99 protein-coding genes and 1 pseudogene (1 of these 100 running past the window's edge) are annotated in these 115343 nt (G+C 74.2%); 56 read left to right on the top strand and 44 right to left on the bottom strand.

Annotated elements, in window-relative coordinates; genetic code table 11:
* The first annotated feature begins 103 nt into the window (after positions 1-103).
* The 6 genes from OG335_RS28515 to OG335_RS28490 all read left to right on the top strand — a co-directional run bounded on the left by OG335_RS28515 (position 104) and on the right by OG335_RS28490 (position 5562).
* Positions 104-1129, top strand: a complete 1026-nt coding sequence (locus OG335_RS28515) for an MBL fold metallo-hydrolase (RefSeq protein ID WP_405013994.1) — start codon at positions 104-106, stop codon at positions 1127-1129.
* Positions 1130-1430: 301 nt separating this feature from the next.
* On the top strand, positions 1431-2879 hold the full coding sequence (locus OG335_RS28510; RefSeq protein ID WP_405013993.1) for an ATP-binding protein: 1449 nt from the start codon (positions 1431-1433) through the stop codon (positions 2877-2879).
* A complete protein-coding gene (locus OG335_RS28505) occupies positions 2876-3304 on the top strand; it encodes a roadblock/LC7 domain-containing protein (protein ID WP_405013992.1) in 429 nt (142 codons plus the stop codon). Before OG335_RS28510 ends, OG335_RS28505 begins: the two co-directional genes overlap by 4 nt.
* Positions 3301-3654, top strand: coding sequence for a DUF742 domain-containing protein (locus OG335_RS28500; RefSeq protein WP_405013991.1), 354 nt, complete (start codon positions 3301-3303; stop codon positions 3652-3654). Before OG335_RS28505 ends, OG335_RS28500 begins: the two co-directional genes overlap by 4 nt.
* Entirely contained in the window at positions 3632-4234 is a 603-nt protein-coding gene (locus OG335_RS28495) for a GTP-binding protein (protein WP_405013990.1), read from the top strand. The genes OG335_RS28500 and OG335_RS28495 overlap by 23 nt, the downstream gene beginning before the upstream one ends.
* A gap of 107 nt (positions 4235-4341) precedes the next feature.
* A complete protein-coding gene (locus tag OG335_RS28490) occupies positions 4342-5562 on the top strand; it encodes a cytochrome P450 (protein ID WP_405015556.1) in 1221 nt (406 codons plus the stop codon).
* A gap of 42 nt (positions 5563-5604) precedes the next feature.
* On the opposite strand, the gene OG335_RS28485 is transcribed toward OG335_RS28490, so the two are convergent.
* Entirely contained in the window at positions 5605-6543 is a 939-nt protein-coding gene (locus OG335_RS28485) for a GNAT family N-acetyltransferase (RefSeq protein ID WP_405013989.1), read from the bottom strand.
* A gap of 266 nt (positions 6544-6809) precedes the next feature.
* Here OG335_RS28485 and OG335_RS28480 point away from each other — a divergent pair, with 266 nt between their 5' ends.
* Together OG335_RS28480 and OG335_RS28475 are read left to right on the top strand one after the other, a co-directional pair.
* The gene (locus OG335_RS28480) at positions 6810-7622 is read left to right on the top strand and encodes a DUF4184 family protein (protein ID WP_405013988.1); all 813 of its coding nucleotides are present in this window, start codon (positions 6810-6812) and stop codon (positions 7620-7622) included.
* Between the two features lie 7 nt (positions 7623-7629).
* Positions 7630-8145: a DinB family protein gene (locus tag OG335_RS28475; RefSeq protein WP_405013987.1), complete on the top strand. Its 516-nt coding sequence runs from the start codon at positions 7630-7632 to the stop codon at positions 8143-8145.
* A gap of 80 nt (positions 8146-8225) precedes the next feature.
* Here OG335_RS28475 and OG335_RS28470 read toward each other — a convergent pair whose 3' ends face one another.
* Entirely contained in the window at positions 8226-8819 is a 594-nt protein-coding gene (locus tag OG335_RS28470) for a dihydrofolate reductase family protein (RefSeq protein ID WP_405013986.1), read from the bottom strand.
* 164 nt (positions 8820-8983) lie between these two features.
* A pseudogene (locus tag OG335_RS28465) lies at positions 8984-9337 on the bottom strand (winged helix-turn-helix transcriptional regulator); the annotation flags it as partial.
* Between the two features lie 85 nt (positions 9338-9422).
* Between OG335_RS28465 and OG335_RS28460 the strand changes: the two are divergent.
* Together OG335_RS28460 and OG335_RS28455 are read left to right on the top strand one after the other, a co-directional pair.
* Entirely contained in the window at positions 9423-10634 is a 1212-nt protein-coding gene (locus OG335_RS28460; RefSeq protein WP_405013985.1) for a pyridoxal phosphate-dependent aminotransferase, read from the top strand.
* A 166-nt stretch (positions 10635-10800) separates the two neighbouring features.
* Positions 10801-11280, top strand: coding sequence for a peroxiredoxin (locus OG335_RS28455; protein ID WP_405013984.1), 480 nt, complete (start codon positions 10801-10803; stop codon positions 11278-11280).
* Positions 11281-11326: 46 nt separating this feature from the next.
* Here the strand turns inward: OG335_RS28455 and OG335_RS28450 are convergent, their stop codons facing one another.
* The 6 genes from OG335_RS28450 to OG335_RS28425 all read right to left on the bottom strand — a co-directional run bounded on the left by OG335_RS28450 (position 11327) and on the right by OG335_RS28425 (position 21306).
* Positions 11327-12943: a purple acid phosphatase family protein gene (locus OG335_RS28450; RefSeq protein WP_405013983.1), complete on the bottom strand. Its 1617-nt coding sequence runs from the start codon at positions 12941-12943 to the stop codon at positions 11327-11329.
* 195 nt (positions 12944-13138) lie between these two features.
* Positions 13139-15517 (bottom strand): glycosyl hydrolase family 95 catalytic domain-containing protein, encoded by a 2379-nt coding sequence (locus tag OG335_RS28445; RefSeq protein ID WP_405013982.1) that lies wholly within the window; start codon positions 15515-15517, stop codon positions 13139-13141.
* A gap of 18 nt (positions 15518-15535) precedes the next feature.
* Positions 15536-17578: a beta-galactosidase gene (locus OG335_RS28440; RefSeq protein WP_405013981.1), complete on the bottom strand. Its 2043-nt coding sequence runs from the start codon at positions 17576-17578 to the stop codon at positions 15536-15538.
* A 23-nt stretch (positions 17579-17601) separates the two neighbouring features.
* Positions 17602-18549 (bottom strand): carbohydrate ABC transporter permease, encoded by a 948-nt coding sequence (locus OG335_RS28435; protein ID WP_405013980.1) that lies wholly within the window; start codon positions 18547-18549, stop codon positions 17602-17604.
* Entirely contained in the window at positions 18546-19556 is a 1011-nt protein-coding gene (locus OG335_RS28430) for an ABC transporter permease (RefSeq protein ID WP_405013979.1), read from the bottom strand. The genes OG335_RS28435 and OG335_RS28430 overlap by 4 nt, the downstream gene beginning before the upstream one ends.
* Before the next feature lie 73 nt (positions 19557-19629).
* Positions 19630-21306 (bottom strand): Tat pathway signal sequence domain protein, encoded by a 1677-nt coding sequence (locus tag OG335_RS28425; protein WP_405013978.1) that lies wholly within the window; start codon positions 21304-21306, stop codon positions 19630-19632.
* 448 nt (positions 21307-21754) lie between these two features.
* Between OG335_RS28425 and OG335_RS28420 the strand changes: the two genes are divergently transcribed.
* From OG335_RS28420 to OG335_RS28410, 3 genes are all read left to right on the top strand, one after another.
* Positions 21755-24577, top strand: a complete 2823-nt coding sequence (locus tag OG335_RS28420; RefSeq protein WP_405013977.1) for a glycoside hydrolase family 3 C-terminal domain-containing protein — start codon at positions 21755-21757, stop codon at positions 24575-24577.
* Positions 24578-24715: 138 nt separating this feature from the next.
* Positions 24716-25378 (top strand): ThuA domain-containing protein, encoded by a 663-nt coding sequence (locus OG335_RS28415; RefSeq protein ID WP_405013976.1) that lies wholly within the window; start codon positions 24716-24718, stop codon positions 25376-25378.
* 69 nt (positions 25379-25447) lie between these two features.
* Entirely contained in the window at positions 25448-25921 is a 474-nt protein-coding gene (locus tag OG335_RS28410; RefSeq protein ID WP_405013975.1) for a Dps family protein, read from the top strand.
* Between the two features lie 90 nt (positions 25922-26011).
* Here OG335_RS28410 and OG335_RS28405 read toward each other — a convergent pair whose 3' ends face one another.
* Positions 26012-26779, bottom strand: a complete 768-nt coding sequence (locus OG335_RS28405) for an aminotransferase class IV (protein ID WP_405013974.1) — start codon at positions 26777-26779, stop codon at positions 26012-26014.
* A gap of 73 nt (positions 26780-26852) precedes the next feature.
* Between OG335_RS28405 and OG335_RS28400 the strand changes: the two genes are divergently transcribed.
* Positions 26853-27344, top strand: a complete 492-nt coding sequence (locus OG335_RS28400) for a hypothetical protein (RefSeq protein WP_405013973.1) — start codon at positions 26853-26855, stop codon at positions 27342-27344.
* Between the two features lie 94 nt (positions 27345-27438).
* On the opposite strand, the gene OG335_RS28395 is transcribed toward OG335_RS28400, so the two are convergent.
* Positions 27439-27843: a (2Fe-2S) ferredoxin domain-containing protein gene (locus tag OG335_RS28395; protein ID WP_405013972.1), complete on the bottom strand. Its 405-nt coding sequence runs from the start codon at positions 27841-27843 to the stop codon at positions 27439-27441.
* 245 nt (positions 27844-28088) lie between these two features.
* On the opposite strand from OG335_RS28395, the gene OG335_RS28390 reads away from it, so the two are divergent.
* On the top strand, positions 28089-28523 hold the full coding sequence (locus OG335_RS28390) for a CBS domain-containing protein (protein ID WP_405013971.1): 435 nt from the start codon (positions 28089-28091) through the stop codon (positions 28521-28523).
* A gap of 84 nt (positions 28524-28607) precedes the next feature.
* Here OG335_RS28390 and OG335_RS28385 read toward each other — a convergent pair whose 3' ends face one another.
* Positions 28608-29423 carry an alpha/beta hydrolase fold domain-containing protein gene (locus OG335_RS28385; RefSeq protein ID WP_405013970.1) on the bottom strand — a complete coding sequence of 272 codons (816 nt, stop codon included), beginning with the start codon at positions 29421-29423 and terminating at the stop codon, positions 28608-28610.
* 106 nt (positions 29424-29529) lie between these two features.
* Entirely contained in the window at positions 29530-31185 is a 1656-nt protein-coding gene (locus tag OG335_RS28380; protein WP_405013969.1) for an FAD-binding dehydrogenase, read from the bottom strand.
* Positions 31186-31485: 300 nt separating this feature from the next.
* Between OG335_RS28380 and OG335_RS28375 the strand changes: the two genes are divergently transcribed.
* Both OG335_RS28375 and OG335_RS28370 read left to right on the top strand, forming a co-directional pair.
* Positions 31486-32412 (top strand): SGNH/GDSL hydrolase family protein, encoded by a 927-nt coding sequence (locus OG335_RS28375; RefSeq protein WP_405013968.1) that lies wholly within the window; start codon positions 31486-31488, stop codon positions 32410-32412.
* Positions 32413-32497: 85 nt separating this feature from the next.
* Positions 32498-33457, top strand: coding sequence for an alpha/beta fold hydrolase (locus tag OG335_RS28370; protein WP_405013967.1), 960 nt, complete (start codon positions 32498-32500; stop codon positions 33455-33457).
* 125 nt (positions 33458-33582) lie between these two features.
* On the opposite strand, the gene OG335_RS28365 is transcribed toward OG335_RS28370, so the two are convergent.
* The gene (locus OG335_RS28365; RefSeq protein ID WP_405013966.1) at positions 33583-35019 is read right to left on the bottom strand and encodes an MFS transporter; all 1437 of its coding nucleotides are present in this window, start codon (positions 35017-35019) and stop codon (positions 33583-33585) included.
* A gap of 114 nt (positions 35020-35133) precedes the next feature.
* On the opposite strand from OG335_RS28365, the gene OG335_RS28360 reads away from it, so the two are divergent.
* Complete coding sequence (locus tag OG335_RS28360) at positions 35134-36132, top strand: Lrp/AsnC family transcriptional regulator (RefSeq protein WP_405013965.1); 999 nt, start codon at positions 35134-35136, stop codon at positions 36130-36132.
* Positions 36133-36238: 106 nt separating this feature from the next.
* Here the strand turns inward: OG335_RS28360 and OG335_RS28355 are convergent, their stop codons facing one another.
* Complete coding sequence (locus OG335_RS28355; RefSeq protein WP_405013964.1) at positions 36239-38677, bottom strand: endonuclease/exonuclease/phosphatase family protein; 2439 nt, start codon at positions 38675-38677, stop codon at positions 36239-36241.
* A gap of 420 nt (positions 38678-39097) precedes the next feature.
* On the opposite strand from OG335_RS28355, the gene OG335_RS28350 reads away from it, so the two are divergent.
* Complete coding sequence (locus tag OG335_RS28350) at positions 39098-39454, top strand: hypothetical protein (RefSeq protein ID WP_405013963.1); 357 nt, start codon at positions 39098-39100, stop codon at positions 39452-39454.
* Between the two features lie 29 nt (positions 39455-39483).
* On the opposite strand, the gene OG335_RS28345 is transcribed toward OG335_RS28350, so the two are convergent.
* Positions 39484-40104, bottom strand: a complete 621-nt coding sequence (locus OG335_RS28345) for a hypothetical protein (protein ID WP_405013962.1) — start codon at positions 40102-40104, stop codon at positions 39484-39486.
* Positions 40105-40216: 112 nt separating this feature from the next.
* On the opposite strand from OG335_RS28345, the gene OG335_RS28340 reads away from it, so the two are divergent.
* Positions 40217-40417, top strand: a complete 201-nt coding sequence (locus tag OG335_RS28340) for a hypothetical protein (protein ID WP_405013961.1) — start codon at positions 40217-40219, stop codon at positions 40415-40417.
* A gap of 89 nt (positions 40418-40506) precedes the next feature.
* Here OG335_RS28340 and OG335_RS28335 read toward each other — a convergent pair whose 3' ends face one another.
* On the bottom strand, positions 40507-41613 hold the full coding sequence (locus tag OG335_RS28335) for a HoxN/HupN/NixA family nickel/cobalt transporter (RefSeq protein WP_405013960.1): 1107 nt from the start codon (positions 41611-41613) through the stop codon (positions 40507-40509).
* A 282-nt stretch (positions 41614-41895) separates the two neighbouring features.
* Between OG335_RS28335 and OG335_RS28330 the strand changes: the two genes are divergently transcribed.
* On the top strand, positions 41896-43842 hold the full coding sequence (locus OG335_RS28330; protein WP_405013959.1) for a CocE/NonD family hydrolase: 1947 nt from the start codon (positions 41896-41898) through the stop codon (positions 43840-43842).
* A gap of 53 nt (positions 43843-43895) precedes the next feature.
* On the opposite strand, the gene OG335_RS28325 is transcribed toward OG335_RS28330, so the two are convergent.
* From OG335_RS28325 to OG335_RS28310, 4 genes are read right to left on the bottom strand one after another with little or no spacing between them, the layout of a single operon-like run.
* Positions 43896-45236: a GH1 family beta-glucosidase gene (locus OG335_RS28325; RefSeq protein ID WP_405013958.1), complete on the bottom strand. Its 1341-nt coding sequence runs from the start codon at positions 45234-45236 to the stop codon at positions 43896-43898.
* Positions 45237-45256: 20 nt separating this feature from the next.
* Positions 45257-46099 (bottom strand): carbohydrate ABC transporter permease, encoded by an 843-nt coding sequence (locus tag OG335_RS28320; protein WP_405013957.1) that lies wholly within the window; start codon positions 46097-46099, stop codon positions 45257-45259.
* Positions 46092-47006, bottom strand: a complete 915-nt coding sequence (locus OG335_RS28315) for a carbohydrate ABC transporter permease (RefSeq protein WP_405013956.1) — start codon at positions 47004-47006, stop codon at positions 46092-46094. The genes OG335_RS28320 and OG335_RS28315 overlap by 8 nt, the downstream gene beginning before the upstream one ends.
* A 1-nt stretch (position 47007) precedes the next feature.
* The gene (locus OG335_RS28310; protein ID WP_405013955.1) at positions 47008-48327 is read right to left on the bottom strand and encodes an ABC transporter substrate-binding protein; all 1320 of its coding nucleotides are present in this window, start codon (positions 48325-48327) and stop codon (positions 47008-47010) included.
* Between the two features lie 147 nt (positions 48328-48474).
* Here OG335_RS28310 and OG335_RS28305 point away from each other — a divergent pair, with 147 nt between their 5' ends.
* The 3 genes from OG335_RS28305 (at position 48475) to OG335_RS28295 (ending at position 53089) form a co-directional block, all read left to right on the top strand.
* Positions 48475-49719 carry an ROK family protein gene (locus tag OG335_RS28305; RefSeq protein ID WP_405013954.1) on the top strand — a complete coding sequence of 415 codons (1245 nt, stop codon included), beginning with the start codon at positions 48475-48477 and terminating at the stop codon, positions 49717-49719.
* Between the two features lie 375 nt (positions 49720-50094).
* On the top strand, positions 50095-52629 hold the full coding sequence (locus OG335_RS28300) for a discoidin domain-containing protein (protein WP_405015555.1): 2535 nt from the start codon (positions 50095-50097) through the stop codon (positions 52627-52629).
* A 250-nt stretch (positions 52630-52879) separates the two neighbouring features.
* Entirely contained in the window at positions 52880-53089 is a 210-nt protein-coding gene (locus OG335_RS28295) for a lipopolysaccharide assembly protein LapA domain-containing protein (RefSeq protein WP_405013953.1), read from the top strand.
* A 112-nt stretch (positions 53090-53201) separates the two neighbouring features.
* On the opposite strand, the gene OG335_RS28290 is transcribed toward OG335_RS28295, so the two are convergent.
* From OG335_RS28290 to OG335_RS28280, 3 genes are all read right to left on the bottom strand, one after another.
* Positions 53202-55448 (bottom strand): MMPL family transporter, encoded by a 2247-nt coding sequence (locus OG335_RS28290; RefSeq protein ID WP_405013952.1) that lies wholly within the window; start codon positions 55446-55448, stop codon positions 53202-53204.
* Between the two features lie 240 nt (positions 55449-55688).
* Positions 55689-56843 (bottom strand): FAD-dependent oxidoreductase, encoded by a 1155-nt coding sequence (locus OG335_RS28285; protein WP_405013951.1) that lies wholly within the window; start codon positions 56841-56843, stop codon positions 55689-55691.
* 23 nt (positions 56844-56866) lie between these two features.
* Positions 56867-57589 (bottom strand): TetR/AcrR family transcriptional regulator, encoded by a 723-nt coding sequence (locus OG335_RS28280; protein ID WP_405013950.1) that lies wholly within the window; start codon positions 57587-57589, stop codon positions 56867-56869.
* A gap of 203 nt (positions 57590-57792) precedes the next feature.
* On the opposite strand from OG335_RS28280, the gene OG335_RS28275 reads away from it, so the two are divergent.
* Both OG335_RS28275 and OG335_RS28270 read left to right on the top strand, forming a co-directional pair.
* Entirely contained in the window at positions 57793-60123 is a 2331-nt protein-coding gene (locus OG335_RS28275; RefSeq protein WP_405013949.1) for an ArnT family glycosyltransferase, read from the top strand.
* 135 nt (positions 60124-60258) lie between these two features.
* On the top strand, positions 60259-60771 hold the full coding sequence (locus OG335_RS28270) for a DUF2199 domain-containing protein (protein ID WP_405013948.1): 513 nt from the start codon (positions 60259-60261) through the stop codon (positions 60769-60771).
* A gap of 63 nt (positions 60772-60834) precedes the next feature.
* Here OG335_RS28270 and OG335_RS28265 read toward each other — a convergent pair whose 3' ends face one another.
* From OG335_RS28265 to moaA, 3 genes are all read right to left on the bottom strand, one after another.
* Positions 60835-61401 carry a hypothetical protein gene (locus OG335_RS28265; protein ID WP_405013947.1) on the bottom strand — a complete coding sequence of 189 codons (567 nt, stop codon included), beginning with the start codon at positions 61399-61401 and terminating at the stop codon, positions 60835-60837.
* 46 nt (positions 61402-61447) lie between these two features.
* A complete protein-coding gene (locus tag OG335_RS28260; RefSeq protein WP_405013946.1) occupies positions 61448-62218 on the bottom strand; it encodes an HNH endonuclease family protein in 771 nt (256 codons plus the stop codon).
* Positions 62219-62385: 167 nt separating this feature from the next.
* Positions 62386-63450, bottom strand: a complete 1065-nt coding sequence (gene moaA / locus OG335_RS28255) for a GTP 3',8-cyclase MoaA (RefSeq protein ID WP_405013945.1) — start codon at positions 63448-63450, stop codon at positions 62386-62388.
* Between the two features lie 131 nt (positions 63451-63581).
* Between moaA and OG335_RS28250 the strand changes: the two genes are divergently transcribed.
* From OG335_RS28250 to OG335_RS28230, 5 genes are all read left to right on the top strand, one after another.
* Positions 63582-64232, top strand: a complete 651-nt coding sequence (locus tag OG335_RS28250) for an NTP transferase domain-containing protein (protein WP_405013944.1) — start codon at positions 63582-63584, stop codon at positions 64230-64232.
* Positions 64233-64411: 179 nt separating this feature from the next.
* Complete coding sequence (locus tag OG335_RS28245; RefSeq protein WP_405013943.1) at positions 64412-65230, top strand: hypothetical protein; 819 nt, start codon at positions 64412-64414, stop codon at positions 65228-65230.
* 146 nt (positions 65231-65376) lie between these two features.
* Complete coding sequence (locus tag OG335_RS28240; RefSeq protein ID WP_405015554.1) at positions 65377-66177, top strand: hypothetical protein; 801 nt, start codon at positions 65377-65379, stop codon at positions 66175-66177.
* 151 nt (positions 66178-66328) lie between these two features.
* On the top strand, positions 66329-67132 hold the full coding sequence (locus OG335_RS28235; protein ID WP_405013942.1) for a (2Fe-2S)-binding protein: 804 nt from the start codon (positions 66329-66331) through the stop codon (positions 67130-67132).
* A 136-nt stretch (positions 67133-67268) separates the two neighbouring features.
* Complete coding sequence (locus tag OG335_RS28230; protein ID WP_405013941.1) at positions 67269-68300, top strand: DUF2637 domain-containing protein; 1032 nt, start codon at positions 67269-67271, stop codon at positions 68298-68300.
* A gap of 94 nt (positions 68301-68394) precedes the next feature.
* Here OG335_RS28230 and OG335_RS28225 read toward each other — a convergent pair whose 3' ends face one another.
* The 4 genes from OG335_RS28225 to OG335_RS28210 form a co-directional block, all read right to left on the bottom strand.
* Entirely contained in the window at positions 68395-70614 is a 2220-nt protein-coding gene (locus OG335_RS28225) for a SpoIIE family protein phosphatase (RefSeq protein ID WP_405013940.1), read from the bottom strand.
* Positions 70615-70842: 228 nt separating this feature from the next.
* The gene (locus tag OG335_RS28220; protein WP_405013939.1) at positions 70843-71409 is read right to left on the bottom strand and encodes an ATP-binding protein; all 567 of its coding nucleotides are present in this window, start codon (positions 71407-71409) and stop codon (positions 70843-70845) included.
* A gap of 302 nt (positions 71410-71711) precedes the next feature.
* Positions 71712-72176, bottom strand: coding sequence for a MarR family winged helix-turn-helix transcriptional regulator (locus OG335_RS28215; RefSeq protein WP_405013938.1), 465 nt, complete (start codon positions 72174-72176; stop codon positions 71712-71714).
* A 107-nt stretch (positions 72177-72283) separates the two neighbouring features.
* Positions 72284-73261, bottom strand: a complete 978-nt coding sequence (locus tag OG335_RS28210) for a zinc-binding alcohol dehydrogenase family protein (protein WP_405013937.1) — start codon at positions 73259-73261, stop codon at positions 72284-72286.
* Positions 73262-73615: 354 nt separating this feature from the next.
* On the opposite strand from OG335_RS28210, the gene OG335_RS28205 reads away from it, so the two are divergent.
* From OG335_RS28205 to OG335_RS28195, 3 genes are read left to right on the top strand one after another with little or no spacing between them, the layout of a single operon-like run.
* The gene (locus tag OG335_RS28205; protein WP_405013936.1) at positions 73616-74326 is read left to right on the top strand and encodes an urease subunit gamma; all 711 of its coding nucleotides are present in this window, start codon (positions 73616-73618) and stop codon (positions 74324-74326) included.
* Complete coding sequence (locus OG335_RS28200; RefSeq protein WP_405013935.1) at positions 74323-76041, top strand: urease subunit alpha; 1719 nt, start codon at positions 74323-74325, stop codon at positions 76039-76041. The genes OG335_RS28205 and OG335_RS28200 overlap by 4 nt, the downstream gene beginning before the upstream one ends.
* 31 nt (positions 76042-76072) lie before the next feature.
* The gene (locus OG335_RS28195; RefSeq protein WP_405013934.1) at positions 76073-77116 is read left to right on the top strand and encodes an agmatine/peptidylarginine deiminase; all 1044 of its coding nucleotides are present in this window, start codon (positions 76073-76075) and stop codon (positions 77114-77116) included.
* A 119-nt stretch (positions 77117-77235) separates the two neighbouring features.
* Here OG335_RS28195 and OG335_RS28190 read toward each other — a convergent pair whose 3' ends face one another.
* From OG335_RS28190 to OG335_RS28180, 3 genes are read right to left on the bottom strand one after another with little or no spacing between them, the layout of a single operon-like run.
* Positions 77236-77520: a hypothetical protein gene (locus OG335_RS28190; RefSeq protein WP_405013933.1), complete on the bottom strand. Its 285-nt coding sequence runs from the start codon at positions 77518-77520 to the stop codon at positions 77236-77238.
* Positions 77517-77765 (bottom strand): hypothetical protein, encoded by a 249-nt coding sequence (locus tag OG335_RS28185; protein ID WP_405013932.1) that lies wholly within the window; start codon positions 77763-77765, stop codon positions 77517-77519. The genes OG335_RS28190 and OG335_RS28185 overlap by 4 nt, the downstream gene beginning before the upstream one ends.
* On the bottom strand, positions 77759-78001 hold the full coding sequence (locus tag OG335_RS28180) for a hypothetical protein (RefSeq protein ID WP_405013931.1): 243 nt from the start codon (positions 77999-78001) through the stop codon (positions 77759-77761). The genes OG335_RS28185 and OG335_RS28180 overlap by 7 nt, the downstream gene beginning before the upstream one ends.
* A gap of 95 nt (positions 78002-78096) precedes the next feature.
* On the opposite strand from OG335_RS28180, the gene OG335_RS28175 reads away from it, so the two are divergent.
* The 3 genes from OG335_RS28175 to OG335_RS28165 all read left to right on the top strand — a co-directional run bounded on the left by OG335_RS28175 (position 78097) and on the right by OG335_RS28165 (position 80412).
* Positions 78097-78864, top strand: a complete 768-nt coding sequence (locus OG335_RS28175) for a GntR family transcriptional regulator (protein ID WP_405013930.1) — start codon at positions 78097-78099, stop codon at positions 78862-78864.
* A gap of 248 nt (positions 78865-79112) precedes the next feature.
* Positions 79113-79532: a tyrosinase cofactor gene (locus OG335_RS28170; protein WP_405013929.1), complete on the top strand. Its 420-nt coding sequence runs from the start codon at positions 79113-79115 to the stop codon at positions 79530-79532.
* 52 nt (positions 79533-79584) lie between these two features.
* Positions 79585-80412 (top strand): tyrosinase family protein, encoded by an 828-nt coding sequence (locus OG335_RS28165; RefSeq protein WP_405013928.1) that lies wholly within the window; start codon positions 79585-79587, stop codon positions 80410-80412.
* A gap of 177 nt (positions 80413-80589) precedes the next feature.
* Here OG335_RS28165 and OG335_RS28160 read toward each other — a convergent pair whose 3' ends face one another.
* Positions 80590-81303, bottom strand: coding sequence for a response regulator (locus OG335_RS28160; protein ID WP_405013927.1), 714 nt, complete (start codon positions 81301-81303; stop codon positions 80590-80592).
* Positions 81300-82607: a sensor histidine kinase gene (locus tag OG335_RS28155; RefSeq protein ID WP_405013926.1), complete on the bottom strand. Its 1308-nt coding sequence runs from the start codon at positions 82605-82607 to the stop codon at positions 81300-81302. Before OG335_RS28155 ends, OG335_RS28160 begins: the two co-directional genes overlap by 4 nt.
* Before the next feature lie 229 nt (positions 82608-82836).
* On the opposite strand from OG335_RS28155, the gene OG335_RS28150 reads away from it, so the two are divergent.
* Both OG335_RS28150 and OG335_RS28145 read left to right on the top strand, forming a co-directional pair.
* The gene (locus OG335_RS28150; protein WP_405013925.1) at positions 82837-83556 is read left to right on the top strand and encodes a DUF2306 domain-containing protein; all 720 of its coding nucleotides are present in this window, start codon (positions 82837-82839) and stop codon (positions 83554-83556) included.
* 51 nt (positions 83557-83607) lie between these two features.
* On the top strand, positions 83608-84228 hold the full coding sequence (locus OG335_RS28145; protein WP_405013924.1) for a TetR/AcrR family transcriptional regulator: 621 nt from the start codon (positions 83608-83610) through the stop codon (positions 84226-84228).
* Positions 84229-84276: 48 nt separating this feature from the next.
* On the opposite strand, the gene OG335_RS28140 is transcribed toward OG335_RS28145, so the two are convergent.
* Positions 84277-86034, bottom strand: a complete 1758-nt coding sequence (locus OG335_RS28140) for a hypothetical protein (RefSeq protein ID WP_405013923.1) — start codon at positions 86032-86034, stop codon at positions 84277-84279.
* Positions 86035-86388: 354 nt separating this feature from the next.
* On the opposite strand from OG335_RS28140, the gene OG335_RS28135 reads away from it, so the two are divergent.
* From OG335_RS28135 to OG335_RS28125, 3 genes are all read left to right on the top strand, one after another.
* Positions 86389-86877 (top strand): hypothetical protein, encoded by a 489-nt coding sequence (locus OG335_RS28135; protein WP_405013922.1) that lies wholly within the window; start codon positions 86389-86391, stop codon positions 86875-86877.
* Positions 86878-87012: 135 nt separating this feature from the next.
* Positions 87013-87702: a DUF3105 domain-containing protein gene (locus OG335_RS28130; RefSeq protein ID WP_405013921.1), complete on the top strand. Its 690-nt coding sequence runs from the start codon at positions 87013-87015 to the stop codon at positions 87700-87702.
* Positions 87699-88397 carry a DUF305 domain-containing protein gene (locus OG335_RS28125; RefSeq protein ID WP_405013920.1) on the top strand — a complete coding sequence of 233 codons (699 nt, stop codon included), beginning with the start codon at positions 87699-87701 and terminating at the stop codon, positions 88395-88397. The genes OG335_RS28130 and OG335_RS28125 overlap by 4 nt, the downstream gene beginning before the upstream one ends.
* A gap of 121 nt (positions 88398-88518) precedes the next feature.
* On the opposite strand, the gene OG335_RS28120 is transcribed toward OG335_RS28125, so the two are convergent.
* Together OG335_RS28120 and OG335_RS28115 are read right to left on the bottom strand one after the other, a co-directional pair.
* Positions 88519-90135, bottom strand: a complete 1617-nt coding sequence (locus tag OG335_RS28120; RefSeq protein WP_405013919.1) for an MFS transporter — start codon at positions 90133-90135, stop codon at positions 88519-88521.
* Between the two features lie 49 nt (positions 90136-90184).
* Complete coding sequence (locus tag OG335_RS28115) at positions 90185-90331, bottom strand: hypothetical protein (protein WP_405013918.1); 147 nt, start codon at positions 90329-90331, stop codon at positions 90185-90187.
* Between the two features lie 85 nt (positions 90332-90416).
* Between OG335_RS28115 and OG335_RS28110 the strand changes: the two genes are divergently transcribed.
* On the top strand, positions 90417-90977 hold the full coding sequence (locus OG335_RS28110; protein ID WP_405013917.1) for a MarR family winged helix-turn-helix transcriptional regulator: 561 nt from the start codon (positions 90417-90419) through the stop codon (positions 90975-90977).
* A gap of 131 nt (positions 90978-91108) precedes the next feature.
* Here the strand turns inward: OG335_RS28110 and OG335_RS28105 are convergent, their stop codons facing one another.
* Together OG335_RS28105 and OG335_RS28100 are read right to left on the bottom strand one after the other, a co-directional pair.
* Positions 91109-91615 (bottom strand): methylated-DNA--[protein]-cysteine S-methyltransferase, encoded by a 507-nt coding sequence (locus OG335_RS28105; RefSeq protein ID WP_405013916.1) that lies wholly within the window; start codon positions 91613-91615, stop codon positions 91109-91111.
* A complete protein-coding gene (locus OG335_RS28100; RefSeq protein WP_405013915.1) occupies positions 91612-93186 on the bottom strand; it encodes an AlkA N-terminal domain-containing protein in 1575 nt (524 codons plus the stop codon). Before OG335_RS28100 ends, OG335_RS28105 begins: the two co-directional genes overlap by 4 nt.
* 351 nt (positions 93187-93537) lie before the next feature.
* Between OG335_RS28100 and OG335_RS28095 the strand changes: the two genes are divergently transcribed.
* Complete coding sequence (locus tag OG335_RS28095) at positions 93538-94551, top strand: LacI family DNA-binding transcriptional regulator (RefSeq protein ID WP_405015553.1); 1014 nt, start codon at positions 93538-93540, stop codon at positions 94549-94551.
* Between the two features lie 173 nt (positions 94552-94724).
* Positions 94725-95171 (top strand): ASCH domain-containing protein, encoded by a 447-nt coding sequence (locus OG335_RS28090; protein WP_405013914.1) that lies wholly within the window; start codon positions 94725-94727, stop codon positions 95169-95171.
* Positions 95172-95199: 28 nt separating this feature from the next.
* On the opposite strand, the gene OG335_RS28085 is transcribed toward OG335_RS28090, so the two are convergent.
* A complete protein-coding gene (locus tag OG335_RS28085; RefSeq protein ID WP_405013913.1) occupies positions 95200-98094 on the bottom strand; it encodes a glycosyl hydrolase in 2895 nt (964 codons plus the stop codon).
* A 353-nt stretch (positions 98095-98447) separates the two neighbouring features.
* Here OG335_RS28085 and OG335_RS28080 point away from each other — a divergent pair, with 353 nt between their 5' ends.
* Genes OG335_RS28080 through OG335_RS28065 form a run of 4 tightly spaced genes read left to right on the top strand, consistent with a single transcriptional unit; the run spans position 98448 to position 103092 of the window.
* Entirely contained in the window at positions 98448-99749 is a 1302-nt protein-coding gene (locus OG335_RS28080; RefSeq protein WP_405013912.1) for an ABC transporter substrate-binding protein, read from the top strand.
* Between the two features lie 56 nt (positions 99750-99805).
* On the top strand, positions 99806-100747 hold the full coding sequence (locus OG335_RS28075; RefSeq protein ID WP_405013911.1) for a carbohydrate ABC transporter permease: 942 nt from the start codon (positions 99806-99808) through the stop codon (positions 100745-100747).
* A gap of 17 nt (positions 100748-100764) precedes the next feature.
* Positions 100765-101607: a carbohydrate ABC transporter permease gene (locus tag OG335_RS28070; RefSeq protein ID WP_405015552.1), complete on the top strand. Its 843-nt coding sequence runs from the start codon at positions 100765-100767 to the stop codon at positions 101605-101607.
* Positions 101608-101643: 36 nt separating this feature from the next.
* The gene (locus tag OG335_RS28065; RefSeq protein ID WP_405013910.1) at positions 101644-103092 is read left to right on the top strand and encodes a GH1 family beta-glucosidase; all 1449 of its coding nucleotides are present in this window, start codon (positions 101644-101646) and stop codon (positions 103090-103092) included.
* Between the two features lie 239 nt (positions 103093-103331).
* Here OG335_RS28065 and rsgA read toward each other — a convergent pair whose 3' ends face one another.
* Both rsgA and OG335_RS28055 read right to left on the bottom strand, forming a co-directional pair.
* Positions 103332-104438 (bottom strand): ribosome small subunit-dependent GTPase A, encoded by a 1107-nt coding sequence (gene rsgA, locus OG335_RS28060; protein ID WP_405015551.1) that lies wholly within the window; start codon positions 104436-104438, stop codon positions 103332-103334.
* Positions 104439-104861: 423 nt separating this feature from the next.
* A complete protein-coding gene (locus OG335_RS28055; protein WP_405013909.1) occupies positions 104862-105098 on the bottom strand; it encodes a chaplin in 237 nt (78 codons plus the stop codon).
* 342 nt (positions 105099-105440) lie between these two features.
* Here OG335_RS28055 and OG335_RS28050 point away from each other — a divergent pair, with 342 nt between their 5' ends.
* The 7 genes from OG335_RS28050 to OG335_RS28020 form a co-directional block, all read left to right on the top strand.
* A complete protein-coding gene (locus OG335_RS28050) occupies positions 105441-107111 on the top strand; it encodes a carbohydrate binding domain-containing protein (RefSeq protein WP_405013908.1) in 1671 nt (556 codons plus the stop codon).
* A gap of 480 nt (positions 107112-107591) precedes the next feature.
* The gene (gene chvE / locus OG335_RS28045) at positions 107592-108689 is read left to right on the top strand and encodes a multiple monosaccharide ABC transporter substrate-binding protein (protein ID WP_405013907.1); all 1098 of its coding nucleotides are present in this window, start codon (positions 107592-107594) and stop codon (positions 108687-108689) included.
* Between the two features lie 101 nt (positions 108690-108790).
* The gene (gene mmsA / locus OG335_RS28040) at positions 108791-110464 is read left to right on the top strand and encodes a multiple monosaccharide ABC transporter ATP-binding protein (protein ID WP_405013906.1); all 1674 of its coding nucleotides are present in this window, start codon (positions 108791-108793) and stop codon (positions 110462-110464) included.
* 3 nt (positions 110465-110467) lie between these two features.
* Positions 110468-111706, top strand: coding sequence for a multiple monosaccharide ABC transporter permease (mmsB, locus tag OG335_RS28035; RefSeq protein ID WP_405013905.1), 1239 nt, complete (start codon positions 110468-110470; stop codon positions 111704-111706).
* Between the two features lie 155 nt (positions 111707-111861).
* Complete coding sequence (locus OG335_RS28030; protein ID WP_405013904.1) at positions 111862-113922, top strand: RICIN domain-containing protein; 2061 nt, start codon at positions 111862-111864, stop codon at positions 113920-113922.
* 155 nt (positions 113923-114077) lie between these two features.
* A complete protein-coding gene (locus tag OG335_RS28025) occupies positions 114078-114521 on the top strand; it encodes an RICIN domain-containing protein (RefSeq protein ID WP_405013903.1) in 444 nt (147 codons plus the stop codon).
* A 44-nt stretch (positions 114522-114565) separates the two neighbouring features.
* A protein-coding gene (locus OG335_RS28020) for an MFS transporter (RefSeq protein WP_405013902.1) crosses the window boundary here: on the top strand, positions 114566-115343 show its 5' portion. 425 nt of this gene lie beyond the right edge of the window; only the first 778 of its 1203 coding nucleotides appear in the window; the start codon lies at positions 114566-114568; the stop codon falls past the right edge of the window.

Raw genomic sequence — 115343 nt, 5'->3', positions numbered from 1 at the left:
GAGGGCGCGGCGACCTGCCTCCACGGCCCCGGCCTGCGGCGGACCTTCGCCGATCTCGGGGGTTCGGGCCCCACCATGACAGGACATCGGCATAATCTCCGCCATGACGACGAGCCGGGCGAACATACGAGCCATTGCCGAAGACTTGTACGTATGGCTTCCGCCGAAGCGCGGCTGGGGTCTCGCCAACTGCGGCCTGCTCACGTCGTCGACCACCGCCGCCTGGATCGACGCCCCCTACGACCCGTCGCTGGCGGGCGAGTTCCTCGCCGAGAGCCGCGCCCGGCTGGCTCCCGGCGTGGGCATCGACCGGGTGATCGCCACCCACGCCAACGGCGACCACCTGTGGGGGGCCGTCGTGCTGCCGGACGCCGAGGTGATAGCCACCCGCGAGGCGATGGAGCACATCCACTACGAACCGACCCCGCAGCAGCAGCACGCGCTGATCGCCGACGGCGACCCGGCGTCGCCGCTCGGCTGGTACCTCGCACGGCACTTCGGCGGGTTCGACTGGTCGGAGACCGGCGCGGTGCACCCGACGCTGATGTTCCGCGGCGAGCTGGAGCTGAAGGTCGGCGACCACCCGGTGCACGTCATCGGCCTGCCGCCGGCCCACACCGAGGGCGACCTGATCGTCCACCTGCCGCGGCAGAACGCGGTGTTCGCCGGTGACGTGATCTTCGGCTCGACCGCCGACTTCCCCGGCGACCACCCCGTGCACTGGGCCGGGCCCCTGCAGAACGTCATCGACGCCTGCGGGCAGGTGCTCGCCACCGGTGCCGGGATCGTCGTCCCCGGCCACGGGCCGGTCCTCGACCGGGCCGGCGTGCAGGAGCACATCGCCCACCTCGCCCACGTCCAGGAACGGGCGCACGCCCTGCACGCCGCCGGGGTGCCCGCCCTCGACGCCGCCCGCACCGTGATCGCCGAGCAGCGGTACCCCGAACTCGGCCTGCCCGAGCGCCTGGTGGTGACCATCGCCGCCGAGTACCGGCACCTGGACGGCTCGGAGCAGCCGGGCATCATCGACGTCATGTCCCGGGTCGCCACCGTGGCGGCCGAGTTGGAGGCCGCACGGTTCCCCGTCCAGCGGAACCGGGAGGCCGGCCCCGACCGGCTGACCGTCTGACCCCGCGCGGCCCCGTCCCGAACCGCCGGAGGCCGCACCGGAGCCCCCACGGCCACGGCACCTCCGCACCACCCCCGGCCCGCACCACGGGCCGACCGCGCGAGCACCCACCGCGCACCCGTACGGCCCGCACCGCGCCCGACCCCGGCGCGGACCGGCCCCCACCACCCGCACCGGCGGACCCGCACCACGGGCCCTCCGGCAGCACCGCCCGACGCACCTCCCCTCCCCCCGACCGACCTCCGGCCGCGCCCGTACGGCCCGCACCGGAGGCACGTCCCCGTCCGACGGAGGACACCGAATGACCCAGATCGCCCTGCTCGCACCGGCGGCCGTCAGCGCCGCCGCCCTGGCCGGAGCGGGTGTCATGGCCCGCGCCCGGCAACGCGCCACCCGCCGGGCCGCAGCCGCCGAGGAACGGCTCGCCGCCTGCGAGGAGCACGCCCGCACCACCGAGGCCGGGCTCGCCCTGAGCCTCCACCGCAGCGAGGAGCACGGCCGCACCGTCGGCGCCCGGCTCGCCCGCAGCGAGGCCGACGCCCAGGACGCCCGGGAACGCGTCCGGACCCTGCTCGCGGAGATCGGCCACCTCGCGGAGCACCGGCTGCCCGCGGCCGCCCTCGCCCTGACCCACCCCACCGCCCCGGTGCCCGCCCTGCTGGAACCCGGACGCGTCGGCGAGGACGCCGAACTCGCCCTCAAGGCGGTGATCGACGCCTCCTGCGCCGCCGTGCTCGGCGAACGCGACCGGGTCGACGCGGCCGCCCGCGCCACCATGCGCGGCGCCACGTCCAAGATCCAGACGCTGCTCTACCAGGTGCAGAGCCTCGTGCAGCAGCTGCAGCACGACAACGACGACCCGCGCCTGCTGGAGGTCGACTTCCGCAACGAGGTCGCCCTGCGGCGGATCCAGACCGTCGCCGTGCTCTGCGAGGCGTGGCCGGGCCTCGCCCGGACCGACTCGCCGCTCGCCGAGGTCATCGCCGGAGCCCTCTCCCGGGTGCCGGGCTATCCGCGGATCAAGGTGGCCAACCACCTGCGCGAGCCGCGCCTCGCCGTCGTCGCCCGCGCCGCCGAGCCGCTCGCCGTCGCCGTCGCCGAGCTCCTCGCCAACGCCACCGCGTACTCGCACCCCGACACCGAGGTGCCCGTCACCTTGCAGCAGGGCGGCCGCGGCGCGCTCGTCGTCATCGACGACAGCGGCATCGGCATGGACGAGGACCAGCTCCGCCGTGCCCGCCGACTCCTCGCCGGCCCGCCGAAGGTGCTGCTGACCGAGCTGGGCAACCCCCCGAAGGCGGGCTTCGCCGTGGCCGGCGGCCTCGCCCGGCAGTACGGCTTCACCTGCCACATCGAGCCGTCCCCGTACGGCGGCATGCGGACGATCATCCGCGTTCCGGCCGCCCTGGTGACCGTCGTCGACTCCGAGCAGACGCTGTCGATCCTGGCGCCGCAGCCCGTGCGGGCCGGCACCGCCGGCAGTGCGGCCACCGCGGCGCCGGGCGAGCGGGCCACCCCCGTCCTGGCCGCCGTGCCGGAGCCGGACGCCGACGGACTGCCCAGCCGGCGCCGCCGGCGGCCGCAGCACCAGCAGCCGGCCGTCGACGACCTGCCGGAACCACCGGCCGGACGTACCCCCGAAGAGGCCGCCGCGCGCTGGCACGCGCTGCAGCAGGGCACGGGCTCGGGACGGGCAGCCGTCGCGGGTACCGCACCCACCCCCGTACCGAATGAAGGAGCAGACCAGTGAGCACGACCCGCCGCCCCGTCTCCGACGAGATCTCGTGGGTGCTGACCCCCCTCCTGGAGCTGCCCGGGGTGCAGCACGCGCTGATCGCGACCGGTGACGGCCTGGTCGAGGGTGCCTCCCCGGATCTGAGCCGGGCGTCGGCCGAACGGGTCGCCGCCATGACCGCGACCCTGCACGCCGCGAGCCGCGCGTTCACCACCGCGTTCACCGACGTGGAGAAGCCGAAGCTCGCGCAGACCGTCGTCGAGTCCGACCTCGGCTTCGCGATCGTCGTGCCCGCGGGGCAGAACACCTCGCTCGCGGTCTTCGCCACCCCGGACGCCCAACTCGGCAACATCGCCTACCAGATGCAGGTACAGGTCGCCGCCCTGGCCCGGGCCCTGGCGAGCCCGGCACGGCAGCCGGACGCCACCGGCCGCACATGACCGGCCTCCCGCCGCGGCGGATGGTGCCGGCCTACCTGGCGACGGGCGGCCGGGCCCGGCCCGGCCGCGCGTCGCTCGACCGGCTCACCGTGCTCACCGCGGTCGACCCGAGCCCGGCCGACGACCTCGGCCCCGAACACCGCTCGCTGCACGAGCTGTTAGGGGCCGGGGCGCTCACCCTCGTGGAGGCCGCCGCGCACCTGCGGCTCCCGGTGAGCGCCACCGGCTTCCTCGCCGCCGACCTGGTCGACGCCGGAAGGCTCCAGGCCCGCACCCCCATCCCCCGCGCCCAGCAGATCGACCACGCCCTCGTGGAGAGGCTCCTCGTTGGACTCCGCACCCTCCGCTAGCCGGGTCGGCTACCTGCCCGACCAGCAGCAGACCCTGATGAAGGTGCTGGTCGCCGGCCCCTTCGGGGTCGGCAAGACCACCCTGATCCGGACGCTGTCCGAGATCCCCACCCTGCACACCGAGGAGGTGATGACCGAGACCGGAGCACCCGTCGACGACACCGCCGGGCTGCCCGACAAGACCACCACCACGGTCGCCGTCGACTTCGGACGCCTCACCGTGCCCGACGACCTCGTGCTCTACCTCTTCGGCACGCCCGGGCAGCGGCGGTTCTTCCCGCTGTGGCACGACATCGCCCGCGGCGCCCTCGGCGCGCTCGTCCTGATGGACACCCGGCGCCTCGCCGAGTCCTTCGAGATCATGGACCTGATCGAGGAGCAGGGCCTGCCGTACGCGGTCGCGGTCAACCGCTTCCCCGACGCGCCCGACCACTCCCCCGAGGTGCTGCGCGCCCACCTCGACCTGCACCCCGACACCCCGCTGGTGGTGTGCGACGCCCGCGAACGCGCCGGAAGCATCGACGCGCTCATCGCCCTGGCCGAACACGTCCTGCGCAAACTGCCCCAGGAGCCCCGGTGACCCCCACCGACCCGCAGCCCGACCACCGGCCCGGCCCACCGCCCGGCCCGCCCGCGCCGGAGGCCGCAGCACGGTCCGCGGCGGAGCCCGAGACCGCGCCCGAGGCCGTGCCCGAGGCCGTGCCGCTGTACGGCCCGGACTTCGCCGCCGACCCGCACGGCGTCTACGCCCGGCTGCGCCGCCACGGCGCGTCCGCGCCCGTCATGATCGCGCCCGGCGTCGAAGGCCTGCTCGTCACCGACTACCAGGCCGCGCTCGACGTGCTCCGCGACACCGACACCTTCTCCAAGGACCCCCGCAACCGGCACCCGCCGCTGCCCCTCGACTCGCCCGTGCTCCCGATCCTCGGCTACCGGCCCACCGCGCTCTTCAGCGACGGCGACGAGCACCGCCGCTACCGGCAGGTCATCACCGACGGCCTCGCCCTGATCGAGCCCCACACCCTGCAGGCCGCCGTCACCGGGGTCGCCGGCGACCTGATCTCCCGCTTCGACGGCACCGGCACCGCCGACCTCATCGCCCAGTACGCCCGCCGGCTGCCGCTCTTCGTCTTCAACACGTGGTTCGGCGTGCCCGCGGAGCACAGCGACCGGCTGGTCGCCGGCATGGCCGGCATGATGGAGTCGGCCGCCCGCGCCCAGGCCGCGTACGCCGACCTCGTCGCGGTGGTCACCACGATGGTCGCCGAACGGCGCGAACGCCCCCGCAACGACCTCACCTCGTGGCTGCTGACCCACCCCGCCGACCTCGACAACGACGAGGTCGTCCGGCAGATCACCCTCGTCATGAGCGCCGGGCACGAGCCGACCACCAACCTCATCGGCAACGCCCTGCTCCGCGTGCTCACCGACGACCGGTACGCCGGCTCGCTCTTCGGCGGCGCGATGACCGCCCACCAGGCCATCGACGAAGTGCTCTGGCACGACCCGCCGCTGAGCATCCTCTCCGCCCACTACCCGCGCTACGACATCGAGTTCCACGGGCGCCGGCTCCGCGCCGGGCAGCTCGTCCTCGTCTCGTACGCCGCGGCGAACGCCGGCACCGCGCCGGCCGCCGACGACGGGCAGCTGCGCAGCGGCGAGAGCGCCCACCTCTCCTGGGGTGCCGGGCCGCACTCCTGCCCGGCCCGCGACCCCGCGATGCTGATCGCGATCACCGCCGTCGAGCAGCTCACCAGCCGGCTGAGGGATCTCGAACTCAGCCTGCCGAAGGAGCAGTTGATCTGGCGGCCCGGGCCCTTCCACCGGGCCCTGGTGAGCCTGCCGGTGCACTTCTCGCCGGTGGTCCGCGAACGGCCGGCGGCCGTACCCGCGGACGCGGTCGGCTGACCGGCGCGGCCGGGGCCTCAGGCCCCGGCCGCACGGGTGAGGTCAGGCCTCGGCCGGACCCGAGAGGACCAGCCGCACACCGAAGTTGCGGTAGCCCGCCCGCTCGAACGCCGCCGCCATCGGCACGTTGCCGAAGTCGGTGTCCGCCCCGATCCGGGCGGCGCCGCGGGACGCGTGGCTGCGGGTGATCTCCGCGAGCAGGTCGTCGACCAGGCCACGGCCGCGCAGTTCGGGCAGCACCCCGAGATACCCGACCACCGGACCGCCGTTGTTGGCCGACGGGACGGCGAATCCGGCCGGTTCGCCGTCGGGCGTGCGGGCCAGCCGCCACCAGGCCCGGTCGCCGGGCATCCGCAGGTACTCGGCGAGGGTCTCCTCGGCCTGGGCCCGCCCGTCGAGCCGGAGCAGGCCCCGCCGGGTGTCGTCGTCCAGGCTGCCGACGGCGACCCGCCGGAAGACCTCGGTGAACTCCTCGTCACCGGCCTCGGTGAACACCAGCCGCCCGGTGGGCTCCGGTACCGGACCGCCCGGCGTCCACTCGTAGCGCAGCCGCTCCAGCTCGCCGGTCAGACCCGCGCGGGCGGCGACCTCGCGCCGCCAGTCGACGGCCGCGCGGACCGCCGCGTCCTCGCGCCAGGCCGGCGGCAGGAAGAGGTGGAACTCGGGCAACGCGCCCGCGGGGAAAGCCGCGTGGGCGGCGGTGAGCAGCTCGGCGGCGAGCGCCGTCGGGTCGGCGACGCCGTCGTCGACCCAGACGCAGTCCAGCGCCAGCGGACGGTCACCGTCGGGGAAGGTCCACCAGACGGCGCGGGCCAGCAGCCGGCCGTCGGCGTCCTCGGCGATCCAGGTGTGGGCGGGGCGGTAGCTGCCGTCCGCGAGGAAGCGGCGGTAGCGGTCGGGGTCGGCCCAGCTGACCGGGGCCGTGACGGTGCAGGAGAGGACACGGTCGAGATCGGACTCGACGGTGGGACGGATGCGCACGCTGCCTCCGAAGCAGGTCGGCAGGCGCTTCCCGGGCTCTACGGCCTAGCGGGTGTTCCCGTGGGGAAGCGCCGGTGTGTGGGTGGGGTACATCGCGGTGCCTCCCTTCTCCGCTCGCGGCGGGCGGGGCGCTCGGTGCGCCGATGGTCGAATATAGGGCGCGTCTGACAGTCGGTCAACCACCCTCCGGCACCACGGCACCCGCTCGTCGGCCCGCCCCCGTCGAGCGGCCGGGGGGCGGGGTGGGCGACCGGTAGGTTGACCCGGTGCCGTTCACCCTCAGTCACCCCGCCGCCGTCCTGCCGCTGATCGTCCGGGGGCGCGGGCGCGGGCCGCTCCTCGCATCCGCCCTGGTCGCCGGGTCGGTCGCACCGGACATGCCGTACTTCGCCGACTCCGCGGTGCCCGGGGCGTTCGGCTTCGGCGCGGTGACGCACGCCTGGTGGGGGGTGCCCACCGTCGACGTGCTGATCGCCGCCGTGCTCGCCGGGCTGTGGCACGGGCTGCTGCGCGTGCCGCTGCTGGCGCTGCTGCCGGAGCGCTGGGCCGGGGGCCCGGACGCCCCGGCGCCGGCCCGTTCCGTACGGGCCGGCGCCGCCTTCGCGGTCTCGGCCGCGCTGGGTGCCGCGACGCACGTCGGCTGGGACGCCTTCACCCACCACGACCGGGCCGGGGTACGGCTGCTGCCGGTGCTGGACCGCACGGTGGTCGCCGGCCAGCCGCTGTACACCGTGCTGCAGTACGGCTCGTCCGCGGTGGCGCTCTGCTTCCTCGCCCGGTGGCTGGTGCAGGAACTGCGGCGGCGCGCGGCGCTGCCCGGGCCCGGGCCGGTGCGGCCGCTCGGCCGGCGGGCGAGGGCCGCCGTGCTCGGCGCGGTCGCGGCGGCCGCCGCCGTCGGGACGGCACTGCGGATCGACCGGTGGTCGGGGCTGCGGGCCGGCGCGTCGCCGTACGAGCTGATCCCCACCGTCGCGTTCGGCTCGCTGGCGGGGGCGGGTGCGGCGCTGCTCGGCTACGCGATCGTGCACCGACTGACGGGCGGTAAGGGGCTGGCGCGGCGGTACGGCCGCGCGGCATGATCACGGCATGACCTGGACCGCACCTGACATCACCCGGACCGGCGGCTCCCTGGTGGCCGGCGAACGCGACATGCTGGAGGGCTTCCTGACCTGGCAGCGCGACACGCTGCTCGTCAAGTGCGCCGGGCTGACGGGCGAGCAGCTCGCCCTGCGTCCGCTGCCGCGGTCGAACCTCTCCCTGCTCGGCCTGATCCGCCACATGGCGAAGGTCGAGCGGATCTGGTTCCGCGAGCGGATCGCGGCCGAGCCGGTGCCGCGGCTGTACGCGGAGAGCGGTGCGAAGGACGCCGACTTCGACGAGTTGGACGCGTCCCGCGCGGCGGAGGACCACGCCCGTCTGCTGGAGGAGCGCCGCCTCGCCGAGGAGGCGCTGGGGAAGGCCTCGCTCGACGACACGTTCACCCACGACGGTGACGAGTACTCGGTGCGGATGGTGCTGTTCCACATGATCTCCGAGTACGCCCGCCACAACGGCCACGCCGACCTGCTGCGCGAGCACACCGACGGCGCGGCCGGCTACTGACACCACCCCGGCGCAGCCGCCCCGGAGCCGGCGCTCGGCGGCCGGAGCGCCCCTGCCGGTCCGTTCCCCTGCCGGTCCGTTCAGGTGCGGCGGACGCGGTGGTGGAGGTGGGTGACGCGGTCGCCCTGGACGACGTCCGGGTCGTCGAGGAGCAGCGGGGCGCCGGTGAGGGCGCCGAAGTAGCGGACGCCAGCGCCGAACACGACCGGTACGAGGTCGATGCGGACCTCGTCGACGAGGCCGGCGGCAAAGGCCTGGCCGCCGACGTCGCCGGGGGTGACCGAGACGTCGCCGTCGCCGGCGTACTCCGCGGCGCGGGCGACGGCCTCGGCGACGCCGCCCGTGACGAAGGTGAACGGCGCGTCGGGGAAGTCCCAGCCGGTGGGCGGGCGGTGGGTGACGACGAAGACGTGTTCGCCGACCGCCGGGCGGCCGTTCCAGCCGTTGGTGAGGTCGAAGAGGCGGCGGCCGATGACGCAGGCGCGGATGCCGGACCAGGCGGTGCGCAGGTAGGCGGCGCTGGCGGCGGAGACGTGGAACACCCGCTCCGGGTCGGCGCCGGTGAAGGCGGTGTCGCCGTTGCCGTACCAGTCGAAGAGCGGGCCGACCCGGTCGGCGGTGTCGGCGACGAAGCCGTCGAGCGACATCGAGGCCTGGGTGACGACGCGGGCCATGGGTGCTCCGTCCTGTGCCGGGTGGGGAGGGCGGCCTCGGGCGGGGCCGAGGCCACCCTCCCGTCCCGCGGCTCCGTCGGGCCACCCGGCGCGCGGGGCCGGGGGCCGGACGGGTGACGGGGCGCGGGTCCGGGCCGGGACGGGCGCGGTCAGACGGCCTCGGTGTACCAGTGCTCGCGGACGGCGTCGGTGGGGCGGGGGTCGCCGAGGTCGGCCCGGCCCCAGGCGGCGAGCGAGTCGAGGACGGTGCGCAGGGCGTGGCCCCGGTCGGTGAGGCCGTAGACGACGGCGTTGGCCGGGCGTTCGAGGCGGCGGCGTTCGACCAGTCCTTCGCCCTCCAGCTGCTTGAGGCGGGTGGCGAGGATGTCGGTGGAGACGCCGGGCAGGTCGGCGTGCAGGTCGGTGTAGCGGCGCGGCCCGCCGAGGAGTTCACGGACGATCAGGAGGCTCCAGCGCTCCCCCACCGCGTCCAGGGCGCGGGCGACGGCGCAGTACTGGTCGTAGCTTCGGCGTGGCATGGGGATCAGCATAGCCAAAAGGTTGGACTTTCCAAGTGGTTACTTGGTAGAACAAAGCAATCAGTGGTGAGGTCGGGAGGCCGCAGTGGAGTTTCGGCAGTCCAGCAAGCTCAAGGGCGTCTGCTACGAGATCCGTGGCCCGGTGGTCGACCAGGCCAACGCGCTGGAGGAGGCCGGGCACAGCGTGCTGCGGCTGAACACGGGCAACCCGGCACCGTTCGGTTTCGAGGCGCCACCGGAGATCCTGCAGGACATCATCCGCAACCTGCCGAACGCCCACGGCTACAGCGACTCCCGCGGGATCCTGCCGGCCCGCCGCGCGGTGGTGCAGTACTACCAGCAGCGCGGGGTCGACGGCATGACGGTCGACGACGTCTACCTCGGCAACGGCGTCTCCGAGCTGATCCAGATGTCGGTGCAGGCCCTCGTCGACAACGGCGACGAGGTGCTCGTGCCGATGCCGGACTACCCGCTGTGGACGGCGGTGGTGCGGTTCGCCGGCGGCAAGGCCGTGCACTACCTCTGCGACGAGCAGGCCGGCTGGTACCCCGACCTCGACGACATCGCCGCGAAGATCACCGACCGCACCCGTGCGATCGTCGTCATCAACCCCAACAACCCCACCGGCGCCGTCTACTCGAAGGAGCTGCTGGAGGGCATCCTCGACCTCGCCCGGCGGCACGGCCTGATGGTGCTGGCCGACGAGATCTACGACAAGATCCTCTACGACGACACCGAGCACCACTGCGTGGCGGCCCTCGCCGACGACGTCTTCACGCTCACCTTCAACGGCCTCTCCAAGGCGTACCGGGTGGCGGGCTTCCGCAGCGGCTGGCTGGCCGTCTCCGGCCCGAAGCAGCACGCCCGCGACTACCTGGAGGGCCTCACCATGCTCGCGGGCATGCGGCTGTGCCCCAACGTGCCCGCGCAGTACGCGGTGCAGGCGGCGCTCGGCGGCCACCAGTCGATCAACGACCTGACGCTGCCGACGGGCCGGCTGACCGAGCAGCGCGACGTCGCCTTCCGGGCCCTGAACGAGATCCCCGGCGTCAGCTGCGTCAAGCCCAAGGGCGCGATCTACGCCTTCGTCCGGCTCGACCCGGAGGTGCACCGGATCGTCGACGACGAGCGGTTCGTGCTGGACCTCCTGCTCCGCGAGAAGATCCACGTGGTGCAGGGCACCGGCTTCAACTGGCCGCGGCCCGACCACTTCCGCTTCGTCACCCTGCCCCGGGCGGACGACCTGGAGACGGCGATCAACCGGATCGGCCGGTTCCTCGCCACGTACCGGCAGTGAGCGGGCGGGCGGGCCGCCCGGCGGGACGGGGCCGGGCCCGGGCGGGGGCATGGCACCCGGGCCGGGCGGCGGGGCGGCGCACGCTGGATCCGGCCGCGCCCGGGGGCTAGCATCGGACGCACCGGACAGACAGGTCTGTCTCCCCGATGCCCCGGAAGGGACCCCCATGCCCAAGCCGCCCGCGGCCGGAACCCAGGCCCCCGACTTCGCCCTCCCCGGCCTCCACCTCGCCGGGGACACCGCCGAACGCCGGGAGTACCGCCTCGCCGACGCCAAGGGCGGCCCCCTGGTGCTCGTCTTCTACCCCGGCGACGACACCCCGGTCTGCACCAAGCAGCTCTGCGAGTACACCTCCGACCTGGAGCGCTTCACCGGCCTCGGCGCCACCGTGTGGGGCATCAGCCCGCAGGACCTCGACAGCCACGAGCGGTTCGCCCGCCGCCACCGCATCGCGTTCCCGCTGCTCGCCGACCCCGACCGCGAGGTCGCGAAGGCGTACGGCATCGCGGTGCCCGGCCTCGGCCTGCGCCGCTCGGTGTTCATCCTCGACGCCGACCTGACGGTGCGCTGGAAGCACGTCGCGCTGGCCGGCCTGACCTTCCGCCACAGCGACGAACTCGCCGACGCCCTGGCGTCCCTGGCCTGACAGCCGCTCGGGCCAGCCCCCGGACGGCGGGGGCGGGCCCGGTGCGTCAGCGGCCGCCGCGGCCGCCCGCGCGGCGGGCGATCGTGTAGTGGTCGACCCGCGTGCCGTCCTCGGCCAGCGCGGTGACCTTCATGGTGGCGGTGCGGCCGGCGTGCGCCGGGGCGACGTCCACCCGGATGAACGAGTAACCGGTGTAGCGCACCCGCGACCACGCGACCGTCTCCGGCACCTTCACCCCGCCCTGCGCGAAGTGGTAGGTGGCGACGGTGTCCTGGTGGTTCTCGTGGCCCTCGTACGTGTCGGGCGCGTCGAAGCCGTACAGGCTGCGGCCGGCCGCGCCCGCCGTCACGTACACGACGCCGTCCCGCTCGGGCTCGACGGTGCCGCCGCTCGGCACGGCCCTGGAGACCTTGTTGCCGAGGATCGCGTCGGTGCGCTCGTACACGTGGTTGTGACCGTTGACGACCAGGTCGACCCGGTACTTCTCGAAGAGCGGCACCCACGCCTCCCGCACGCCGCCCTCGGAGGCGTGCTGGTGCGTGGTGGAGAAGGCGCAGTGGTGGAAGAACACCACGATGAAGTCGACGCCCTCGTCGTGCCGCAGCTCGCGCAGCCTGCGCTCCAGCCAGGCGGTCTGACGGCCCGCGGTGATGCCGAGGTTCGCCGGGATCTCGTACGACACGTCGTTGGCGTCCAGCGAGATCACGCCGACGTTGCCGTAGGTGAAGGAGTAGACGCCCGGCGCGTGGCGCGGGTCGGGGCCGTTGCCGGGCAGGAAGAAGCGGGCGTCCTCGCCGCCGTAGCCGTTCGGCGAGTACCACGCCTCCATGTCGTGGTTGCCGTACGCGACCATCCACGGGACCTTCGAGGCGACGGTCTCGGTCTGCGCGAGGAAGGCGTCCCAGGTCGCCGCCGAGTAGACGGAGCCGTCACTGCTCTGGCCCGAACCCGCCGGGTCGGCGTAGCAGATGTCGCCGGCGTGCAGGTGGAAGCGCGGGTTCTGCGCGAGGATCACGTGGTCGTTGCCGGCCGCGTGCGCGGACACGCCCTGGTCGCCGAAGGCCGTGAAGGTGAACGGCTCGTACGGCCGCCCGCCCCGCCCGCGGCGCGACGGCGCGGTGCGGAACGTCGACAGGGTGGAGATCGCCTGCCCCGAGGCCGGGTCGAAGCCCTGGTGGCCCACGCCGTAGTAGTACGTGGTGTCGGGCACCAGGTGGTCGAGCTCGACGTGCAGGTAGTACTGGTCGACGGGCGCGCCCCCGGGGGTGAGCGCCGGGGTGTGCAGTGCGCGGACCTCCGCCTCGATCCGGTGGCTCAGCTCCCACGGGTGCCGGCCGAACCGCAGGAACGGCTTCTTCACCGGTGCCGGCACCTGCCACGACACCCGGAAGCGGGTGTCCGGCTCGGCGCCGAAGGCGAGATGACGGCCGATCGGGGCGACCGCCGCCCCGTCGACGCCGTCGGTGGCGGCGCGGCCGGGCACCGGCGCGGCGGACGCGCTGCCCGTGCCCAGCGCGCCGCCCACGGCCACCAGGGTCGCGGTGGCCGCGCCGGAGCGCAGCAGACGGCGGCGGGAGAGCCGGCCGCGCAGGTACTCGTGCTGCTCGGCCATGGTGAGGCGGTCGGCGAGGCCCGCGGGCACGCCCATGTTCGGGATATCCATGCCGGGAGGCTCGCAGGGACGGTCGGCCTACGGACGGACGCACGGTGAACGCCCGCCGTCCCGCAGGTCAGCGACGCTGCAAGACTGCGTCATGCCTTCGCAAACCCGTCCGCCACGGCGCCGGCCGTACGGGTGCGGGGTCGGGCGTGGCGGAGGCCTCGGGGCCGGCGGCGGACGGGCGCCTGCGGATTCGGGTCAGAGCTCCACGGTGTACGTGCAGAGCCGGCCCGCCGTCAGTTCGAGCACCTCGGTGCCGTCCTTGTGCAGCGGGGCGATCCGCAGTTCGACGGTGCTGTCCGCCGCGGCCCGCACGGCGACGGTGACCTGCTCGGGCGACCAGCTCAGCTCCTCGACCACCGCGCCGAAGCGGGTGCGCGCCCCGGTGAGCCGGCCGTGCGGCAGGCACGCGGGCAGCGCCGGCAGCACGGTGAGCCCGGCCGGGCGGTCCCCGCGGGCCGGCCGGGAGCGCACCAGCATCTCGGTGAGGACGCCGGGCAGCGCGTGCGCGACGTCCGCGTTGAAGACGTCCCGGCCCGGGTAGTGGCTGCTCATCAGGGAGCGGAAGAAGAAACCGCGGACGAGCAGCTGGGCGAGCTGCCGGGTGAGCAGTCCGGCGTCGTCGAGGCGGGCGGCGGCGAGGGCCCGGTGCAGGTGGCCGTGCCCGGAGTGGTTCTCGTCCCCGCGCAGCAGCAGGGCCGTGCGCGCCGCCGCGGCGAGCTCGGGCTCCCGCTCCGGGGTGATCTCGTCGAGCGGCCAGACCGGGTAGAGGTGGCTGACGTGCCGGTGGTCGTACCCGTCCCGGTGGCCCGGCCAGGCCCACTCGGCGAGCGCGCCGTCCTCGTTGACCCGGTAGTCGGGCAGCCGGGCGGCGAGGGCCCGCCAGCCGGCGGTGCGGTCGGCGGGCGCCGCGGCGTGCGCGTCGGCGAGGTCGGCGGCCGTGGTGAGGGCGTGCCGGGCGGCGGCGATGTCCATGGTGGCGTTGACGGACGCCGCGGCGGGGGCGGCCTCACCGGTGGCCGGGTCGACGGGGTGGTTCTCCGGGGAGTACGAGGGCACGACGACGAGGCGCCCGTCGGGGCCGGTGCGGCTGAGGAAGTCCTCGTAGAAGGCGGCGGTCTCCAGCAGGGCGGGCAGCAGCTCGCCGGTGAGGAAGGCGGTGTCGCCGCTGGTCTCGGCGTGCTCCAGCAGCGGGTGCAGCAGCCAGTCGGCGCCGGCCGTCCAGAGGTGGTGCGCCCAGCTGTGGTTGAAGTGGTACTGCAGGCCGTTGGTGCCGTCGCTGTGCGCGGGGGCGACGGCGCCGCGGGTGCCGTACAGGCGGCGCGCGTTGGTGCGCCAGTCGGGCAGCTGGTCGCGGACGAGCGAGGCGAGGGCGAGCGAGGCCTCGGGCAGGCCGGTCGCGGCGGCGCCCGCGAGCTGGAGGTTGAGGTTGGCGTTCAGGGTGAACGCGCCGCCCCAGGCCGTCCGCCAGTCGCCCGTCCACAGGCCGCACAGCCGGGGCGGCCGGTGCCCGGAGGAGGCCAGCAGGTGGTACCGCCCGGCGGCGAACAGCGATTCGAGCAGGGCGAGCTGTAGGGTCGACGGGTCGCTCTCCTGGCGCTCCAGCAGTTCGGCGACCGGCCGGTCGCGGTCGGCGGCCGGCGCGCCGAGGTCGAGCGACACCCGGTCGTAGGCCTCGGTGTGCAGGTCGAGGTGGCGCTGCAGCAGGGTCTCGTGGTCGTCGGACAGCGCGTACATGCCGGTGTCCAGGCGGCCGAGGCGGCCCGCCGGGTCGGCGACCGGGCCGCGGGCCGCCCGGGTGAGCAGCAGCAGCTGCCGAGCGCCGGTGACGTGCACGCGGGGGCCGTCGCAGCGCACGCTGCCGCCCGGGGCGAGGATGCGGGTGGCACCCCGGTAGCCGAACTCGCTGTCGGGGTAGCGGACGCGCAGCCGCAGCAGGGCGGAGTCCCGGCCGGGGGCCTCGGCTCCGGCGGGCCGCGGGGCGGCGGCGGTGATCTCCGCGGGCCGGTAGACCGAGCGGACGGCGGCGCGCAGGTCGTCGGGCGCGCCGGGCAGCCGCGTTTCGAGGTACACCTCGGCGTCGACCGCGCCGCCCGCCGGGGCGGTCAGCAGGTGCACGACGACGTCGTCGGCCCGCGAGACGAACGTCTCCGAGCGCCACCAGCCGTCCGCCTCGCGCCACTCGGCTGCGATGACGCCGGTGCGGAAGTCCAGGCTGCGCCGGTAGCCGCCGGCATCGGCCCCGGCGGCGGGGCGCCGCACGCGCACGGCGAACGCCGGGTGGAACGGCTGCACGTAGCGCGGCTCCCAGTCGCCACCGAACGCGTCGACGGCCTCCTGCTGCCGCCCGGCGAGCAGGGCGTCCTGGACGGCGGCCAGGCGCGGTGCCAGCAGGGGCGGTTCGACCCCGCTCCCCTGGTCCGGCCGGACCAGGTCGTGGTGGGTGATCACCAGCGACTCGTCGTCCGTGCGGCCGTGCGCCAGCACGCCGTGCCGGCCGTTGCCGCCGAGGTAGGCGTCCTCCCAGCGGGCGGCGGGCGCGGTGTCGTGGATGCCGTGCGTGAGTGCCTCGGGCATGGGGGACCGTCCTGTGGATTACAGCGGGCGGAGGACCGCGGCGCCGTACGGGGCGAGGTGCAGCGCGGCGGTGCAGGGGTCGGCGGAGTCGGGAGCGGGGGCTCCGGGGGCGGCCGCTCCGGGGGCAGCGGCTTCGGGGTCGGTGACGGTGGGACCGGTGACGGCGGGACCGGTGGCCGCGAGCAGGTCGCGGTGCGGGCCCGGCAGGGCGATGCGGACGGTGTCCGCCGTGTGGTTGAGCACGAAGAGCAGGCCGCCGCGCCGCACCGCCTCCACGCCCGCGGGCAGCCCGGCGAGCGCGGGCCGGGCGCCGGCGGCCTCGGCGGCGTCCGCCAGGAGCCGCCGCAGCAGGGCGGGTTCGGGCAGGGTGGCGAGGTAGCGGGCGCGGCCGCGGCAGGTGGCGGCGGGGGTGCCGTCGGCGAACGCCGCGAGCACCTCGGTGCCGTCCGCCAGACGCAGGTCCTCGCTCCACAGGTCGGCGGTGCCTCCGCCGTCCAGCGGGGCGGGGCCGGTGAGGGGGCGCCACTCCAGCGGCTGCACGCCGAGGAGTTCGCGCAGCCGCTCGTCCATGCCGCCGGGGCGGATGGTGTCGGTGTCGTCCGCGACGCCGGTGAAGAAGCCGCTGACGAGGGTGCCGCCGCCGGCCGCGTACGCGGTGAGGTTGTCGATCGCGGCGTCCGTGGCGAGGTAGAGGTTGGGCACGGCGACCATGCGGTAGCGGGTGAGGTCGGCCTCGGGGTGCACGTAGTCGGCGGTGAGGTGGGCGTCCCACAGGGCGCTGTGCCAGGCGAGTACGAGGGGGCCGAGGTCGACCCGGTCGGACGGGCGGCCGCGCTGCTCCAGCGCCCACCAGCTCTCCCAGTCGAGCACCACGGCGACGTCCGCCTCGACGTCGGTGCCCACCACCTCGGCGATCAGCGGGAGTTCGCGCCCGAGGGTGCGGACGGCGCGGTGCTGGGGGGTGTCGGCGCCGGCGTGCGGCAGCAGGGCGGAGTGGAACTTCTCCGCGCCGGAGCGGGAGGCCCGCCACTGGAAGAAGCAGAGGCCGTCGGCGCCGCGGGCGACCGCCTGGAGGGCCTCCAGGCGGAGCCGGTCGACGGGCTTGGCGCGGTTCACGCCGCGCCAGTTGACGGCGGACGCGGCCATCTCCATCTGCAGCCAGGGACCGCGGGCCTGGCCGCGGGTCATGTCCTGGCCGAGGGAGGCCCACACCATCGCCCGCGGGTCGGCCGGGTCGGGGTAGCTGTCGAGGGAGACGACGTCCTCCTCGGCGGCGAAGGCCCAGCAGTCGAGGTGCGGGTGGAGGGTCATGAAGTTGGTGGTGACCGGCAGGTGCGGGGTGTGGCGGCGCAGCACGTCGCGCTCGGCGGTGAAGCACTCCAGCAGCACGTCGGAGCTGAACCGGCGGAAGTCCAGCTGCTGCGCCGGGTTGGGCAGGTACGGCGCGGCGCGCGGCGGGGCGACGGTCGACCAGGTGGCGTGCTGCTGGCTCCAGAAGGCGGTGCCCCAGGCCGCGTTGACGGCGTCGAGGCCGCCGTAGCGTTTCTGCAGCCAGGCGCGGAACCGGTCGGCGGTCTCGTCGCAGTGGCAGACCGGCCCGTACTCGTTGTTGACGTGCCACATCCGGACGGCCGGGTGGGTGCCGAACTCGGCGGCGAGCGCCTCGGTCAGGGCGAGGGCGTGGCGCCGGTAGTCGGCGGAGGACGGGCACCACTGGTTGCGCGAGCCCCAGGAGAGGGTGGTGCCGTCGGCGGTGACCGGCAGGGTGCCGGGGTGGAGCTCGCCGAGCCACGGCGGCGGGGAGGCGGTCGGGGTGGCCAGGCACACCTCGATGCCGCCGCCGTGGAGCAGGTCCAGCACGCGCCGGAGCCAGCCGAAGTCGTGCACTCCGGGGGCCGGTTCGAGCTTCGCCCAGGAGAACACCCCGACGGTGACGGTGGTGACGCCCGCCTCGCGCATCAGCCGGACGTCCTCGGGCCAGACGTCCTCGGGCCACTGCTCGGGGTTGTAGTCGCCGCCGTAGAGGAGGCGGCCTCGGGTCGCGTCGGCAAGGGATGGCATCGGGGTGTCCTCTCGCACGCTGCTCAGCCCTTGACGGCGCCGATCAGCATGCCCTTCTGGAAGTGCTTCTGGACGAACGGGTAGACGCAGACCACTGGCACCAGGGCGATGACCATGACCGCCATCTGCACCGACAGGCCGGGCACCGCACCGGTGTTGATCGCCTGCGACATGCCGGTGGGCGCCTGGTGGCGCAGCACGAAGGAGTTGAGCACGTTCTGCAGCGGGTAGCGGTTCTGGTCGTTGAGGTAGAGCGAGGCGGCGAACCACGAACTCCAGTAGCCGACCGCGTAGAAGAGCGAGATGACGGCGACGACCGCGCGGGAGAGCGGCAGCACGATCTGCCACAGGATGCGCCACTCGCCGGCGCCGTCGATGCGGGCCGCGTCGATGAGGTCGGGCGCGGTGCTCATGAAGAACGACCGCAGCACGAGGAGGTTGAACACGGAGACCGCGCTGGGCAGGATCAGCGACCAGTAGCTGTCCATCAGGCCGATGTTCTGCACGAGCAGGTAGGTCGGGATGAGGCCTGCGCCGAAGAACATCGTGACCATCATGGTGAGGAGCAGCGGCCGGTGGCCGAAGCTGCCGGGCCGGGAGAGCCCGTAGGCGGCGAGGACGGACACCACCATGGAGATGAGCGTGCCGACGAGCGTCAGGCAGATGCTGATCAGGACGGCCCTGGTGACGGCGCCGCCGGAGAGCACCTCGGCGTACGCCTGGAGGGTGAGGCCCTGCGGCACGACGACGAGGCCGCCGGCGTCGGTGATGGCGGCGGCGTCGGAGAGGCTGGTGACGAGGACGACCCAGAGCGGGCCGAGGATCAGCAGGCAGACGCCGGTGAGGGTGACGCCCTTGACGGTGTGGCCGACGGCGGTGGGCTCCTCCTCCCAGACCGGCCGGGCGCCGGGCTTCGACGGGCGGACGACGGTGGTGGTGGTGTCGGTGGTACCAGTGGTCGCGGTGCTCACTTGGAGTACACCCCCTGCTCGCCGAGCTTGTGCGCGGCCCGGTTGGCCAGCAGCACCATCGCGAGGCTGAACAGGCCCTTGACCAGGCCGGCCGCCGCCGCGTAGGAGAAGTCGCCGCTGCGGATGCCGCGGAACCAGACGTACGTGTCGAGGACTTCGGAGACGCCGACGCCGACGGCGTCGCGCTGGAGCAGGATCTGCTCGAAGCCGACGGAGAGCGAGTCGCCGACCCGCAGCACCAGCAGCAGGGCGATCACCGGGCGCAGCGCGGGCAGCGTGACGTGCCACATGCGCCGCCAGCGGCCGGCGCCGTCGACGGCGGCGGCCTCGTACAGTTCCTCGGAGACGGAGCTGAGGGCGGCGAGGAAGACGATGACGCCCCAGCCGGCGTCCTTCCAGACGGACTGGGCGGTCAGGAGGTACTTGAACAGCCCCGGGTCGGTCATCAGGTCGAAGCCCTCGATGCCGTGGCTGCGCAGGAGTTGGGCGATCAGGCCGGCGCCGCCGAGCATCTGCTGGAAGACCGTGATGACGAGCACCCAGGAGAAGAAGTGCGGCAGGTAGAGGACGCTCTGCACGAGGGTGCGCAGGCGGCCGCTCATCACGCTGTTGAGCAGCAGGGCGAGGGCGATCGGCACGGGGAAGAACAGCAGCAGCTGGACGGCGGTGATGGAGAGGGTGTTGACGACCACCTCCCAGAACCGGGCGTCGGAGAAGACGGCGGCGAAGTTCTCGAAGCCGACGAAGGCGCTGCCGGTGATGCCGCCGCCGTACACGTCGTAGTCCTGGAACGCGACGACGTTGCCGATCAGCGGGATGTAGTTGAAGACGAGCAGCAGGCCGACGGCGGGCAGGGTCATCAGCAGCAGGGTGCGGTCGCGGCGCAGCCGCTGCAGGCGGGTGATGCCGCGCAGCGGCGGTGCGGGGGCGGCCGGCGGCGGGGCGGCCGGCGGTGCGGTCGGCGCGGCCTCCGGGTGTCCGGCGGCGGCTGGGGCCCTGCTGGTCATGATGGGTGCTCCGCCCTGGCCGCCGGTGCGATGCGCCACCGGTCGGCCGTAGTGCATGTGGTCGAGTGCGGTGTCAGTTGCCGGACTTGTCGAGGATGTCCTGGTAGAAGGCGCGGAGCTCGTCGCCGCCGTTGCTCTTCCAGTTGGCGACCGCGTCCTTGACGTCGGAGATCTTCTTGCGGTTGCGCACGACGTCCTTCTGCAGGTCGTCGAAGGGGGTGTAGAGCGACGCGTACTTGGTCGGCTCCTGGATCTGCATGGCGTGGAAGAGCGGCTTCTTGGCGAAGGCCATCATGCGGCCCATCCAGTTGGCGAAGTCCGTGGCGGCCTGCGGCTGGTCGGGCCAGGCGATGGTGGGCGCCGGGGAGGCGACGAACTCGTAGGAGGAGAGGACCTCCTTGGTGCCGAGCGCGGTCTGGACGGGGGCGCCGGAGGCGTCCTTGGTGTAGTGGACGCCCTCGACGCCGAACTTCTCCAGGAGGAACTCCTTGCTGCCGAACGGCGCGGCGGCGTAGTTCGCGACGGCGAGGAGCTCCTCGATCTTCTCGGCGGGCAGCTTGGCGGAGAGGAAGCTGAAGATGCCGGCGGGGGCGCCGATGTAGAGCTCCAGCTTGCCGCCGTCGTGGGCGAAGAAGTCCATCGGCTTGACGGAGAACTTCGGGTTGGCCTTGGCCTGCTCGTTCATCAGGCCGCGCATGACGTCGCCGTCGTTCATGATGAGCGACTGGCCGGAGGTGAAGCGGGTCTTGGCGTCGTTGGCCTTGCCGGCGACGGCGTCGGGGTGGACGCTGCCCTGCGCGTAGAGCTTCTGCGTCCAGGAGAGCGCCTCGATGTACTCGTCGGTCTCGACGAGGTGGACGAGCTTGCCGTCGACCTGCTTCCAGTAGCCGGGCATGGTGCCGGGCACGCAGTTGAAGAGGACCTGCGCGGTCCACCACATGTCTTCGCAGGCCCAGACCTTGGCGGCCGGGTCGGTGATCTCCTTGGCGAGCGCGAGGAACTCGTCGGCGGTCTTCGGGAGGGTGTAGCCCTTCTCCGCGAAGATGTCGGCCCGGTAGTAGGGGACCACGCCGCCGAGCGGGCGGTTGGGCATCGGCAGGCCGCGGAGCTTGCCGCCGAACATGCACATCTGCCAGGCGTCGGTGGGGATCGCGGCGAGGTTCGGGTACTTCTTGACCTTGTCGCCGGAGAGGTACGGGCCGAGGTCGGCCGCCTTGGCGTTGATGGCGTTGGGGATCTGGCCGGTGATGTTCCAGCCGGGCACGCAGAAGAGGTCGGGGATGGCGTCGCCCGCGAGGACGGCGCCGAGCTTGTCCTGGTAGGTGACGCCGTCCTGCAGCTGCCAGTTGATCTTGACGCCTATCGCCGCGTCCATCGCGGCGAAGTACTTGCTGCCCTTCTCCGGTGCGGCGCCCCAGAGCGGGGTGAAGAAGGTGTACGAGCCGCCCTTGCCGGGGGTGCCGTCGACGGAGGCCTTCAGCTCGGCGGGGAACTTCAGGAACGCCGGGGTGGAGCCGTTGGAGCCCGGGATGTCCGGGGTGACCAGGGTGGAGGCGGCGAACGCGGGGAGGGCGTTCTGCAGGGCGCTGCCGGTGGCGACACCGCCCTTGCTGCTGGAGCGGCCGGTGCCGGAGGAGCAGGCCGTCAGCAGGCTTCCGCCGGTGACCGCGGCGGCCGCGGCGACGGCGGTGCCGAGGAAGCGGCGGCGGGAGGCGTGGAGGGCGGAGCCGGCTCTGTCAGCGCTGGTCATGGTGGGTGGAGCCCTTCGTCGTACGGCAAGGGGGGCGGGGCGGGCCGGGCACGGCCGCGCCCGCCCGTCGGCCGGGGGTGGGTTGGGGACGACGGTGCGGGTGGTGCGCGGGGGTCGGCGCCCCGGCGGCGGGCCGGTCCTCCCGGCCGCACTGTCGAAGCGCTTCAACGTGGCGCCGAGGCTAGGCGAGCCGGAGCCGTCGCACAAGGGTTTGCACGAGCTTCACGGTTCGGTACTTGACGGCGACACACGGCGCGCGACCGCTTCGGGACAGTGACCTGCGGCGCCCACAGAGTGGCCTGGACCAGCGGCAACGCCGCGAGAGAGGGCTCTCCCGGCTCCGGGCGGCCGCTTGACAGCCTGCGGTATCACTGCGAACTTCGAAGCGCTTCGATCGACGACTCCCGAAGCGTCAGCTCCGCCCCCGTGCCGCACCGGAGGACCATCCATGCCCGACGCCCCTTACCGCGACGCCCGGCTGCCCGCCCGCCGGCGGGCCGAGGACCTCCTTGCGCGCCTCGGCACCGACGAGAAGATCGCCCTGCTGCACCAGCACGCGCCCGCCCTCCCCCGGCTCGGCCTGGCCGCCCACACCACCGGCACCGAGGCCCTGCACGGCGTCTCCTGGCTGGGCCCGGCCACCTCGTACCCGCAGGCCGTCGGCCTCGGCGCCACCTGGGACCGCGCGCTGGTGCGCCGGGTCGGCGAGGCCGTCTCCACCGAGGTCCGCGCCTTCCACGAACGCCCCGCCGCCCCCGGCCGCGCCCCGATCGGCCTCAACGTGTGGGCGCCCGTGGTCAACCCGCTGCGCCACCCGCTGTGGGGCCGCAACGAGGAGGGCTACGCCGAGGACCCGCTGCTGACCGCCGAACTCGCCGTCGCCTACAGCCACGGCCTGCGCGGCGACCACCCCGTCTACTGGCGCACCGCCCCCACCCTCAAGCACTTCCTCGGCTACAACAACGAGGACGACCGCACCTCCACCTCCAGCGACCTGCGCCCCCGCGTCCTGCACGAGTACGAGCTGCCCTGCTACCGCGGCCCGGTCGAGGCCGGCGCGGTGGCGGCCGTCATGCCCTCGTACAACGTCGTCAACGGGCGGCCCGCACACGTCTCCCCGTACATCAAGGACGAGCTGCGGCGGTGGAAGCACGGCGCCGACCTGGTGGTCTGCAGCGACGCCGAGGCGCCGTCCAACCTCGTCGCCGCCCAGCGGTACTTCGACGACCACGCCGAGGGCCACGGCGCCGCCCTGCAGGCCGGCGTCGACAGCTTCACCGACCACGGCACCGACTCCCCCGTCACGATCGCCCGGCTCACCGAGGCCCTGGAGCGCGGCCTCGTCACCGAGGCGGAGATCGACGCCGCCGTGCTGCGCCAGCTGCTGATGCGCATCAACACCGGCGAACTCGACCCGGAGCTCGACCCGTACGCCGGAACCGGCCAGGACGTCGTCGGCTGCGACGCCCACCGCGACCTCGCCCGGCAGGCCGCCCGGCAGGCCGTCGTGCTGCTCCGCAACACCGACGGGCTGCTGCCGCTGCCCGCCGCGGGCACCGTCGCGGTGCTCGGCCCGCTCGGCGACGACGTGCTGCGCGACTGGTACAGCGGCTCGCTGCTCCACCGCACCACCCTGCTGGACGCGCTGCGCGAGCGGCTCGGCGCCGACCGCGTCACCTACACCGACGGCCTCGACCGGATCGCGCTGCGCTCCACCTCGACCGGCGGCTACCTCACCGCGGGCCCGGACGGCTCGCTCGCCGCGACCGGCCACCAGGCCGGCCCCGCCGAGAGCTTCGCCGTGCAGGACTGGGGCCACGGCGTCAGCACCCTCCAGGCGCACGACGGCCGCTACCTCACCAAGGACGGCTACGGCGTGCTCACCGCCACCGCCGACCACCCCGACGAGTGGGTCGTGCAGGAGACGTTCCGGCTGGAGCGCGGCGAGGACGGCCGGGTGCGCATCCAGCACCTCGGCACCGGCCACTGGGTCGCCGTCGCGGCCGGCAGCGGCGCGCTCACCACGTACGCGTCCGCCCGCGCGCAGGCGGAGCCGTTCGCCGTCCGCACCGTCTCGGCCGGCGCCGAGCAGGCCGCCCGGCTCGCCGCCGGGGCCGACGCGGTGGTCGTCGTCGTCGGCAACGACCCGCACATCAACGGCCGCGAGACCGAGGACCGCATCGACCTGCACCTGCCGCCGCAGCAGGAGGAGATCCTGCGCGCCGCCCGCGCCGCCAACCCGCGCACCGTGCTCGCCGTGGTCAGCAGCTACCCGTACGCCGTCGACTGGGCGGACGCCGAGGTGCCCGCCGTGCTGTGGACGGCGCACGGCGGGCAGGAGGGCGGCCGCGCCCTCGCCGACGTGCTGCTCGGCGACCACTCCCCCGCCGGACGCCTGCCGCAGACGTGGTACCGCGCCGGGCAGCGCCTGCCCGGCCTGCTCGACTACGACATCATCACCGCCCGCACCACCTACCTCTACCTGGACGACGAACCGCTCTACCCCTTCGGCCACGGCCTCTCCTACACGGAGTTCCGCTACGGCCCGCTGAGCGCGCGGATCGACGGCGGGCACGCCACCGCCTCGCTGACGGTCGCCAACACCGGCGCCCGCGCGGGCGCCGAGGTCGTGCAGCTCTACTCGCGCACCCCGGACGCACCCGTCGCCACACCGCTGCGCCGCCTCCAGGGCTTCGAGCGGATCGAGCTCGCCGCCGGGGAGGAGCGGGAGGTCTCCTTCCGCGTGCCGCTGGCCGCCCTCGGCCGGTACGACGCCGCGCACGGCCGTTGGACGGTCGACCCGGGCCGGTGCACGCTGGCCGCCGGCGCCTCCAGCACCGACCTGCGCAGCACCGCCGAGCTCACCCTCGACGGGCCCGCGCCGCAGCCCCGGCCGGGCCTCGGCACCCCGCTCGTGGCCCGCGACTTCGACGAGGCCACCGGGGTGCGCATCGTCGACCGCACCCGGGAGAGCGGCGAGGCCGTCGAGGCGGGCGCCGACGGCCCGGGCCGGCTCGCCTTCCACGCCGTCGACCTCGGCGGCGGCGCCACCGCGGCCGTGCTCGGCGTCTCGCGGACCGTCCCCGGCCCGGCCGTGGTGGAACTCCACCTGGGCGGCGCGGTCACCCGGATCGAGGTGCCGTCGACCGGCGGCCGCTACGCGTGGACGACCGCCGGCGCGGAGCTCGCCGCCCCGGTCAAGGGCGTCCACGACCTGCACGTGGTGCTGCGCGGGGCGGTCCGCCTCGACGGGATCGCCTTCACCGGCTGACACCGCGGACGCCCGGCCCGCCGCCCGTGCGCCGGGGCGGGCCGGGCGCCCGCGGCCGCGCACGGCGCGTTGCCGGAACGCGCACGGTTCGTGCAAGGACACCACGGCCGGCCTCCCCGGGCGGCAGGATCGGTGCTCATGACCACCAGGATCCTGATCCACACCCGCAACCTCGTCTTCCCGCACGTCTCCGTCACCGACGGCGTCCGTGCCCTGCGGGAACTCGGCGCGGACCACGGCTTCTCCGTCGACACCACCGACGAGCCCGGCGAGTTCCGCCCGGGGTCGCTGCGCCGGTACGCGGCCGTGGTGTTCCTCTCCACCGGCGGCGAGGTGCTCGACGAGGCGGGCCGCGACGCACTGCAGGCCCATCTCACCGCCGGCCACGGCTGGATGGGCGTGCACTGCGCGGCCGGCACCGAACTCGACTGGCCCTGGTACGAGGGACTGGTCGGCGCCCGCTTCGACAGCCACCCGCCGATCCAGACCGCCACCGTCACCACCGCCGACCCCGACCACCCCGCCACGGAGCACCTGCCGCCCGCGTGGACCTGGACGGACGAGTGGTACAACTTCCGCGCCGACCCGCGCGACCGGGGCGCGCGGGTGCTGCTCACCGTCGACGAAGCCGGGTACGAGGGCGGCACGATGGGCGGGGACCACCCGCTCGCGTGGGCGGGCGAGCACGACGGCGCGCCCACCTTCTACACCTCGCTGGGCCATGCCCCGGAGGCGTACGAGGACGCGGCGTTCCGCCGCCACCTGCTGGGCGGCGTCCGGCATGCGCTCGGCGACATGTGAGACATGCCCGATTCGCCCGATTTCCTGTGAGAGGCTGACGGCAGATCCGAGCCCCGAGGAGCAGCCCCGATGTACGCAATCAAGAGCCCGCTGCCCGATGCCGCCCGCACCCTCGTCGGCGAGGCCCTGCAGGGCGCCCTGGTCGACCTCGTCGACCTGTCGCTCGTCGCCAAGCAGCTGCACTGGAACGTGGTCGGCCCGCGCTTCCGCTCCATCCACCTGCAGCTGGACGAGATCGTCGCGCTGGCCCGCCTGCACGCCGACACCGTCGCCGAACGGGCCGCCGCCATCGGCGTCTCCCCCGACGGCCGCGCCCGCACCGTGGCCGAGAACAGCGGCATCCGGCCGCCCGAGGGAGGCCAGATCGCCGACACCGACACCGTCGCCACCCTGGTCGACGCCCTCGGCGCCACCGTCACCCGGATGCGCGCCCGGATCGACGCCACCGGCGACCCCGACCCGGTCAGCCAGGACATCCTGATCGGCCTCACCGCCGACCTGGAGAAGTACGCGTGGATGGCCCAGGCCGAGCACAGCGGCTGACACGCCCCGGGGCCGCCGCCGCACCCGACCGGGACGGCGGCGGCCCCGCACCATCTCGCCCGGCGACCGCCCGCCCTACAACTCCTCGCCCTACAACTCCTCGCCCGGCAGCGCCGCGTACGCCGCCCGCAGCGCCGCCACCACCGGGTGCGCCACCGGCAGCCGGACGGCGTCGACCGCCGCCACCGCCCGCACCCCGGCCGCCGCGTTCGTCGCGAACGCCGCCTCGAAGCCGGCCGCGCCCCGCACCGCCTCCGACCGCCACGGGTGCAGGCCCTGCAGCAGCTCCATCGTGGTGCCGCGCAGCTGCTCCGCCGCCGGCCACACCACCTCGCCGCCGCGGACGAAGCCGATGTTCCACGTGCCGCCCTCGGAGACCGCCCCCGCCCCGTCGGTGAACAGCACGTCGTCGAAGCCCGCCGCCTGCGCCGCCCGCCGCTCGCGCAGCGCCCCGAACAGCCCGACGCCCTTCACCTGCGGCGCGTCCCGCTCGTACCGTGCGGTGCGCACCCGCAGCGGCGGCAGGTCGACCGGCCCCGCCGCACGCGTCGTCACCAGCACGCGCGGGTGCGCCTCCGCGCCGATCCGGCCGATGTCGAGCGCCGGGTCGTAGACCGTCACCCGCACCACCACGGCACCCCCGGCGGGCACCGCCCGGCGCGCGTAGCCACGGACCCGCTCCACGTCGAGGTCGGTGCCGAACAGCGCGCGGCAGTCGCGGGCCAGCCGGGCGAGATGCAGGTGCAGGCCCCTGACGCGGCCGTCCTCGACGCGCACGGTCGTGAAATGGCCGTAGTTGGTCAGGGCCAGCGTCTGAAGCTCCGCCAGGGTGACCGGCCGTCCGTCGAGTTCCGCCATGGGGCCCAGCATCGCAGACCACCGCGATAGCATCCGCTCGGCCCGCGCGGGGCCACGAACGGCGGGGGAGCACATGACGGCGATCGCGGTGACCGGCCACCTGGACCTCACCGAGGAGACCCTGCCCCTCGTCCGCGCCGCCCTCCGCGCACTGCTCGCCCCGCACCGCCGCGACGGCCTCACCGGCCTCTCCTGTCTCGCCCCCGGCGCCGACACGCTCTTCGCCGAGGCGGTGCTCGCCGCGGGCGGCCGGCTCGTCGCCGTGCTGCCCAGCGCCCGGTACCCGTGGCGGCTGACGGAACCGCAGCGCGCCGACTTCGAGCGGCTGGCCGCGGCGGCCGACGAGACGGTCACCCTGGCGTACCCGGAGCCGGGCCCTGTCGCGTACCGGGCGGCCAACGCCGAACTCCTGCGCCGCGCCGACCTGCTGGTCGCCGTCTGGGACGGCTGCGAGGGCCGCGGCCCCGGCGGCACCGCCGACATGGTCGCCGTCGCCCGGCGGGCCGGCGTGCCGGTCGAGGTGGTGTGGCCGGACGGCGCCGCCCGCGCGACGGCCCCGGTCTGACCCGCGGGCCGGGCGACCCGCCGCGGCACCGGCCCGGCCCGGGGGTTCAGCCCGGCAGACCGTCGCGGGACCAGCCCGGCCGGCCGCGACGGGTTCAGCCCGGCAGACCGTCGCGGACGCGGCGGGAGACCGTGAACTCCTGGAGGTCGAGCACGCCCGGTGCGGGCACCACACCCGGTCCGCCCGCCTTCACCCAGCCGACCACGTCGTCGATCATGTCGTCGGCCAGCACCCAGCCGAGCCAGACGGGGCGTCCGCCCGCCCGCCGGCCCTCCGCCGACGGGCTGACCACGACGACGTTGGAGTGGCCGCAGGCGTCCAGGCAGTCGACGGCCCGCACCGTGCCCGCCTCGCCGACACCCTCGCGCAGCCGCGCCAGCTGGCCCCCGTGGTCGACGCCCGGGTGCTTGGCCGACGTGCCGCAGCAGCAGCCCCGGCAGACGGTGACGGTGACCGGCGCGGGGGCGGCGGGCGCCTGGTTGCGGGGACGTCGGGCCATCGGGTTCCCTCCCTGGTGGCCGCGGTCGCGCGACCCGCCCGGCGGTGCCGGTGCGCGCGCGGCGGGGCCGTACGGACGGCGCCGCCCGTGCGGCCGGCGCCCCGGCAGATTCTGCCGCAGGCCGCCCTCCGCTCCGCGCGCGGCCCCGGGCGGGCGTGCTTATGGTGAGGGCACGATCACCCTCCGCGCCCGCACCCGGCCCGTCCGGGCAGGCGGGGGCGGCGGATCACCGAGAGGACGCACCCGTGACCACAGCCCGTGACATCATGCACGCCGGCGCCCAGTGCATCGACGCCGACCAGAGCCTGATGGCCGCCGCGAAGATGATGCGCGACCTCGACGTCGGCGCGCTGCCGATCTGCGGCCCCGACAAGCAGCTCAAGGGCATCATCACCGACCGCGACATCGTGCTGAAGTGTCTGGCGGTCGGCATGGACCCGGCCACCATGAAGGCCATGGACCTCGCCGGCCACCTGCACTGCGTCAAGGCCGAGGACGACATGGAGACGGTGCTGAAGAAGATGGAGCAGCACCAGATCCGCCGGATGCCGGTCATCCAGGACGGCAAGCTCGTCGGCATGATCAGCGAGGCCGACCTGGCCAGCGGCCACCGCGACGGGCAGCGCCTGACGGACCGCCAGATCATCGAGTTCATGGACAGCATCTACGTGAGCCGCTGACGCCGCGGCGGACGGCGCCGGCCCCCTCGGGGGGTCGGCGCCGTCCGTGCGTGCGTCCCGGCCACGGGGACGCGGGCGGGCCGGTCAGGCGCCGGCCGCCAGTTGCCCCGCCAGGAAGGCCACCGAGGCGTCGACCAGACCGGGCACGTCCGGGTAGCCGGTGAAGCAGTGCCCGGCGCCGTCGACCGGCAGGTACGTCGAGGGCACGCCCGCCTCCGCCAGCAGGGCGTGCAGGCGCGTGCTGTGCACGGCCGGCACCAGGTCGTCGGCCGTCCCGTGGAGCAGCAGGAACGGCGGCGCGCCCGCCGACACGTGCGTGACGGGGCTCGCCTGCGCGGCCGCCTCCGGCAGGAGCGCGGGCGCCCCGCCGATCAGGCGGCCCTCGGGCCCGTCGGGGCTGTCGGGGTGCATCACGGACAGGTCGGTCGGCGCGTACCACAGCACGGCGGCCGAGACGCCCCCGTCGGTGAGCGCGGCCAGCCCCGCCAGGGTGCCGCCCGCCGACTCGCCCCAGACCCCGAGCCGCCCGGCGTCCAGGCCCAGGGCCGCGCCGTACGTGCGCAGGTGGGCGAGGGCCGACCGCACGTCGTCGAGCTGGGCGGGGAACCGCGCCTCGCCGGAGAGCCGGTAGTCGATCGTCGCCACGGCGAGGCCGGCCGCGGTGAGGGCGTCGAACAGCGAACCGGGCGCCAGGGTGTCGGGCAGGTAGCGCCGGTCGCCGGCCCAGAACGCCCCGCCGTGCATCCACACCACGACCGGCACCGGGCCCGCGGCCGCCGGCACGTGCAGGTCGAGCAGGAGCGGGCGGTGGCCCTGGCGGAGGGCGTACGTGACGCCCTCGTACAGCGTGGTGCCGGTGGCCGTGGTCCGCGGGGCGACCGGGGGCAGGTGTGCGTCCATGACGGGCGATCATAGGGCCGCCGCGGCACTGCCCGTGGCGGGGTGCTCCCGGCCGGACGGGCGGCCGCGGGCGGCCCGTACGGTCGGGCGGCGGCGGCCCGTTCGGTCAGGCGGTGGCCTCCGCGGCGGCCCGGCCGGCGGCGCGGCCGGAGAAGAGGCAGCCGCCGAGGAAGGTCCCCTCCAGCGCGCGGTAGCCGTGCACACCGCCGCCGCCGAAGCCCGCGGCCTCGCCGGCCGCGTACAGCCCGTCGAGCACCGAGCCGTCGGCGCGCAGCACGCGGGAGGCGAGGTCGGTCTCCAGGCCGCCGAGCGACTTGCGGGTGAGGATGTTGAGGCGGACGGCGATGAGCGGGCCGGCCTTGGGGTCGAGCAGGCGGTGCGGGGAGGCGGTGCGGATGAGCTTGTCGCCGAGGTAGCGGCGGGCCCCGTGCACGGCGGTGACCTGGAGGTCCTTGGAGAACGGGTTGGCCATCTCGCGGTCGCGGGCCTCGATCTCGCGGCGCAGCTCGGCGACGTCGACGAGGGCCTCGGGGGTCTTCGCGTTCATGCCGCGGACGAGTTCGTCGAGGCTGTCGGCGACCACGAAGTCGGCGCCGTGCTTCTTGAACGCCTCGACCGGACCGGTGGCGCCCGGCAGGGCGCGGCCGAGCACGCCCTTGACGGACTTTCCGGTGAGGTCGGGGTTCTGCTCGGAGCCGGAGAGGGCGAACTCCTTCTCGATGATCTTCTGGGTGAGGACGAACCAGGTGTGGTCGTAGCCGGTGGTCATGATGTGTTCGAGGGTGCCGAGGGTGTCGAAGCCGGGGAACAGCGGCACGGGCAGGCGGTGGCCGCGGGCGTCCAGCCAGAGCGAGGACGGGCCGGGCAGGATCCGGATGCCGTGCATCGGCCAGATCGGGTCCCAGTTCTCGATGCCCTCGGTGTAGTGCCACATGCGGTCGCCGTTGATGAGGTGGCCGCCGGCGTCGCCGGCGATGCCGAGCATCAGGCCGTCGACGTGTGCGGGCACGCCCGAGAGCATGCGCTCGGGCGGGGTGCCCAGGCGGGCGGGCCAGGCCTTGCGGACGAGGTCGTGGTTGCCGCCGATGCCGCCGGAGGCGACGATCACGGCCTGGGCGCGGAGCTCGAAGGTGCCGGCCACCTCGCGGGAGCTGGACTCGCCGCGCCGCACCGTGCTGGGCGCCAGGATCTCGCCGCTGACGGTGTCGAGGGTGCCTCCGGTGGAGGAGAGGGCGGTCACGCGGTGCCGGAAGCGGAAGTCGACGAGCCCCTTGCCCGCCGCGGCCTTCACCCGGCGGGCGAACGGCTCGACCAGGCCGGGGCCGGTGCCCCAGGTGATGTGGAAGCGCGGCACCGAGTTGCCGGGGCCGGTGGCGGTGAGCCCGCCGCGCTCGGCCCAGCCGACGACGGGGAAGAAGCGCACGCCGCGCTCGTGCAGCCAGGCGCGCTTCTCGCCGGCCGCGAAGTCGACGTACGCCTCCGCCCAGCGGCGCGGCCAGGCGTCCTCGGGGCGGTCGAAGCCGGCGGTGCCGAGCCAGTCCTGCCAGGCGAGGTCGCGGGAGTCGCGGATGCGCATGCGGCGCTGCTCCGGCGAGTCGATCAGGAAGAGGCCGCCGAACGACCAGTGCGCCTGGCCGCCGAGCGAGGCCGCGGGTTCCTGGTCGAGGAGGATCACGCGGCGTCCGGCCTCGGCCAGTTCGGCGGTGGCGACCAGGCCCGCGAGCCCGGCTCCGATCACGATCACGTCGGCGTCGAGTGCCATCCGGGCGGTCCTCCAGGCGGGTACGGGCGGTGCTGGGTGCGAGCGGTGACCTGAATGGTGCGCCCTGGCGGCGCGCCGGTCAACCGGCCGGTAACTTGCCCGGCCGGGAATTCCGCTCCACCGGGTAGTGGAAATGCCTTGCGCTTCACCATGGAGCGTAATTCCCAAGCGGACTGACGGAATGTCGGACACGAATTCGCGGTGCCGGATATCTGGACAGTCCCGTTAACCTGCCAGTAACTTACCGGCGGGTAGATGTTCGGCCCACCCCACCCTGTTTCTCTCCCCCCAGGAGGAACCGTGTTCGGCCATGCCCTGAAGCGTTCGTCCGGCCTGGCGGCCGCCGCCCTGACCGCCGTCCTCGCGGCTCTCGTCGGCGCCCCCGCCGCCTCCGCCTCCCCCACCGCCGGCGACTACGTCGCACTCGGCGACTCCTACGCCTCCGGCGCCGGCGTCCCCGCCCAGTACGCCGGACTCTGCCTGCGCTCGCAGCGCAACTACGGCCACCTCGTCGCCACCGCCCTCGGCAGCAGCAGCTACCGCGACGCCACCTGCGCCGCCGCGAAGACCTCCGACCTGACCGAGGCGCAGTACGACGCCTTCCTCCGCGTCAACGACCCCCAGCTCGACTCCGTCTCCGCCGGCACCGACCTCGTGACCCTCGGCATCGGCGGCAACGAACTCGGCACCTCCGACCTCGGCATCGGCGACGTCATCGCCACCTGCATCGCCGGAGCGGTCGTCAACCCCTTCGGCACCCCGTGCAAGGACGTGTACGCCCACGGGCACTGGGATTTCTCCAGCTGGTCCTGGAAGTACGGGGAGGACACCCTCCGCACGCGCGTCGACGCCGCCGCGCCCCGGATCGCCGCCGCCCTGGAGAAGATCCACGCCAAGGCCCCGGGCGCGACGGTCCTCCTCGTCGGCTACCCGTCCGTCCTGCCCGACGACGCCCGCGCCTGCATCGGCCGCCAGCCGATCACCACCGGCGACGTCGACTACCTCCGCGGCGTCCTCGACCGGCTGAACGGCATGCTCGCCGCCACCGCCGCCGCCCACCACGCCACCTACGTCGACACCCTCACCCCCACCCGCGGCCATGACGTCTGCTCCGGCGCCCGCTGGATCGAGGGCGCCCTGCCGGGCTCCCCCGCCGTCCCGTTCCACCCCAACGCCACGGGCGAACGCGTCATGGCGGACGCCGTGCTGGCGGCCCTCGGCCGCTGACCCGCCCGGCCGTACGGGGAACCCCCGCCGGGGATCGGGAGTTCCCCGTACGGCCGCCTCCGCCCACCTGCCCGGGAGCACCGCTGTGACCACCGTCCACCACCGCTTCGTCGAGTCGGCGAGCGGCCTGCGGATGCACGTCGCCGAAGCCGGCGAGGGCCCGCTCGTCCTGCTCCTGCACGGCTTCCCGGAGAGCTGGTACTCCTGGCGCCACCAGCTGATCGCGCTCGCCGAGGCCGGCTACCACGCCGTCGCCCCCGACCAGCGCGGGTACGGCCGCACCGGCGGCCCCGACGCCGTCGAGCAGTACACCCTCCACCACCTCGCCGGGGACGCCCTCGGCCTGATCCCCGCCCTCGGGCACCGGCAGGCCGCCGTCGTCGGCCACGACTGGGGCGCGCCCGTCGCCTGGCACACGGCACTCGTCCGCCCGGACGCCGTCCGCGCGGTCGCCGGGCTCTCCGTGCCGCCCTTCCCGCGCGGCGCCGCACCCGCCACCGAGGTCTTCCGCCGGCTCCCCGGCGGCACCCACTACATGCTCTGGTTCCAGCAGGTCGGCCCGCCCGAGGCCGAACTCGCACGCGACCCCGGCACGACCTTCCGCAGGCTCCTCGCGGGCCGGGCCGCACTCGCCCCCGGCGGCCTGCCGATGGTGCCCGAGGGCGGCGGCTTCCTCGACCTCTTCGAGGCCCCGGCCGACCTGCCCGGCTGGCTCACCGAGGACGACCTCGCCTTCTTCGCCGCCGAGTTCGCCGAGCACGGGTTCCACCGGCCGCTGCACTGGTACCGCAACCTCGACCGCAACTGGGAGCTCGGCTCCCCCTGGCAGACCGCCGTCATCCGGCCGCCCGCCCTCTACATCGCGGGCGAACGCGACCTGGTCGTCGCCAACCCCGCCACCCGCCAGGGCATCGCCGGCCTCACCTCGTACGTGCCGCAGCTGCGCGCCCCGGTCTGGCTGCCCGGCTGCGGCCACTGGACCCAGCAGGAGAAACCCGCCGAGGTCAACGCCGCCCTGCTCGCCTTCCTCGCGAGCCTGGACTGACTCCGGGCCACGGCCCGACGCCACGCCCCACGCCCGACGCCCGGGACGGGACGGGGGAAGCAGGACGCCCCGTCACCGCGGGGCGGTGACGAGGCGTCGGGCGTCGCACGGTGGGCGCCCGAGCCTCACTCCGGGGCTGCCACCGGCTGCAGCCGGGCGGCCTGCGGTCCGGCCGGGTGCCCGTCCGCCGGGGCCGGGGCGCGGCGCACCAGGGCGAGCACGAGCAGGCCGGCCGCGAGACCGGTGAGCCCGGCGGCCAGGTAGACCCGGTCGAGGGCGTCCGCGAAGGCCGCGTGCCGGTCGGGACCGGCACCCGCCTGCCGCAGGCCGGCCTGGAAGACCGAGCCGAGCACGGCGATGCCCAGCGCGTACCCCAGCTGGCGGCCGGTGTTGACGGCGCCGCTCGCCATGCCGGCGCGCTCCCGCGGGACGGCGGCGAGGGCGGTGGAGATGAGCGTCGGCGTCGACAGGCCCACCCCCACGCCCACCACCAGCATGCCGGGCAGCAGGGCCGTCCAGGAGGAGCCCGCGGACACCAGGCGCAGCAGCAGGGTGCCCGTGCCGATGAGCAGCAGGCCCACCCCGATGGGCAGTTGCGGGGCGGCCCGGTCGAAGACCTTGCCGCTGACCGGCGCGACGACGAACGCGGCGACTGCCAGCGGGCAGACCGCCAGGCCCGCCGAGAGCGGGCCGAGGCCGACGACCTGCTGCAGCCAGATGGAGGTGTAGGTGAGCTGGGCGAACGCGCCGGCGGTCAGCAGCAGACCGCCGAGGGTGAGGCCGAGGAAGGTGCGGTTGCGCAGCAGCGAGAGGTCCAGCAGTGGCCGGGCGGTGCGGAGTTCGACGGCGGCGAAGACGGCCAGCGCCAGCACGGCCAGCAGGACCGGGCCGAGCACCCGGGCACTGCCCCAGCCGTGCTCGCCGCTCTCGATGAGCCCGTAGGTGAGGGCGGCGGCGAAGACGGTGAAGGCGGCCGCGCCCGGCAGGTCGAGGCGGCCACGGGCCTGCGGCGGGGCGGCGTGCAGACGGCCCAGGGTGAGCGCGACGGCCACCGCGGCCACGGGCACGTTGACCACGAAGATGGAACGCCAGCCGAACCAGTCGGTGAGCAGGCCGCCGAGCACCGGGCCGACGGCGGCCGCGGCCCCGTTGACGGCGCCCCAGACGCCGAAGGCCGTACCGCGGTCGCGCCCCTGGTAGGCGCCGGCGATCAGCGCGGTGGTGGACGTCATCATCGCGGCGCCGCCGATGCCCTGGACGGCGCGGGCGGCGATCAGGGTGCCCGCGTTCGGGGCGAGGCCGCAGGCCAGCGAGGCCACCGCGAACACGACGAGGCCGACGAGGTAGAGCCGCCGGTGGCCGAGCCGGTCGCCGAGCGAGCCGAACGCCATGAGCAGGGCGGCCAGCACGAGGGCGTAGACGTCGACCACCCACTGCAGGGCGGTGAAGGAGGAGTGGAGGTCGGCGGACATCGGCGGCAGCGCGACGTTCACGATGCTGACGTCGACCAGCAGCATGAACGCGCCCAGGCAGACGGCCGCCAGGGGGATCCATTTGCGCACGGTGGGCTCCGGTGGGAGGGGAAGAGGGAACTCCCGTACTCTGGCCGCCTGCGGCCCGATGTCCCAGCCAACCCGCCCGTTCCGGCGTAATCCGACATCGGTTACCGTGGAACGATGGAATCCGACACCCTCGACCTCCTCGACCAGCAGCTGGTGCACGCGCTGCAGCTGAACGCCCGGGCTCCGTTCAGCCGGATCGCGGAGGTGCTGGGCGTCTCCGACCAGACGGTGGCCCGCCGGTTCACCCGGCTCCGCGGCGAACGGCGCCTCCGGGTGCTCGGGCTGACCGACCCCGAGGCCCTCGGCGAGACCCGGTGGCTGGTGCGCGTGCGCTGCACGCCGGACGCCTCCGCCGCGGTCGCCGAGGCCCTGACCCGCCGGGAGGACACCACCTGGGTCAGCCTCACCTCCGGCGGCACCGAGATCAGTTGCATGACCCGCTCGCACCCCGAGGCGGACGAGCACAGCCTGCTGCTGCAACGGCTGCCCCGCACCCCGAGCGTGGTCGGGGTGACCGCGCACTGCGTGATCCACACCTTCTTCGGCGGCGAGCTGAGCATGGTCACGAAGTACGGCGCGCTCGACGCCGGGCAGGTCACGGCACTGCGACTGCCGCGCCCCGGCCGGCCGACCGGGCCCGTACCGGTGCTCGACGACGCCGACCGGCGGCTGCTCGACGTGCTGGCGGTGGACGGCCGGGCCGGACTCGCCGAACTCGCCGCCGCCACCGGCTGGTCGCAGAGCACGGTGCGCCGCCGGATGGACGAGCTGACGGACCGGGGGGTGCTCTACTTCGACCTCGACTCGGACTGGCGGATGTTCGGCATCCGCACCTGCACGATGCTCTGGCTCTCCGTCGACCCCAGCCGTCTCGCCGCGACGGGCGCGGCACTCGCCGAGCACCACGAGGTGGCGTACGCCTGCGCCACCACCGGGCCGACCAACCTGCACGCGGTGGTGCTGACCACGGACGTCCGGGCGCTGTACACCTACCTCACCGAGCGGATCGCCGCGCTGCCCGGCATCGGGCGGATGGAGAGCGCACCGATCATGCGGAACATCAAGGGCCCGGGGCCGCTCCCGACCGTCCCGCAGGCCGGCCGTCGGCGGTGACCGGCCGCCCGCACAGGACGGCGGCGGGGCGCGCCCGGGGGTCTCCCGGGTGCGCCCCGCCGCCTGGTGCCGGGTCGGGGTCCGGTGTGTCGGACCACCGCCGCCGTCAGGGCTTGATGCGGACGATCTGCGGGTCGTGGTCGCTCGCCTGGGTGGCGAACTCGGCGTTGATGTGCACGACGTCGTACTCGACGTGCTGGCGCTTCAGGCCGGGGCTGACCAGGATGTGGTCCAGCACCTGGGAGTTGCCCTGGTAGACGTACGAGTACCGCTCCTTGGCGGGGAGTTCGTTCACCAGGTCGCGCAGCACGCCGCCCTGGGTGAGCGTGGTCAGCGCCGGGGAGAACTGGTAGTCGTTGAAGTCGCCGAGCGAGACCACCCGGGCGTTCGGGTCGGCGGCGAGGAGCTCGGCCACGAACGCCTGCTCCAGGACGGCCTGCTTGGTGCGCTGCACCTCGGAGCTGCGGGTCGGGGCCTGGAAGCGGCTGTCGATGCCCTGGTCGCCGCCCTTGCTGTTGAAGTGGTTGGCGATGACGAAGATCGGCTTGCCCTTGAAGGAGAACTGCCCGACCAGCGGCTTGCGGCTGCTCGTCCACGCCTCGTCGGCGGGCGCGATGCGGCCCGGGGAGGCCGTCAGCGCGGTGTGCTTGCCGGTGCCGGTCACGCCGACGGCGGTGGTGGCGTCGCCGCCCGCGATGTCGGTGAAGGAGATCCGGTCGGGGTTGAAGAGGAAGACCTGGCGGATGTTGCCGCCGGGCTCGCCGCCGTCCTTTCCGTCGACCGGGTCGATGGAGCGCCAGTCGTACGCGGGGCCGCCCGCGGCCCTGATGGCGGCGACGAACTTGGCGACGGTCGCGGAGGCGCCGACCGTGCCGTCGCTGACGGCGCCGTTGTCGTCCTGGATCTCCTCCAGGGCGACGACGTCGGGCGAGCGGAGGTTGGTGACGATGCCCTGCGCGAGCTGGGCGAACTTCTCGTCGGGGTCGGACGGGTCGAGGTTCTCCACGTTGTACGTGGCGATGGTCGCCTCGCTCGGCTGGGCGCGCTCGGTGACCTCGCGCTTCAGGCCGTTGTCCCGGAGGGTGCCGACGGTGCTCGCGGCGATGGTGTAGCCGCCGAACTGGTTGTAGTCGAGCGGGCCCGCGGTGGTGCCGTTCAGCCTGTCGCCGACGTTCGCGACCGGGAAGGCCTGCTCGGCGGCGGGGATCAGCGACTGGACCATCAGGCGGCCCGCGTTGGGCTTGTCGTAACCGAGGTAGACGACGCCGCCGCGGCGGGTGTCCGGGTCCTGGCAGTCGACGTCGACCCACAGCTCGTTGTACTGGTCGGTGGCCTGCACGACGCGCGCGTCGGCGATCTCGACCCGCATGCCCTCCAGCGACTCGTAGAGGTCGAGCGCGTACGCGGCGGGCTGGAGCGCGAGGCCCTCGATCGTGGCGCCGGCCGCGTCCGGCGCGTACGCGGCCGGGATGCTGCCGCTGTCGAGGCGCACGGCGGCGGGCAGCGGGTTGCCGGCGGAGACGACGGTGGTCTTCGGGGCGCTGAGCTCGGTGACGGACTGGCTGCCGCCGGTGAACGACGGGTAGTACTCGGTGACCTTGGCGGTGACGAGCACGGAGTCGCCGACCTGCACGGTGGGGGCGGCGCTGCCGGTGTAGACGAAGACGGCCTCGCTGGTGGCGGGGTCGGTGTCGGGGGTGGCGTCCTGGATCCAGAAGCCCTTGGAGCCGTTGGTGCGCACGCCGGTGACGATGCCGGGGATGCCGGCGATGGTGCTGCCGGACTTCGGCGATATGCGGGTGCCGCCCTGGATGTCGTGGATGCGGACGGTGCCCGGCTCGGTCGGGCCGGGGGTGCCGGTGTCGCCCTCGGCGGCCTCGCCCTTGCCGTTGACCGGGCTGGGGGCGCCGGCCACCAGGTCGGCGGCGTTGTCGTCGGTGTCGGCGAGGCCGGCGGCGCGGGCGACGGAGGTGGTGTTGCCGGTGCCGGCGACGGACGCGCTGCCCTCGTGGACGACGGCGGTGCCGAAGCCGACCAGGTCGCGGATGCGGGTGTCGGCGGCGCAGTCGGCGGCGGTCTTGCAGGTCAGCGGCGCGGTGCCCTGGACGAGCGCGACGGTGCCGGAGGTCGCGGAGAGCGCGAGGGTGCCGGTGGCGTCCGGCGTCGGCAGGGCGACGGTGCCGCCGGTGCCGGCGGCCTCGGCGATCAGGAAGCGGCCGCCGGGCGCGACGGAGCCGCTCAGCACGGTGACGCCCCAGGTGGAGGTCGCGCCGGGGCTCGCGGAGATGTACTGCACGCTGAAGCCGTCGAGGCCGAACGCGGCGCCGCCCTTGTTGGCGAGCTCGATGAAGTCGTTCTTCAGCGTCGCTCCGGAGTTGCCTCCGCCGCCGTAGACCTCGGCGATCACGGCGTCGGCCGAGGGTGCGGCCATCGCGCCGGGCAGCGGGACGAGGACCAGCGAGGCCGCCACGGTCGCGGGCAGCACGGTGGCGCGCAGCAGCGTCCGCCGACGGGAACGGGGGGTGCGGGCGGTGGGTTCGGTCACCGGGAGAGGCTCCTTAATCTGCCCGCGCCGTCGCGGTGGAGCAGCGCCGGGGCAGCACGGTCACCCGGGGCGGACGTGGGGTCCGCGCCGGGCGCTGAGGGTGTGTCAAAGGGTGCGACTACTCGCGTAGATACGGAACGAAGATACGCGCGTAGAAGATGACGCGACAAGACATCGCGCGTTAACTCTTGGAGCCGTGCGGACGCGACCGACGGACCACCGGGCCCGCCCCGGGCCGACGCCCACGCGACCGGGGGGAACACCGGAGGCGACGGCCCCGGGTGGATTTCCCGCTCCGGCCGGGCAGGCTTCCGGAGCACGGCCCGGGCGCGCGCAGCGGCACCCGGGCGGACGAAGACCCGCCCGGGGAGGGCGATCCGACGGACCGTCGGCCCCGGGCACGAACGAAGGAGCGGACGCATGTCCCGCACACCCAGGATCGCCGTCATCGCGACCGCCACGGCGGCCGTCGTCTCGACCCCCGCCGTCTGGCTGCTGGACGGCCCCGGACCCGGCCAGTTCGTCGGCGCCTCCGTCCAAGCCGCCACCGGCGTCGCCGCCCTGCTGTGGGCGATGCTGCGGGACCGCCCTGCACCCGCCGCCCACGACACCGTCGAGCACACCGGCGACGCGGTGGCCGTCGACGGCGGCAACGCGCTGACCGGCTTCTCCGGCCCGGCCGACCGCAGCACCGGCCCCTCCGTCACCCGCCACACCGGGGCCACCCGGGCCGAGGGCGCCGGGAGCGTGGCCAACAGCGGCACGTACTACCGCTGACGTCTCGTCACCACGCTTTCCGGGTCGTCCTACCCGGCGGCGGGCTCCTCCCACACCGTCGCCTCCACGATGAACGCGCGGTCCCCGGTCCAGGTCAGCCGCACCTTGCCGAACCGCTGCTCGCCCGTCCTGATGCACCAGGTGGTGACCTTGCCTGCGTCCTCGATCCGGAGCGACTCCCCCGCGCCGTAGCCGACGGCCTCGCAGTCCTGTCGGGTGGCCTGCTCGAAACCCGTCGTCAGCTCGGCCACCCCGGCTCCGTTCCCGGCGGCGTGCATCCCGAAGTACGTTCCGCTGTCCAACCGCTGGAAGACCACGTCGTACGCCGCGTCGTGGGCCGCGTCCCCGAGCCCGGGCGGGTTGTCGAAGTCGAAGGACACCGCTTCGGAGGCCACGTCGATGTTCCGCCGCACCACGAACGGCCACTGCGCGCCGGAGGCCGCGCGCGACGGCGCGACGGGGGCTCCGGCGGTGTGCACCGCCGTACCGGAGGGCGGCCGCTGCCCGGCCACGACCGCGTACAGGACCGCGCCCGCGGCAGCCGTCGCCGCCAGGGCGGCGGCCAGGACCGCCAACGTCTGGTGCCGCCCGCCGGAAAAGGTGATCCACATGTTGCCGGAGTTGCCGATGCTGCCGGATCGTCCGATCACGTCTCCGGTGCGGTTCGCCGAGGTACCGCCCGGCGGTTCCCCGCCGGGCCGCCGCCCCCCGCCCCGGTGCTCCCCGTCCTGGTGCTCGGCGGTCCGGTCCTTGCCCGTCCTCATGTCCCGAGTCGTTCCCCGTCCGGGTGGTCCGCAGACACGGCCGGGGCGTGCCGTCGGCAACACCCGGAACAGCGCACCCGTCGGCCGACGGACGCACCTGCACGACGCCCCCGGTGCCGACGACGAGACGGTGCCGAGGATCGACAGCCCGGCGCCGTACGCGGCGTTCGGGGCCGACCGCACCCGGCTGATGTCGTAGCGCGCCGCCAGCCGGCGGCGCAGGACGCCGGTACGCGTGAGGCCCGTCCCGGAGCGGCCGGGGCGGGCCTCACGCGTACCGGCGGAGCGTCAGTCGGCCTCGGCGGGGGCGGGCTCGCGCATGCCGGCCGACCACTTCTGCTCGACCTTGCCGAACTTCCAGAAGGCGAGGGCGCCGGCCCAGGTGAGGACGAAGAGGCCCACGATGGCGTAGCCGACCAGGTTGAGGTCGAGTTCGGCGATCCAGCCGACCGGGCCGGCGGTGATGTCGAGCTTCTCGGCGAGCAGGCCGACGAGCTCGACGACGCCGATCACCAGGGCGACCAGCACGGAGAGGCCGGTGACGGTGAGGTTGTAGTAGACCTTGCGGATCGGCTTGGAGAACGCCCACTCGTAGGCGAAGTTCATGAACGAGCCGTCGATGGTGTCGAGCAGGCTCATGCCGGCCGCGAAGAGGACCGGCAGCACCAGCAGCGCGTACCAGGGCAGCGAGAACGCGGCGGCGCCGCCGGCGAGCACGAGCAGCGAGACCTCGGTGGCGGTGTCGAAGCCGAGGCCGAAGAGCAGGCCCACGGGGTACATGTGCCAGGGCTTGGTGACGGCCCGGGTGACGCGGCCGAGGATGCGGTTGAGGAAGCCCCGCCTGTCGAGCTGGCGCTCCAGCTCGGCCTCGTCGAACTCGCCGCGCTTCATGGCCCGGAAGACCTTGAGGATGCCGTTGAAGGCGCCGAGGTTGATCAGGCCGATCAGCACGAGGAAGGTGCCGGAGACCGAGACGCCGATCAGGCCGGTCGCGGTGTGGAGGGAGGACTCGTCGGACTCGACCTGGCCGGCCAGCGAGCGGATGCCGAAGGCGAGCAGGGCGCACAGGCCGAAGACGACGGAGGAGTGGCCGAGGGAGAACCAGAAGCCCACCGACAGCGGCCGCTTGCCCTGTCCCATGAGCTTGCGGGTGGTGTTGTCGATGGCCGCGATGTGGTCGGCGTCGAAGGCGTGCCGCATGCCGAGCGTGTAGGCGGTGAGGCCCATGCCGGCGCCGAACACCTGGCCGCCGACGTCGTAGTGGCGGGGGGCGATCACCGCGAGCAGCGTGAGCCAGCCGACGACGTGCAGCGCGAGCACGAAGCCGCCCATCCCGGCGAGGCGTATCCACTCCTCGCGGGTGAGCCGGTCACGGAGGCGGCTTGGCGATGACATGGGGGTCCTCCCGGCGACGGACTACGAGCCGGCCCATCCTGTCGTCCGGTGGATCCAATTGCAAGTCATGTGCAACTGCATCCCGGGGGCGCATCGACCTGCCCGGATGCACCGGGGGGCGCGTACCGGGCCGGACACCGCGCGCACCGCCCCGGACCCCGGCCCTCCCCCGGGCCCCGCCCCGGCGGGAGGCGGCGCCCGGTGGAAATGGCGCCCGGCCGCGCCCATCCTGAGGAGGCCGGGCCCGGCCACCGGGCCGCCGCACGACCCCACGGAGCGCCCATGCAGCCGCCCGCCCCGTACCCGTACCGGACGACCCGCGAGGACGTGCGCATCCCGATGCCGGACGGCACCCGCCTCGCCGCCCGGCTCTGGCTGCCGCTGACCGACCACCCGGTGCCCGCCCTGCTGGAGTACCGGCCCGGCGGCCTGGGCGACACCACCGCCGCCCGCGACGCCCAGCGCCACCCCTGGTACGCCGGGCACGGCTACGCCTCCCTGCGCGTCGACGCCCGCGGCCACGGCAGCTCCGAGGGCACGCCCACCGACCCGGCGTCCGCGGCGGGCGTCGCCGACGGCCTCGCGCTGCTCGACTGGCTCGCCGACCGCCCGTGGTCCAGCGGCCGCGCCGGGGCCTTCGGCATCGACCGCGGCGGCACCGCCGCCCTCGCCCTCGCCGCCCGCGCCCCGGAGTCGCTGGCCGCGGTCGTCACGGTCTGCGCCGACGACCGTGCCGCGCCCGCCCGCCGCCTCGGCGGGGCCCCGCTGGCCGCGGCCCCGCACGCCGAGGCGGCCGACCGGCTCGCCGCCGCCTGCCGCCCGCCCGACCCGCGGTACGCCGGCGACGACTGGCGTCGCCTGTGGCTCGACCGGCTGGCCGCCCTCGACCCGGCCGGCGCCGACGAGGAGCCCGAACCGCTGCGGTACGAGGCGGTCCGCGCCGCCGTCCTGGCCGTCGGCGGCTGGGCCGATCCGCAGGCCGGCACCGTGCTGCGGCTGCTGGAGCGGCTCCGCGCACCCGTCCGCGGGATCATCGGCCCCTGGCCGCACCAGTACCCCGACGAGGGCCTGCCGCCCGGGCCCGCGGTCGGCTTCCTCCAGGAGACCCTGCGCTGGTGGGACCACTGGCTGCGGGGTGCCGACACCGGCGTGCTGAAGGAGCCCGCGCTGCGGAGCTGGATGAACGAGTCCGTGCCGCCCGCCACCGCGTACGCCAACCGCCCGGGGCGCTGGGTCGGTGACGACGCCTGGCCCTCGCCCGACGTCCGCGAGGTGCGCTACGGGCTCGACGGCGCGCTGCGCACCGCCGGTACGCAGGCCGGCGAGCGTTTCGTGCCCGTGCGGTCGCCGCAGCACACCGGGATCGACTGCGGGGCGGTGCGCCCGCTCGGCGGGCCCGCCGACCTGCCGCCCGACCAGCGGGCCGAGGACGGCCGGTCGGTCTGCTTCGACTCCGCGCCGCTGCCGGAGCCCGAGGAGTTGCTGGGCGCGGCGGTCGTGCGGCTGCGGGTGCGCTGCGACGCGCCGCAGGGGCGGATCGCCGCGCGGCTGTGCGACGTGGCACCGGACGGCTCGTCCACGCTGGTGGCGCGGGGTGCGGCCGCGGCGCCGGGCCGGGGCGGGCCGGTGGAGGTGGAGATCGGGCTGGCGCCGGTGGCGCACGCGTTCCCGGCGGGGCACCGGATCCGGCTGGCGCTGTCGTCCGCGTACTGGCCGTGGCTGTGGCCGGCCGCCGGGGCGGGCGGGTTCGAGCTCGACCCGGGCGGCTCGGTGCTGACCGTGCCGGTGCGGCACCTGGCGGCGGACGCGGGCAGCAGCCCGGTGTCGTTCGACCCGCCGGAGCACGCCGAGCCGACGGCGGCGGTACGGCCGGAGCCGCTCACCGCCCGCCCGGAGCGGCAGGTGGTGCACGACGTCGCGGCGGGCGAGTGGCGGGTGCAACTGGCCCGGCCGGCGGGCGCGGTGGTCCACCCGGACGGCCTCGTGGAGGAGGAGAGCGTGCTGGAGGCGTACCGGATCCGCGCGGACGACCCGCTGTCGGCGCGTGCCCGCACCGACCGGACGCTGCGGCTGGAGCGCACCGACATCGGCTGGGACGTCACCGTGCAGGTCCGGGCCGAGACCTCCGGCGACGAGCGGCACCTCACGGTGCACGAGCACGTCCGGGCGCTGGAGGGCGGTGCGGTGGTCTTCGAACGGGACTGGCGGCGGCGGCTGCCCCGGGGGTGAGAACGCGGAGAGGGACCCGCCGGCCGCCGCCGTCGGGTCCCTCGTCCTGTGGATCAGCGCGCGCGGTGCGCGGTGATCATCTCCGTGTAGCGGTGACCACTGCTCTTGATCGTGCGGACCTGGGTGTCGTAGTCCACGTGCACCAGGCCGAACCGCTTGTCGTAGCCGTACGCCCACTCGAAGTTGTCGAGCAGCGACCAGGCGAAGTAGCCGGCGAGCGGGGCGCCTTCGGCGACCGCGCGGGCGCAGGCGGCCAGGTGGCCCTCCAGGTAGGCGGTGCGCTCCGGGTCGTCCACGCGGCCGTCCGCGGTGACGGTGTCGTAGTAGGCGGAGCCGTTCTCCGTGATGAAGATCTTCTGCACGCCGTACTCGTCGGTCAGGCGCTTCAGCAACTGGTAGATGCCGTCGGCGTCGACCTCCCAGTCCATCACGGTGTGCTCCGCGTTGGGGCCCGGGGTCTGGCGGAAGGACGGCACCGCGCCGGTCGGGTCGTCCGCGACGAACTGGCGGAAGTAGTAGTTGAGGCCCATCCAGTCGAGCGGCGCGGAGATCAGCTCCATGTCGCCGTCCTGGACCGGCAGTTCGACGCCGTAGAGCTTGACCATGTCCTCCGGGTAGCCGCGGCCCACGATGGGGTCGAGCCACCAGCGGTTGATGTGGCCGTCGGCGCGGACGGCGGCGAGGCGGTCGGCCTCGCTGTCGCTCGCCGGGATGATCGGGCTGAGGTTGTTGACGATGCCGATCTGCGCGTCCGGGATGCGCTCGCGCAGCGCGCGGACGGCGAAGCCGTGGCCCAGGTGCAGGTGGTAGGAGGTGCGGACGGCGGCCGTGAGGTCCGTCCAGCCCGGCGCCATCCGGCCTTCGAGGTGGCCGATCCAGGAGGAGCAGAGCGGCTCGTTGAGGGTCGCCCAGTGCTTCACCCGGTCGCCGAGGCGGTCGGCGACGACCTCGACGAACTCGCCGAAGCGCTCGGCGGTCTCGCGGAGGGGCCAGCCGCCGCGGTCCTGCTGGGCCTGCGGGAGGTCCCAGTGGTACAGGGTGCCGTGCGGGGTGATGCCGGCCTCCAGGAGGCCGTCGACCAGGCGGTCGTAGAAGGCGAGGCCCTCGGCGTTGACCCGGCCGTCGGCCTGCGGGACGACGCGCGGCCAGGCGACGGAGAAGCGGTACGCGTCGAGCTTCAGCCGCTTCATGAGGTCGATGTCCTCGGAGTAGCGGTGGTAGTGCTCGCAGGCGCGGTCGCCGTGGTCGTCGTTGTCGATCTTCCCGGGGGTGTGGGAGAAGGTGTCCCAGATGGAGGGCGCGCGGCCGTCCTCGTCCACGGCACCTTCGATCTGGTACGCGGAGGTCGCCGCGCCCCAGACGAAGTCGTCCGGGAGGGAGCTGAGGTCGTTCACAACTGGCCTTTCAATCATGGTCACTTGACAGCACCGGCGGTCAGACCGGCCACAAGGTAGCGCTGCAGGAGGAGGAAGCCGGCGACCACGGGCACGCTCACCACGAGGGAGGCGGCCATGACCTGGTTCCAGTACACGTCGTTGAGCGTGGCGTAGCCCTGGAGGCCGACGGCGAGGGTCTTGGTCTCGTCGTTGGTCATGACCGAGGCGAAGAGCACCTCGCCCCAGGCGGTCATGAAGGCGTACACCGCGACGGCGACGATGCCGGGGACCGCGGCGGGGATGATGATCTGCACCAGCGCCCGGATCGGTCCGCAGCCGTCGACGAGGGCGGCCTCGTCGAGGTCCCGCGGGATGGAGTCGAAGTAGCCGACCAGCATCCAGATCGAGAACGGCAGCGAGAACGTCAGGTAGGTGAGGATCAGGCCGCCGCGGCTGCCGAAGAGCGGGATGCCCGTCGCGTTGCCGATGTTGACGAAGATGAGGAACAGCGGCAGCAGGAACAGGATGCCGGGGAACATCTGCGTCGACAGCACGGTGACGGTGAAGAGCTTGCGGCCCTTGAAGCGGTACCGGCTGACGGCGTACGCCGCCACGATCGCGATCAGCACGGAGCAGACGGTGGCACCGCCGGCGACGATGATCGAGTTCATGAAGTAGCGGCCGAGCGGGATGGTCTTCCAGATGTCCACGTACGGACGGAAGGTGATCGTGCTCGGGATCCAGCGGAACGGTCCCTGCACGTCCTGCAGGGGCTTCAGCGAGGAGCTGACCATCACGCCGACCGGGACCAGCACGAAGGAGGCGAGCAGGAAGAGGACGATCCGGCGGAACCAGAGGAAGGACGCGGGCGGGTTAATCATCGGCGCCCCTCCGACGCGAGGTGATGAAGAGGTAGATCGCCGTCACGGCGAGCAGGAAGAGCAGCAGCAGGACGGACATCGCCGAGCCGGTGCCGAAGTTCCAGGTGACGAACGACGACTGGTAGATGTGGATGGAGATCAGGTCCGCCGCCTCGGGCGCCGACTTGCCGAACAGGATGTACGGCGTGTTGAAGTCGTTGAACGTCCAGAGGAAGAGGACGAGGACCAGCACGAGGTTGACCGGGCGGAGCGAGGGCAGCGTGATCTTGCGGATCTGCTGCCACACGCCCGCGCCGTCCATCGCGGCGGCCTCGTACAGCTCCTTGGGGATGTTCTGCAGGCCGGCCGTCAGGGTCAGGAAGGCGAACGGCCAGGTCTTCCAGACCGAGACGACGACGAGCGCGACGAAGCTGTTGTCACCGATCAGCCAGAACGGCTTCTCGGAGACGAGGTGGAGCTGGTCGTGGAGTACGTGGTTGATCAGACCGGTGTCCCGCTGGAACATGAACGACCAGGTGATCACGGCTGCGTACACCGGGAGGGCGTAGGGGAGCAGGAAGGCTGCACGGAGCAGCCCCCTGCCGCGGAAGGTGTCCTGCATGAGGATCGACGCCGTGGTGCCCACCAGCCAGGAGAGGCCCACGGCGAAGAAGGTGAAGAGACAGGTCACCCAGAACGAGTTGAGCAGCGACTGGCCGACGGGGGCACTGAAGTCCACCGCCATGCGGTAGTTCCCGAGGCCAGTCCACGGTGCGGACGACCAGTCCCGGATGTAGAACTGGGTGAGCTGCTTGAAGCTCATCACGATGCCGACCACCATGGGAACCAGGTGGATCAGCAGCTCCAGGGCGAGCGCCGGGAGCAGGAGCAGGTAGGGCAGGCCGATTCGGCGCAGTCGCTGTCGCACGTCAGCTGGCCGGCATCTGCTGCTGGGCCTTGGTCAGCTCAGCCTTCACGGACTCGTCGGTGACCGGCTTGCCGGCGGCGGCCGCGGCGAAGAGGTTCTTCACGGCGGTGCCGACCAGGGTCTCGAACTGGCTCTCGTTGGCGACCTGCGGGAGCGGCTGGGCGCTGGTGCCGAGGACCTTGGCGAGGGCCTGGAGCTCCGGGGTGGCGAACGCGGCGTCGGACTGCGCCTCGGTGACCGGCGGGATGGAGCCGTAGGCCTTGTTGAGGGCGATCTGCTCGTCCTTGCTGGTCATGAACTTCACGAAGTCCAGGGCACCGGCGGTGTTCTTGGTGTTCTTGAACACGGCGAGGTTGATACCGGCCACCATGGAGGTGGTGAGCTTGTCGCCGGAGGCGCCGGCGGGCACCGGGATCGGGGCGACGCCGTACTCCTCCGGGTTCATGCCGTGCGACTTGAGGTTGGCACCCGCGGACTGCCACATGAGCATGGCGGCCTTGCCGGTGGCGAAGTCGGTGACCGACTGGTTGTTGGCGTACTCGGCGTTGCCGGCGGCCGCGATCTTGTCCTTGGCGATCATGTCGACGTACTGCTTGATCGCGGCGACCTGGTCGGGACCGTCGAAGGTGGGCTTGCCGGAGGCGTCGAAGAAGTCGGCGCCGTGCTGCTTGGCGAAGGTGAAGGCGTGGTGGACGTTCTCCGAGCCGTTGCCGCCCTCGACCGCGATGCCGTACTTGTCGCCGGCGGTGAGCTTCTTGCCGTCGGTGACCAGCTCGTCCCAGGTGGCCGGGGGGCGCTCGATGCCGGCGGCCTGGAAGAGCTTCTTGTTGTAGTAGAGGCCGTAGGTCATGGAGTACAGCGGGACGGCGGCCGGGTCCTTGCCCTCGGCGCCGGCGGACGCGATGGTGGCGGGCAGGAAGCGGTCCTTGCCGCCGATCTTGCCGAAGGCGTCGGCGTCGAAGGGCAGCAGCGCGCCGGTGGCCTGGAGCGAGGCGGACCAGGTGTTGCCGATGTTCAGGACGTCGGGGCCCTGCCCGGACGTGGCGGCGGCGAGGATGCGGTTGAGCAGGTCGGACCACGGAACGACCTCGAGCTTGACCTTGATGCCGGTCTGCTCCTCGAACTTTCTGAGCTCCGGCTCCAGGACCTGCTTGTCGACCTCGACACTGGCACCCTGGTTCGACGCCCAGTAGGTCAGCGTCTTGGGGCTGCTGTTGTCGCCGGATCCCGAGCCGCTGCCGGAGCTTCCTCCGCAGGCGGTGGCGGTGAGTGCAAGAGTCGCGACGACGGCGGTCGCAGCAGCCAGACGGTTGATACGCATGACCATGCCCCTCTCGGGCGGGTGGTGGCGTGGGGTGGGGGTGGAAGGGCCGCATCAGCGGCTTACTTCAGGGCGTGATTTAACGTGTGAGAAAAGCTGGCGTCAAGAGGATGAGCGGCGATAGATTCCCCGACGGAGGGAGAAACCATGGCAGAACGAAGCAAGCAGACGGTCCGCGACCTGCGACGAGGCAGCCGATCGACCCTTTTGCAACGGTTGTATTTCGAAGGTCCACTGAGCAGACAGGAGTTGGGCCGGATCAGCGGCCTGAGCGCCGGCTCGGTCAGCAACGTCATCGGTGAACTGCTCACCGACGGGCTCGTCGAGGAGTGCGGGTCGGTCGAGTCGGACGGCGGCCGCCCGCGCATCCTGCTCCAGGTGCCGCCCGGCCGGGCCCACCTGGTCGGCGTGGACGTCGGGGAGACCCAGGTCAGGGTGGCGCTCTTCGACCTCGGCCTGACCGAGATCGCCGCCAGCGACCAGCCGCTGTCGGACTGCGGCCACGACGTCGACCACGTCGTGGAGCTGATCCTCACCGGCATCACCGAGGTGCTCGTCACCACCGGCACCGACCCGGCGACCGTGCTCGGCGTGGGCGTCGGCGTGCCCGGCATCGTCGAGCAGGGCGACCCGGGCGCCGACGGCCTGGGCATCGTCGTGCACAGCCAGACCGTCGACTGGGACGCCGTGCCGCTCGGCCGCCTGCTGCGGGCCGGCACCGACCTGCCGCTCTACGTCGACAACGGCGCCAAGACCCTCGGCCAGGCCGAGATGTGGTTCGGCGCCGGGCAGGGCGCCCGGCACGCCGTGGTCGCCCTCTTCGGCTCCGGCGTCGGCGCCTGCGTGATCGCCGACGGCGCCCGCTTCCGGGGCGCCACCAGCAGCGCGGGCGAGTGGGGCCACACCAAGGTGCACGTGGGCGGGCGGCTCTGCCGCTGCGGCTCACGCGGCTGCCTGGAGGCGTACGTCGGCGCGGAGGCCCTGGTGGAGCGCTGGGGCCGGGCCCCGGCGGGCTCCAGCGAGAAGGCGGGCCTGGCGGCCCTGCTGGCGGCCTTCGAGGCCGGCGAGGAGGACGCCGTCGCGCTGCTCACCGAGGCCGCCGAGTACTTCGGCGCGGCCATCGCCGACCTGATCAACCTGTTCAACCCCGAGCGGATCGTCATCGGCGGCTGGGCGGGGCTGATGGTCGGGCCGCGGCTGCTGCCCGCGATCCGCGAGGCGGCCACCGCGTACGCGCTGCGCTTCCCCCGGGCGCAGACCTCGATCGAGCTGGGCCGGCTCGGTCCGGACGCCGTCACGGTCGGCGCGGCCACGCTGCCGCTCTGGCACTTCCTGGAGTCCGGCGGTGATCTTCCGCAGCGCCTGACCACGGCCGCAGTCGCGCGGGCCTGAGCCGACACCACCCGCGCGACCTGCGGGAATGCCGCACTTCCGGGGTCAACCGGCTTCCGCCGGGGGCTGGTTGATCCGTACCGGAACTCCTTGCGGAGGGCTTGACACCCGAGATCGGAGCCCCACAGACTCCCTCCGGGGAGCGCTCTCCCGAGCTCGGCCGAACGACCGGCGACGCTCGACAGCCGCACTTTTTCCACCTCGGCGCCCCTGTGCCGCGCCGGCCCGGAGTCGAGGGCCGGTCCCCCGCTGACGTCTCGACCGTCCGCGCCCCCACACCCACCCCCACCCACCCCGCAGGAGAAGCCCGTGAGGCTCACTTCAGCACGCCCCGGCTCCGGAACCGCTCGCCGCGGATCCGCCGCCCTGGTCGGCATGGCCCTGCTCTCGGGCGCCGTTCTGGCGCTCCCCGGCACTGCCGCCCACGCCGCCGACACCCTGATCTCCCAGGGCAAGACGGTCACCTCGTCCTCCGTCGAGAACGGCGGAACCTCCGCCGCCCTCGCGGTCGACGGCAACACCGGCACCCGCTGGTCCTCGGCCGCGACCGACCAGCAGTGGATCCAGGTCGACCTGGGTCAGAGCGCCACCATCAGCAAGGTCGTCCTCCAGTGGGAGTCGGCCTACGGCAAGGCGTACCAGATCCAGACCTCCGCCGACGGCGCGAACTGGACCACGATCTACTCCACCACGACGAGTGCCGGCGGCACCGAGAACCTCACCGTCTCGGGCACCGGCCGCTACGTCCGGATGAACGGCATCACCCGGGCCACCGGCTACGGCTACTCGCTGTGGGAGTTCCAGGTCTTCGGTTCCTTCGGGACCACCCCCACCCCGACCTGCGGCACCACCAACGCCGCCCAGGGCAAGCCCGCGACCTCCTCCAGCACGGAGAACGGCGGCACCCCCGCCTCGGCCGCGGTCGACGGCAACACGGGCACCCGCTGGGCCTCCGCCGCCGCCGACCCGCAGTGGCTGCAGGTCGACCTCGGCTCCTCCCAGCAGCTGTGCCAGGTCGTCCTCAACTGGGAGGCCGCCTACGGCAAGGCCTACCAGATCCAGGCGTCCGACAACGGCACCACCTGGAACACCCTGTACTCCACCACCACCGGCGCCGGTGGCAACGAGACCCTGAACGTGTCCGGCTCCGGCCGCTACGTCCGGGTCTACGGCACCCAGCGCGGCACCGGATACGGCTACTCCCTCTGGGAGTTCGCCGTGCGCACCGGCAGCGGCACCACCACCCCGCCGACCGGCCCGCCGGTCACCCCCGGTGGCGACCTCGGCCCGAACGTCCTGGTCTTCGACCCGTCGACGCCGAACATCCAGGCCAAGGTCGACGAGGTCTTCGCCAAGCAGGAGTCGAACCAGTTCGGCACCGAGCGCTACGCGCTGATGTTCAAGCCGGGCACGTACAGCAACATCAACGCCCAGATCGGTTTCTACACCTCGATCGCGGGCCTGGGCCTGAACCCGGACGACACCACCTTCAACGGCGACGTCACCGTCGACGCGGGCTGGTTCAACGGCAACGCGACCCAGAACTTCTGGCGCTCCGCGGAGAACCTGCACCTCAAGCCGGTCAGCGGCACCGACCGCTGGGCCGTCTCGCAGGCCGCGCCGTTCCGCCGCATGCACGTCGAGGGCGGCCTCAACCTCGCCCCGGCGAGCTACGGCTGGGCGTCCGGCGGCTACATCGCCGACTCCAAGATCGACGGCCAGGTCGGCAACTACTCGCAGCAGCAGTGGTACACCCGCGACAGCTCCATCGGCGGCTTCTCCAACGGCGTCTGGAACCAGACGTTCTCCGGTGTCCAGGGTGCTCCCGCCCAGGGCTTCCCGGACCCGCCGTACACCACGCTCGACACCACGCCCACCTCGCAGGAGAAGCCGTTCCTGTACCTGGACGGCAACGACTACAAGGTGTTCGTGCCCGCCAAGCGCACCAACGCCCGCGGCGTCTCCTGGGGCAACGGCACCCCGCAGGGCAGCTCGCTGTCGCTGAACCAGTTCTACGTGGTGAAGGCCGGCTCCACCGCCGCCAACATCAACCAGGCGCTCGCGCAGGGCCTCAACCTGCTCTTCACCCCGGGCGTCTACCACGTCGACCAGACGATCAACATCACCCGCCCGGACACCGTGGTGCTCGGCCTCGGCCTCGCCACCGTCATCCCGGACAACGGCGTGACCGCGATCAAGGTCGCCGACGTCGACGGCGTCAAGGTCTCCGGCCTCCTGCTGGACGCCGGCACCGTCAACTCCCCGGCCCTGCTGCAGGTCGGCGAGGCCGGCCCGGGTGCGGGCCACGCGGCCGACCCGATCGTCATCCAGGACGTCTTCGTCCGCGTCGGCGGCGTGACCGCCGGCAAGGCCACCAACGGCATGGTGATCAACAGCAACAACACCATCGTCGACCACACCTGGATCTGGCGTGCCGACCACGGCGCGGGTGTCGGCTGGGAGAGCAACCGCTCCGACTACGGCTTCGTCGTCGGCGGTAACGACGTCCTCGCCACCGGCCTCTTCGTCGAGCACTTCAACAAGTACGACGTGTGGTGGAAGGGCAACGGCGGCAAGACGATCTTCTTCCAGAACGAGAAGGCGTACGACGCCCCCAACCAGGCCGCGATCCAGAACGGCAGCGTGCGCGGCTACGCCGCCTACAAGGTCGAGAACTCGGTCACCACGCACGAGGGCTGGGGCCTGGGCAGCTACTGCTACTTCAACGTCGACCCGACGATCATCATGGACCACGGCTTCGAGGTCCCGGTCACCTCGGGCGTCAAGCTCCACGACATCCTGGTCAACTCCCTCGGTGGCAACGGCCAGTTCGCCCACGTGGTGAACAACACCGGCGCCCCGACCTCGGGCACCGGCACCGTCCCGTCGAACGTCGTCTCCTTCCCGTGACGACTCCCCTCGCCCCCGGGTGAGGACCTGCACACCGTGTGACCACGGCGCCGTCCTCCGGCCCCGGCCCCCGCACCCGACCCGCCGTCCCCCGGCCGGGCCGGAGGCGGGACGCCGGGCCGGCGGGCGGCGCCCGCCGCGCTCCGGCCACCGGGCGGGCACCGCTCGAACCGCCCGAACGGCCGTACCGCTCCATACTGGGCATATGGCACAGAACACGTCTAAATCACACCCGCCGCCGTCCGTCACGGTGAAGGGCAAGAACGTGCGGATCCGGACGATCGGGGTGGGCGTCCTCGCCGTCCTGGCCGTCTGGTTCATCGCCGCCAACACCGGCTCGGTCGAGGTCAGGCTCTGGATCCCCACCGTCACCCTGCCGCTCTGGCTCGTCCTCACGGTCACCCTGCTCGTCGGCATGGTGATCGGATTCTTCGCCGCCCGGCGCCGCGCCCGGCAGTGAGACCGGTCTTCGGGGAGCGACGCGCCCGCGAGGCCGCCGACCGGGCCTTCGACGACGGGTGGCCGCTGCCCGGCCCGACCGTGCACCGGCCCGTACGGTCCGGCCCGCGGCGTCAGGCCGCGGCCTCGCCCCCGCCCTCGGTGTCGATGCGCGGGAGGACGCGGTCCAGCCAGTGGGGCATCCACCAGGCGTGCGGCCCGAGCAGGGTCATGACGGCGGGCACCAGCAGCAGCCGGACGATGGTGGCGTCGATCAGCACGCTCACCGCGAGGCCGAGGCCGAGCATCTTGACGACGATGTTGTCGCTGAGGATGAACGCGGCGAACACGCTGACCATGATCAGGGCCGCGCAGGTGATCACCCGGGCGGTGATCTCCAGGGCGTGCGCCACGCTGCCCTCGGCGTCGCCGGTGCGCAGCCACATCTCGTGCACGCGGGAGAGCAGGAACACCTCGTAGTCCATGCTCAGCCCGAAGACGATGGCGAACATCATCATCGGCACGTAGCTCTCGATCGGCACGGTGCCCGCCACGCCGAGCGCCGGACCGCCCCAGCCCCACTGGAAGACCGCGACCACGACGCCGTACGAGGCGGCGATCGACAGCAGGTTGAGCACGGCGGCCTTCACCGCGACGAGCAGGCCGCGGAAGACCACGAGGATGATCAGGAAGGCCAGGCCCACCACCACCGCGATGATCGCCGGGAGGCGGCTGGAGACGATGTCGAGGAAGTCGACCTGCGCCGCCGTGGTGCCGGTGACGTAGCCCGCGGCGGCGGTGCCGGACACCGCCTGCGGCATGACGTCGCGCTGGAGGTGGTTGACCAGCGCGGTGGTCTTCTCGTCCTGCGGCACCTGGGCGGGGATGACGGTGGAGATCAGCAGGTCGCCGTCGGAGGATGGCTGCAGCTGGCCGACGCTCGCCGTGTCGGGCAGGCCGGTGAGCGCCTGCTGCGCCTGGGTGGCCAGGCTCTGGCGGTCGGCGGACGCGACCTCCGTCTGGTCGACGACGACCGTCAGCGGGCCGTTCGAGCCGGGGCCGAAGGCGTCCGTCATCAGGTCGAAGGCGCGCCGGTCGGTGAAGCTCGTCGGGTCGGCGCCGTCGTCGATGTGTCCGAGCTGGATCGAGAACACCGGGATCGCCAGGACGCCCACCGCCACGACACCCGCGACCAGGAAGTGCCAGGGGCGGCGCTCGACGCGCAGCGCGTACCGGTGCCAGGTGCCGGTGACCTCCTCACCGGGGGCGCTGCCGGTCTCGGCGACGAGCTTGCGCACGTGGAAGCGGTCGACGGCGCGGCCGATGATGCCGAGCAGCGCGGGCAGCAGGGTCAGCGCGCCCGCCACGGCGGTGACCACGGTGACGGCGGCGGCCACACCGAGTTTGGAGATGAAGCTGACGCCGGAGACCGACAGGCCGGCCAGCGCGATGATGACCGTGCAGCCGGAGACCAGCACCGCCCGCCCGCTGGTGGCGACCGCGTGCCCGGCGGAGGCGACCGGGTCGGCGCCGTCCATCAGCCCCTGCCGGTGGCGGGTGAGCAGGAACAGCGCGTAGTCGATGCCGACGCCGATGCCGATCATGGTGGCGAGGGTCGGCGAGACGGTGGCGAAGGTGAAGGCCGCCGCCAGCAGCCCGAGGAGGCCGAGGCCGACGACCACCGCGACCAGCGCGGTCACCAGCGGCAGCCCGGCGGCGATGACGCTGCCGAAGCCGATCAGCAGCACGACGATGGCGACGGCGAAGCCGATCGCCTCGCTGCTCCGGTCGTCGGCCTTGGGCCGGGCGGCCTCGCCGAGCGGGCCGCCGTACTCGACCTGGACGCCGGCCTGGCGCAGCGGGGCGACGGCGGTGTCGATCTGCGGGAGGTAGTCGTCGCCGAAGGTGCTGGGGTTGGCGTCGAACTTGACGTTGATGAAGGCGGTGGTGCCCTCGGTGGAGAGCGGTCCGTTCGGCCCCTGGGTGGGCGGGCCGCCCTGTTGCGGGAGCGGGTTCTGCACGGAGAGCACGTGCGGCAGCTTCTGGAGGTTGCCGACGGCCTGGCCGATCTGGGTCGCGAAGCCGGTGAGCTGCTGGGTGTCGTGCAGCACGATCTGCGAGCCGACGCCGCCCGCGGCGGGGTCGTGCGCCTTCAGCACGTCGAGGCCCTTCTGGGCCTGGCTGTTCGAGATGTTGAAGTCGTCCGAGAACTCCCCGCCGACGGCCCGGTCGACGATCTGGACGCCCGCGACGGCGACCAGCCAGGCGATCAGGACGAGCACGCCGTGGCGGGCGCACCACTCGCCGGTGCGGCGCAGCAGGCCGGGGCGGGTGGCGGCGGCGGAGGCGGACGGCCTCTGCGGCGGGATCGGTGACGGCATGGCGGCCCTCCGGGGGATGCGTCCGGGCGTCCGGGCGGCCGCGGCGGTGGCGCCTTCCGGTCGACGATCCGTCAACGATCGGTTGACGAGTGGTCAGAGCGTAGGCAGCCCGCGGCCCGTGGTGCGGCCGACACACCGCCGCGACCGCGCATCCCACCCGTCGGGCGGCGGCCGCGGGCACGTCACCCGCGGGCGGGGGTCGGGCGGCAGGTCCCGCCCGGCCCGGCGCCGCGCGGCGTCTCAGCCGGCCGGCGGGCCGTAGGACGCCATCCGGTCGATCAGCTCCTGCGGGGCGGCGGGGCCGAAGATCAGGTCGAGGTTCTCGGCGGACTCGGCGGCGGAGGCCTCGCTGCGCGGGAAGAGCGCCTTCTCGTAGTGGTCGAGGGCCGCCTCGGTGTCGCCCGGGTGGGCGACGAGGGCTGCGCCCAGTTCGGCGCCGTCGAGCATGGCGAGGTTGGCGCCCTCGCCGGCGAAGGGCGACATCAGGTGGGCGGCGTCGCCGAGCAGGGTGACCCCGGGGACGCGGTCCCAGCGGTGCCCGACCGGCAGTGCGTGGATCGGCCGGGACACGAGGGCGCCGTCGGCGTCGGCGATCAGTGCCCGCAGGCTCGGGTGCCAGTCGGCGAAGCGCTCCAGGAGCCGGGCCCTGGTGGTGTCCGGGTCGGCCGGGTCGACGGTGGCGGCCCAGTCCTCGGGGGTGCGGAGTGCGGCGTAGACGTGGAGGCTGCCGTCGATCTCGCGGTGGGCGAGCAGGCCCTGGCCCGCGCCGAGGGCGAAGAGCATGCCGCCGCCGACGACGGCCGCACTCTCCGGGTGGCGGGTGTCGGCGTCGAGGAGGTCGATCTCGACGAACGACAGGCCGGAGTAGGCGGGCACGGCGTCGGAGACGAGCGGGCGGACCCGCGACCAGGCGCCGTCGGCGCCGACCAGCAGGTCGGTGGTGAGCACGGTGCCGTCGGCGAGTTCGACCTCGTGGCGGCCGCCGCCGAGCGGGCGGGTGGCGACGGCCTTGGCGCCCCAGCGGACGGTGCCCTCCGGGAGGGAGCGCAGGAGGAGGTCGCGCAGCTGACCGCGCTCGACCTCGGGGCGGTCGCCGTCGCCGTCGTCGGCCTCGTCGACGTGGACGGCGGCGTGCCGGTCGAGGATGCGCATCGCCTGGCCGCCGGGGTGGACGAGGGCGAGGAAGTCCTCGTACAGCCCCGCGGCGCGCAGCGCGGCCTGGCCGGAGTCGGCGTGGATGTCGAGCATGCCGCCCTGGCGACGGGCGTCGGGGCCCGCGTCGAGGTCGAGGACGGTGGCCGGGACTCCGTGGACGTGCAGCACGCGGGCCAGGACGAGGCCGCTGAGGCCTGCGCCGACGATCGCGACGGGGTGGTGGGTGGCGGTGGTGGTCATGGGTGGCTCCTTCGGATGCGGTTTCAGGGGGTGGGGCGGTCGGTGCCGGGGCCGGTCGGGCCGGGCACGGGGGTGTGGAGGATGCCGTTGACGAGCATCCGCAGGCCCCAGGTGACGCGTGCCTGCGGTTCGCCGCCGAGCAGCAGGCCGCCGAGGGCGGCGATGCGCGGGTGGGTCGCGGGGTCGGCGTCCCGCACGGCGCGGGTGAGGTCCGCCCACTCCTCCCGGCTCTCGGGGGCGAGGTCGTGGCCCGAGTGTTCGGCGGCGGTGGCGGTGGCGAACTGGAGCAGCAGGTCGACGCCCCAGGCGGCCTGGGCGTCCGGGGCGCCGCCCTCCGCGAGGAGGCCGAGGAGGGCGTCGACGAGGTCGAGGTAGTGCCGGCCGCTGGGCCGGGCCAGCAGCGCGGACTGCGCGAGGCCCGGGTGGGCGAAGAGCAGGTCCATGCAGGCCGTGAGGATCCGTTCCAGGCGCTCGCGCCAGTCGCCCTCCGCCCGGGCGGGGCCGAGGTCGACCCCGCCGAGGAGGTGGTCGAGCACGGCGGCGTGCAGTTCGTCGGTGTTGCGGACGTAGACGTAGAGGGAGGCCGGGCCGGTGTCGAGCTCCTGCGCCAGGCGGCGCATGGTGACCTTCTGCAGGCCCTCCGCCCGCATCACGCGGACGGCTGCGGCGACGATGCCGTCGCGCGTCAGGGCGGGCTTGGCGGGCCGTTCGCGCCGGCTGCGGGGGGCGGCGGGGGGATTGCTCATGGCTCCACCGTAACGAACATGTTCGTCGCGAACAAGTTTTTCACGAACATGTTCGTCGACAGGCCGGGCAGGCGTCCCGGCAGACGTCCCGGCGGGTGTCCCGGCAGGGGCCCCGGCAGGTGTCACCCGGCTGCCGGGGAGATCACATTGGCCTCACACCCGCCTCTCATGAAGCTCTCAGCGTCCCTCGGGAACGTAGGCGCATGACCACGACCAGTTCCGTCCCTCCGACCAGCGATCCGTGGCCCGAGGCTGCGGACTACCCGCCGCCGGCACCCCCTGCCGGGCGGGCCACGGTCGAACCGCTCTTCCCCCCGGCCGCCCTCCCGGGGACCGGCCCCAAGGGCCCGTCCTCCTGGGCCGGCCGCCTGCGCACCCTGCCGGCCCGCGCCTGGCGCGGCCGCCCCGACGACCCCGCGTGGGTGCGCCCGTCGTTCCTCGCCCTCCTGGCGGCCACCGCCGTCCTCTACTTCTGGAACCTCTCGGCCTCCGGCTGGGCGAACGCCTTCTACTCGGCCGCCGTCCAGGCCGGCTCCGAGAGCTGGAAGGCGTTCTTCTACGGCTCGTCCGACGCCGCGAACTTCATCACCGTCGACAAGCCCCCGATGTCCCTGTGGCCGATGGCCCTCTCGGTGCGGCTCTTCGGGCTCGGCACGGCGAGCATCCTCGCGCCGCAGGTGCTGATGGCCGTCGGCACCGTCGCCACCGTGTACGCGACCGTGCGCCGCCGCTTCTCGCCGGTCGGCGGACTGGTCGCGGGCGCGGCCCTCGCCCTGACGCCCGTCGCCGCGCTGATGTTCCGCTTCAACAACCCCGACGCGCTGCTCGTCCTGCTGCTCACCCTCGCCGCGTACGGCGTCGTGCGGGCCACGGAGACGGCGAGCACCCGCTGGCTGGTCTTCACCGGCGTGATGTTCGGCTTCGGCTTCCTCACCAAGACCCTGCAGGCCTTCCTGGTGCTGCCCGCGTTCGCCCTGGTCTACCTGGTCGTCGCCCCCACCGGCCTCGGCCGCCGGGTGCGGCAGCTCCTGTGGGCGGGCCTCGCCATGGTGGCGGCCGGCGGCTGGTGGGTCGCCGTCGTCGAGCTCGTCCCGGCCTCGGCGCGCCCGTACATCGGCGGCTCGCAGGACAACGACTTCCTCTCCGTCACCTTCGGCTACAACGGCTTCGGCCGGCTCACCGGCGACGAGACCGGCAGTGTCGGCGGCGGCGGGGGCGGGGGCGGCGGCAACTGGGGCAGCACCGGCCTCACCCGGCTCTTCGACGGCGACATCGGCGGCCAGATCTCCTGGCTGATGCCGGCCGCGCTGATCCTGCTGGCCGTGGGCCTCTGGGCGACCCGCCGCCACCCGCGCACCGACGGCGCCCGCACCGCGTTCCTGGTCTGGGGCGGCTGGCTGCTCTGCACCGGGCTCACCTTCAGCTTCATGTCCGGCATCTTCCACCAGTACTACACGGTGGCCCTCGTGCCGGCCGTGGCCGCCCTCGTCGGCATGGGTGCGGACGGCCTCTGGCGGGCCCGGCACCGGCTGCCGTACGCGGCGCTGCTCGGCGTCGTCGTCGCCGTCACCGCGATCTGGTCGTACGTGCTGCTCGGCCGCAGCGCCGACTTCGTGCCGTGGCTGCGCTGGGCGGTCCTGATCGGCGGGATCGTCTCGGCGGCGGCCCTGCCTGCCGCCGGGCGGATCGGCGGCCGCAACGGCGGGCGGCTCGCCGCCGTCACCGGGCTCGTCGCCCTGGCCGCGGTCCTCGGCGGCCCGACCGCGTACGCCCTGGACACCGTCTCCACCGGCCACAGCGGTTCGATCGTCACCGCCGGTCCGCAGGTGCAGAGCGCCGGCGGCTTCGGCGGCGGGCCCGGCGGCGGCCGCGGCGGCATGGGAATGCCGGGCGGCGGCCGGGGCGGCTTCCCCGGGGCGAACGGCCAGGGTTTCCCCGGCGCGAACGGCGGCACCGCGAACGGCGGCACGGCCAACGGGCAGAACGGCGTGCCGGGCACCGGCACCGGCACCGGCACCGGCGGCCAGGCCTTCCCCGGGATGCCGGGCCAGAACGGCCAGGCCGGCGGCACCGGTACGCCGGGTGACGGCGGCCGGGGCGGCATGGGCGCCGGCGGCATGGGCGGCCTCCTCAACGGCGCCCAGGTCAGCAGCGAGCTCTCCGCGCTGCTCAGCCGGGACGCCGACCGCTACACCTGGGTCGCGGCCGCGGTCGGCTCGCAGAACCAGGCCAGCTACCAGCTCGCCACCGGCGAGCCGGTGATGGCGCTCGGCGGCTTCAACGGCACCGACCCCTCCCTCACCCTGGCCGCCTTCCAGCAGTACGTGCAGGACGGCGAGGTGCACTACTTCATCGGCGGCGGCGGCTTCGGCGGCGGTGGCGGCGGCGGCGGCACCGCCTCGGAGTCCTCGCAGATCGCCACCTGGGTGGCGGCCAACTTCACCGCGAAGACGGTCGGCAGCGCCACGGTCTACGACCTCACGGCCCCGACCACCGGCACCACCGCCACGACGGGCAGCGGCACCAACAGCTGACCGTCCCGGTACACCCCGCCCGGCCCGCCGAGCCTCCCCCTCGGCGGGCCGGGCGCACGAGTTCCCGGGGCCCGCCCGGACGTTCCGGGGGGGTGGTCCGTGCGGGCGGACGGGCGGCGGCTAGGGTCCTCCCCCATGCCGACCGAAACGGGTTTCACCTGCACCTGCTGCGGTGAGTACCACCCCGAGACCCCGATGGACTTCGCCAGCCCCGCCCCGGCCTACTGGCTGCCCGGGGAGGAGCGCCACCCGGCGAGTCTGCTGACCGACGACCAGTGCGTGATCAAGGGCGAGTCGTTCTTCGTCCGCGCCCGCGTCGAGATCCCGGTCGTGGGCCGGGACACCGTCTTCACCTGGGGCGTCTGGGTCTCGCTGAGCGACCGGAACTACGCCCGGGCGGGCGAACTGTGGGAGACGGCCGGGCGCGAGTCCGAGCCGCCGGCCTTCGGCTGGCTGTCGACCGAACTGCCCGTCTACGCGCCCTCGACGGTGAACCTCCGGACCATGGTCCACACCCGCCCGGTCGGTGAGCGCCCGGTCGTCGAGATCGAGCCCACCGACCACCCCCTGGCCGTCGAGCAGCGCAACGGCATCACCATGGAGCGGGTCCGGGAGATCGCCGGGGCGCTGCTCCACCCGCAGGGCTGACTCCGGCCGCCGGCACCGCACGGCACCGGGATCGGGGCGGGCACCGGGGTCGGGGCGGGCGGCTCAGCAGTACGCCACCGGGCGGCCGTGCCGCAGGGCGTACTGCGCGGCCCGCAGGTACAGCGCGACGTGGAAGGCGGCGTCGAGGTCGGTGCTCCACGGCGCGGTGCTCCGGGCTGCCAGGCGCTGCGCCCCGCCGTCCAGGAACCAGCAGGTCAGCACGAGCGGGCCGTGCGGGTCGGGGAGTTCGGCCGGCAGTTCGAGCACCGCGGCCAGCCGCTCCGCCGCGGCCAGCACCCGGGCCGCGGCGACGACCTCCGCCGTGTCGTCGTACGCCGTCGCGAAGGGGAGCCGGACCTCCCCGGCCGGGGGTACGGGCACCATGACCGTCCACCCGCCCAGTGCGGCCTGCTCCGCTGCCGGGAGGTGCGCCTCGCAGAGTGCCGTGAAGCCGGCCATGGGCCGGCCGAGCTTCTCCTCGAAGGCCCACCCCGGGCCGTCGCCCGGCCCGTAGGGCGGCAGACCGGCCCGGGCCAGGGCGCCGTTCACCCCGGACGCGACGGCACGCCATCCCCCCTCGTCCGCCGAGGTCCAGTCCGCCGCGTCGAGGCCGTACAGGTGGAGACCCATGCCCGGCACCGTACCGGCGGCCGCCGACACCGGGCCGGACGGGCCGTCAGGAGCACTGCTGGAGCATGGCCTTCTTGTCGGCGGGGGTCACCGGCAGGTCGTACTTGAGGGAGACCTGGGCGAAGCGCACGACGTAGGCGCAGCGTATCCGCGGGTCGGCGGGGAGCCAGGCGGCGGGACCGGAGTCGCCCTTGGAGGCGTTCTGGGAGCCGTCGGCGGGGACGAGGTTGAGCGGGTCGTTGGCGATGCGGACGCGCTTGGCCTTGTCCCAGCGGGACGCGCCCTGCTGCCAGTCGTAGGAGAGCGGCATGACGTGGTCGATCTGGATCTTCGACGCCTGGGCCTTCGTCCACTGCACGGTGTGGCCGGTGTAGGGGTCGAAGATCGTCATGGCGGTGACCGTGCAGGCGGATCCCGCCTTGCGCTGCACGGCGCGGCCGTCGCGGGCGAGGAGGTCGTTGCGGGTGTCGCAGTCGTTGTGGCCGAGCGGGGTGCCGTCGACGTTGTCCGTCCACGCGGGGCCGAACTGGTCGCGGTCGTAGCCGGACCTGCTGCCGGCCTCGGCGGTACGGACCCTGCCGACGACGTCGCGTCCGGCCTTGCGGTCGGCGGCGGAGGTGAGCGCGCCGAGGCCCGGCCTGGTGCCGTCCGGGTTCTGCAGCGGACTGGTGCCGGAGGCCGCGGCGCCGGAACCGGCGCCGTCGGCGGAGCCCGGACCGACCGGGCCGACCGGGCCCGAGGTGCAGGCGGTGAGCAGCAGCGGCAGGAGGAGGGCGGGCAGGACGGCGGGCAGGGCGGTGGTACGACGGGCGCGCACGGGTTCTCCCCCGACGGTGGCTGGTGACGGCGCACCAGCAGAGCAGGGTGGCTCACCGCGGGTCAAGCGCCCGCGGACACCGCGGAACGGACATCACGGACATTCATCGCGTACCGGACCGCACGGCCCGGATCCGACCCCGATCCGGCCCCGGACCAGCCGCCGGTTCAGCCGCCGATCGCGGACATCGGCCGGTCGGGCCGGACGAAGTCCGCGGAGCCGATGGCGTGCCCGGGGCCCTTCCCGGCGAGGGCGGTGCGCCAGGCGGCCTCGATCCGGTCGTCGTCGGCGCCGGAGCGCAGCAGGGCCCGCAGGTCGGACTCCTCGGTGGCGAACAGGCAGGTGCGGAGCTGGCCGTCGGCGGTGAGCCGCACCCGGTCGCAGCCGCCGCAGAACGGCCGGGTGACGGAGGCGATGACGCCGACGACGGTGTCGGTGCCGGCGATGCGCCAGTCCTCGGCGGGGGCGTTGCCCTCCCGGCCGGCGGGCACCAGGTCCCAGCGCCGGCCGAGGGTGTCGAGGATCTCGGCCGCGGTGATCATGCGGTCGCGCTCCCAGGCGCCCTGGGCGTCGAGCGGCATCGACTCGATGAAGCGCATCCGGTAGCCGTGCTCGGCGGCGAACGCGACGAGGTCGCAGAGTTCGTCGTCGTTGACCCCGCGCACCGGCACGGCGTTGACCTTCACCGGGGTGAGGCCCGCCGCGCGGGCGGTGGCGAGGCCGTCGAGCACGTCGGCCAGCCGGTCGCGGCGGGTGAGGGCGGCGTAGCGGTCGGCCCGGAGGGTGTCGAGGCTGACGTTGACGCGGTGCAGGCCGGCGGCCTTGAGGTCGGCGGCGGTGCGGGCGAGGCCGATGCCGTTGGTGGTGAGGGAGAGTTCGGGGCCGGCGGCGGCGAGGGCGGCGGTGAGGCCGGGCAGGCCGCGGCGGAGCAGGGGCTCGCCGCCGGTGAGGCGGACGGTGCGGATGCCGAGGCGGTGCACGGCGATCCGCACGAGCCGGACGAGCTCCTCGTCGGTGAGCACCTCGGCGCGGGGCAGCCAGTCGAGACCCTCGGCGGGCATGCAGTAGGTGCAGCGCAGGTTGCAGCGGTCGGTGAGGGAGACCCTCAGGTCGGTGTGGATCCGGCCGAACCGGTCGGTCAGCGGCTCGGGGCCGCCGGGCCGTGCCGGGCCGCCGTGGTGCCGTGCCGCGTCGCGCTGCGGTGTCCCCTGGTGCTCTGTCCTCCGTGCCATGCGCCCAGTAGAGGGGGCGCGCACCCCGTCCGGCCAGCGGCGGAAGCGCCGGTGCAGGCCTGCGGGCCGCGGCGGCGCGTTGTGCGATCGCACAGCTGTCGCTCCCGCGCGGGGGTCGGAAGACTGGGGGCATGACGGATCTGCGGGTGGCGGCGCTGGTGCTGGCGGCGGGCGGCGGCAGGCGGCTGGGCGGGCGGCCGAAGGCCCTCGTACGGCTGCGGGGCCGGACCCTCCTGGAGGGGGCGCTGGCGGCCGTCCGGGCGGGCGGCTGCGCGCCGGTGGTGGTGGTGCTGGGTGCGGAGGCCGGGCGGGTGCGGGCCGGGGCGGACACCGGCGACTGCGTGCTGGTGGAGAACCCGGCGTGGGAGAGCGGCATGGGCTCCTCGCTGCGGGCGGGGCTGGCGGCGGTGCCCGCGGACGCGTCGGGGGTGCTGGTGATGCTGGTCGACACTCCGGGGGTGACGGCGGAGGCGGTGGCGCGGCTGGTGGCGGCGCACCGGGCGGGCGGGGAGCTGGTGGCGGCCGCGTACGACGGCCGGCGGGGGCATCCGGTGCTGATCGGCGCGCGATACCTCGCCGAGGCGGCGGCCGGCGCCGAGGGGGACGCGGGGGCGCGCGCACTGCTCGCGGCGCACGCCCCCGAGGTGCTCCTCGTCGAGTGCGGTGACGTGGCCGTCGCGGACGACCTGGACACACCGGCCGATCTGGCCCGCTGGACGGCCTGCGGGCCGCAGGACGCCCCCGGCGGCGCCCCGAACCCTCCCCCGGGAGAGCATGGGTGACGGTCCGTCAGCACCGGTCGGCTCCGGCGCGCCCGTCGGCGGCCCGCACGGCCCGGCCGTCAGGTCGTACGCCCCCGATTCGACCCCGAGGTTTGCCGTAATCCGTTCCACCGGGTGTCCGGATCAGGGAGGATTGGGCACGTACCCGCCCAGCCGACACCGAACGGACGGTGCCAGCCATGACCGCAGTGCCGCTGCCCGACGACTTCAGCGACCAGGCGCCCGGTCCCGTGCCTCCGGCGGGCGCGAGTGCCATCCGGTGCCCGGCCTGCCGCCGGGAGCACCTCTACGAGGCTCCGAGCCTGCCGTGCCCGTGCGGGGCGCAGCTGCGGGTGCCGCTGCTGCGCGGCGGGGTGCCGGTGCAGGTGCGGTTCCGGTCGTGGGAGGACTCCTGGCTGAGCATGCGGTGTCCGCACTGCGGCCGCAACGACCAGTGGCCGCAGCCGGAGTTCACGTGCAACTGCGGGGCGACGGTGCGGCTGCCGGTGGACAAGGCCCCGCGGCTCCCGTCCTCCGGGCCGATCGGCCACCCGGCGGGCGGTGCGCGGCCGTACACGACGGCGGTGCCGCCGGAGTCGGTGCCGCAGCAGGGCTGGCACCGGCTGCTGCGGCCGCCGTTCCGTCCGCAGCCGGTGCACTCCCCGCAGGACGCGGTGGTGGCGGCGGCGCGCTACCTGCAGTGGCTGGGCTTCGACGACCTGGAGCTGACCGGCGGCCAGGACCGGGAGGCGGTGACGCTGCTCGGGGCGCGGATGGTGGCCCAGGTGGACTCGTTCACCGAGCCCGCGGACGTCAAGACGGTCGAGTGCCTGTGGATGCAGACCCTGCACAGCGAGGAGATGGCGGCGGCGCTGTTCACGATGGCCGGGTACTCGCACCAGGCGGTGGTGCGCGGCGAGCAGTTGCTGGTGGCGCTGTTCGCGCTGGACGCCGCGGGCATCCCGCAGCCGGCGAACGGGGCGGCCGAGGCGCTGATGGAGACCGGCTGGACCTCCTGACGCGGGCCGCAGCCGGAGTGCCTCCCTCCGGATTTCCGTCACGCTCGTGATCTGGTGCACAAGCTCGCCCCCGTGTTGAATTGCCGCCACGGCGCACACCCACGGGGAGGGCAGGTGTGCCGGATGGCGCACACAAGGAGGTGGCGTTGTCGGAACGCGGAACGGCCCCGGGGGGCACGGCGGACGCCGTTTGGCGACTGCGGTCGCGCGGCTGCTGGCAGGAGGCCGCGGAGTTACTGCGGCCGAGCGCCGCGCGCGACCCCACCGCTGCCCTGGAGAGAGCCGAACTCCTCATAGAGCAGTGCATGTTCACCGCCGCGCACTGGGCCGAGGCGGAGGCCGCGCTGCGCCTCGCCGAGGCCGGGGTGGTCGGCCCGGAGCAGCGCGCGGCCGCGGCGTGCGCGCGCGGATTCCTCGCGTACGTGGCCAGCGTGCTGGGCCGTCGCGACCGGCTGGACGAGGCGCAGGCCGCACTCGGCCGCACTTCGGCGCTGCTGCCGCCGGACGCGCCGGGCCGGCCGCTGCTCGACTTCCGGCGCGGGCTGGTCGCCGAGAACCTGCTGCACGACCCGGTGGCGGCCCGGGCCGCCTACCGGCGGGCGCACGCGGCCGCGCTGGAGCGCGGTGACGGGCTGCTCTGCTCGTACACCTGGCGGCACCTGGCCGGGCTGGCGCTGGCCTCGGGCGACCGGGAGCGGGCCCGGGAGGGCTTCCGGACGTCGCTGCGGCTGCGCGAGGAGCTGGGCTTCACGGTGGGCGTGGCGCCCGCGCTGGCCTCTCTCGCGGAGGTGAGCGGTCCGGCGGAGGCGTCGCGACTACGTGCCGAGGCGGCCCGGCTGGTGCAGGCGCTCGGCGGGGTACCGGTCTGGCTGACGGCCAGTCTGCAGGTGCCGCCGCAGGGGCCCGCACCGGACGGTGCGAGCCTCGCCGGGGAGGGCGCCGGCTGAGCCCGCCGCCCTGCCGCCCCTCCGGGCGGACCGTACACGGCCGAGTGGGATAAGGTAAGGCTAACCTGTCCGGGGAGAGCAGCGCCCCGGACAGGGCCAGCCACCGCCGCCCGGGCTCCGCCGAGCCCCGTACCGCCAGCCGGGGTCCGCCATGACCGTGACGACCACCACCGGGGCCTCCCCCGTCGCGTCGCCCGCCGGGCCGCCGCCCGCGGCGAGCTACGAACGCCTGGCCGCCGCCTACCCCGCCCTGCGCATCCGCTGCGCACCGCCCCGCACCGGCGACGGCTGGACGACCGGCGCAGCCCTCGCGGCCGACCCGGCGGCCCTGCGCGAGATGATCGACTTCGACGCCCGCGCCGGCGAACGCGACTACGGCACCCCGCTGCGCCCGGACGTCGCGGCGGGCTTCAGCCTGCACCGCTACCTGTGGCCGGTGGCCCTGGCGTTCACGCTGCCCTGGTTCCTGGAGCGCCGGGTGCCCCGGCTCCCCGCGGACGCGGTCGCGATCCGCCGCGCGAGCGGCGAACTGCGGGTGCGGCCCGTGGAGCTCACCGGCCTCCCGGACGACCCGCTCGCCGGCACCGGGCTGCTGCGCGTCGTCCCGGACGAGGCGGCGCTGCGCCGCACCCTGCTGGACGCCCTGGCGGAGCACCTGACGCCGGTCGTCACGGCGTTCCGTCCGACGGTGCGGCGCGGGTCCCGCACGCTCTGGGGGATGGCGACCGACGACGTGGTCGAGGGGCTCCGGTTCCTCGGCGGCCTGCTCGGCGAGGAGGACCGGGCGGTGGCCGAGCTGGCGGAGCTGCTGCCGGGCGACGGGCCGGCACCGTTCGTCGGCGGGGCCGGTTTCCGGTGCACCGGGGAGATGCGTACACGCACTCGGGTGACCTGCTGCCTGTTCTACACGGTTCGCCCGGACGAGATGTGTTTCACCTGTCCGCGGAAGCAGTAAATGTGATGGGCATTTGATTCCCGGCCGATAATTCCCCCTCCCCGGTGCATTGACCGGAATCCGGTCATCACCCCCCGAATTCTCCGCCATGATGGTCCAGCCTTACCTACGCAGGAAAGCGAGGCTGGTTCAGGTCATGAGACTGTCCGACATACCGCTGGGCTGGGCCATGACGGGCGTGGCCGTCCTGGTCGTCCTCGCGGTGCTGGTGGCGTTCGCCCGGAGCCGGGCCACGGCCGCGGCGAACGGATCGGATTCCTGGGAACGCTCGGAGGAACGCCGCCGGCGCAAGGAATCCCTGTACGCGGGCGCCTCGTACACCCTGCTCTTCTGCTGCGCCGCCGTCGCCGCGGCCCTCTCCTTCCACGGGCTGGTCGGGTTCGGCGTCCAGAACCTCAACCTCTCCGGGGGCTGGGAGTACCTGGTGCCGTTCGGGCTCGACGGCGCCGCGATGTTCTGCTCGGTGCTGGCGGTGCGCGAGGCCAGCCACGGCGACGCCGCGCTCGGGTCACGCCTGCTGGTCTGGCTGTTCGCCGGCGCCTCCGCGTGGTTCAACTGGGTGCACGCGCCGCGCGGGCTCGGCCACGCCGGGGCACCGCAGTTCTTCGCGGGGATGTCCCTCTCGGCCGCGGTGCTCTTCGACCGCGCGCTCAAGCAGACCCGCCGGGCCGCGCTCCGCGAACAGGGCCTGGTGCCCAGGCCGCTGCCGCAGATCCGCATCGTCCGCTGGCTGCGCGCCCCGCTGGAGACGTACGCCGCCTGGTCGCTGATGCTCCTGGAGGGCGTGCGCACGCTCGACGAGGCGGTGGAGGAGGTCCGGGACGACAAGCGGACCGCGACCGCCGACCGGGAGCGGCGCCGGCTGGCCAACCGCCGCGAGCGCGCGGAGATCCGCGCCATCAACCGCAACCAGGGCGGCTGGCGCCACCGCACGGCCGCCCGTCAGCTGGAGGCCGGGAGCGGCACGGAGCCCGCCATAGCCGACGGACCCGCCGAGGGCCCGCCCGCGGACGGCCCGCCCGTCGTGGGCCCGCCCACCGCACTGGGGCTGCCGGTGCGCCCGGCCCCGCGCACCGTCGACCTCACGCCCGACGACGACACCATCACCCTGCCGCGGCTGGACTCCCTGGAGCAGAAGCTCAAGGACCTGGAGCAGCAGTTCGGCTGATCCTCCGTGGGCCCGCGGCCGGGCCGCTGGCCCACGGACCGTCCGGCCGCAGGCCCGGTGGAGGCCCGGTGGGGTCCGGTCGGCTGCGGGCGGGTCAGCTGTGGGCCGGTCCGTCCGTGTCCACGGAGAGTTCGAACCACATCCGCTTGCCGGAGCCGCGCGGCTCCACCCCCCAGCCGTCCGCCAGCGCCTCGACCAGCATCAGCCCGCGGCCCGACGAGGCCTGCTCGCCGGGGGTGCGCCGGGTCGGCCACAGGTCCGACTCGTCCTCGACCTCGACCCGCAGCCGGGCCCGGCCGCCGGTGCTCGGCAGGTGGTAGAGCCGCGCGGTGAACATCGCGTCCCGGTCGGTGTGCCGGATGGCGTTGGTGACGAGTTCGGAGGAGAGCAGCTCGGCGGTGTCGATCAGCTCCGGCACGCCCCAGCGGCGCAGCGCGTCGCGCAGTTCGCCGCGCAGCTCCGCGATCCGCGCCAGGTCGGCCTGGCCGATCCGGCGGCGCAGCTGCTGGGCGGCGCGGCCGCCCGAGGGGCCGTCCCAGCGCAGCAGGAGCAGCGCTATGTCGTCCTCGCGCTCGCTGGAGTCGGCGGCGCCCGCCGCGATCCGGTCGGCCAGTTCCTCCAGCGGTTCGCGGGCGGACTCGTCGCGTGCGGCGAGCGGCCCGGCGACGGCCTCGCACAGCCGGGCGAAGCCGGTGTCGAGGTCCATGTCGCGGGCCTCCACGAGGCCGTCGGTGCAGAGCACCACGGTCTCGCCCGGGTCGAGGCTGAAGCGGGTGACGCGGTACTCCTCGTCGGGTGCGACGCCGAGCGGCAGCCCGCCGGCGACCGGCAGGATGGACGCGGAGCCGTCGCCGCGGCGCACCACCGGGTCGAGGTGGCCGGCGCGGACGGCGTAGACCACGCCGTAGTCGACGTTGACCTCCGCGTAGGTGCAGGTCGCGAAGTGGTCGGTGTCGAGGTCGGCGAGGAAGCGGGAGGCCCGGGCCATCACGGCGGCGGGCGGGTGGCCCTCGGCCGCGTAGGCGCGCAGCGCGATCCGCAGCTGGCCCATGATGCCGGCCGCGTGCACGTCGTGGCCCTGCACGTCGCCGATGACCAGGCCGACGTGGCCGCCGGGCAGCGGCACGACGTCGTACCAGTCGCCGCCGATCTGCAGGCCGGAGCCGGCCGCGAGGTAGCGGACGGCGGTGGTGACGCCCGGCACCGAGGGCACCGCGCGGGGCAGCATGACGCGCTGCAGGCCCGCGGCGAGCTCGTGCTCGGCGTCGTGCAGCTGGGCGCGGGCCAGCGACTGCGCGACCAGGCCGCCGAGGGTGGAGAGCAGGGTGCGGTCGTCGGTGTCGAGCTCGCGGTCGTCGTCGAAGCTGACCGCGCACACGCCGATCGCCCTGCCGCTGACGACCAGCGGCAGGAACGCCCAGGCGCTGCGGCCGGTCTCGGCGCCGACGCCGGCCCAGGCCTCCGGGTAGCGGTCGCGGTACTCCTGCCGGTCGGCGATGAAGACGGCGGTGCGGGTGCGCACCGCGTGCGACATGGGGTGGTCGGCGGAGAGCGGCGAGCGGTCGAACTGGGCGATCTGCTCGCGGCGGTACCCGCTGGCGCCGAGGATGGCCAGGCGTCCGGCCTCCAGGGAGGCGAGCACCAGGCCGTCCGGCGGGAGGCCGGGCAGCGGGAGCTCGGTGAAGACCCGGGCGACGTCGCGGACGGTCACGGCTTCGGAGAGCGCCCGGGCGGCCTCCTTGATGAACCGCGAGCGCTCCTCGCGCAGCGCGGCGAGTTCGCCGGCCTTCTCGCGCTTGTGCAGTTCGACGGTGGCGTCCCAGACGAAGCCGACCATGCGGGAGGCGCGGCCGAAGGCGTCCGCGAGGACCCGGCCGCGGAAGCGCACGGCGTGCATCTGCCCGCCCGGGAAGACCGTGCGGTAGTAGGCGCCGCACTGGCCGAGCTCGGCGACGGCCCGCTCGACGCGGCGGCGCACCACCGGGGCGTCCTCGGGGTGCAGCAGGGCGAGGAACGAGCCGGAGCTGCGGTCGAAGCGGTCGCGGTCGAGGCCGAGGATGGCGCAGGCCCGGTGGTCGCCCTCCAGGATGTCGCGGCGGATGTCCCAGTCGAACGAGCCGATGCCGTTGGCGGCCATCGCGGGTTCGAGCCAGTCCGGGGTGGAGTCGCCGGCCCTGCCGGTCATGCCGTGTCCGGTGGCGGGCGCCGACAGGCCGGCGGTCGCGGTGCGCAGCGCGTGGCCGGCAGCGCTCCGGGTCGTCTGGGCCGGTGGAATGCGGCGTGCGGGCCCCTGCGGCTCGGGCTCTGTCGCCATGTTTCTCCTGCCGCTGCCATGCCATGCCGTCCGGGCGGACCGCGATAGCCGTGTCGTGATCGGGATCGGTGTGCAGGGGGGTGGCGGCCGGTCGGGAATCGGATCTGCCCGCCGGCGCCTGCGCACACATTCTCACTAGCCTCTCGTATGTTCGGCAAGGCGGCAATGCCGAGGGGCCGTCCGGGTGTCAACGAGGTGAAGAACACGTCATGGTTCGTGCGCGTTTCACTACGGTCCGAGCTCGAACCAGGTGACCTTGCCGTCGCCCCGCAGCTGTACGCCCCAGTCGTCCGCCAGGGCCTCGACCAGGAGGAGCCCGCGCCCGGAGGTCGCGTACTCGCCCGGGGCGCGGCGGCCCGGCACCGTGGCCGCGGCGTCCCTCACCTCGATGCGCAGCCGCTGGTCGGGGGTGAGGACGGCGTCGAAGACCGCGCCGTGCCCGGTGTGGACGAGCGCGTTGGTGACCAGCTCGGAGGTGAGCAGCTCGGCCGTGTCCGCGAGCTCCGGCACCCCCCAGCGGTCGAGCGCGGTGCGCAGCCGCCGCCGGATCGCGCCGACGGCGACCAGGTCGGCCGGATCGACCGCGGCGTGCAGCCTGTGATGCAGCGCACACCCCGGTTCGTGCGCGGGGGGCCGTCCGGCCGCGGGTGCCTCCCGGGCCCGCTCCCCCGCCCCGGCGGCCGCCGGACCCGCCGGATCGGACCGGCGTGCGGCGCCGGTGCCGCCGCCGTGCGCCCCGCGCCGCGGGCCGTTCGCGGCCGACCGCTGGCGCGGAAATCGTGCCTGACCATCCATCAAAACGCCCCCGCCCTGCTCGGGAACGCCCCTCCGGTCCCCCTCCGGACGGCGTCCAGTCGTCGAACATCCTCATGCCCGTTCCGGAACGTCCCCAACAGTGCATCCCCGGCCACCCGGTGTGAAGCGGGGCTCGGGGCGGCGCCGTGATCCGTCCGGCGCACGCGAGGAGGTTTGGCGGCGAACCGTCCGCGCCGCGCGGGCGCCGCCCCGCCCCGGGGTGGCACGGCTCCGGCACGGCCCGGCACACGGCCGGCTCCGGGGGCGGCCCGGCACGCGGCGGACGCCGGGGGCGGCCCGGGTCAGCTCTGCTGCAGGGCCTCCGCGGCCCGGCGGAGGAAGACGCGGAACAGCTCCCGCTCCGGCCCGTCGAAGGCGTCCCACAGGGCGGCCTCGACGCCCACCGCGCGCGCGTCCGCCTCCGTGAGGAGGGTGCGGCCCGCCTCGGTGAGGCGGGTGACGAGCACCTTGGCGTGCAGGTCCGACGGACTCCGCCCGATCAGGGCCTTGCCCTCCAGGACGGCCAGCACACCGGCCATGGTCTGGGGCGTGACGGCGGCGCCGCGTGCCAGCTGGGCGCCGGACATGCCCTCCGGCCGCTCGGCGAGCTGGAGCAGCACCGCGTACTGCGGCACGGTGAGGCCCAGGCCGCGCAGGGCCTCGGCCTTGGCCGCCATCATGGCCTGTTCCGCGTGTTTGAGCTCCAGGCCCAGGCGCAGCCGGGCCCCCGCGGGGCCGGCCAGCAGCTCGGCGGGGTCGGCGGTCATGGCACTCCTCGGCTGGCGGCGCGGTCCCGACCAGTATGGCCGGGGCCGGGCGCCCGCCCGTACGCGTGGGCGCGGACCGCTGACGGCGCGGGGCGGGCGGGGCCGGGTCAGCCGGTGCGGAGCACGTACTTGGCGGTGGCGGTGCGCCCCTCCAGGCGGGCGTGGGCGGTGGCGACGCCGTCCCAGCCGATCTCCTCGACGTGCGGACGCAGGGTGCCGTCGGCGACCAGGCGCAGGCCCTCGGCGAGGTGGGCGCGGAAGAGATCGGGGCGGCGGGAGAGGACGCCGCCCATGTTGTAGCCGGCGAGGGTGAAGCTGTCGTACCAGACCTCGTTCGCCGCGAGGGTGGTGTCACGGTCGGCGGCGTTGCCGATGACGACGTGTCGGCCGAACACGGCGAGCAGCGGGCGGACGGCGCCGCGCAGCTCGCCGCCGACGGTGTCGATGACGGCGTCGAAGCCCTGCCCGTCGGTCAGTTCGGGGGTGCGGTCGGCGAGCTCGGCGTAGGTGAGGGTGTGGTGGTAGCCGTGGGCGGCGGCCGCGGCGGCGCGTTCGGGGGTGCCCGCGGCACCGACGGTGAGGGCGGCGCCGTGGGCGGTGGCGAGGCGGCCGAGGAGCGTGCCGAGGCCGCCGGCGGCGCCGAGCACGAGCACCCGGTCGCCGGGGCCGGTGCGGGCGGCGCCGCGCAGGGTGCCGACGGCGGTGGTGGCGTTGCAGGCGGTGGCGGCGGCGTGCAGCGGGTCGAGGCCGGCGAGCGGGCCGTCCAGGGCGACGGCGGTGGCGGCCGGGGTGGCGACCCGTTCGGCGTTGCCGCCGAAGCCGGTGGGGACGGCGGCGACGGGCTGGCCGACGCGCAGACCGTGGACGCCCGCGCCGAGGGCGGCGACGGTGCCGGCGACCTCCAGGCCGGGTACGGCGGGCAGGGTGACCGGGAACTGCCCGCGGCGGAACATCACGTCGGCGAAGTGGATGCCGGCGTGGGTGACGTCGACGGTGATCTCGCCGGGGCCGGGGGCCGGGGCGGGAAGGTCGGCGAGTTCGAGGACCTCGGGCCCGCCGGTGCGGGTGTAGCGGACTGCGCGCATGGGGTGCTCCTCGGGACGGCCCGGACGGGCGTTTCACGGACGGGCGTTTCACGGACGGGCGTGGCGACGGGCCGCCGTGGCGATGGACGGCGGTGGTGATGGACGGCTGTGGTGATGGACGGCCGTGGTGATGGACGGCCGCGCGATGGGCGATTCATGTATGGGCACTGATGAATATCAGGGCACTGACATATGTATAGCAGGGCCCTGATACATGCCGCCACCCGCACCCCGCCCCGCCCGACGGGCGGCGCACGCCCGGGCGAGCAACGCTGGACACGCAGGCCCCGGCCGGGTTCAATGGCCGAGGATGTTTGAACGACGTTCTAACCACGACCGGCCGAGCGAGGAACCGTGCGACTGACGCCCACCGAGCGGGACAGGCTGCTGATCTTCACGGCGGCCGAGCTGGCCCGTGCCCGCCGCGCCCGCGGCGTGAAGCTCAACGTGCCCGAGGCCACCGCCCTCATCGCCGACGCCGTCTGCGAGGCCGCCCGCGACGGCCGCCGCCTCGCCGAGGCCGTCGAGGCCGGGCGCGGCGTCCTCACCGCCGACGACGTGCTGCCCGGCGTGCCGGACATCGTCACCGTCGTGCAGGTCGAGGCCGTCTTCGACGACGGCACCCGGCTCGCCGTGGTCGACGACCCGTTCCGCGGCGCCGGATCGCTCGGCGACGGCGCCCCCGGCGCCGCGCTCGCCGGGCCGGGTGAGGGCTACGACCCCGTCGAGGAGACGGTCGTGCTGCCCGTGCACAACACCGCCGCCGTACCCATCTCCGTCACCTCGCACTTCCACTTCTTCGAGGCCAACCCGCGGCTCGCCTTCGACCGGGCCGCCGCCTACGGCACCCACCTGGCCGTGCCCGCCGGCTCCTCGGTGCGGTTCGACCCCGGGGCGACCGTCGAGGTCGGCCTGGTGCCGATCGGCGGCGCCCGGGTCGCGATCGGCTTCGCCGGCCTGGTCGACGGCCCGCTCGACGCCCCCGGCGCCAAGGAGGCCGCGCTGGAGAAGGCCCGCGCCACCGGCTACCTGACCGGCTTCGACGACTCGGAGGTCGACTCGTGAGCGCCATCACCCCGCACGACTACATCTCCGTGCACGGCGCCCGCGCGGGCGACCGCATCCGGCTCGGCGACAGCGGCCTGATCATCCGCGTGGAGTCCGACGCGCAGGAGCCCGGCAACGAGTTCCTCGCCGGCTTCGGCAAGACCGCCCGCGACGGCCTGCACCTGCAGGCCGTCGCCGTCCGCGACACCTGCGACGTCGTGATCAGCAACGTCGTCGTGATCGACGCGGTGCTCGGCATCCGCAAGACCTCGATCGGCATCCGCGAGGGCCGGATCGTCTCGATCGGCCGCGCCGGCAACCCCGACACCATGGACGGCGTCGACGTCGTCGTCTCCACCGGCACCACGATCGTCTCCGGCGAAGGCATGATCGCCACCGCCGGCGCCATCGACACCCACGTCCACCTGCTCTCGCCGCGGATCATGGAAGCCTCGCTCGCCTCCGGCGTCACCACGATCATCGGCCAGGAGTTCGGCCCGGTCTGGGGCGTCGGCGTGAACTCCCCCTGGGCGCTGCGGCACGCCTTCAACGCCTTCGACGCCTGGCCGGTCAACATCGGCTTCCTCGGCCGCGGCTCCTCCTCCGAACCGGCCCCGCTCGTCGAGGCGCTCGCCGAGGGCGGCGCCTCCGGCTTCAAGGTCCACGAGGACATGGGCGCCCACACCCGCGCCCTCGACACCGCACTGCGCGTCGCCGAGGAGTACGACGTGCAGGTCGCCCTGCACACCGACGGCCTCAACGAGTGCCTCTCCGTCGAGGACACCCTGCGGGTGCTGGAGGGCCGCACCATCCACGCCTTCCACATCGAGGGCTGCGGCGGCGGACACGTGCCCAACGTGCTCAAGATGGCGGGCGTCGAGAACGTCATCGGCTCCTCCACCAACCCCACCCTGCCCTTCGGACGCGACGCCCTCGGCGAGCACTTCGGCATGATCGTCTCCGCCCACGACCTCAAGGTGGACCTGCCCGGCGACGCCGCCATGGCCCGCGACCGCATCCGCGCCGGCACCATGGGCGCCGAGGACGTCCTGCACGACCTCGGCGTCATCGGCATCACCTCCTCCGACGCCCAGGGCATGGGCCGGGCCGGCGAGACCGTCCGCCGCACCTTCGCCCTCGCCGGCAAGATGAAGACCGAACTCGGCCCGCTCGACGGCGGATACGGCACCACCGAGAGCGGCGACGACAACGAGCGCGTCCTGCGCTACATCGCCAAGCTCACCATCAACCCCGCCATCGCCCACGGCCTCTCGCACGAGGTCGGCTCGATCGAGCCCGGCAAGCTCGCCGACATCGTGCTCTGGCGCTCCGACCACTTCGGCGCCAAGCCGCAGCTCGTCCTCAAGGCCGGCTTCCCCGCGTACGGCGTCACCGGCGACCCCAACGCCTCCACCGACCGCTGCGAACCCCTCGTCCTCGGACCGCAGTTCGGCGCGCACGGCGCGACCGCCGCCGACCTGTCCGTGGCCTTCGTCTCGCAGGCCGCCGCCGAGACCTCCTACCTCGACGTCGCGGGCGACCGGATGCCCACCCGCCGGCGGCGGGTCGGCGTCCGCAACACCCGCGGCATCGGCCCGCGCGACATGGTGCGCAACGCCCGCACCGGGCACGTGGAGGTCGAGTCCGACACCGGCCTCGTCTCGCTGGACGGCGCGCCGCTGCGCTCCGAGCCCGCCGACAGCGTCTCCCTCAGCCGCCTCTACTTCCTCTGAACCCGCCGCCCTCCCTTAGGACTCCACCCACATGACCAGCACCACGCCCGCCGCCGCCGGCTTCCGGATGCCCGCCGAGTGGCACCCCCACGAGCGCACCTGGATGGCCTTCCCGACCGCCAACCCGACCTTCGACGGCGCCGGGCAGCTGCACGCCGCCCGCGAGGCCTGGGCCCGGGTCGCGAACACCCTCGTCCGGTACGAGCCGGTGACCCTCGTCGTCAACACCGGCGAAACGGCGGACGCCCGCGGGTACGTCTCCCCCGACGTCGAGATCGTCGAACGGCCGCTGGACGACGCCTGGATGCGCGACATCGGCCCGAGCTTCCTGATCGACGGCAAGGGCGGCGTCGCCGCCACCGACTGGATCTTCAACGGCTGGGGCGCGCAGTCCTGGGCCCGCTGGGACGACGACCAGCACATCGCCGAGCACATCACCGCGCTCACCGGCGTGCAGCGGTTCGCCTCCCGCCTGATCAACGAGGGCGGCGGCATCCACGTCGACGGCGAGGGCACCGTGCTCGTCACCGACACCGTGCAGCTCGGCGAGGGCCGCAACGCCGACTGGACGCGCGAGGAGGTCGAGGCCGAGCTGCACGCCTTCCTCGGCACCACCAAGGCGATCTGGCTGCCCCGCGGACTCACCCGCGACTACGACGAGTTCGGCACCCGCGGGCACATCGACATCGTCGCCTCCTTCGTGCGCCCCGGCGTCGTCGCGGCGCACGTCCAGCCCGACCCCTCGCACCCCGACCACGCGGTGTGCGAGGACCTCACGGCGATCCTGCGGGCCTCCACCGACGCCCGCGGGCGGCAGCTGGAGGTCGTCGAACTCCCCGCCCCCACCGTCCTGGTGGACGAGGACGGCGAGCCCGTCGACTACTCGTACATCAACCACTACGTCGCCAACGGCGCGGTGATCCTCTGCGCCTTCGACGACCCGCGCGACGCCGAGGCCGCCGCGATCCTCGGCAAGGCCTACCCCGACCGCACGGTCGAACTCGTCGACGCCCGGGGCATCTTCGCCAACGGCGGCGGCGTCCACTGTATTACGCAGCAGCAGCCGAAGGGCTGACGCCGGAGCGAGGGGTGGGCCGGGCGCCCGTCCGGCTGTCTCCGGGCCCGGGCCCGGGCCCGTGGCCGTATCCGGGTCCGGGTCCGGGTCCGTCTCCGTGGCCGTCCGGTCGTCGGCCGTCACGGTGTCCCGGCCGTCCCGGTCGCCTCTGCACCGCCCCATGGTGCCGGGCCGCACCGCCCGGTGCCGCCTCGGAGCCGGGCCTGCGCACGGAGGCGGGCCTCGTACGCGGTGTTCTCGCGGTCGGCCCAGGCGCGGGCGAGCGAGGAGCGCGGGAACCAGTGCGAGTGCACCAGGCCGGGCTGCTCGACCCGTTTGCCGAGCAGGTGGTCCCAGACGCCGTGGCCGTCGCCCAGCGGCAGCGCGTACGGCTCGTAGCGGGGCCGGCCCGCACCGGCGGTCACCGGCTCGCCCGGCGGGTCCGGACGAGGGCCGCCGCGACGGCGTCGAGGTAGTCGGCCCAGCAGTCGCCGGGTTCCGGACGGGTGCCGGCACCGCCGTGGCAGCGGTTGCACCGGCCGCACCTGCGGTAGGGCGGCACGAGGTCCGGCCCGGGCACCGGGACCGGCCGGGCGGGCGGCTCGGCCGGGCGGTCGGGCGGGTGGTCCGGCCGGCTGTCGGGCTCGGGGGCGGATGCGGGCGTCAGCACGGGTCCTCCTTGATCTCGGCCCAGACCTCGGTGCGGCCGGAGCCGTCCGTCGCGCCCCAGCGCGGCACGGACATGAGGGCGCGCAGCACCGCGGCCCACTGCTCGTCGGTGCACCGCTCCGGGATGGGAACGGTGATGCGGACAGTGCCGCGGGAGGTCGCGGTGGCGGTGGAGATCTCGCCGGTGGCTCGTTCGAGCGCTTCGCGTAGGGCGTTCGCACGCACGCTGACCTGCACCGCCACTTCCCTAATAACAGACTGGCACTGTACTAATAGACTAGGGCCAGACGGATACTCTGTCACCTCGCCGTCACACAGTGAGAGGACACGGGATGAGTCAGGACAGTGCGCCGCCCCCGTACCTCCGGGTGGCCGAGCAGCTCCGCCAGCGCATCCAGTCCGGCGAACTCGCACCCGGCGCCCTCCTGCCCTCCCTCGCCGAGATCCGCGAGGAGACCGGCTACTCCGGCACGGTCGGGCAGCGCGCGTACGCCGTGCTCGTCGACGAGGGCCTGGTCGTGGCCCGTCCCGGCCGCGGCCACTACGTCCGCTCGCAGGAGGAGCGGCCCCTCCTCGTACGCCGCCCGCGGGTCGCGCCCGGCGGCGGGTCGCCGACCGAGGCCGTGCTCGCCGCGCAGGGCATCCACGCCCGGCGGGACAGCGAGTCCACCACCGCCCGCGCCGACCGGCGGATCGCCGACCGCCTCGGCATCACCGCCGGCGACCCGGTCATGCACACCTCGTACGTCTACCGCGCCGACGGCGAGCCCGTACAACTCGCCGACTCGTGGGAGCCGATGGCCGTCACCGGCGGCACCCTGATCGTGCTGCCGGAGGCCGGCCCGTACGCGGGCATCGGCGTCGCCGACCGCATGCGGCACATCGGCATCGAGGTCGGCATCCCCGTCGAGCGGGTCACGGCCCGCGGCGCCGCCCGCGCGGAGGCCGCCCTGCTCGGCGCCACCCCGGCCGCGCCGGTGCTCGCGATCGAGCGCACCTACTACGACCAGGCCACCGGCCGAGCCGTGGAGACCGCGGACGTCGTGCTGCTCGGCAGCCGCTGGGCCGCCGAGTACGGCACCCGGCCGCCGACCGCCTGACGCCTCACCGCCTGACACCTCACCGCCTGACACCTCATCGCCTCCGCCCGCGGGGCGGTGAGGCCCCACGGGCGGGTACCGGCCACGGCCGGTGTCCGGATTCCGGCCTGCCGACCGGCCCCCGCCGATGGAGGGTTCCCCTGCCCGTACGGGTGTTGCGAGCATGACGGTACGGCCCATGCATATGCCACAAGCACATGCCAGGGCCGATCGACCGTCAGATCAGCTCCACCAGGGGGGAACCACCCATGTCCCGAACCGGTCACCGGACCGAGCTGACCCGCCGCCGGATGCTCCAGGGCTCCGGCGTCGCCCTCACCGCCGCCGTCGGCGCCGGCGCCCTCGGGCTCGCCGGACCCGGCGGCGGCACACCGGCCGCCGCCGCGGGGACCGCCGCACCCGGCACGCCCCGCACACCCGAGTCCTTCGACGAGACGTACCTCGGCCGCCGGCTCCAGGGCCGCCCCGCCACCGGCGCAGGGCACCACCACCACGACGGCCCCGCCTTCCGCGTGCTCGTCGACGGCGAGGAACTCCACGTCATGCGCAACGCCGACGGCACCTGGATCAGCGTCGTCAACCACTACCAGCCGCACCGCACCCCGCAGGACCTCGCCCGGGCCGCCGCCGTCGACCTGCACGGCGCCGCACTCGTCCCGTTCGCCTGACCGACCGCCCTCCCCCGCACCCGACAGCACCCGACAGCACCAGGAGACACCCATGGCGGTCCGCAGGAACCAGGCGGCCCTCACGGCCCCGCAGAAGCGCGCCTTCACCGACGCCGTCCTCGAACTCAAGCGCTCGGGGCGCTACGACACCTACGTCAGCACCCACAACCGGTTCATCGTCGGCGACACGGACAACGGCCCGCGCACCGGCCACCGCTCGCCGTCCTTCCTGCCCTGGCACCGCAGGTTCCTGCTCGCGTTCGAACGCGACCTGCAGTCCGTCGACCCGCAGGTCACCCTGCCGTACTGGGACTGGACGGCCGACCGCACCGCCACCGGCGGCCCCTGGGCGGACGACCTGCTCGGCGGCAACGGCCGCCCCGGCGACAACCGGGTCACCACCGGGCCGTTCGCCGCCTCCGGCGGCCGGTGGAGCATCACCGTGCGGCCCGACAGCCGCGACTACCTCCGCCGCTCGCTCGGCACCGCCGTCGCCCAGCTCCCCGGCCGCGCCGAGGTCGAGTCGGTCCTCGCGGTGCCGACGTACGACGCCGCACCGTGGAACAGCACGTCCGCCGGCTTCCGCAACCAGTTGGAGGGCTGGCGCGGCGTCAACCTGCACAACCGGGTGCACGTCTGGGTGGGCGGCCTGATGGGCACCGGCATGTCACCCAACGACCCGGTGTTCTGGCTGCACCACTGCTTCATCGACAAGCTGTGGGCCGAATGGCAGCGCCGCCACCCCGGGCAGGGCTACCTGCCGACCGCGCCGACCCCCGACGTCGTCTCCCTGCACACCGCCATGAAGCCCTGGGACGACACGACGCCGGCCGACATGCTCGACCACACGGCGCACTACACGTACGACACCGGGTTCTGACCCCGGGGCGTGCGGCGCTCCGGCCGGGCCCGCGGGACCGCAGGGCAGGGCGGCCGGTCGGGGCGGCCGGACTGGGCCGCCAGGCTGAGTGGCCGGCCGGGCCGCGGGCCGGACGGAGGCGGAGACGGACTCCTGAGCCGGGCCGGCGACACACCCGACCGAACCGGCGACCGGCGTTCAGGAGCCGTCCGGGGCCGCCATCAGGGTGCTGCGGTAGGCGAGGACGACCGCCTGGGCACGGTCCCGGGAGCCGGTCTTGGCGAGGATCCGCTTGACGTGCGTCTTGACGGTCGACTCGGCGAGCACGAACCGCTCGGCGATCTCGGCGTTCGAGCAGCCCTCCGCCACGGCCCGCAGCACCTCGCGCTCGCGACCGGTGAGCCGGGCCAGCCGGCGCTCGGCCTCACCGCCTTCCGCGGCGGCAGGCACGCGAACGGCCGGAGGCGGGTCCGCCCCCGGGGCCCCCGCCGGGCCGACCAGACGGCCGAGCACGTCGCCGGTGACGGCAGGGTCGAGGACGGACTGGCCGACGGCGAGTGCCCGCACCGCGTCGACGAGCCGCTCGGGCGAGGCCCGCTTCAGCAGGAAACCCGCGGCGCCCGCCCGCAGCGCACCCCAGACGTAGTCGTCGTGGTGGAAGGTCGTCAGGACGAGCACCCGGGTGGCCAGCCCGGCGGTGACGATCCGCCGGGTCGCCTCCACACCGTCGATGCCGGGCATGCGGACGTCCATCAGCACGACGTCCGGCAGGAGGGTGCGGCAGAGCTCGACCGCGCGGAGGCCGTCACCGGCCTCCCCGACCACCTCGATGCCCTCGACGGTGCCGAGCACGAGCGCCACGCCCGCGCGGAGCAGCGCGTCGTCGTCGGCGAGCACCACCCGCACGGTCACGGCACCGGGAGGACGACGTGCAGCAGGAAGCCGCCCCCTTCACCGCCCCCGTGTTCCAGGGTGCCGCCGAACACGGCGACCCGTTCGGCGATGCCCAGCAGTCCCCGGCCGGGGGCGTATCCCGGCGCGGCGCCCCGGCCGTCGTCGCGGACGACGATGTCGAGGGTGCCCGCCGTACGGCGGAGGGCGACGGCGGCGCTGCCGGCCCGGGCGTGCTTGACGGTGTTGGTGAGCGCCTCCTGGACGATCCGGTAGGCGGACACGTCCAGGGTGCGCGGCAGGTCGCGCGCGGCGGCGTCGACGGCGAGGTCGACCGCGACCCCGGCCCGGCCCGTACGCGCGGCGAGCCGGGGCAGGTCGGCCAGGCCGGGCTGCAGGCCCGTCCCGTCCGGTGGCGGCCCGGTGCGGCGCAACAGGCCGAGCACCCGGTCGAGTTCGTCGAGGGCGTCGCGGCCGGTGTCCTCCAGACCCGCGAGCAGCGCACGGGTCTCCTCGGGGTCGCGCGCGAGGACCAGCCGGGCCGCGCCGGCCTGCACGACCATCACGTTGAGGGTGTGGCCGACGAGGTCGTGCAGCTCCCTGGCGATGCGGGTGCGTTCCTCCGCGGCGACCCGACGGCGGATCAGGAGCCGGGCCGTGTCCCGCTCCTCCTGCCTGCGGGCCGTCGCGTAGCCGAGCGCCCAGGCCAGCAGCCAGAGGAAGAGGGACCCGGCGGGGATTCCCGCGTACGCGCCGGAGGGGCCCGCGAAGTACGCGGCCATGCCGAGCAGCACGATCACCGGGCCGCACCTGGCCCGCGGGCGCGTGGCGTACAGCCCCAGCGAGTACAGCCCGACCAGGTTCGCGTAGGGGGTGACCGGGCTGGCGAGGACGAACAGCGCCTCCGCGGACAACGCCACGGACCCGGCCAGGTACGCCGCCAGCGGTGCCCGGCGGCGGACGGCCAGCGCACCGGCCGCCACGGCGCTGAGCAGGACGGCGACGGGCATGGCGGTGCCGATCCGCGGTGCGGCACCGACGCGTTCGACGAGCATCGCCGCCAGGAAGGCGACCGCGAGGACGGCATCGGCGGTAGCGGCGCGCGGCCCGGTGGCGGCCCACGGCACGGCGGCCCGGACGGCTCCCGCGGCTGCCGCCGCCCTGGCGGTCGCGGCGGCCACGACGGCCCGTGCGGTACCGGTCGCGCGGAAGTCCCGGGCGGCCGCAGGCGAGTCGGGGACGCCAGGGGCAGCGGGGACGTCAGGGGCAGCGAGAGCAGCGGGGGCAGCGGGGGCGACGGCCGGTGTCCGGGCGGGGCGGGTCATCACGGCTCCGGTGGGGTCGCGTCCGGCGGGGTCGCGCACCGGCGGGCGGTGACGTTCCCGGAGGCTACCGGTGCCCGGCACCGACCCGCATCGCCCCACAGGCGTAGGGCCCGTACCCCCGTGGGGGTACGGGCCGGGCCGCCCCGCCCGGCGTCCTCCCCGCGGGGTGGGACGGGTGCCTCCACCGGGAGGACGCCGCCGGGACGGCCCGCTCCGTAGCGTCCCGGCCATGCCCGAATCGACCTCCCTCCTCCGCCGCGCCGGCTGGGTGACGATCACCCTGCTCGCCACCCTGATCGCGCTGCTCTCCGCGCGGTACCTGACGCTCGACCCGGAGACGTTCCTGCCGGAGCAGCGGGCGACGTACCTGGCGCATCTCGCCCCGCTGACGCTGCACGTCGGCGGTGGCGTGGTGGCACTCGTCCTCGGCCCGTGGCAGTTCGTGCCACGGCTGCGGACCCGCCACCCGGCCGTGCACCGCCTCGTCGGCCGGGTGTACGTGCTCGGCGCGCTGGCGACGGGGGTGGGCGGTCTGCTGCTGGTGCCGACCGGACTGGCCGGGCCGATCGGCCCGATCGGCTTCGCCGCGCTCGCCGTCCTGCTGCTGGCCACGACCACGGCGGGGTTCGTGACGATCCGCCGGGGCGCGGTGGTGCGCCACCGGATCTGGATGATCCGCTCGTACGCACTGATCTTCACCGGGGTCACCTTCCGGCTGTGGCTGTCGGTGCTGTCCGGTGCCGGGCTGCCCTTCGACCAGGTCTACGGCAGCGGGGCGTGGACGTCGTGGCTGATCGACCTGCTGGTCGCGGAACGGCTGATCGCACGGATCAGGCCCCCTCGGGACGGCCGGGGCGCGGACCTCCCCGCCGTACCGGGGAGCGGGAGCCGGGGGCGCCGGACGACCACGCCCGCACCGGGAGACCGGGCAGGCGGCCCCGTATCGTGAGGACGTCGAGCCGGACCGTCCGGGGCCGGACGTGTCCAGGAGGTCGGACTGATGGCGGAGCCACGGGCGCGGCGGGCCGCACGGCCCCGCGAGGAGGTCTTCGCGACCGCCCGGGCGGCGATCGCCGAGCACGGCCTCGACAAGCTCACCATGGCCGCCCTCGGCCGCGAGCTCCGGATGAGCGCCGGCCATCTCCTCTACTACTTCGGCAGCAAGGACCAGCTGCTGCTGGAGACGCTCCGCTGGAGCGAGGAGCAGCTCGGCGAACGCCGCCGCGCGGCCCTCGCCCGCACGGACCTCACGGTGCGGCAGCGGCTCGCCGCGTACGCGGAGCTCTACCTCCCCGAAGGCCCCGGCGACCCGCGCTGGATCCTGTGGGTGGAGGTGTGGGGGCGTTCACCGGCCAGTGCCGAGATCCGCAAGGGCCAGTTGGAGATCGAGACTCCCTGGCAGACCGACCTCGTCGCCCTCGTCGAGGAGGGTGCCGCCGCGGGCGTGTTCCGGGTGCCCGCCGACACGGGCGACGGCCCGGCGACCGTGGCCGACCGGGCCCGGCAGATCCGCGCGCTGCTGGACGGCTTCGCCGTGCCGCTGGCGATCGGCCTGCCCGGCGCCGACCGGGCCGACGCCGCGGCGCAGGTCGCCTCCGCCGCGGCGGCCCTGCTCGGCTGACCCGCCGCGGCCCGCCCGGCCGGGGTCACCGGTCACTCCGCCCGCCGATCACTCCGTCCAGAGGGCGGCGGCCGTGCGGTCGTCGGCGTAGCCCTTCGCCCGCACCTGGACCTGGCGCAGGAAGTCCACCGTGCCCGGCGGGTGCGGGTGCGCCCAGTGACCGGACAGGAACCGCGCCACGGCCGGCTCGTCCGCGATCGGACCCGCCAGGCCGGGCGTGCAGAGCAGCAGGATGTCGCCCTGCGTCGCGGGGACCAGCCGGAAGCGGAACGGCTTCGGGGCCGTCACCGGCGACGCGGCCTCGGGCTGCGGCTCGCCGTCCGGCTGGTGCAGCAGACGCGCCGCGTACGCGTCGATCCAGTGGCCGGCCCGCAGCAGGTACAGGCCGCCGGGACCGGTGCCGAACGCCGCCCGGTGGCTCGCCTCCGGGTCCAGCGACACCAGCAGGCAGTGCAGCATCCCGGACTCCCCCTCGGCCGGGTCCGCCGTCTGCGGGCGCAGCGGCGCCGCCGCACCGGCGGTCAGCCGCTGCAGGCCGTAGCGCAGCCGGTCGCGGGCCCCGGCGCGGAGGTCGGCGGTCAGCTCGACCCGGTTGCGGCCGATCGTCGCCGCCAGCATGCGGGCCGCGTGCGCCGCCGCGGCGGCGCCCTCGACCGCGTCCCCGCCGCGTGCCGGGGAGGCGACCACGGCGAGCAGCAGTCCCTCCTCGCCCTCTCCGAACCTGGTCACCAGCAGGGCGTCCCTGCGCGGCTCGCCCCGGAAACGCGCCGAATCACCCCGGACGGACGCCGCCCGCAGTATCGCCGCCCCGTACTGCGCACCGTCCAGCACGGTGTCCGACGCGACGGCCCCCAGGTCGTCCGGCTCCGCGGCGGGCACCGTGGTCGGCTCCGGCCCGTACGTCGGCGGCCGCTCGCCCACGTGCGGCACGGGCGGCTCCAGCGGCTCCCGGCGGGTGGCCGGACGCGGCCGGCCGAACGGCGAGGCGGGTACGGGCGGGACGACCGGTGCGGGGGGCGTGGCGGGAGCGGGGGGCGTGGCGGGGGCCGGTGCGGCGGCAGGGATGGGGGCAGGGGCGGGGGCCGGTGCGGGGGGCGCCAGGGGCGGGGCGGCGGGTTCGGGCTTGCTCGGCACCACGGCCGGTGCCGGCTCCGGTAGCTGCTCCGGAGCGGGAGGAGGAACGGTCCCGGGTGCCGTGGCCCGGGTCCGGTCGTGCGGGGTGAGCGTGCGCAGCTTCAGCGTGGGTTCCGGCTCAAGATCCGGCTCCGGCTCCGGTGCGGCCTCGGCTTCGGCGCCCGGGTGGGGTGCGCCGAGCGTACGGAGGACGAGGGTCGGCGGCTCGGGAACGTCCACCGAACCGGGGTCGAAACCGGGGTCGAACCAGGGTGCGGGTGCGGGCGCGGTGGGTGGCCGGGGCGGGGCGGGCGGCGCAGGCACGGTGCCGGTGCCTGCGCCTGTGCCGGTGCCTGTGCGGGGGGCGATGACGCCCGCGGCGGTGTCGAACCAGTCGTCCACACTGGCCGGGCGGGGCGGCGTCGCGGCGGGCACCGGCTCCGCGTCCTCCTGCGGCGTCCCGTCGGGCGGGCCCGCGGCGGGCCGGGCCGCAGGAGCGTCCGGTACGGGCGGGGGCTCGGCGGTGCGCGGGTGGGCGATCAGTCCGGCTGCGGTGTCGAACCACTCGTCGACGCTGCCCTCCCCACCCGCGGGGCCGGGGGCGTCCGGGAGGGTCCCGGCGGGGCCCGCGTAGACGGAGTGCCACCAGCCGTCCTCCGGCCGATGGTGCGGCGGTACGTCCTGGTTGCTCACGTGGCGGCTCCTCGTGCCGTATCTGCCGTCTGCCGAGCTGACCGATGTGCCGGACTCGACGGTCATTCTCCCCAAGGAGAACGACGGTGTCCGGCATTCGGCGACACCGGGCACCCGTCGGGCGGGGCGCACCGGCGCGGGGCGGTGTGTTCAGGCCACCGGGCACCCGTCCGGGCGGCCCGCGCAGCCGTACGGGCCGGACAGGCCTGGCGGGAGAGCGCCGTCCGGCCGGGCCGGACGAGGTGCGCGGGGCCGCCCGGCGGACGGGGTCGGAGTGCCGGGAGGCCGTCCGGCCCTGGATCGGAGGACCATCAGGGGGACCATTTCACTCCTTCGGCTGATTAATATGTGCGCATGAGCGTGCCAGCATCCGCCACCGGCGAGCCGGGGCGGCCCGTCCGCAGGGGCAGCCGCCCGGTGGTGCTGCTGTGGGCGCTGCTGGTCGCCGGTCTGCTGACGGTGCTGCCCTGCGCGGGCGCCGCGAAGGCCGCGGGCCTGCCCACCCTGCACGCCGCTCCGGCCACCACCGCCGGCCCGCACGCGGCGGACGCCACCACGGCCTCCGCCGCCGCGCATCCGGACGGGTCGTGGGTGCACGGGACCGGCGAGCCGCCCGTCTGGTGTGCCGCCGACGACGGGCACCCGCTCCCCGGGAAGGGCTGCAGCAGCCACCCGTTCAACGGCCCGCAGGCACAGCTCCCGAACGCGCCGCCGCAGCCGGTGGCCGTCGCCCTCCCGCAGCTCGTGACGGTGCGGGCGCTGCCGCCCGCGCCGCCGGTCGACACGCCGGACGCCTCCGGCCCCGCGCCCGACCTCCACGTCCTGCAGGTCCACAGATCCTGAGCGGAACCCACCGCCGGACGTGACCGGGCGGACCGCACCAGGTCCGCACCCCGGCCGTGCCCGCGGCTCCGCCGCCCCCACCATCTCTCGCCCCACCGCCGTGCCCGAAAGGCACCGCGGGGACAAGGACATCACATGGGTTCCGCCTCGAAGCAGTCCAAGCAGACCTCCGGCAACCCCGGCAGCCGGCCGAGTCAGGCCGACCGGCAGTCCGACCGCAAGGCCCGGATCGCCGAGCTCCGGGCGGCCGAGCAGCGCCGTGACCGCCGCAACAAGATCGTCGCTTTCAGCGTCGCGGGCGTGCTGGTCGCCGGCATGATCGGCGCCGGCACCTGGATAGCCCTGGACGCCAAGCACGACCGCGACGCCAAGGCGAAGGCCGCCGCGGCCCCCATCGACGGCGTGCAGACCTTCGACAACCTCTCGCGCAACCACGTCGAGACCAAGGTCGACTACCCGCAGACCCCGCCGGTCGGCGGCGACCACAAGCCGGTCTGGCTCGACTGCATGGGCACCGTCTACGACAAGCCCGTCGAGAACGGCAACGCCGTGCACTCGCTGGAGCACGGCGCCGTCTGGGTCACGTACAACGCCAAGGCGTCCGCGGAGGACATCAAGACCCTGTCGGCCAAGGTGAAGGCCACGACCTACACCCTGATGAGCCCCTACCCGGACGAGAAGGGCACCATCACCCTCACCGCCTGGGGCACCCAGCTGACCGTGGACAGCGCCAGCGACCCGCGGGTCGAGAAGTTCTTCACCAAGTACGTGCAGGGCCCGCAGACCCAGGAACCGGGTGCCTCCTGCAGCACGGGTGCGATGTGACGGGCAGCACCGGCGCCACCGTGACCGGCCGTCCGGACGAGGAGTCCGGCGGCCCGGGCCGGCGGTCGCGGCGCATGCTCTGGTGGCCCGCGGCGCTCGCCGCCGTGGTGGCGCTCTGCCTCGGCGTGCCCGCGCTCGTCGCGAGCGGCACGTCGGCCAGTGGCTCCTCGACCTCCGCCACGCCGTCGACGGACTCGCCCGAGGCGGGCTTCGCCCGCGACATGGCCACCCACCACCAGCAGGCCATCGACATGTCGTTCATCGTCCGCGACCGCACCCAGGCCGCCGACGTGCGCAACCTCGCCTTCGACATCATCAACACCCAGGCGAACCAGCGCGGCATGATGATGGGCTGGCTCGACCAGTGGGGCCTCACCCAGAGCACCCCCACGGCCCCCATGGCGTGGATGGGCCACACGTACACCGCCCACGACGGCTCGCTGATGCCCGGGATGGCCACCAACACCGACCTCGCCGAGCTGCGCAAGCTCAACGGCACCCAGGCCGAGGTGCTCTACCTGCAGCTCATGATCGAGCACCACAAGGGCGGGCTCGCGATGGCCCAGGGCTACGTGGACGTGGCCCGGAACGACGTCGAGAAGCGGCTCGCCCAGAGCATGGTCAACGGGCAGCAGTCGGAGATCGACCTGATGACCTCGATGCTGGCGAAGCGCGGCGCCGCACCGAAGGGCTGAGACACCCGCAGGCGAAGGGCGGCCCGGACCCGAAGGTCCGGACCGCCCTTCGGGCTTTCCGCCCCTGCCGCCCCGGCTTCCCTGCCGTCGCTCACGCCCCTCCCGCCTCGGCGGGCAGGCCTCAACCGCGGCCCGGGACGGCGCAGAGCCGCACCGCCGCCACCGCCACGCCGGTGAGCAGCAGCAGGACGGCCCGGCCGCCCGTACCCGCCCCGGCCACGTGCACGCCGAGCACCGGAAGGGCCGTACCGAGCGCCGTACCGAGACTGCGCACCATGTTGACCATGCCGCCCGCCACCGCCGCGCTCTCCGCCGGAACGGCCCTCATCACCAGCGCGTTGTTGGCCGGCAGCAGCAGCCCCAGCCCGAAGCCCGCCACGGCCAGCGGCACCGGCGACAGCACCGCCGAAACCGGCAGCACGGCCAGCCCTGCCAGGCCCGCAGCGGCGACGAGCGCACCGACGCCCCCGCGCCGCCCGTCCGGCCACTCCCGGGGCAGCAGCGCGCCGCCCAGCGTCGCGGCAACCGCGAACGCCGCCGGGAGTGCGGTGATCACCAGGCCCGCCGTCGCCGCCGGCACACCGGCCGCGGCCAGCATGACGGGGCCCAGCACCAGCGGGCAGAAGAGCAGGAGATAGCCGGCCAGGGCCACCAGCAGGCCGGCCCGGATGTGCGGCGTGTTGACCAGACCGGGCGGGACGACCGGACGGTCGGCCCGCTGCTCCTGCCGCACCAGCGCCCGGCACAGCACCGCCGAGACGGCGAGCAGCGCCACGACCGCCCAGCCCGGCAGCGGCAGACCGGAGGCCGTGGAGAGCGCGAGGAGCAGCGCGGAGGAGGCCCCGGCCAGCAGCACCAGGCCCGCGAGGTCGAAGCGGGACTCCCCCGACGCCGTCCGCGACGCGGGCCGCGACCGGAACTCGGGGGTGGGCGCGGGCTCGGGTGCGGGCAGGGGCTGGAGTGCTGGCAGGGGCTCGGGGGTACGGGGGCGGGTGCGGCCGCCCTGGGCCGCGTCCGGGTGGCTGCGGGGCAGGAGCAGCAGGCCGGCCGCCAGGCCGACGACGGCGATCGGGACGTTGACCCAGAACGCCCACCGCCAGGACGCCTGGGTGACCAGGAGCCCGCCGACGGTCGGGCCGAGGGCCAGCCCGAGTGCCTGCGCGGCCGCCTGGACGCCGAGCGCCGTGCGCATCGCCGGCGCCGGGACTCCCCTGGCGACCAGGGCCACGCTGTTGGCCTGCATCATCGCGCCGCCCACCGCCTGGACCGCCCGGCAGACCACCAGCATCCAGAGGCCGGTGGCGAAGCCTGCGCCGAGCGAGGCGAGCCCGAACACGGCGAAGCCGCCCAGGTACACGGTCTTGCGCCCGACGGAGTCGGACAGCCGCCCGACCGGCGCCAGCAGTGCGACCAGGACCAGCAGATACGCGAGCGAGACCCATTCCACGGCGGCGAACCCGGCGTGGAAGTCGTCCTGCAGTGCGGGGAAGACGAGCACGGTGATGCTCGCGGTGAGCTGTCCGAGGAAGGCTCCGAGGCAGACCGTGGCGACGGTGAGCCAGTGGGCGTGCCGCCAGGCCGCGATGCGGCGGGGGCGGGGGCGCTCCGCGGCCAGCAGTACACCGTCGAGCAGGCGGGTGCGGCGGCTCCGGACGGGTCGTCTCCGGACGGGTCGGCTCCGAACGGGCTGGCGCGGGACGGGCTGGCGCGGGACGGGCGGATGCGACGGCGGCGGCATGGGAGGATAATAGCTCTGCTGCCGATATATTCGGCGACAGATCCTGTCCTCACACGAGCCAACCCGCTGCCGAGGCGGACAGCTCGGCCATCGAGCCGTTCACGTCGGCGGAGGAGCCACCTGCCTCGGCGACCGACATGAACCGCTCCGCCACCGAACCCGGCACCTCGACGTGGACGGCGGCTCCCTCCGACACCGGTCGGGGCGTACCCCGCCGGGCCGATCCCCCGGAGATCCACAGGCCGACGGACGTCCGGGGAGGAGCCGATACGCTGTCCGCCATGTCGGAGCCGTACCACCCCGCGCCGTCCGCACCGTCCGTGCCGCGCACGCCGCCCCTGCCGTCGTCCGTGGCCGAGTTCTCCGCGGTCGAGGAGGGCCTGGCCATCGAGCGGGCGCAGCTCCTCACCGACGTGATCACCAGGCTGCGCCGGGCCCTGCGGAGCAGCATCCGCACCGACTACCCCTGGGAGTCGCTGCCGATGGCGCAGGTCGAACTGCTGCAGACGCTCGCCGTGGCCCCCATGCGGGTCGGCGAGCTGGCGGCCCGCCAGCGGCTGGCCCCGAACACCGTCAGCGGGCTGGTCGGCAAGCTGCTGGAGGCCGGTTTCGTCGACCGCCAGGCCGACCCGGGCGACCGCCGTACGGCCCGGATCGCCCTGACCCCGGCCGGCAAGCGGCAGCTCCTCGACTGGCGCCGGGCCCACGAGCGGCGGCTGGCCGACGCGCTGGAGAGCCTCACGACCGCCGACCGCGACGCCGTCATGGGCGCGCTGCCCGGGCTGGAGCACCTGGCCCGGGCGCTGGCGGGCGGCACCCCGGACGACCGCCCCTCGCTCTGACTCCCGCTCCCGACGCGACACCGGCTCTCACCGGCCCGCCCCGCGCCGGTCCAGCGCCGGTCCCGCGCCCGCCCCGCGCCCGCCCAGTGCCCGTCCCGCGCCGACCGCCGCACCAGCACCCCCGGACGCCGTCAGAAGAGCGTGGCGCCCTGCTCCAGGTCCAGCAGCCACCGCTTGCGCTCCACACCGGCGGCGAAGCCGGTGAGTGCGCCGCTCGCGCCGATCACCCGGTGGCAGGGCCGGATCACGAGGAGCGGGTTGGCGCCGACGGCTCCTCCGACGGCGCGGACCGCGGAGGGCGGCAGCCCGGCGGCGTCGGCGAGCCCGCCGTAGGTGACGGTGCTGCCGTAGGGGATGTCGTCGAGCGCGGCCCACACCTTCTGGCGGAACTCGCTGCCGACCGGGGCGAGCGGCAGGTCGAACTCGGTGAGGTCGCCGGCGAAGTAGGCGGTGAGCTGCGCCACGGCCGGCGCCAGCGCCTCCTCGTCGGGCATCCAGTCGGCGGCAGGGGCCGCGGGGGCTCCGCGCTGGCCGGGTGCGGTGACGGCCGTCAGCGCGGCCGGGCCGGGGCCGTCCGCCTCGCCGGTGATCAGGAGCCGTCCGAGCGGGCTGGGCATGGTGGTGAACACCGTGGTCATGCGGTCGCCTCCGGAGAGTTCCTGCACGTCGCGCGGGGGCGGGTGGTCACGGACGACTCCACCGGCGGCCCGGCGGGCGGGGCCGCGGCGAGCCAGAGCCGGTGCACCGCGTACGAGCGCCAGGGCGCCCAGGCGCGGGCCGCCGTGTCGGCCGCGGCGGGGTCGCCGGGTCGGCCGAGCCGTTGGAGGCCGTGGCGGATCCCGGCGTCGCCGGGCAGGAAGACGTCCGGGTCGGCCAGGGCTCGCATGCGGAGGTAGCCGACCGTCCAGGGGCCGATGCCGGGCAGGGCGAGCAGCTCGGCGGCCGCCTGCTCGCGGTCGGCGCCCGGGTCGAGCCGGAGCGTGCCGTCGGCGAGCACGGCGCAGAGGCCGCGCAGGGCCCGGCGGCGGGCGTCCGGCATGGCGAGGTCGCCGTCCGCCGCGCCGGCGAGCGCCGCGGGGGTGGGGAAGAGCAGGTGGAGGCCGCCGCCGGGTGCGGGGAGGGCGGCCCCGTAGCGTTCGGCGAGGCGGCCGGCCAGGGTGCGGGCGGCGGCGACGGTGATCTGCTGGCCGAGGACGGCGCGGACGGCGAGTTCGTGCGGGTCGACGTGGCCGGGTGAGCGGACCCCGGGGCGGGCGAGGACGGCGGGGCCGAGGGCGCCGTCGCGGCCGAGCCGCTCGTCGACGGCGTCGGGGTCGGCGTCGAGGTCGAGCAGGGCGCGGAGCCGGTGGACGGCGGTGGTGAGGTCGCGCAGGTCGGTGAGGGCGAGGCGGCAGTCGAGCCAGCCGCGGGTGGGGGTGTCCGTGGTGGCGAGGCCGTCGACCTCGGCGACGGCGTGGCCGTACGGGAGCGCGAGGGTGCGGCGGTAGGTGCGGACGCCGGGACGGCCGCCGGGCACGACCTCCTCGACGCCGGGCACGGCGCGCAGCGCGAGGAAGTCCAGCAGGTGCGCGCTGTCGAGGGCGCCGCGGTAGGCGAGCCGCAGGGCGATCGTGCCGGGGGTGGCGGGCGGGACGGCCGTCCTGCGGCCGGTGGCGCCTTCGGCGCGCAGCCCGCTGGGGGTGCGGTCGTACACCTCGCGGACGGTGTCGTTGAACTGCCGGACGGAGGCGAAACCGGCCGCGAAGGCGATCTCGGTGACGGGCAGCGGGGTGGTCTGGAGCAGCAGCCGGGCGGTCTGGGCGCGCTGGGCGCGGGCCAGGGCGAGCGGACCGGCGCCGAGTTCGGCGGTGAGCTGGCGCTGGAGCTGGCGGGCGCTGTAGCCGAGGCGGTCGGCGAGGCCGGCGACGCCCTCGCGGTCGACGACGCCGTCTCCGATGAGGCGTACGGCGCGGCCGACGACGTCGGCGCGGTGGTTCCATTCGGGCGAGCCGGGTACGGAGTCGGGGCGGCAGCGGCGGCAGGCGCGGTAGCCTGCGCCCTGTGCGGCGGCGGCGCTCGGGTAGAAGGTGCAGTTGGACTGCTTCGGGGTCACCGCGGGACAGCTGGGCCGGCAGTAGATGCCGGTGGTTCGGACCGCTGTGAAGAACACCCCGTCGAAGCGGGCGTCGCGGCTGTCCACCGCCCGGTATCTGGTCTCGTCGTCGATCACGTCCTCCAGTGTGCGCCATCACCACCGGCCCGACTGGCGGGATTCGGACATTGCCGTGGACGGCCGGAGCGGGCAGGCCGGTACCGTGCGGCGTGCCCGCCGGGGTGCTCCCGGCCGGGGGCGGCCGTCCGGGTGCACGGAACGCTCCTTCCGGGCACCCGGCCTTCTGGGAGCGCTCTCATCCGCCTCCCGCACCCGTTAGGCTCTGAGACGAACAGTTCCGCGAGAGGAGCCCAGGTGTCGCAGCACCAGTCCACCGGCGCCGCGTCCTCCGACGCAGCCCCCGCGGCCGAGACGTCGCCCGGAGCCACGGCCCGTGCCGAGTCCGGCGGCAACCCGCCCAGACCCACCCTGGAGTCGGTCGCCGAGCTGGCCGGGGTCTCCCGCGCCACGGCGTCACGCGTGGTGAACGGCGGCGCCGGCGTCCGGGCCTCGCTGCGCGAGAAGGTGGAGCGGGCCGTCGAGGAGCTCGGCTACGTACCGAACCTCGCCGCCCGCACCCTGGTCACCCGGCGCAACCGGGCGGTCGCCGTGGTCGTCGCCGAACCGGAGAGCAGGCTGTTCTCCGACCCGTTCTTCGCCCAGCACCTGCGCGGCATCAGCCGCGAACTGTCCTCGGCGGACAACCAGATGGTGCTCCTGCTCATCGAGGACCAGGCCGACTACGAGCGGGTCGGCAGCTACCTCGCCGGCGGGCACGTCGACGGTGCCCTGCTCTTCTCGCTGCACCACAGCGACCCGCTGCCGGGGATGGCCCGCCGGGTCGGCCTGCCGTTCGTGATAGGCGGACGCCCCGGCTGGCCGGGCGCCGAGACCGACCGCGAACTCGTCTACGTCGACAGCGACAACCGCGGCGGGGCCCGGCTGGCCGTCCAGCACCTCCGGTCGATCGGCCGCACCCGGATCGCCACCGTCACCGGCCCGCTCGACCAGACCTCGTCGCTCGACCGGCTGGACGGCTACCGCGACCTGCTGCCCGACGGCGACGCCGACCTGATCGCCGAGGGCGACTTCACCGCCGACGGCGGAGGCCGGGCGATGGCCGAACTCCTCGCCCGCAGGCCCGACCTGGACGCCGTCTTCGCCGCCTCCGACGCCATGGCCTCGGGTGCCCTCCGGGTGCTCCGCGACGCCGGCCGCCGGGTGCCCGAGGACGTCGCCGTGGTCGGCTTCGACGACGTCGAGCAGATCGCCGCGTGGACGGAGCCGCCGCTCACCACCGTCCGGCAGGACATCGAGGAGATGGGCCGCCTGATGGCCCGCCTCCTGCTGCGCCGGCTCTCCGGCAGCGCCGAGGCACCGGCCCGGCCCGGCCCGACCTCCGTCATCACCCCGACCCGCCTGGTGGTCCGCGGCTCGGCCTGACCGAAGGCCGACCCGGGCCGTCGTCATCGGCCCTGGTCGGCCCGGGCAGACCCGGGCCGAACACCGACCGGCCGCGCTGCGCGCCCGTGGGGCCCCGCGCGCCCCTGCCCTCGCCCTGCGCGCCCCGGTGGAATTCGGGTGCCCGCCGCGCGCCCCGCGGCTACGTTGGCCGGATGGACGATGCCGCGTACGACCATTTGTCGAGAGCCGAGTTCGCCTTCCCCGGGCCGCTGCGTGACCAGCTGGTCGGGGCGATCCTGGACGGCTCGAAGACGAGCACCACGGGGCTGGCCGTCGAGTACGCGCTGCTCGGCGAGGAGCTGCCGCCGGTCGGGCGGCGGGAGGCGGTGGTCGACTCGGACGGCCGGGTGGTGGCGGTGATCGAGCTGACGGAGGTGCGGCTGTCGCCGCTCGGCGGGGTCGACCTCGACCACGCCCGCGACGAGGGCGAGGGGTACACGACGGTGGCCGCCTGGCGGGTCGGGCACGAGCGGTTCTGGCACGGCGCGGAGGTGCGGGAGGAGCTGGGCGACCCGGATTTCACCGTGGACGACACCACCGAGCTGGTGCTGCTGCGCTTCCGGCTGGTGGAACGGGTCGGGCCGGCCGTCACGTCGTGACGGCCGGCCCGGTGGTGGTGCGGGTGGATCAGTCGAACGGGATGCGCAGCACCGAGGCGCCGCCCTGGGCCTGGGTGGCGCCGACCCGCAGCTGCGCGGAGGCGTTGCCGATGGCGGACCAGACCTCGATGCGGACGGTGCCGCCGCGGAGGTTGCCGAGCGTGCCGGTGGCCGAGTTCAGGACGCCGGTGGAGCCCGCGTAGCGCTCCCAGCCGACGACCGGGTCGGTGGCGAAGTACCGGTAGGTCTCGACGCGGTCGAAGGTGCCGTCGCCGGTCAGGTCGTAGGAGACCCGGGCCTGCTGGCCGAGGCCGACGGAGGCGCCCGCGTCGATGTAGAGGTCGAACGCGGTGGTGCCGCCCGCCCGCAGGGTGCCGGTGAGGTTGCGGATCTCGTACGTCTTGGCCTGGTACGGGGTGCCGTCGTGGTTGGTGCCGCCCGCGGAGGGCAGCGTGTCGGTCGCGGCGGCGGTGCCGTACGCGGTGGCGAGGGCGCCGCCGGACTGCAGGTAGAGGGTGTTGCCGGTGGTCGCCGGGGTGCTGGTGGTGGGCGACGGGGACGGCGTCGGCGAGGGCGACGGGGACCCGGTGGGCGAGGGCGACGGCGAGGGCGAGGGGTTGGTGCCTCCGGTGCCGCCGTCCTGGCGGGTGCCGCGCTCGCTCGCGGTGGAGCGGGCGGGCACGGTCAGGGTGTAGCCGTCCGTGAAGTGCACGGTGCGGGCGGCGGTGGTGTAGTTGTGCGCCACGTGGGTGCGGGTGCCGCCGTTGGTGAAGACGGCCGCGGTCGGGGTGTCGGCGGTGGTGGCCGGGTCGAGGGTGCCGAGGGTGGCGAGGTCGTAGATCCAGTGGTACGTGTGGGCCTTCGACTCGCCCTCCTCCTGGGTGTAGCCGGCGTTCCCGGCGTCCCAGTCGGCCTTGGCGGCCGCCGGGTCGTAGAGCGCCTCGGTCTCCCAGAGGATGTCCCGCCAGTCGGTGAAGGCGCCGCCGTTGCCGGCCCTGAGCTCGGCGATGTTGGCCCGCAGGTCGTCCTGGCGGCGGCCGAGGTAGAGCGAACCGCCGTTGACGGGCAGGAAGTTGATGCCGTGGATCATGCCGGGCGCGGCCGTCCACCAGGTGGAGTACGCGGCGCCGCTGCCCCAGACCATACCGACGGTGGAGTGTCCGAAGGAGGCGGGGAAGACGGCGTGGTCGGCGTCGAACCAGTACTGCTGCACCGCGTTGGCCTCGGTGGTGTAGAGGTAGACGCCGAGGTCGCGCAGCGCGGTGTCGCCGGTGGCGGCGCCGTAGAGGATGAGGCCGGAGCTGAAGTTGAGGCCCTCGGAGGAGGACTCCTGGTTGTTGCCCGCGGCGAAGCCGGCGTGGCCGGAGGCCCAGCCGTGGCCGGCGTACGGGTCGAAGTTGCGCAGCACCGGGAAGCGGCTGTCGGTGCGGTCGGCGTTGGCGCCGTCCTTGGCGAGCAGCTTGACCATGCCGCCCCAGGCGGAGTCGGCGGCCCAGGCGGCGTCGTAGCGGGCCACGGTGGCGGCGGCCTGGATGTAGTAGCCGTAGTGGAAGTGGTGGTCGTTGAGCTCGGCGTCGGTGCCGTACGAGGCGGGGTAGCCGATCAGGGTCTTCCACACGGAGTCGTACGCGAAGACGGTGGAGCCGGTGCCGGCGAACCAGGTCTGCAGCTTGCCCTTGATGAGGCCGAGCAGCTTGTCGCGGGTGGCGGTGTCGCCCAGCTGGTCGGCGACGGGCACGAGCTGGGCGAGCCGGCCGAGGGCCTTGCCGGTCCAGTACGTGTCGGAGGCACCCTGCCAGGGGTCGGTGGCGTTGGCCTCGGCGCGCACGAGGTTGCCGAGGGCCGTGCGGTCGTAGGAGCCGACGTCGGGCAGTGAGGGCAGCACGCCGGAGACGGCCTGCGTGGTGGTGAACCCGGTGCCCTGGCGGACCTTCATCAGGCCGCGCGGGGAGGTGTAGGTGAGGGCGGTGAGCGGGTCCGCGGTGGCCTGCCACTGGTGGCGGTAGAGGGCCAGCAGGGTGCCCGTCTGGGTGCCCTCCTGCGGGGTGGTGGTGGCGGTGTACGTCGTCGACAGGGTGCCGGCGGCCTCCTGGTGGCTCCAGGAGACCTTGGTGTCGGTGACGAAGCTGTACGCGTACGTGCGGTACTGGGCGAGGTCGGCGGGCGAGGGGAGCACGGCGACGGAGTAGTAGTCCTTCGCGCCGAGGGCCGCGGTGAGGGTGGTGCCGCTGACCGTCCAGTCGGTGCCGGTGGGGGCGAAGAGGCCGTAGTGGTGGCCGCCGACGGTGATGCCGAGCACGTTGCCCTGGTCGGAGAAGACGGTCGGGGTGCCGGCGGTGGTGACCTGGGCGGCACCGCCGGTGGCGTGCGCGTAGACGTACGGGAGGCCGTGGCCGATGGTGGCGCTGAAGGTGCGGGAGCTGTCGGCCCAGTAGGGGGTGACCGTCCAGTCGGACCAGCCGTCGACCTTGGTGTCCGGGGAGTTGAGGCCGGCGACGCCGACGGTGAGGTCGCGGGTGTGGGTGAAGTCGTACTGGCGCCCGTCGGGGGTGACGGTCGGCGTGGTGGGGTAGCCGACCTCAAGGCCGCTCGCGGCGGCCTTGAAGGTGAACGGGTGGGCGTACAGGTTCTCGGAGTACGGGTTGCCCGCGTAGCGCTGGTAGATCAGCGAGGACCACCAGTCGTTGGTGGGCGCGGCCTTCCCGGCCATCCTGGCGGTCACCTTGGGGGTGACGGGTGCGCCGTCGGAGTTGGTGGGGCCGACGGTGCCGGCGGGGCGGCTGTCGCTGTAGCCGCCGAGGCCGACGGGGACGGTCGCGGCGGCCGCGGTGCCGACGGTGACCGTGGCGGTCAGGGCCGCGGCCGCCGCCACGGCGAGCGCGGTGACGGCTGCGGCGGGGCCGCGGAGGAGTCTGGGCTTCATCGGTTCCCTCGGGTGGGGGTGGGAGTGCGACGACAGGGGGCGGCGAGGGTGCGAGGCGCGGCGGACCGTGAGGGTTGAAAGCGCTCTCAGAAATTGGACGCTAGGGCCGCTCCCGACGGAGTGTCAACGACCTGAACAGAATCTCCGGGCCTTCCCCGCGCAGAGAGCATCCGATCTGCTGCCGCAGATTACGGTCAGGTTTCAACCCCTTGACGTGGTCGTGGGCGCACCGGCACGCTCCTTTCAGCACTGAGAGCGCTCTCAAGAGCGCTCTCAGATGGCAGGACCGAACACGCACCGCTGCAGACCGCACCACCCCACCCACGCCATTCCCGTCCGGTCAGGAGACACCCATGCGCCCGTTCAGAGCCCGACGCCCGGCCGCCCTCGGCACCGCCGCCCTCGCGGCGGCCCTGCTGCTCACCGCCTGCGGCTCCGGCGGCACCGCCTCGAAGGACGCCGCCGACGGCAAGGTCACTCTGACGATCGACCTCTTCGGCACCTTCGGGTTCAAGGAGACCGGCCTCTACGACGAGTACACCAAGACCCACCCGAACATCACGATCAAGCAGTCGGACACCCAGGACGAGTCCCAGTACTGGCAGGCCCTGCAGACCAAGCTCGCGGGCGGCGGCGGTCTCGCCGACATCCAGGGCCTGGAGGTCGGCCGGGTGGCGAGTGTCGTGCAGCGGCAGGCCGACAAGTTCACCGACCTCACCTCCCTCGGCCTCGGCGGCGTCAACGACGAACTGGTGCCGTGGAAGGGCGCGGCGATCAAGACCGCCGACGGCAAGGTGCTCGGCGCGGGCACCGACATCGGCCCGGAGGCGATCTGCTACCGCACCGACCTCTTCAAGGCCGCCGGGCTGCCGACCGACCGCACCGAGCTCGCCGCGAAGTGGTCGACCTGGCAGGGCTACCTGGAGGTCGGCAAGCAGTACGCCGCCAAGGCGCAGGCGGGCAACGCGTGGACGGACAGCGCGGCGGGCATGTTCACCGCCGAGGTCGGCCAGCAGGAGGTCCGGTTCTCCGACGCGAGCGGCAAGGCCGTGTACGACAGCAGCCCGGCCGTGAAGACCGCCTGGGCGGACGCCACGAAGCTCGTCGCCGACGGGCTCTCCGCGAAGCTTCCGCAGTGGACGCCGGAGTGGAACAAGGCGTTCTCCACCGGCAAGTTCGCCACGCTCAGCTGCCCGGCCTGGATGATCGGCTACATCAAGGGCCAGGCCGGCGACGCGTTCGCGGGCAAGTGGGACATCGCCTCGGGCCCCGGCAAGACCGGCAACTGGGGCGGCTCCTACCTGGCGATCCCGAAGACCGCGAAGCACCCGAAGGAGGCCGCCGAGCTGATCAAGTGGCTGAACGCCAAGGAGCAGCAGGTGAAGCTCTTCACCAAGCAGGGCTCGTTCCCCTCCAGCACCGGTGCGCAGGCCGAGATCAAGACGGTCACCGACCCGTACTTCAACAACGCGCCGATCGGCCAGATCTTCGCGGAGTCCGCGGCGGCGATGCCGGCGCAGGTGCTGGGCACCGACGACGGCGTGGTGACCAAGGCCTTCAGTGACGCGCTGGGCGAGGTGGAGCGCACGAACACCGCGCCGACCACCGCCTGGCAGCACGCTCTGGACAACGTCAAGAAGGCCAACGGCAGCTGACGTCCCCCCGGCCCCCGGCCCGTCCGGGCCGGGGGCCCCGTCGAAGGACCATCTCCATGGCCATCTCCTCCTCCGCGCGCCTGCCGGCCGCCGCCCCGGCGAAGGTCCGCCCGCGGCTCGGCGGGCGCCTCGCCCCGTACGGCTTCGTCGCGCCGTTCTTCGCCCTGTTCGCCGCCTTCGGGCTGTTCCCGCTGCTGTACACGGCCTACGTGTCGCTGCACCGCGTGGAGTTGCAGACCTCGGACCACATGGACTGGCTGGGTCTGCAGAACTACACCCGGCTCTTCGAGGACCCGTTCTTCTGGAACGCGCTGCGCAACACCTTCACCATCGGCGTGCTGTCGACCGTGCCGCAACTGCTGATGGCGCTGGGCCTGGCGCACCTGTTGAACTACAGACTGCGCGGCCGCACGTTCTTCCGGGTCGCGATGCTGATGCCGTACGCGACGTCGGTGGCCGCGGCCACGCTGGTGTTCGCACAGCTCTTCGGGCGCGACTACGGCCTGATCAACTGGGCGCTCAGCTCGGTGGGGCTGAACCCGGTCGACTGGCAGGCCAATACGTGGGCCTCGCAGTTCGGCGTCTCGGCGGTCGTGACCTGGCGCTGGACGGGTTACAACGCGCTGATCTACCTGGCTGGCATGCAGGCCATCGCCGGCGAGCTGTACGAGTCGGCGGCAATGGACGGCGCGTCGCGCTGGCAGCAGTTCCGCCACGTGACGGTGCCCGGGCTGCGGCCGACCATCATCTTCACCGTGGTGGTGTCCACGATCGGCGCCACCCAGCTCTTCGGCGAGCCGCTGCTGTACGAGGGCAACGCGGGCGGCGGCATCTCGCACCAGTACCAGACCCTGGGGCTGTACATGTACGAGCAGGGCTGGACGTTCTTCCACCTGGGCCGCGCCGCGGCCGTGGCGTGGGTGATGTTCCTGCTGATCGTGGTGCTCGCCCTGATCAACGCGGCGATCGCCGCCCGGCGCAACCGTACGGACCGGTGATCGGCATGGCGACGACGATGGGTACGAGGCTCCGCAACCGCTCACCACTGGAGGGCGGCCCGGTCGCGTACGTGGTGCTGGGCGTGGCGACGCTGCTGTTCGTCTTCCCGTTCTACTGGACGCTGGTGGCGGCGAGCCGCACCAACTCGGAGCTGAGCGCGGCCACTCCGTCGCTCACCCCGGGGCCGAACCTGTTCCACAACATCGGCGAGGCGCTCCAGCAGGCCGCGATCGGCACGGCCCTGTGGAACTCGCTGATCGTGTCGGCGGCGGTGACGGCGGGCGTGGTGCTCTCGTCCACGCTGGCCGGGTTCGCCTTCGCCAAGCTGCGGTTCCGCGGCCGCGGGCTGCTGCTGGCGGTGACCGTCGGCACGATGATGATCCCGCCGCAGCTGGGTGTGATCCCGCTGTTCATGGTGATCGTGAAGATGGACCTGCAGAACAAGCTGCCCGCGGTGATCCTGCCCGCGCTGGTGTCGGCGTTCGGCGTGTTCTTCATGCGGCAGTTCCTCATCCAGGCGCTGCCGGACGAACTGATCGAGGCCGGCCGGGTCGACGGGGCCTCCGCACTGCGGATCTTCTGGTCGATCGTGCTGCCGGTGGCCCGGCCCGGCATGGCCGTGCTCGGCATGCTGACCTTCATGGCCACGTGGAACGACTTCTTCTGGCCGATCGTCGCCCTGAGCTCGCAGAACCCGACCGTGCAGGTGGCCCTGAAGTCGCTCGGCCAGGGCTACGTGCCCGACCAGTCGATCGTCATGGCCGGCACGCTCGTCGGCACGCTGCCCGTGCTCCTGGTGTTCGGCCTGCTCGGCCGGCAGATCGTCGGCGGCATCATGCAGGGCGCCGTCAAGGGCTGACCCGCCCACCTCCACCCACCCCTTCCGGAAGGCGACATGTCCGTCGAAGCCCTCCCCTCCCCCGTCCTCGCCGGCTCCCCGGCCGCCTTCCCGGCCGGCTTCGTCTGGGGCGCGGCCACCGCCGCCTACCAGATCGAGGGCGCCGTCGCCGAAGGCGGCCGCACCCCGTCGATCTGGGACACCTTCAGCCGGATACCCGGCAAGGTCGACAACGGCGACACCGGCGACACCGCCCTCGAGCACTACCACCGCTACCGCGAGGACGTCGCCCTGATGGCCTCGCTGGGCCTCGGCGCGTACCGGTTCTCGCTCGCCTGGCCGCGGATCGTTCCGGGCGGCCGCGGGCCCGTCAACGAGATCGGCCTCGACTTCTACGACCGGCTCGTCGACGAGCTCCTCGCCGCCGGCGTGGACCCCGTCGCGACGCTCTACCACTGGGACCTGCCGCAGCAGCTGGAGGACGAGGGCGGCTGGACGAACCGTGCGACGGCGGAGCGCTTCGCCGAGTACGCGGCCGTCGCCGCCGCCCGGCTCGGCGACCGCGTCTCCCTGTGGACGACGCTGAACGAGCCGTGGTGCAGCGCCTTCCTCGGCTACGGCAACGGCATCCACGCGCCGGGCCGCACCAGCCCGGTCGAGGCCCTGACGGCCCACCACCACCTCCTGCTCGCCCACGGGCTGGGCACGGCGGCGCTGCGGTCGGAACTGCCCTCGGACGCCCAGGTGGCGCTCACGCTCAACCTGGCCGCCGTCCGGACGCTGACCGACGACCCGGCGGACGCGGAGGCGGCCCGGCGGATCGACGGCCTCGCCAACCGGATCTTCCTCGACCCGGTCTTCCACGGCCGCTACCCCGCGGACGTGCTCGCCGACACGGCACACGTCACCGACTGGTCGTTCGTCCGTGACGGCGACCTCGCGGAGATCTCCCGGCCGATCGACGCGCTCGGCATCAACTACTACACGCCGACGGTGGTGGCGGCCGACGACCCGGACAACCCGGCGGTGCGGCAGGACGGCCACGCCGGGGACATCTCCCCGTGGCCCGCCGACCGCGGCGTGCGCTTCCTGCCCGCCGAGGGCGGCCGCACGGCGATGGGCTGGCCGGTCGACGCCGACGGCCTGTACGAGCTGCTGATCCGGCTGCGCGACGACCTGCCGGGCGTCCCGCTGATGGTCACCGAGAACGGCGCCGCGTACGACGACCACCCCGACGAGAACGGCGAGGTGCACGACCCGGAGCGGATCGCCTACCTGCACGGGCACCTCGACGCGGTGCGGCGGGCGATCGCCGACGGCACGCCGGTCAACGGCTACTTCGTGTGGTCGCTGCTCGACAACTTCGAGTGGGCGTTCGGCTACGGCAAGCGCTTCGGCATCGTGCGCGTCGACTTCGAGGACCAGCGCCGCATCCCGAAGGACAGCGCCCGCTGGTACGCCGAGGTGATGCGCACCGGCCGCCTGCCGGAGGAGGCCGGGCACTGACACCCGCCGGTGCGGTCGGCGGCCGGTGCGACCGGGTTACCGCACCGGCCGGGCCGCCGTACCGGCGGGGCACGTCGTACCGGCGGGTGACCGCTCCGGCCGGTGCGCGGAACACCGTACGGCTGCGCGGGGGGCGTGGGGGCTCCCCGTGCAGCCGTACGGGTGTGTGCGGAGCTGGCCGGCCGGGGCCGGGACGGCCCGCGCCGGGGGGCGCGGGCCGCCGCCGGCCGGCCGCGGGGTCAGCGGCGGACCGGGTCGTGGCGGGTGGGGTTGTTCGCCCCGCGCATCGACTTGGTGATGGTCTTCCACTTCTTGAGCCGCTCGGCGGCCACCCGGGCGTCGCTGCGCGAGGCGATCCACTCGTTCTCGCGCTGCAGCTTGAGGTAGCTCTCCATCCGGCGCTGCGGCAGGGTGCCGTCCTCCAGGGCGGCGGCCACGGCGCAGCCGGGTTCGGAGCGGTGGCTGCAGTCGTCGAAGCGGCAGGCCCCGGCGAGGGCGGCGATGTCGGCGAAGGCCATGTCGACGCCCTCGCCGCCGTAGAGTCCGACCTCGCGCAGGCCGGGGGTGTCGATGACGACGCCGCCGTCCGGGAGCGGGATCAGCTCGCGGGTGGTGGTGGTGTGGCGGCCCTTCTCGTCGACCGAGCGGGTCTCCTGGACGGCCATCGCGCGGTGTCCGGCGAGGGCGTTGGTGAGGGTGGACTTGCCGGCGCCGGACTGCCCGACGAGGGCGGTGGCGCCGTGCAGGCAGGCCCGCAGGACGTCGATGCCCTCGCCGGTCTCGGCGCTGACGACGAGCACGGTCACGCCGGGGGCGATCTTCTCGACGTCGGCGCGGATGAACTCGCCGTCGTCGACGAGGTCGCCCTTGGTGAGGACGACCAGCGGTTCGGCGCCGCTCTCCCAGGCGAGGGCGAGGAAGCGTTCGATCCGGCCGAGGTCGGGGTCGGCGGCGAGCGAGACGGCGATCATGACGGTGTCGACGTTGGCGGCGAGCACCTGGCCGTCGGACCGGCCGCCCGCGGTCTTGCGGACGACGGCGGTGCCGCGCGACAGCAGGGCCGTCACGGTGGGCAGGGGCTGCGCCGCGAGGTCGACGGCCGCCCAGTCCCCGGTGCAGGGGCACTTGACGGGGTCGGGGTCGCCGACGGGCCGGGTGTCGGCCCGGACGGTGCGGAGCCCGCCGGTCTCCTCGTCGGCGACGAGGAGGTCGCAGCGGCCCCGGTCGACCCGGGAGATCCGGGCGGGGGTGAGCCCCGCCTCGGCGAAGTAGGTGAACTCGGCAGCCCGGTCCTCGTCCCAGCCGTAGGCGGAGAGCGGGTGGGCGGCGGAGGTGTGGTTCACGATGGGGTGACCCTTCGGGAAGGGTGGCCCCCGGCACGGCGCCGTGTCGGCGCGCGTCGGTCGGTGTGTGTCAGCCGGTGGCCACGGGAGTGGGAACGAACGACTTCCGGACGCGGGCAGCGCCCATCGCAACGACAGTCATCACGGTCCTCACCTCCCGGCTCGCCGGCCTTCACGGCCGCGCGGCATGTCTGCGGGACGCCCTCGGTACGGGCTCCCGAACGCGGCCCACCGTAGCCGAGGCACGTCGGCGTGCGCACGTGGTTTTCCGCGCTGTTCGCGGCGGAGGTGGTGCGCGGGTGGTTCTCCGCGCGGTGCACCCGAGGTTCTCCGCGCGGTGCGCGGGTGTGGTGCGCGGGTGTGGTGCTGCCGGCCCCGGGGCGCGTGTGACGGCGGTGTCCCGGGGCCGGCAGGTTCGGGGGGTGGTCAGCCCGCGTTCAGGCAGGCGTTGCCGAAGGCGGGGTTGAGGATGCTGACGACGCCGATGCTGTTGCCGCAGACGTTCACGGGGACGTGCACCGGCACCTGGATCACGTTGCCGGACAGCACGCCGGGCGAACCGACCGCGGCGCCCTCGGCCCCGGCGCTCGCACCGGCGGTGCCGGCGGCGAGGAGGACGGCGGCGACGGCGCCGACGAGGGCGAGGGGGGTACGGACGGACATCATGGGCACTCCTGGAACCGAGGAACGGATGGTCTGTCAGGTGCCGTGCGGTGCGCGGAACCCGACATCTAGGTTTTCGGTGCGTCGGGGCCGAAGGTTGGGCGCCTGGCGCATGATCCACCCGATCGGAGCAGTGGGCGGCGGCCGGGTGTCGCTGCCGCGTTCGATGCCGTGGTGAGCTGCGGGTTCCGCGGTCCGGGTCAACCGCGCTGTGGGCGCACGGTTTTGACGGGCCCTTGACACCTCCTATTGGTCTAGTCCATCTTGCTGATGCACGCGGCCTGCGCGGTCTTCCGCCCGCACCCCCATCAGGCCGTACCCCCACCCCCACACGGAGGTCCTGTGCGTACTCGCAAGCGCCTGACGGCGGCGCTCGGCGCCGTCGCCCTGGGAGCGGCCTGGGCCGTCGCCCTGCCCGGCACGGCCCAGGCGGCCAACCTGCTGACCAACCCCGGCTTCGAGACCGGCGCACCGACCGGCTGGTCGTGTTCCGGCGGACTGGGCTCGGTGGTCTCCAGCCCCGTCCACGGCGGCACCCGGGCGCTCTCCGGTGCGGCGAGCGCGAGCGACACCGCGCAGTGCACCCAGACCGTCGCGGTGCAGCCCAACACCGCCTACACGCTCTCCGGCTGGGTCCGGGGCTCGTACGTCTACCTCGGGGTGACGGGCGGCGCGTCCACCTGGACCCCGTCGGCGAGCGGCTGGTCGCAGCTGAGCGTCTCCTTCACGACCGGCGCGGGCCAGACCAGCGCGGAGATCTTCCTGCACGGCTGGTACGGGCAGGGCACCTACTACGCCGACGACATCGCCCTGGACGGCCCGGGCGGCGGCGGGGGCGGCGACACCCAGGCGCCCACCGCCCCCGGCGGCCTGGCCTCGACCGGCACGACCTCGTCCTCGGTCTCGCTGGCGTGGAACGCCTCGACCGACAACGTCGGCGTCACCGGCTACGACGTCTACAGCGGCGGCGGCGTGGTGGCGAGCGCGACGGGCACCTCGGCGACCGTCTCCGGCCTCGCGGCGAGCACCGCCTACACCTTCACCGTGAAGGCGCGGGACGCCGCGGGCAACGCCTCGGCGGCCTCCTCCGCGGTGTCCGTCACGACCGGTGCGGGCAGCGGCGGCGGCACCGGCTTCAAGCAGGCCGCGCCCTACCTCTACCTCGGCTGGGGCGAGCCGCCGAGCGCGACCGCGGTGATGAGCGCGACCGGCACCAAGTGGTTCACCATGGCGTTCGTCCTCTCCTCGGGCGGCTGCAACCCGGCCTGGGACGGGCAGCGGGCGCTGACCGGCGGCGTCGACCAGTCGACGATCAACGCGATCCGGGCCGCGGGCGGTGACGTCGTCCCGTCGATCGGCGGCTGGAGCGGCAACAAGCTCGGCCCGAACTGCGCCACCGCCGAGGCGCTCGCCGGCGCCTACCAGAAGGTGATCAGCGCGTACGGGCTGAAGGCGATCGACGTCGACATCGAGAACACCGACGAGTTCGAGAACACCGTCGTGCAGGACCGCGTCCTCGGCGCGCTGAAGATCGTCAAGCAGAACAACCCCGGCCTGCGGACGATCCTGACCTTCGGCACCTCGACCACCGGCCCGACGTCCTACGGCAACCGGCTGATCGAGCAGTCGAAGGCGCTCGGCGCGGACGTCGACGTCTTCACGATCATGCCGTTCGACTTCGGCGGCGGCGCCGACATGTACGGCAGCACCGTGAACGCCGCGAACGGGCTCAAGGACAAGCTGAAGTCGGTCTTCGGCTGGGACGACGCCACCGCCTACGCCCACGTCGGCATCTCCGGCATGAACGGCCTCAGCGACCAGCAGGAGACCACCACGCCGGCGACCTGGACGAGCATCCGCGACTGGTCGAACAGCCACCACATCGCCCGGCTGGCGTTCTGGTCGGTCAACCGCGACCGGCCGTGCGTCGGCGGCGGGGTCGCCGAGAACTGCTCGGGCATCAGCCAGAGCGCGTGGCAGTTCACCTCGATCACGGCCGGCTTCACCGGCTGAGCCCGGGCCCGCACGGGCCGCACGCACCGGAACGGCGCCGTCCCCGCCCTCGCAGCGGGGGCGGCGCCGTCATGTCCGCGCGGCGGGTGCCTGCCCACCAGGCACCCGCCGCGCCCGGCCTGCACGGGGCTGCGCGGCGCAGCCGACGACTGCGCGCCCCCGTGGGCGGGCATGCCGGGTCCGGGCCGTCCCGAGCAGCCCCGGGAAGGGGGTGCGCGTGCGGCCCGGGGGCGTGCCCCCGCCCGAATTGTTAACGCTAACAAGCCTGCCGTCAATCCGCCTGCGCGAGACTTCCATATCTATGCCGCCGCGAGACCCAACGGTGATCCGGGGCCCCTTGACGCCTGTTCTGTGAGCGTTAACACTCATGTAACGCCAGGCCAGAAGGCGACCCACCCCCGCCGGCCGGCCCCCCTGCCCCACCGCTCCACCGGCTACGACCCCTCGGGGCCCGGTTGCGGCACCACCACTGGAGGAACTGTGCGGAAGCTCTCGACGGCACTGGCCGCGGCCGGCCTCACGCTCTCACTGGCCGCGTGCGGCCAGAGCGCCAACGGCCTCGGCGACGACGCCGCCAAGGACGGCTCCAAGGGCGGTCTGGTCGGCATCGCGATGCCGACGAAGTCGTCCGAGCGCTGGATCAACGACGGCGACAACATGGTCAAGGAGTTCCAGGGCAAGGGCTACAAGACCGACCTGCAGTACGGCGACAACGTCGTCGAGAACCAGGTGTCGCAGATCGAGAACATGATCACCAAGGGCGCGAAGCTCCTGGTGGTCGCCGCGATCGACGGCTCGTCGCTCACCGACGTGCTGCAGAAGGCCGCCGACGCCCACATCCCGGTGATCTCCTACGACCGGCTGATCCGCGGCACCAAGAACGTCGACTACTACGCCACCTTCGACAACTTCAAGGTCGGCGAGCTCCAGGGCGGCTACATCGCCGACAAGCTCGGCCTCAAGGACGGCAAGGGCCCGTTCAACGTCGAGCTGTTCGCCGGCTCCCCGGACGACAACAACGCGCAGTTCTTCTTCAACGGCGCGATGAGCGTGCTCAAGCCCTACATCGACAGCAAGAAGCTCGTCGTGCAGAGCGGCCAGACCTCCTTCAACCAGGTCGCCACGCTCCGCTGGGACGGCGGCGTCGCGCAGTCGCGCATGGACAACCTGCTCAGCAAGTCGTACACCTCGGCCAACGTCGACGCCGTGCTCTCGCCCTACGACGGCATCTCGATCGGCATCCTGTCCTCGCTCAAGGGCGTCGGCTACGGCAGCGCGGGCAAGGCCCTGCCGATCGTGACCGGTCAGGACGCCGAGCTGGCCTCGGTGAAGTCGATCATCGCGGGCGAGCAGACCCAGACCGTCTACAAGGACACCCGCGAGCTCGCCAAGATCGCCGTGCAGATGGGCGACGCGGTGCTCACCGGCGGCACGCCGAAGACCAACGACACCACCCAGTACGACAACGGCGCCAAGGTCGTCCCCGCCTACCTGCTGCAGCCGGTGAGCGTCGACAAGTCGTCCTACGCGAAGATCCTCGTCGAGAGCGGCCAGTACACCGCCGACCAGCTCAAGTAAGCCCCCGGGCCCGTCCACCCCGGGCCGCCGATCCGGCGGCGGGGCGGGGGCCGGCACCAGCCGCCCCCGCCCCGCCGCCCCCGTCGAACGGATGCACCACCATGGCCGGACCCGTCCTCGAGATGCGTTCGATCACCAAGACCTTCCCGGGCGTCAAGGCGCTCTCGGACGTCAACCTCAGCGTCGCCGCCGGGGAGATCCACGCGATCTGCGGCGAGAACGGCGCCGGCAAGTCCACCCTCATGAAGGTGCTGAGCGGCGTCTACCCGCACGGCAGCTACGAGGGCGAGATCCTCTTCCACGGCGAGCCCTGCCGCTTCAAGGACATCCGGGCCAGCGAACAGCGCGGCATCGTGATCATCCACCAGGAGCTCGCCCTGGTGCCGTACCTCTCGATCGCCGAGAACATCTTCCTCGGCAACGAGCACGCCTCCCGCGGCATCATCAGCTGGAACAAGACCCTCACCCACGCCCGCGCCCTGCTCAAGCGGGTCGGGCTGCACGAGAACCCGCACACCCGGATCGCCGACATCGGCGTGGGCAAGCAGCAGCTCGTCGAGATCGCCAAGGCGCTCGCCAAGGAGGTCAAGCTCCTCATCCTGGACGAGCCGACCGCCGCGCTGAACGACGAGGACAGCCGCAAGCTCCTCGACCTCATGCTGGAGCTCAAGGCCCAGGGCATCTCCTGCATCGTCATCTCCCACAAGCTCAACGAGATCGCCCGGGTCGCCGACTCCGTCACGATCCTGCGCGACGGCCGCACCATCGAGACGATCCCGGTCGGCGCCGACGGCATCGCCGAGGACCGCATCATCCGCGGCATGGTCGGCCGCGACCTGGAGCACCGCTACCCCGAGCGCACCCCGAAGATCGGCGAGGTCGCCTTCGCCGTCGAGGACTGGACGGTGCAGCACCCGCTCGACCACCAGCGCAACGTCGTCGAGGGCGCCTCGCTCACCGTGCGCCGCGGCGAGATCGTCGGCGTCGCCGGCCTCATGGGCGCCGGCCGCACCGAGCTGGCGATGAGCGTCTTCGGCCGCTCCTACGGCCGGTACACCGGCGGCCGGGTGCTGATGCACGGCGAGGAGATCCGCACCCGCACCGTGCCGGAGGCCATCGGCCACGGCATCGCGTACGTCACCGAGGACCGCAAGCACCTCGGCCTCAACCTGATCGACGACATCAGCCGGAACATCTCGATGGGCGCGCTCGGCAAGGTCGCCCGGCGCGGCTGGGTCAACCGGCACGAGGAGACCAAGGTCGCCGAGTCGTACCGGAAGTCCATGAACATCAAGGCCCCCTCGGTGTTCGCGGAGACCGGCAAGCTCAGCGGCGGCAACCAGCAGAAGGTCGTCCTCAGCAAGTGGATCTTCGCCGGTCCCGAGGTGCTCATCCTCGACGAGCCGACCCGCGGCATCGACATCGGCGCCAAGGCGGAGATCTACCAGGTCGTCGCCGACCTCGCCGACCAGGGCAAGGCCGTGCTGGTGATCTCCTCCGAACTCCCCGAACTCCTGGGCCTGTGCGACCGCATCTACACGATGGCCGAGGGCCGCGTCACCGGTGAGGTGGCCCGCGCCGACGCGACCCAGGAATCCCTCATGCGCCTCATGACCGTGAGCGCGGCCGACCGGACCCCGGCTCCGGCCGACCGGCCCGCAGGGGCACAGCCCGCGGCCGACCAGCCCGGGGACGCACGGCCCGCGGACACACAGGCCGCAGACGCACAGCCCGCAGACGCAAAGACCGCCGCATCCCGACCCGAGCAGGTGTAAGGCATGGCCCAGACCGAGACCACCCCGAAGACGTCGTCGCCCGGCGCGGCGGCGCCCGACGAGCGCCGGTCCACCGGTGCCGTGCTGGCGCAGGCCCTGCGCGGCAACGTCCGCCAGTACGGCATGCTCGTCGCGCTCGCGCTGATCGTCGTGCTGTTCCAGATCTGGACGGACGGCACCCTGCTCAAGCCGCTCAACATCACCAACCTGATCCAGCAGAACGGCTACATCCTCATCCTGGCGATCGGCATGATGATCGTCATCATCGCCGGGCACATCGACCTGTCGGTCGGCTCACTGGCCGCGTTCGTCGGGGCCGCGGCCGCCGTGATGATGGTCAAGCACGACATTCCGTGGCCCGTCGCCCTGGTCTGCGCGCTGCTGATCGGCGCCGTGGCCGGCGCCTGGCAGGGATTCTGGATCGCCTACATCGGCATCCCGTCGTTCATCGTCACCCTGGCCGGCATGCTGCTCTTCCGCGGCGGCACCCAGATCCTGCTGCAGGGGCAGTCGATCGCGCCGTTCCCCAAGGGCTTCCAGAAGATCTCCAGCGGCTTCCTGCCCGAGGTCGGCCCGCACACCAACTACCACAACCTGACCCTGCTGCTCGGCCTCGGCGTGCTCGCGCTGGCCGTGCTGCAGGAGGTCCGGGGCCGCCGTCAGGCCGCCGCGTACGGGCTGGAGCTGCTGCCGGTCGGCTTCTTCCTCGCCAAGCTCGCCGCGATCACCGCGGCGGTGGCCGTCTTCACCCTGCTGCTGGCCAGCTACCACGGCGCCCCGATCGTGCTGCTGATCCTCGGCGTGCTGCTCGTCGGCTTCGGCTACCTGATGCGCAACTCGATCATCGGCCGGCACACCTACGCGATCGGCGGCAACGAGCCGGCCGCGAAGCTCTCCGGTGTGAAGAGCAAGCGCGTCGTCTTCCTCGCCTTCGTCAACATGGGCGTGCTGGCCGCGCTCGCCGGCCTGGTCTTCGCCGCCCGTCTCAACGCGGGCACCCCGCAGGCCGGCATCAACTTCGAGCTGGAGGCCATCGCGGCGGCGTTCATCGGCGGCGCCTCGGCCTCCGGCGGCGTCGGCACCGTGCTCGGCGCGATCATCGGCGGCCTGGTGCTCGGCGTGCTCAACAACGGCATGTCGCTGGTCGGCGTCGGCACCGACTACCAGCAGGTCATCAAGGGCCTGGTGCTGCTCGCCGCGGTCGGCTTCGACGTCTACAACAAGCGCAAGGTCGGCTCCTGACCTCAGACCGGTAGGTCTTCTCGCCCCTTCCTCTCCTCCCGGGCGCCCCGCGCGTCACGGAGGCCCGCTCGGCCCGGCCCTGTGCCGGGCCGAGCGCGTTCCACCGGACGTCCCACCGGACGCACCGGCCCCTCCTCCCCCACCCGGAGACCCGCATGAGGAACCGGCTCACGCGCGCCGCCGTCCAGGCCGTGGTGCTCTGCACCGCCGCCGCCGGACTCGCCGCCGTCGGGCACCACCCCGCCACCCCCGCGTTACGGCCCGTGGCGGCCACCGGCAACCAGATCCCCGTCCCCGCACCGACGATGGGCTGGGCCAGCTGGAACAGCTTCGCCAGCTCCATCGACTTCGCCACGATCAAGGGCCAGGTCGACGCGTTCGTCGCCGCCGGGCTCCCCGCCGCCGGCTACGACCACATCAACATCGACGAGGGCTGGTGGCCCGGCACCCGCGACGGCAACGGCGACATGACCGTCGACACCGCCAAGTGGCCCGGCGGCATGAAGGCCGTCGCCGACTACATCCACGGCAAGGGCCTCAAGGCCGGCCTCTACACCGACGCCGGCCGGGACGGCTGCGGCTACTACTACCCGACGACCACCCCCGCCGCCCCGCACACCGGCATGGAGGGCCACGAACTCCAGGACGCCCTCCAGTTCGAGCGCTGGGGCTTCGACTACCTCAAGGTCGACTGGTGCGGCGGCCAGGCCGAGGGCCTCGACCCCGAGAGCACCTACCGGAGGATCAGCACCGCCGTCGCCCAGGCCACCGCCACCACCGGCCGCCCCATGACGCTCTCCCTCTGCGAGTGGGGCGTCGACGAGCCCTGGAACTGGGCGCCCGGCACCGCCGCGCTGTGGCGCACCAGCACCGACGTCGTCTACTGGGGCCAGCAGGCCACCACCGGCGCGATGCTCGCCAACTTCGACAAGGCCCTGCACCCCGAGGCGCAGCACACCGGCTACGTCAACGACCCCGACATGCTGATGGTCGGCATGCCCGGCCTGAACGACGCCCAGAACCGCACCCACCTCGGCCTGTGGGCCATCGCCGGGGCCCCGCTGCTGGCCGGCAACGACCTGCGCACCATGAGCGCCGCCACCCGTGCCGCCCTCACCAACCCCGAGCTCGTGGCCGTCGACCAGGACCGCCGCGGCCTGCAGGGCGTGAAGACCGCCGAGGACACCGCCGGCCTCCAGGTCTACGGCAAGGTGCTGACCGGCACCGGCCGCCGCGCGGTGCTGCTGCTGAACCGCACCGCGGCCGCCGCTCCGGTCACCGCCCGCTGGAGCGACCTGGGGCTGACCGCCGCGGGCACCGCCGTCCGCGACGTGTGGGCCGCCGCCGACCGCGGCACGTACGCCACCGGCTACACCGCGACCGTCCCGGCCGGCGGCTCCGTGCTGCTGACCGTCACCGGCACCGAGGCCGCCGCCACCACGTACGAGGCCGAGGCCGCCGGGAACACCCGCACCGGCACCGCCGCCGTCGCGGCCTGCCCCGGCTGCTCCGGGGGCTCGCAGGTCGGCCACGTCGGCAACGGCGCGAGCCTCACCCTGCGGTCGGTCACCGCCGCGACGGCCGGTGTGCACCTCGCGACCCTCGCCTACGTCAACGGCGACGCCACCGCCCGCACCGCCACGCTGCAGGTCGGCGGGCAGGCGCCGACGGTGGTCTCGTTCCCGCCCACCGGCTCGTGGTCCACGGTCGGCAGCGTCTCCGTGCTGGTGTCCCTCGCCAAGGGGGGCGGCAACACCCTGGCCTTCACCAACCCGGCCGCCTGGACCCCGGACCTCGACGCCGTCACCGTGCAGCCACTGCCCGGCACGTACGGCACCGCGCTGCGCGGCACCGGGTCAGGACGCTGCGCCGACCTGCCGCACGCGACGATCGTGCCGGGCACCCGGGCCACGCTGTGGGACTGCACCGGCGGCCCGAACCAGACGTTCACGGCGACGGCCCGCGGTGAGCTCACCGTCTACGGCACGCAGTGCCTCGACGCCTGGGAGAACGGCACCGCGAACGGCACCGAGGTGGTGATCTGGGGCTGCAACGGCCAGGCGAACCAGAGGTGGACCGTGCACGCCGACGGCTCGATCACCAACGACCTGTCCGGCCTGTGCCTGGACGTGCTCGGCAACGCCACCGCCGCCGGCAGCCCGCTCGGGCTGTGGAGCTGCAACGGGCAGACCAACCAGAAATGGACCCTGGCCTGAACCTGCAGCTGACCTGAGCTGGCCTGACCGGACCGGACCTGACCGGCCTCGACCCGGCCGGTCCACCGTGCGCGGCGACGCCCCTGTCGGCGGCGCCGCGTACGGTGGCGCCGCGTACGGTGGCCCGGGATCGGGCCGGACGAGAGGCGGGCGGCATGGGCGGGGCGGGGCACGTACGGGACGGGAGCTACCGGCTGCGCAACGTCGCCACCGGGCTGCTGCTGGAGGTGCCGGGCGGCAGCACCCGCAGCGGTGCGAAGGTCGTCCTCGCCGCCGCGGACGGCTCGGACGCGCAGGTGTGGCGGATCTCCGCGGTGCACGCGGGCGCCGGGCTGTACCACCTGGAGAACGCGGCGAGCGGCAAGCGCCTGGACGTCGCGGGCGCCCGCACGGAGGACGGCGTGCCGCTGCAGCAGTGGGCGCCGAACGCCTTCGGCGCCCAGGAGTGGGTGTTCGAGCAGCACGTGGAGGCGCCGGGCACGTACACGGTGGTGGCGTTCGTGAGCGGCCGGGTGATGGAGGCCGCGCAGGACGGCTCGGTGCGGCAGTGGGAGGACCGGGACGACCCCGCGCAGTGGTGGCGGCCCGAGGCTCTCTGACGCCGCACGCCCCCGGACGGCGCGCGAGAACGTAGCGTGGGCGGATGACCGATCGTCAGAACGTCCGCCGCCCGGACCGCTCCACCGCGTACCTGGGGGCGGCGGGCGCCTTCGCCGTCTGCATGGCCGGCACGACCCTGCCGACACCGCTGTACGGGCTGTACCAGGAGGAGCTCGGCTTCTCCGAGCTGATCGTCACGGTGGTCTTCGCGGTGTACGCCTTCGGCGTGATCGGCGCGCTGCTGCTCGCGGGCAACGCCTCCGACACGGTGGGCCGGCGGCCGGTCCTGCTGACGGGTCTCGGGCTGGCCGCGCTGAGCGCCGTGTGCTTCCTCGCGGAGGGCGGACTGCCGCTGCTCTACCTCGGACGGCTGCTGTCGGGCCTGTCCGCGGGACTCTTCACCGGCACCGCCACCGCGTACGTGATGGAGCTGGCGCCGCCCGGCCGGGAGTCGCGGGCGGCGTTCGCCGCGACGGCCGCCAACATGGGCGGCCTCGGACTCGGCCCGCTGATGTCGGGCCTGCTGGCGGAGTACGCGCCGCAGCCGCTGGTGCTGCCGTTCGTGGTGCACCTCGTGCTGATCGCGGCCGCGGCGGCGGTGCTGGTACGGCTGCCGGAGACCGTCGCAGCGCGGCGGCCGCTGCGGGCCGTCCGCCCGCAGCGGCCCGGTCTGCCGCGCGAGGTGCGGCCGGTCTTCGTGCCCGCCGCCCTCGCGGCGTTCACCGGTTTCTCACTGCTCGGGGTCTTCACGTCGATCTCCCCGGCGTTCCTGTCGGAGACCCTGGACGTGCACAACCGGGCGGTGGTCGGGCTGATCGTCT

It is taken from the genome of Kitasatospora sp. NBC_01539 (assembly GCF_045040525.1).
GTDB lineage: Bacteria > Actinomycetota > Actinomycetes > Streptomycetales > Streptomycetaceae > Kitasatospora.
This window is presented reverse-complemented; position numbering and strand designations above follow the sequence as displayed.

Bases quoted from the DNA above. Each gene is read 5' to 3' on its own strand.
- moaA (WP_405013945.1), bottom strand. From the start codon at position 63,450: ATGGCACGGAGGACAGAGCACCAGGGGACACCGCAGCGCGACGCGGCA.
- mmsA (WP_405013906.1), top strand. From the start codon at position 108,791: ATGGCCGGACCCGTCCTCGAGATGCGTTCGATCACCAAGACCTTCCCG.
- OG335_RS28450 (WP_405013983.1), bottom strand. From the start codon at position 12,943: ATGGATATCCCGAACATGGGCGTGCCCGCGGGCCTCGCCGACCGCCTC.
- OG335_RS28415 (WP_405013976.1), top strand. From the start codon at position 24,716: ATGACCACCAGGATCCTGATCCACACCCGCAACCTCGTCTTCCCGCAC.
- OG335_RS28245 (WP_405013943.1), top strand. From the start codon at position 64,412: ATGACCGCAGTGCCGCTGCCCGACGACTTCAGCGACCAGGCGCCCGGT.
- OG335_RS28455 (WP_405013984.1), top strand. From the start codon at position 10,801: ATGCCCAAGCCGCCCGCGGCCGGAACCCAGGCCCCCGACTTCGCCCTC.
- OG335_RS28235 (WP_405013942.1), top strand. From the start codon at position 66,329: ATGACCGTGACGACCACCACCGGGGCCTCCCCCGTCGCGTCGCCCGCC.
- OG335_RS28220 (WP_405013939.1), bottom strand. From the start codon at position 71,409: ATGGATGGTCAGGCACGATTTCCGCGCCAGCGGTCGGCCGCGAACGGC.
- OG335_RS28470 (WP_405013986.1), bottom strand. From the start codon at position 8,819: ATGGCCCGCGTCGTCACCCAGGCCTCGATGTCGCTCGACGGCTTCGTC.
- OG335_RS28290 (WP_405013952.1), bottom strand. From the start codon at position 55,448: ATGCCGTCACCGATCCCGCCGCAGAGGCCGTCCGCCTCCGCCGCCGCC.
- OG335_RS28430 (WP_405013979.1), bottom strand. From the start codon at position 19,556: ATGACCAGCAGGGCCCCAGCCGCCGCCGGACACCCGGAGGCCGCGCCG.
- OG335_RS28085 (WP_405013913.1), bottom strand. From the start codon at position 98,094: ATGAAGCCCAGACTCCTCCGCGGCCCCGCCGCAGCCGTCACCGCGCTC.
- OG335_RS28360 (WP_405013965.1), top strand. From the start codon at position 35,134: ATGGAATCCGACACCCTCGACCTCCTCGACCAGCAGCTGGTGCACGCG.
- OG335_RS28500 (WP_405013991.1), top strand. From the start codon at position 3,301: ATGACCGGCCTCCCGCCGCGGCGGATGGTGCCGGCCTACCTGGCGACG.
- OG335_RS28265 (WP_405013947.1), bottom strand. From the start codon at position 61,401: ATGGGTCTCCACCTGTACGGCCTCGACGCGGCGGACTGGACCTCGGCG.
- OG335_RS28405 (WP_405013974.1), bottom strand. From the start codon at position 26,779: ATGGCGGAACTCGACGGACGGCCGGTCACCCTGGCGGAGCTTCAGACG.
- OG335_RS28135 (WP_405013922.1), top strand. From the start codon at position 86,389: ATGAGCGTGCCAGCATCCGCCACCGGCGAGCCGGGGCGGCCCGTCCGC.
- OG335_RS28175 (WP_405013930.1), top strand. From the start codon at position 78,097: ATGAGTCAGGACAGTGCGCCGCCCCCGTACCTCCGGGTGGCCGAGCAG.
- OG335_RS28475 (WP_405013987.1), top strand. From the start codon at position 7,630: ATGACCTGGACCGCACCTGACATCACCCGGACCGGCGGCTCCCTGGTG.
- OG335_RS28275 (WP_405013949.1), top strand. From the start codon at position 57,793: ATGACCACGACCAGTTCCGTCCCTCCGACCAGCGATCCGTGGCCCGAG.
- OG335_RS28380 (WP_405013969.1), bottom strand. From the start codon at position 31,185: ATGGCACTCGACGCCGACGTGATCGTGATCGGAGCCGGGCTCGCGGGC.
- OG335_RS28165 (WP_405013928.1), top strand. From the start codon at position 79,585: ATGGCGGTCCGCAGGAACCAGGCGGCCCTCACGGCCCCGCAGAAGCGC.
- OG335_RS28250 (WP_405013944.1), top strand. From the start codon at position 63,582: ATGACGGATCTGCGGGTGGCGGCGCTGGTGCTGGCGGCGGGCGGCGGC.
- OG335_RS28340 (WP_405013961.1), top strand. From the start codon at position 40,217: ATGTCCCGAGTCGTTCCCCGTCCGGGTGGTCCGCAGACACGGCCGGGG.
- OG335_RS28145 (WP_405013924.1), top strand. From the start codon at position 83,608: ATGGCGGAGCCACGGGCGCGGCGGGCCGCACGGCCCCGCGAGGAGGTC.
- OG335_RS28090 (WP_405013914.1), top strand. From the start codon at position 94,725: ATGGACGATGCCGCGTACGACCATTTGTCGAGAGCCGAGTTCGCCTTC.
- OG335_RS28210 (WP_405013937.1), bottom strand. From the start codon at position 73,261: ATGCGCGCAGTCCGCTACACCCGCACCGGCGGGCCCGAGGTCCTCGAA.
- OG335_RS28105 (WP_405013916.1), bottom strand. From the start codon at position 91,615: ATGACCACGGTGTTCACCACCATGCCCAGCCCGCTCGGACGGCTCCTG.
- OG335_RS28420 (WP_405013977.1), top strand. From the start codon at position 21,755: ATGCCCGACGCCCCTTACCGCGACGCCCGGCTGCCCGCCCGCCGGCGG.
- OG335_RS28170 (WP_405013929.1), top strand. From the start codon at position 79,113: ATGTCCCGAACCGGTCACCGGACCGAGCTGACCCGCCGCCGGATGCTC.
- OG335_RS28410 (WP_405013975.1), top strand. From the start codon at position 25,448: ATGTACGCAATCAAGAGCCCGCTGCCCGATGCCGCCCGCACCCTCGTC.
- OG335_RS28195 (WP_405013934.1), top strand. From the start codon at position 76,073: ATGACCAGCACCACGCCCGCCGCCGCCGGCTTCCGGATGCCCGCCGAG.
- OG335_RS28075 (WP_405013911.1), top strand. From the start codon at position 99,806: ATGGCCATCTCCTCCTCCGCGCGCCTGCCGGCCGCCGCCCCGGCGAAG.
- OG335_RS28335 (WP_405013960.1), bottom strand. From the start codon at position 41,613: ATGTCATCGCCAAGCCGCCTCCGTGACCGGCTCACCCGCGAGGAGTGG.
- OG335_RS28305 (WP_405013954.1), top strand. From the start codon at position 48,475: ATGGCAGAACGAAGCAAGCAGACGGTCCGCGACCTGCGACGAGGCAGC.
- OG335_RS28070 (WP_405015552.1), top strand. From the start codon at position 100,765: ATGGGTACGAGGCTCCGCAACCGCTCACCACTGGAGGGCGGCCCGGTC.
- OG335_RS28120 (WP_405013919.1), bottom strand. From the start codon at position 90,135: ATGCCGCCGCCGTCGCATCCGCCCGTCCCGCGCCAGCCCGTCCCGCGC.
- OG335_RS28270 (WP_405013948.1), top strand. From the start codon at position 60,259: ATGCCGACCGAAACGGGTTTCACCTGCACCTGCTGCGGTGAGTACCAC.
- OG335_RS28150 (WP_405013925.1), top strand. From the start codon at position 82,837: ATGCCCGAATCGACCTCCCTCCTCCGCCGCGCCGGCTGGGTGACGATC.
- OG335_RS28030 (WP_405013904.1), top strand. From the start codon at position 111,862: ATGAGGAACCGGCTCACGCGCGCCGCCGTCCAGGCCGTGGTGCTCTGC.
- OG335_RS28350 (WP_405013963.1), top strand. From the start codon at position 39,098: ATGTCCCGCACACCCAGGATCGCCGTCATCGCGACCGCCACGGCGGCC.
- OG335_RS28130 (WP_405013921.1), top strand. From the start codon at position 87,013: ATGGGTTCCGCCTCGAAGCAGTCCAAGCAGACCTCCGGCAACCCCGGC.
- OG335_RS28285 (WP_405013951.1), bottom strand. From the start codon at position 56,843: ATGACCACCACCGCCACCCACCACCCCGTCGCGATCGTCGGCGCAGGC.
- OG335_RS28230 (WP_405013941.1), top strand. From the start codon at position 67,269: ATGAGACTGTCCGACATACCGCTGGGCTGGGCCATGACGGGCGTGGCC.
- OG335_RS28155 (WP_405013926.1), bottom strand. From the start codon at position 82,607: ATGACCCGCCCCGCCCGGACACCGGCCGTCGCCCCCGCTGCCCCCGCT.
- OG335_RS28300 (WP_405015555.1), top strand. From the start codon at position 50,095: ATGGCCCTGCTCTCGGGCGCCGTTCTGGCGCTCCCCGGCACTGCCGCC.
- OG335_RS28080 (WP_405013912.1), top strand. From the start codon at position 98,448: ATGCGCCCGTTCAGAGCCCGACGCCCGGCCGCCCTCGGCACCGCCGCC.
- OG335_RS28385 (WP_405013970.1), bottom strand. From the start codon at position 29,423: ATGGACGCACACCTGCCCCCGGTCGCCCCGCGGACCACGGCCACCGGC.
- OG335_RS28400 (WP_405013973.1), top strand. From the start codon at position 26,853: ATGACGGCGATCGCGGTGACCGGCCACCTGGACCTCACCGAGGAGACC.
- OG335_RS28425 (WP_405013978.1), bottom strand. From the start codon at position 21,306: ATGACCAGCGCTGACAGAGCCGGCTCCGCCCTCCACGCCTCCCGCCGC.
- OG335_RS28515 (WP_405013994.1), top strand. From the start codon at position 104: ATGACGACGAGCCGGGCGAACATACGAGCCATTGCCGAAGACTTGTAC.
- OG335_RS28110 (WP_405013917.1), top strand. From the start codon at position 90,417: ATGTCGGAGCCGTACCACCCCGCGCCGTCCGCACCGTCCGTGCCGCGC.
- OG335_RS28225 (WP_405013940.1), bottom strand. From the start codon at position 70,614: ATGGCGACAGAGCCCGAGCCGCAGGGGCCCGCACGCCGCATTCCACCG.
- mmsB (WP_405013905.1), top strand. From the start codon at position 110,468: ATGGCCCAGACCGAGACCACCCCGAAGACGTCGTCGCCCGGCGCGGCG.
- OG335_RS28330 (WP_405013959.1), top strand. From the start codon at position 41,896: ATGCAGCCGCCCGCCCCGTACCCGTACCGGACGACCCGCGAGGACGTG.
- OG335_RS28320 (WP_405013957.1), bottom strand. From the start codon at position 46,099: ATGATTAACCCGCCCGCGTCCTTCCTCTGGTTCCGCCGGATCGTCCTC.
- OG335_RS28395 (WP_405013972.1), bottom strand. From the start codon at position 27,843: ATGGCCCGACGTCCCCGCAACCAGGCGCCCGCCGCCCCCGCGCCGGTC.
- OG335_RS28445 (WP_405013982.1), bottom strand. From the start codon at position 15,517: ATGCCCGAGGCACTCACGCACGGCATCCACGACACCGCGCCCGCCGCC.
- OG335_RS28055 (WP_405013909.1), bottom strand. From the start codon at position 105,098: ATGTCCGTCCGTACCCCCCTCGCCCTCGTCGGCGCCGTCGCCGCCGTC.
- OG335_RS28280 (WP_405013950.1), bottom strand. From the start codon at position 57,589: ATGAGCAATCCCCCCGCCGCCCCCCGCAGCCGGCGCGAACGGCCCGCC.
- OG335_RS28065 (WP_405013910.1), top strand. From the start codon at position 101,644: ATGTCCGTCGAAGCCCTCCCCTCCCCCGTCCTCGCCGGCTCCCCGGCC.
- OG335_RS28310 (WP_405013955.1), bottom strand. From the start codon at position 48,327: ATGCGTATCAACCGTCTGGCTGCTGCGACCGCCGTCGTCGCGACTCTT.
- OG335_RS28215 (WP_405013938.1), bottom strand. From the start codon at position 72,176: ATGACCGCCGACCCCGCCGAGCTGCTGGCCGGCCCCGCGGGGGCCCGG.
- OG335_RS28510 (WP_405013993.1), top strand. From the start codon at position 1,431: ATGACCCAGATCGCCCTGCTCGCACCGGCGGCCGTCAGCGCCGCCGCC.
- OG335_RS28025 (WP_405013903.1), top strand. From the start codon at position 114,078: ATGGGCGGGGCGGGGCACGTACGGGACGGGAGCTACCGGCTGCGCAAC.
- OG335_RS28440 (WP_405013981.1), bottom strand. From the start codon at position 17,578: ATGCCATCCCTTGCCGACGCGACCCGAGGCCGCCTCCTCTACGGCGGC.